The following is a 113,862-nucleotide window of genomic DNA, read 5'->3' on the forward strand; positions in this document are numbered from 1 at the left end:
TTCAGGGCAAAGACAATCTGTTCTTCGGTGAATCGTGACTTTTTCATCGGCACAACCTCCACTCAGGGGAGTGTTTATCATGCCGGAATTCTGTTTCTGAATGGAGCAGGATTTTGGGGTAGGGTCAGGGTCAGGGTCAGGACAGTATCAGTTTCAATGAATGTATATAATAAGCATAGTTAATTACTAATCTCAAATCCCAGTTCAAAAAACTAATAGTCATTATCAAAAGTTAGATGCGGTTCAATGTTTTCCATTATTTTCATAAGCATACTGTTTAGACACCTAGTGCCATTCGCCCCATGTACTTGTAAAGTACTTTGATAAATCTGACAAGGAATATTAATGAGTCTTCATCACTATTATCCCCAGCTAAAATGGAAACCTGCAGAATATGAGTCTTTGATGCTCCTGGAGCAGACAACAATAGATGGTTTAACCCCAATTATCACAATGCCTGACATTGACTGGGATCATGAAAATGAATGCTATAAAAAAAGCCTCAATGCTTATTTGTCTAACTTCGGCTCTAACTTAGCATCTTCATGGTCAACGAATCGCCCCATTTTTCTTGATTTGAAATACTTAGATGTGCACGGAACAAATCGCCATCACCCACTAGATATGTGTATTCAAGATGCAAGGTCTTTTGGTAAAGAAATTATACCTGTCATCTCGCCTGTATCGTCTCTAAATTACATTCATGCAGTACAACGTAACTTAATAAATGGAATTGCAATTTCAATCACCCCGCAAACATGGCATCTCTTCGGTCAGTTGATTAGTCAGTTTAATCTTCATCCATCTGTTATTGATGTAATTATTGATTTCGGTGATATTCAAAATGCAGATGATAATCTTAAACAGTTAGCTTTGAACGTGTTTAATTCACTTGTTGGTCAAGCACATTGGAGATCGTTGATCATTTCATCTACAGCCTATCCAACTTCTCAGGCAGGTATACCGCAGCATCAAATTTATCCTATTCCAAGGCACGAATACGATCTTTGGTCTTATGTTGTGCAGAATACAAATTTAAATAGAACTCCAAGTTTTAGTGATTACCCTACCGCGAGCTCAACTATTACAAGTGTGGATCCTCGCTTTATGTCACAATACGTGGCGGTGAGATATTCAAATGACACATCGTGGATTTTTGTCAAAGGAACAGCTGTAAAGGGAAATGGTTGGGGTCAAACTAAAAATCTTTGCAACATTTTAGTTAACTCGCCCATTTATAGTGTCTATGGGCCCCAATTTAGTTGGGGGGATGATTACATCAACCAGAGAGCGCTTGGTATAAACAAGTCAGGTGGTTCGAAAGAATGGAGAAAAGTTGCACATACACATCATTTGAAGCTAGTCGTTACGCAACTAACTAGATTGGCTCAAAGTTTATCTGCTAGGCCTTAATTTTCCAGTCAACACGTTTTTTTAAGGCTGTTCTGACTTCATGCCTTAAATCATTAATTGGAATATTTTCTGCAACTACATCCCATAGTTCAAAACGGGGCTTGCTTTTATAACCTTTAGAACAGCCCCATCGTTCAAGCATTTCAAGACACTCTTCCTTCCAAAGGAGTTGAGCAAGTATCAAAGAATTATGCTGGCGGTTTAACTTTTCACCACGCGTATGTTTTATATGGATTGCACCTTTTGGTCCAACTGTAACTGTTTTTACCCCCCACCAATCAGGTATTAATGCCAATGCTCCAGGCAAATGTTTTTCTGCTACAACAAGTGTAACTTTGTCCATAACAGATGAGTAATGCTTAATTTGAAGCGGTAAACGTTCAAGAGAATCGCACTCACTTTTGAGCTCATAGCCATGCAAGACCCCATTGATTACAGCAATGTCTGCTCTACTAGCTCCAAGAGATATGGAAAACTCATCAACAACAAGACAGTCAGGGTCTGAATGTATACCTTTCAATAGCTTACGATGGACTGCCGCTCTAACATCTTGATCTTTCATGAATTTACCTCCCGAAACCTCCTGAAAATTATAGCGCACTGCATTCTACTGTATTTACAAAATTTGGCTAGGGCAATTCTACGTAGTAGAACTGGGCTATTCATTTTCCAAGGGTACTTGCCTCCTGTTAAGTCATGTAATCTCCCCTTGCTCATATCAGACCATGATACCGTTGTTGACAATGTGAAGGCAGCGGCTGAAATATTGCTTTGATAGCCATATCGGTGTTCTACGGGTATGGCTTTATACCCACTCGCAATGTCTATTTTTTGTACGGATTTTAACTTGTGGGTACAAGTGTGGGTATAACTATCTTATGTCTTTTTATAAACTGCATTGATATCAGCCTGTTGAGTTCGAAATTCGATTCCGGCCTTCGCACCATTAGTACAGCGCGAACAAGAAGCCACCGAGAGGTGATTTTTTTGTGCCTGAAATCAGCCCCGCGAGTTTTCCCTATCTAACCCAAACTCATCCATCAACGGATTGTTGCATCCCGTCATCGCCACTTTTGCTGGCACATTCCGCAGTTCCTTGAACGTTCATTTCGATCCAAGAGATGCTGGACTAACCGGGAGTGATGATTATCATGTTATCGATACTACCGATTCAGAGAGCGTGCTATGCAACATATCATTGAAGGTTTCCTCAGCTTCCAGAAAGAGATTTTCCCACAGCGTAAGGAACTCTTCCGCAGCCTTGCCTCCAGCCAGAACCCTAAAGCGCTTTTTATTTCGTGTTCTGACAGTCGCCTGGTGCCCGAACTTGTGACTCAGCAAGATCCGGGGCAGCTTTTCGTTATCCGTAACGCGGGCAACATCGTTCCTTCATTTGGCCCGGAACCGGGCGGGGTGTCTGCGACCATCGAATACGCAGTGGTGGCATTGGGCGTTACGGATATCGTGATTTGCGGCCACTCGAACTGTGGCGCCATGAAGGCGATAGCTTCTTGCCAGTGCCTTGACCCGATGCCGGCAGTGGCCCACTGGCTGCATTATGCTGACGCCGCCAAAGCGGTGGTAGAGAAGAAAACGTGGGATAACGAAATCGACAAAGTTAACGCTATGGTCGAAGAAAACGTTATCGCCCAGCTTAATAACATTAAGACTCACCCGTCCGTTGCCGTGGGTCTGCGCAACAACGGCCTGCGTCTGCACGGCTGGGTGTACGACATCGAAAGTGGCGAGATCCGCACGCTGGATAAAAATACGAAGAATTTCGTTTCGCTGGCAGATAACCCTGAAGTTCACTTCGAATAAAGCGATGCCAGGCCTTGGCGATGACATTGAATCCACGCTCCGGCGTGGATTTTTTTATAGGTAGTTACTTGCTCCCCGTTTCTTTAAGCACCACCCTCGAAACACTTCTACTCCAATAGTTTTTAAATAATGGCTATTTAAAACTCGCCTCTTTCAGCTCCAACTTCACCATCAAAGTCTGGTTCAGCGCTTTCCCATCAACCCCACTGTGTATCCGACGGTGGCAGGTAGGGCAGATGGCGCCAACCCACTGGGGGTGATCGGGGCCTTCATCGGCTAGGCGTTTTGTGTGGTGAGGCTCCAGGTAGGGTTCGCCATTCTTTTTCATGAACGGAGCCGGTTTATCGCATGACTCACAGATGCCATTGGCGCGTTGAAGTACGTATTTTTTCACGTCCTCGCTGCGTTTGAACCAAGAATTCTTGCTGTCACTTTCTTTACGCTGGCCCGTCATCATGGATGATTTTATGGCCTTGGCGCGTAGCTGCTCGAGCGTTTCTTTCTTTTGGTCTATTTCTGATGTAGTGGTGTCATTGTCAACGTCTTGAGCGGAATATACCCGGAATAAATTAAAAACGATCCCTTGCCTCATTTTTTTATCGGTATCTAGACATTGGGTGTAATTCCATGAGTCGCACTCAAACAATCCAACAAATTTTACGCCAGTACGTTTTTTATTATATTCAAATAAAAGTATATCCCTACCATTATCTTTATGGTCTCGGATGTGTTTATTACCATTGGTAAACGCCATATCACCGTTTTGGCCTTCTCCCGTGTAGGAGAAGTGGTCGTCGGTAGACCATCCATCTTTGTACCCATGAGTTTCGCCAATCTCACCAGTAAAAATGAAAATCACGGGGAATTCTTTTGGTGTCGATATGCCACCCTGCTCTTGTCCACCGTAGAGGTCATGGAGGTCTTTACGCTTGTAAAGTTTACCTTTTTCTAATTTCTCCAGAGGGTGTTGTGTTTCAATTACCTCGAAGTCAAGGTTTTTAAATGCTTGGGTGACTGTTTCTAAATTAACATTGAATTTTATTTTATCTGATAGTTTTCCAAGCTGGAGAATATAAGCTGCTGTGGCGATACCATTAATGTCGTACAGGGATTTATTATAACGGACCTTGTGTGTTCTTATTTTTTCAATTTTATTTTTCTTAAGGAAATCATCATAACCTTGATTATTATATTCGTTGATTGCATCTAAAACAGCATCTTTTGAAGATAACATTGCGATCTTAATAGCCAAAACATTTCCCTCATTGCAGAACGGATTCTGATCAATGCGTTTGCGTACTGCCAGCGGCCATGCGTCGTTATCCAGCAGTTAACTCATCGATTTATCGAATGCGTTAACTATGCCAGGCCACGGGGGAAATGCCTACCTTCGTGAATGTGTTTATCGTGATGTGTCAGTCAGATCTATGAGATTTACCGGAGTGATAAGAACGGTATAAAACTAATACCGTTCTTATTATTTATTTTGGTTTTTATTTTAACTTATCAGCTCTGACACTCCATCTCGCGCAGCGCGCTGCCATAGAGGTTACACCGTGCCGGTACTAAGTGAGCCGCCGCGTTGAGGTAGTGATTCAGCTGTTCCCACTGGGTGTCGTCGGATTGCGGGTTCTTTTGCAAAAGTTCACCGAACAGCAGCAGGCCGTGGCAGAATCCTTCGGCCTGTTCGGCTCGCAACAATCGCCCTTATCGCACCCAACCCCATCACCCCAAATCGGCCCCATTAGTGGCAATCACCTGCTTGTACCACCAGAAGGATTTCTTGCGCGTGCGGGCGAGGGTGCCGTTGCCGTTGTCGTCGCGGTCGACGTAAACCAGGCCGTAGCGTTTGCTCATTTCTCCGGTTGAGGCCGCCACCAGGTCAATGCAGCCCCAGGTGGTGTAGCCCATCACCGGCACGCCGTCGGCGATGGCGTCGGCCATGGCACGGATGTGTTCCCGCAGGTAGCTGATGCGGTAATCGTCGGCTATCTCGCCGTCGGCATTGAACTCGTCGTGTGCGCCCAGGCCGTTTTCCACCAGAAACAGCGGTTTTTGGTAGCGGTCGTACATCATGTTCATGGTGATGCGCAAACCCAACGGGTCGATGCCCCAGCCCCAGTCGCTGCGCGGAATATGCGGGTTGGTCAGGGATTTCACCACGTTGGCGGCGCTGCTGTTGTTGTCGTTCATATCGGCAGACGCGCAGCGCGAGGCGTAATAGCTGAAGGAGACAAAATCGACGGTGTTCTTCAGGATTTCGGCGTCGCCTTCCTCCATCACGATGCTTACGCCTTTCTCGCGGAACACCCGGGCAGAGTAAGCAGGGTAGGCGCCGCGGGCCTGCACGTCGATAAAGAACAGGTTCTCGCGGTCTTTCTCCAGCGCGGCCCACACGTCTTCCGGCTTGCTGGACCAGGGGTAGAAATTGCCGCCCGCCAGCATGCAGCTCACCTGGTTGGCGGGGTTCACTTCATGCGCGATGCGGGTTGCCAGCGCACTGGCCACCAGTTCGTGGTGTACGGCCTGGTATTTTACCTGCTCGGGGTTCTCGCCTGCCTCAAACACCAATCCTGCGCCGGAGAACGGGCTGTGCAGCACAATGTTGATCTCGTTGAAGGTGAGCCAATACTTCACCAGCCCGTCGAAGGCTTCGAAGCAGGTGCGGGCATAGCGGGTGAAAAACTCCACCATTTTGCGGCTGCGCCAGGAGCCGTATTCGGTCACCAGGTGCATAGGCACGTCGAAATGGCACAGCGTCACCAGCGGTTCGATGCCGTATTTACGGCACTCTTCGAACAGGCTGCGGTAGAAGGCGATGCCTTCCGGGTTGGGCGTCAGCTCGTCGCCGTTCGGGTAAATCCGGCTCCAGGCGATGGAGGTGCGGAACACGCTAAAGCCCATCTCCGCCATCAGCGCGATGTCATCGCGGTAGCGGTGGTAAAAATCAATCGCGTCGTGGCTGGGGTAAAACTCGTCTTCGCGCAGGGTAAAGCGCTTCTCCAGGCCCAGCTTCACCGGCATGCGGTTGGGGCCATGCGGGATCATGTCAACCGTGGTCAGCCCTTTGCCACCCTCGCGATAGCCCCCTTCCGACTGGTTGGCGGCCAAGGCGCCGCCCCATAAAAAACCTTGCGGGAATGTTGAATCAGACATGCAATCCTCAATAATTACCCGTCATACTTGAAGCTGCCTCTGTGTTGGCTGCGTTACAAGACCCATCCGTGGGTCTTGCCCCTTCGGGGCCGCTGCAAGCAGCGTTCAAATCTGTTCCTGACAGATTTGTCGCACACCCCAGTCACTTAGCTGACTAAGCTCCTGGGGATGTACGGCCTTGCCGCCGTGATGCAACACCAATTATGTAGGGTAAAAAATAGTGTGTTAATGGGTAGCGTTAGCGGTATTGGCCGCAGGCGCGGTTGTCGTTGGGGCCTCTTCGCTTTCCGGAATGTCTTCAAAGCCCAACAGCAGCGTGAGCACGAATGACAGCACCACGGAAAGCACCATCACGCCGCCGACCCAGACAATGCTCATCGGGTTCGACGGGTCAAAGAACTGCACGCTGGTGAACAGACCGGGTGAGGCCATCGAATGGCTGGCTAATCCGCCAATGCCGGCGACGGCGCCGCAGATAAAGCCGCTGATCAGGCTGGCGATTAATGGACGTTTGAGCCGCACCGCCACGCCGTACAGCGCCGGTTCGGAAATGCCCGCCACAATGGCGGAAGCGGCGGCGGCCAAGGCGGTCTGGCGCAGCTCGCGGTTCTTGGTTTTGAACGCCACCGCCAGCGAAGAGCCGCCGAGCGACAGGTTGGCGCCAATCTCCGAAGGCATCACCATGCCCTCTTTGCCGGTTTCGGCGATGGTCTGAATGATGGTCGGGGTGAATACGCGGTGCATGCCGGTCATCACCAGCAGCGGCCAGATCGCCCCCATAATGGCGACGGAAAGCCAGCCCAAATAGCCATGCACGGTGTACACCAGCGCCGAGATACCGCTGCCGATCCAGATGCCCAGCGGGCCGATCAACACAATCGCGATCGGCGCGGCGATCAGCACAATCAGCATCGGTTTAAGGAAGTTCTTGGTCACCGCCGGGGTGATGCGATCGACCCATCGCTCGATATACGACAGGATCCAGGTCATCACCAACGCCGGGATCACCGTGTAGGTGTATTTCACCGCCGTCACCGGAATGTAGGCGAACTCCACCGCCTGGCCCTGCGCCGCCTTGGCCATCAGATCGATAAAGTTAGGGTGCAACAGCACACCGGCAATGGCGATCGCCAGCGACATGTTGGTTTTGAATTTAAGGGCGGCCGACGCGGCGACCATCACCGGCAGGAAGAAGAACGCGCCGTCGCCAATCACGTTGAGGATGATCAGCGTCGACGAGCCTTTATCGAACACGCCGGCCATATCCAGGATCATCGCCAGCAGCTTCACCATCGAACCGCCGATGATGGCCGGGATCAGCGGCGACATGGTGCCGACCAGCGCGTCGAGAATGCCGGCGCCAATGCTTTTCAGGGAGATTTTGCGTTTTGCAGGCGCGGCGGCAGGAGCGTTACCCGGCATGCCGAGCGCCAGCACCGCCTGATAGGCTTTCGACACTTCGTTGCCGATGATCACCTGGCACAGCTCGCCGCTGTGCACCACGCCCATCACGCCGCTAATCGCTTTGAGTCTTGGCGTGTCGATCAGCGCCTTGTCTTTCACCACGAATCGCAGGCGGGTCATGCAGTGCGTAACGGCTTCGACGTTCGCGCGGCCGCCCAACGCAGCCACGATGGCCTGCGAGATCTCTGTGTAGTTCTTCGGCATGGAGTATCGTCTCTTAGATTATGGGTATACCCGTCATACTTGAAGCTGCATCTGTGTTGGCTGCGTTATAAGACCCATCGTGGGTCTTGCCCCTTCGGGGCCGCTGCAAGCAGCGTTCAAATCTGTTCCCGACAGATTTGTCACTCACCCGAATCACTTACTTGAGTAAGCTCATCGGGATGAGACTCGCTGGCCGCCTTGAGGCCGCTCCAATTATTTAGGGTATAAGTACGCGCCTGGGCGATCCGCCGTTCCATCTCAATGAAACGCCCACAAGAAACCGGTTTCACAAAATCATGATTATCTGTTTTAACTCTGGCAAGAATTATGATTTTTTGGTTTTTCATTTCGTGAAGTCAGTCACTTTAAGGCTGGGGAGGGCGGCAACGGCAGGCGCGAAAACATTCCAAAGGCGGTGCGTCTTGGGTAGACTGCGCGGAACCCTGGATTTTGACGGCGCAGAGATGGCAACAATACTTGAGGTGGCAAAAAGGGCCGGCGTTTCGAAAGCGACGGTGTCCCGCGTGTTATCCGGCAGCGGCTATGTGGGCCCGGAGAAGCGCGAACGGGTAGAGAAAGCCATCGCCGAGACCGGCTATCGGCCCAATCTGCTGGCGCGCAACCTCGCCACCAAAACCACTCAGACCATCGGGTTGGTGGTCACCAACACGCTGTACAGCGGCAACTATTTCAGCGAGCTGATGTTCCAGTCGGCGCGCATCATGGAAGAGCACGGCCGCCAACTGATCCTGGCGGACGGCAAACACACCGCCGAAGAAGAAAAGGCCGCCATTCAATTCCTGCTGGATCTGCGCTGTGACGGCGTGATCATCTACCCGCGCTTTCTGTCGATTGCGGAAATGGACGAGATCATCTCCCAGCACAAACAGCCGATCCTGGTGATCAACCGTCGGTTAAGGCTGAACGACAGCTACTGCATCTTCAGCGATCAGCACGCCACCAGCGCGGCGGCAGTGGGGCACCTGATCGAACAGGGGCATCGCGATATCGCATTCATCACCGGCTCGCTGGATTCGCCCACCGGGCTGGAGCGGCTTTCCGGCTATAAAGCCGCGTTGGCGGAGCACGGGATCGCCGTCAATAGCGCCCTGATTGTCGAGGGGAAGTGGAATGCGCAAAGCGGCATGGCGGCGGTTGATACGCTGGTGGCCAGCGGCTGCACGTTCAGCGCCATTGTTGCCAGCAACGATGAAATGGCTATCGGTGCCATCAAGCGGTTGGCGGAGCGCCAAATTCCGGTGCCGTCCGCCGTTTCGGTGATTGGTTTTGATGACATCCCTCTGGCACCTTATACCATCCCTTCGCTCTCCAGCATGAAAATGCCGGTAACCGATATGATCAAGGAAACCATCAATCGGTTGGTGTCGATGCTGGACGGCGGCGAGCTGAGCAAACGCCCCACCTTCCCGGCCAGCCTGATCCTGCGTGATTCGGTAGCGGTGGGGCCTTATTTTCAGAAGGGGTAAGGGGGAGGCGGGTTTTATTATTTCCCACGGTACGTCATATAAATTTTTTGAATTTCAGGATCATCCAGACTGCCGTAGGAGATATTTTCTTTATCTAAGCCATCCAGCCCTTTTATCCCTCCGATGATGGTCGGCCAGTCATCACGGCTTGATATGTCGACGACAAAAGGCTGCAGATAATGGTCAAGATGTCTCTGAGAAGGGGCGTTTATCTCGTCAGTCAAAGCCTGGAGATAGTCATTTTTATTGCTCTCTGGCCAGTTAATGGTGAATCCGGCACGGAAGCTGAGTTCCATAAACACCAGCAAAATAGTACGGCCATTGCCGTCAAGAAAGGGATGCGCAAAAGCCAATAATCCCATAACCTCCCCTGGCCGTTCCCTGAAGCGTTCCTTGTCCACTGCGAGTCGCAGTGCATAATCAACGGCCAGACGAATAGAATCAGGTCGCTCAAAGACAGTATGGCGCGAATTTTTCTCTGAGCCTTTGAAGACGGCCAGATGAGGAACTAGTTCATTTCGATCCTTTCCCGCCCAAGGATAGAAGTCAGAGAAAAGAATTTCGTGAACTTTAAGAACAGACGAGTAGTTGATGTGCTTTGTTTGGGCGAGATAACTGAGGGCATCTTCGATACTTAATTCGAAAGAGAGATGTTCAGACTTTTTTATTTCAGCCGGTTCTTTGAGGTGCAGGGTATTCTGAAGATAGCCAGCAGCATCAAAGTCGCCGAACGGGTCAAAAATCATGTTGTTAATTTCTTGCGGGCATTCCTTTGTTCAAGGAAGTAACGACCCTGAAGGCTAAGTATTTCAGACTTGGTAAGCACACCTTTGCGTTTAAGATTAACCATGAGTTGTTCAACGTCATCCAATTCGACGGTGTCGTCAGCCAGACCAGTAATGGCAACCGCCATACGGCTAATGCCGTCGCGGTAATCTGTAATTTCATGATCTTTTGCGAGTTTATGGACATAACGTGCAACACTAACGAGAGATCTTTGCGGCATTTTGGCATCCTCAGTCATTGCTCATATTTTAGCATGCCACTGCTGTTCTGTCTTCGCAGCGCAACCTATGATGGCACTTCAGACTGCGCCACTTAACTCGAAAGGACTCTATCAACCCAACTCGGCAAACCTTGCCCGGATCTCCTCCTCCGGCAAATCTACGCCAATAAACACCAAGGTGCTGCGGCGCTCTTCCTCCTGCAGCCACTCGCGATCCCAGTCGGCGTTATACAGCCGTTGTACGCCCTGGAATAACAGCCGGCGCGGCTCGTCCTTGATCGACAAAATGCCCTTGTAGCGCAGCAGGCTGTCGGCATATTCCAGCAGCAGGCCTTCCATCACTTCGGAAATCTGCATCAGTTCCAGCGGTTGGTCGTGGTACACCACGATCGAACCAATGTTGTTTTGCGCTTGCGGAATGCGGCGGAACAGCGGCGTCGGCGGCGTTAGGGTCAGCTTGTCGTTCAGCACAAAGCCTTCGATGTCGAACAGTACGCTGAGATCGATATCGCCGTGCGTCACTTTATACACCGGTGCGCGGGCGTTCATCTGCTGCAGGCGTTGGATCAGCGCTTCGCAGTCCGGTGCCACGTCGGTTTTGGTCAGCAGAATGCGGTCGGCGTAGCCCACCTGCGCCTGCGCGATGCTGAACTGGGTCAGTTGTTGGTCGGCATGTGCGGCGTCTACCAGGGTGATGATGCCGTCCAGCAGGAAGCGTTCGCAGAGGATCTCGTGCGAGAAAAAGGTCTGGGTGATTGGGCCGGGATCGGCCATGCCGGTGCATTCGATGATCAGTCGATCGAACGCCAACTGGCCCTGGTCTACGCCGTCCAGCAAGTCCAGCAGCGCATCGGCCAGTTCGTTGGATTTGCTGCAGCAGATGCAGCCGTTGCTCAGGGTGGTGATGCGGCTGGCGCGGTCGCCAATCAGCGCATTGTCGATCGGCACTTCGCCGAATTCGTTTTCGATTACCGCAATCTTGTAGCCGTGCTCGGCGTTGAGAATATGGCGTAGCAGAGTGGTTTTACCGGCGCCCAAAAAGCCGGTCAGAATGGTGACTGCGATGGGTTTCATTACGGGTCCTTATTAACAGCAGCGCATGCCGCCTTTGCCGTCCCCACCGTAGCGGGCCTGCTGGCGTTCGCGGAAAAACTCTTTATAGGTCATCACCGGTTTGTCCGGGTGGTTGTCTTTCATGTGCTGGACGTAGGTATCGTAGTCGGGCACGCCCACTAACATGCGCGCTGCCTGACCGAGGTATTTCCCCGCCTGGCCGAGATTTCCGAACATCGCCTTCTCCCCAAAAAATTACCCTGCATAACAGCTTTCATTATGCAGGGTATCCGTTAAATCACCATCAGTGCTGCGGTGAAACTTTGACGTCCCCCTCAGTTACGCCGTTGGAGGGCGCTTCTACAGGCACCGGCACGTACGGCGTTTCCTGGTCGCTGCGGTTCGGGTTTTTATGCGCCGCCATGGCGGTTTTCACCCCGTAGAAGATGATGCTGTACACCACCAGCAGGAACAGAATGCTCAGCCCGGCGTTGGTGTAGTTGTTCACCACGATATGGTTCATGTTAGCCACTTGCTGAGCGGTCAGCTCGGCACCGCCTTCGGCGATTTTGCGCTTGTACTCACCGGCCTGGAAGAAGAAGCCTTCCAACTGAGGGTTGTCGCTGAACAGCTTCAGACCCAGGGCGTAAGTGGTACAAATCAGCAGCCATACCGCCGGCAGCACGGTGACCCAAATGTATTGGGTGCGCTTCATCTTAATCAGCACCACGGTACCCAACACCAGCGCCACGGCGGCCAGCATCTGGTTGGAGATGCCGAACAGCGGCCACAGGCTCTTCACGCCGCCGAGCGGATCGACCACCCCTTGATACAACAGGTAACCCCACAGGCCCACGCAGCCGGCGGTGCCGACAATACCGGCCACCAGCGAGTCGGTTTTTTTCAGGAACGGCACGAAGTTGCCCAGCAGGTCCTGCAGCATAAAGCGGCCGGAACGGGTACCGGCATCCAGCGCGGTCAGAATAAACAGCGCTTCAAACAGAATACCGAAGTGGTACCAGAAGCCCATGTTGGCACCAGGAATGATCTGGTGGAATACGTGGGCGATACCCACTGCCAGCGTAGGTGCGCCACCGGCGCGGTTCAGCACCGAAGGCTCGCCGATGTCCTTGGCGGTCTGCAGGATCTGTTCCGGGCTGATGACAAAGCCCCATGAGCTAACGGTCGCCGCCGCGTGAGCGGTCACATCTTTCAGTGACGCCATGATCATCGGCGCATCTTCGGTACCCAAACGGTGCAGGTCAGGCATGGTGATGCCCAGTGCTGCCGGCGGGGTGTTCATGGCGAAGTACAGGCCCGGCTCGATAATCGAAGCCGCCACCAACGCCATGATGGCCACGAAGGACTCCATCAGCATCGCGCCGTAACCGATAAAGCGCGCGTCTTTTTCATTGGCCAGCAGCTTCGGCGTGGTGCCGGAAGCGATCAACGCATGGAAACCGGAAACCGCACCGCAGGCGATGGTAATGAACAGGAACGGGAACACCGAGCCTTTCCACACCGGGCCTGTCCCGTCGACAAACTGGGTGATCGCCGGCATTTTCAGCTCAGGGTTGAGGATCACGATGCCAATCGCCAGCCCGACGATAACGCCAATTTTCAGGAAGGTCGCCAGATAGTCGCGCGGCGCCAGGATCAGCCAGACCGGCAGCAGGGCGGAAACGAACGCATAACCAATCAGCGTATAGGTGATGGTGGTGTCTTTAAAGGTCAGCGCCGGGCCCCAGTACGGGTCGTGGGCGATCACGCCGCCGAACCAGATGGAAGCCACCAGCAGCACGATGCCAATGATCGACACTTCGCCCACCCGTCCCGGACGCAGGAAGCGCATGTAAACGCCCATAAACAGGGCAATCGGCACGGTGGAACAGACGGTGAACACGCCCCACGGGCTTTCCGCCAGCGCTTTCACCACGATCAGGGCCAGCACCGCCAGGATGATGATCATGATCAGGAAGCAGCCAAACAGCGCGATGGTCCCCGGTACCGGGCCCATTTCCTTTTTGATTATCTCGCCAAGCGAAGCGCCGTTGCGGCGCGAGGAAATGAACAGCACCATAAAGTCCTGCACCGCCCCCGCCAGCACCACGCCGCCCAGTAGCCACAGCGTGCCGGGCAGGTAGCCGACCTGCGCTGCCAGCACCGGGCCCACCAGTGGTCCAGCCCCGGCAATGGCGGCGAAGTGGTGGCCGAACAGCACGTTTTTGTTGGTTGGCACGTAGTTCAGACCGTCGTTATTGACCACCGCCGGCGTCGCGCGGAAGGCGTCCAGCTTCATCACCTTGGTGGCGATGTACAGGCTGTAATAACGGTAAGCCACCAGATACACCGCCACCGAGGCGACGATGATCCACAGCGCGCTGATGTGTTCGCCACGGCGCAGCGCAACCACGCCCAGGCAGGACGCGCCGAGTATTCCCAGCAGCATCCAGGGTATGTGTTTTAAAATCCCCTCTCTGTTCATTGAGGTGTCCTTAGTTCAAATCTGCAAAATGAGTGAGTTAACCCGCTTATAAGATGTTTCAGGCACGCGGCCCGGTGCGGATAACGTTCGGGTACGAACTCTAAATAATTCGAGTGGCATTGAGGCGGCAAGGGCGCGAAGCCCGATGAACTTACATAAGTAAGTGATTCGGGTGAGCAATCGTAGCCAACAACGATGCAACTTGAAGTATGACGAGTTTAGGAACAGCTCATCATTGCGGGTTGGGGCTGGGGAAGACATGCGAATTTCAGTCAACGGTGCTATAGGGTGCCGAACGGTTGAAATCCCGGGGTGAGCGGTTGGGCGTTGCAGGGGGAGTGGCAACGCCCCACCGAGGGGCGGGTCAGTAAATCTTTCTGGCGTTGATCCCAGCGGGGAAAATGCCGGTGGCGAAGATGTGCCCGTTAACCTGCAACTGGCCGTCGGGCAGCATTTCGACCGGGTATTCGTGGGTCAGATAACTGAGAAAGTTATTGCGGTCGTCGAGCGTCTGAAAGCCGATCAGGTCGTAGAAAAACAGCGATTCGATTAAGCCGTGGTGCTCGGGGATCTGTCTGAGCAGCGCCGTCGACGGGAACGGCAAATGGAAGAAGAACGCGCAGGGGTTCAGCAACCCCTGTTCTTTCAGCGCCTGGCCGCAGGGCAACAGCTGGTAATCATCAATACAGATGATGTCGTTCGGGCAAACATACTCGCAGGCGATATCGGCGAAATGCCGGTTGAGTTGCCGATAAGCGCGGTAGTTCTCCGGCGTGAAATGCGCCTTCTCCGGGTGGTTATGGAACACTGGCCACAGGCCATCGTGATAGTAGCCCTGATAGTGGAAGTGAAACTCCTCGGTCGATAACGGAAAGGTCACCTGCTCGTAGCCGCTGCGGTGCTGGTAACTGACTGGGCGCAGCGGCGCATCGCCAAAGTTCTGTACGTCACCGTTCCAGCCCAGCCACAACCCGCGATCGTCGTCGCTCTGGCTGTCAGGCGATAGGGCCTGCGTAGCGCAGGCCAGATCCTTGCTGTCACACTGCTTATTCGAGATCAAAACCAAACGAGACATGCTGCGTTCCTTGTTCAGGTTACGAATAGGGGGTTAAAGCATCCAGCGGGTTTCCGCTTCGGTGACCTGCGCTTCAAAGCGGCGCAGCTCGGCGCTCTTGCAGGTGTGCCACAGCGCGGCAAACGCTGGGCCGAGGCTTTCCTGCAAGGGTAGGGTTTGCCGGAATAACGCCAATGCTTCCTGCTGGCTGAGCGGCAGTGCCACCGCGTCGCCATTTTCATAGCCGTTGCCGCAGGCCGCCGGTGGCAGGGGCTGTGCGTGCTCCAGCCCATACAGCATGCCGCTCAGCATCGCCGCTACGGCCAGATACGGGTTGGCATCGGCCCCGGCCAGCCGGTATTCGATGCGCTGGTTGGCATGGTCGGCGCAGGGTAAACGCAGTGCCACCGTGCGGTTATTGTGCCCCCAGGAGGCGCGCAGCGGCACGTGCATACCGGGACGAAAGCGGCGGAACGCGTTAACGTTGGGCGCGAATATCGCCATCGAGGCTGGCATCAGCGCCAGCATGCCCGCCATCACCTGCGTCATGGTGGCGCTCAACTCGCCCGGCAGGCTTGCCAGCAGGTTGTTGCCCTGCTCATCCTGCAGGCTGATATGAAAATGCAAACCGCTACCGGCGGCCTGAGCACAGGGCTTGGCCATAAAGCAGGCGTGCTGGTGGTGTTTCTCGGCGATCTGGCGCGTCAGCCGCTTCAGGGCCAGCACCTGATCGCAGGCCTCCAGTACGCGAGCGCTGTGATGCAGATTCAGCTCATACTGGCCGGAGGCGGCTTCGGCGACCACGCCGGTCAGCGGCAAGGCCTGCCGCCGGGCCTGATGTTCGATGTCATTGAGCAACGCCTGGTGGCGCTCCGGTGCATCGACAGAAAAACTCTGCGTCGGGCACTGTCCGGCGTCAGCCGGTTGCTGCAGCGGATCCTGTAGATAAAACTCCAGCTCTGCCGCCACGACCGGGAAGTAACCCTTGGCATGCAGGCGTTTGAGCACCCGTTGCAGCACCACGCGCGGCTCCAGTTCGCAGGCGTCGCCGTCGGCATTTTTCATCGTCAGCAGCAATTGGGCATGGTGCTGCGGATCGCGGGCGCAGGGCCGCAAGGTTCCGGGCACCGGCAGGCACAACCTGTCCGGCTCGCCGGCCTGCTGGCCCAGCCCGCTTTCTTCAATGACCTGGCCGCCAAGATCCATGGCGTAGATCGACAGCGGGAAATAACAGCCTTTATCCAGCGCAAACACCTCGGCGACAGGCAGCCGTTTCCCGCGGAATTGACCGTTCAGATCGTTGAGATAAATATCGACGTGTTCGGTGTCCGGATAGCGCTGTAAATACTGTTCTACTTCTTTGTGGAATGAACGCGCCTGCGAAGCAGGAATATCTGCCAGCAGTGGGTTAAAACCAATAACGTTAGCATGCATGGCAGCCCCCGAAATGAATTAAAGCCGCGGGGGAAATTATTATCAGGGCAGGGGATAAACACATGAGGCATCCGTCTCGTAAGGCCATATTGGCGATGTAATGATGTTATCTGCGCCCCTAAAACCTGTCTGTAAAAACGCCGTAACTTTATTTATAACCGGAATAAAAAAGGTGTAAATAAGGGGCGTGGCTCTGATGGCCGAAGAATAAATAGCTGCATATACTGCTGAGAGCGACGTTATTCAGGAGAGAAAATAATGATCAGAGTTTTTATCGTGTTTGCCGCCGTGATGACGGCGTTCAGCGCCGGGGCCTCCTCTGAAGCGGCATGGGCCAGCGGCGATAAAGCACTGCAAACCGCCTGCCTGAAAGCCAGCAGTTTGAAAGGGGCCAAAGCCGTCGGCAGCATTATCCATTATGGTGACGACGTCGGTTACTCGGCCCTGTTGATCGCTGGGCGCTATCCGCAGGCGTTTATGCATAACAAAGCGGGCAGAGAGCTGTGCCTTTACCAGCGAGCCACTAAAAAGGCGGTGATTCAGGACGCTGACGGGCTGGCGGGAAAGCCATAGCTACCGATCAAAAAAGGGCGCCGGGGCGCCCTTATGCCGTTATTTCAACGCGATACGGATCACGTCGTCCGGCGCCGTGGCTTCTTTCTCGCGGCTGGAAGCCTGTTTGACGCTCACGTACAGCGTCTGGCCATCCGGTGACAGCGCCAGGCTGTTCGGATGGGTTGGGGTCTTGATGGTTTGCAGCAGCTTGTAGTTCTTGGCGTCGATCACGCTGACCTGGCCTGCCTGACGATGGGTGACATACACCTCATTGCGCGTCGGGTTGAACAGGACCGCCAGTGATTCCGGCACGTCGATTTTGCTCAGAATCTTGCCGTCGCGGGTATCGACCACCAGCACCTGGGCCTGCTTGGAGTCGGTGATAAAGGCGCGATGCGTGGCAGGATCCAGGCTGATGTTCAGGAAGAAGTGCTCTTTGGACTCGTCCAATTTCTTGCGGCTGAGCACCTTGTTGGTTTTGGTGTCGATAGTCACCAGCTCGCCGTCGGCGTTGGTCACGTACAGGCGGCTTGCGGCCGCATCCAGTGCCAGACCGGTACCGTATTTGCCGGTTTCGGTGATGGTGGTGCGCAGGGTCAGGTCTTTGCCGTCTACCACCCAAACCACGCTGGATTCACCCAGCCCGGTGATATACAGGGTGTCGGTGGTGGCGTCGGCCACCAGCTCACGCGGTGCCAGCGGTTTTACCGTTTCGGAACGTTTACGCGCATCCAGCACCAGGCGGCCTTTGACCTCACCGGTTTTACCGTCGATGGCAGTGACCGAGTTATTGACGGTGTTGCCGAAGAACAGCGTGTCGGTTTTGCTGTTAATGGCCGCGCCGAAAGGTTTGATATCGTTGTGAATGATCTGGGTGATATCGAGCGTTTGCGGATCCAAACGATACACCACGCCGCCTTTGTCCAGCTTGCGGCTTTGCGAAGTGGCCAGATACAGCGCGTTCTCGCCCTGGCTGTAGACCATCTCGTAAGCGCCTTTGCCGACGGGCTTGCGCAGCAGTTCCGGCTCGCCCTGGGCCAGCAGCGGGGCGGAAAACAGCATTGAAGTGAGCAGCAGCAGTGGGAAAGCGGCGCGTGCGCCAAAGCGGCGGCTGGTCGTTGTTGCAGAGTTCATAACCTCTCCATGGAGTTAAAATGCCTGTCGCCGCAGGGCGGTTGCCCAGAGGCTAAAAAGCTCAACATTGAATTCAAAGCAAAATCCGGCCGGTCGCATCGTGGCGCGCCGGGCCTTCTGTTTGCGAATAATAATCATTATTCATGCCGAAGGGGAGTGATTTCTACCCAGGCTGGGGTGAAAATCACAATGTGAAGAGTGGGTGGAGGGTGATCGTTGCCGTGTCGCTGCTTGAGTTTCCTGGTTTTCCTTGTTGGCAGATAACAAATAATTAATTTAGCTGCGTTATTGTTTGGTCGCTGTAATAATATTTATTTGTTATCTCTTATAATAAAAACCCGATAATAACGGAGGTTTCTTTGGGTTAAAAACTCCAGCTTTGTACGTTATGTGAGCGGTTAATTACATTGTCTTGCATTGAATTACAGTTGAATACTTTTGTGGTGAAAAAGTCATCCTGTGGTGGATAATCTCAGGTTATGACATGAATTTTTATAACTTGCGTCATTTGCACACATCGGGTAATTGTTTATGCGTGGCTCAAGACCACCGTATTTATAACAATAATTTTTCGGGCAGGGGTAATAATGAGATATATAAAAACGCCAATATTCATTGGCGGCGTTGTGCTGTCGGCGTTATCCGCCGGCGCGCAGGCAGAAATCACCATTCTGGATAAAAACCCGCAAAGCAATGTGTTGCTGGCACCGCTGAGTTTGAAAGTTGGCGGCAGTATTCGCCCCGAGTGGATATTTAATAATGGCCCGGAGCCGGGATATTATAAAAATGGTCATGATGGCGGCACGCGCTTTCGTTTCAGCGGTGACTATGCGCTGACCCAGGATACCTCGGTTATCGGCTACTACGAGTGGGGCGTCGATCTGGCACACGCGCTGAGCTGGGACGGCCACTACAACGAAGACGGCAAACGCGACTATCAGCGCCAGCTGTACGGCGGCTTCAAAGATGATCGCTACGGTACCTTAACCTTTGGTCACCAATACGGCATTTATTATTCGGTTGTCGGCATTAAAAGCGACGTCTGGGATAACGATGGTCATGCGGGCGGCACCGGCATTGGCATTTCCGGCGACTACGACGGCGGTAATAAACCGAAGAACAGCCTGAAATACACCAATGATTTTGGGCCGGTTACCTTATACGCCAACTATTTATTACCGGAAGACGATTTGCACACGGCGGATAATCTCATCTATCGCCGTAAAGGCGGCGGCGGGTTGGGGTTTGATTATAAGGCGACGAAGGAATTAACCTTTAGCGCGGCCTACAGCTACACCGACGCAAAAATCAAAGACAATCAATATAACGAGAAAGAGTATCACCAGCAGTTGTCCGGCACCGCGCTGACCTGGCAACCGAATAACTGGTATATCGTCGGGACCGCCAGCTATTACAAAGACTATGTGCCGAGCACCCGTGAACGTACCTTGTCGCATTATTTCGCCGGGAGCGGTTACGGGGTAGAAGGCTTTGTCGGTTATACCTTTAATATCGACAAGCCTTTCCTGAAATCGATCCAGCCTTATGTGGCTGCGGACTCGCTGCAATTGAAGGGCGACGAGGAGTACCACGCCAATCACGTTTACCTTGGGGCGGGTACCACCATCGGCTACGGCCTGTCGGTGTATGTGGAACGGACGCTGGCCAACAGCAGCGACAACGAACCGGACTCCACCTGGGTGACGGTGTTCTACGACTTCTGATCACTCCTGACAAACTTTCCAGGCCGGCCTCGTTGCCGGCCTTTTTGTCTGGTTATTTCACAGGGTGATCCAACCGCCCTGCGCCCGATCCGCCGCGGTTTTCTCCGCCAGATAGCGTGCCGGCGGTTTGCCGACGGCTTTGCGAAACATGGTGACGAAGCCACTGGCGCTCTCATAGCCCAAATCCAGCGCCACCCGCTGTACGGTCTCCCCCTTGGTCAGGCGTTGCAGCGCCAGCATCACGTGCAGTTGCCGTCGCCAGTGGCCAAAGCTCATGCCCATTTGCTGCTGCAGGGTGCGGTTGAGGGTGCGTTCGCTCATGCCGATGCGCTGAGCCCATTGGCTGAGGGTGGCTTTGTCCGCTGGATCGGCCAGCAGGCGCTCGGTCAGTTGGCGAATGCGCGCGTCATTGGAGACCGGTAAGTGCAGGTTCTCAATCGGCGCGGCGGCCAATTGATCCAAGAGTACGCCAATCAGTCGCCCTTCAGCGCCTTGCTCGTCATACAGCGGATCAAACCCGCTGGCCTGCAACAGCAGTTCGCGCAGCAACGGCGAAACGGCCAACGTACAGCAGCTGGTCGGCAACCCGGCGATGGCAGCCTGATCGACAAACAACGCGTAACATTCGGTGGCCCCGGTACCCTGAGCGTTATGCAGCACGTTGCTGGGCATCCAAAGCGCACACTGCGGCGGAACCAGCCACAGGCCGTTTTCCACTTCGCAGCGGATCATGCCGCGCATCGTATAAATCAGCTGCGCTTTTTGGTGCCGGTGATGGGCGACTTCCCAATCCTTGTTAACGGTGGAACCCTGCACGGCAAAAACCGCCCGGGGCACCCGATCGATATCGAAAAGGGGTGGAGTGACAAAAGGCATGAGAATAATTCTCAATTTGGCGCAAATGAAAAACATTATGTCCTGATTGTGCAATGTGGTCTAGTGCTTCCGCCGATAAAGTAAGCGCACGTTTCCGAACTCTTAGGAGAAATCTCATGTCATTAGATTCTGCAACCTTCCCACTGGTCTGGATGCGTCAGCAAGCCGCCGGCGAACCGAAAGATACCCTCGCCGAATTTGCCGAATTCAGCACCTTGCTGCAGCGTGAACAGCCGTTTGTGCTGCTTTGCGATCGTCGTATGGACGAAAGCGGTGAGCAGGATCGCGACGAGCGTACCCAGGTCGCCCTGTGGAAACGCGATCACCGTGAGGCGTTAGCGAAATGGGTTAAAGGTATGGTGCTGATCGAGCCGGACGACATGCGCCGAAAGGCGGCGGAAGAGTTTGTCGATTTCGCCAGCCGTTTCTGGGGTTATCCGGTGATGGTGGTGGCCAGTGAGCAACAGGCCCATGAGCTGGCACAACGCCTGCTCGAGCAGCGGGAACAATAATTAAAAGGAAGCGCCATGTATCAGCAACAGGTAATTGCGCAACTGCTGGCCTGGATTGAAGCAAACCTCGACCAGCCGCTGACGCTGGACGATATTGCCGCCAAATCCGGCTATTCCAAATGGCATTTGCAGCGGCTGTTCAAGCAGTTGACCGGCCATATTCTGGGCACTTACGCCCGGCGCAGACGTTTGACCGCCGCCGCGCGTGAGCTGCGGCTCACCCATACCGGCGTGGCCTGCATTGCCGATAAGTACCAGTTCGATTCCCAGCAGACCTTCACCCGTTGCTTTAAAAAACAGTTCGGTTTGCCGCCGGCCGGCTATCGCCGCAGTGCGGATTGGTCCAGCCACGGCATGCAGCCGCCGCTGCGGATGGCAGAAGGCCCATTGCCTCAGGGGAGTATTGTCACTCTGCCGGCCATGCAGCTGGTGGGGCGTACCCAGCGTCGCAGCTGCACTCTGGGGCAAATGCAGCATTCGAAAAATGAGCTGCGCCAGTACGTCTGGAACCAGGTGCTGCAACCCGAAGTCGCGCCACCGGCGGTAGTCTACGGCCTCACCAGTCTGGAAGCGGACAACCGACAGCTTGATGGTCAACGCATGGCCTATACACTGGCGCTGGCAGATGAACAGGCCGAAGGGGAGCAGATCCTGATCGAGCAGGGCGATTACGCCAGCTTTACCTATCAGGGGCAGGTCGAAGAGTTGCCAAACTTTGTCGATCGCCTGTACGACTCCGCGATGCCCATGATGAAAGCTGTACGCCGTCCCGGGCAGGATATCGAGCGTTTTTACCCGGCACAGGGAGAGGTTTGTAATGCACGCGGTACGGCGATCCGCTGTGAATATTTGATCCCGATTCGCCGAACGTCACCGCCGGCCGCAGTGCTTTAACGGCAGTTTTCACAGAAAAACCTCTTCGTGCTGCACCAGGTTACAAAAAAGTTCGATATTGCGCTGGTAATGTTTCACACTTAGGCCGATGTGCACATATAATGCGCATCCGGTCATTTATGGCCGCATAACCTATATTGATAACTGCCAGTGGCCACTACCAACACGAAGATGAAAATGAGCATTCGCGCGTTACTAACCCTGTTTACGGCACTGGTGGCTTTCAGCCAGGCTGCCTTCGCCGTTGTATATCCGTTGCCTGCCAAAGACAGCCGTCTGGTGGGTGAGAACATCCAGATCACCGTACCGGAAGACAGCAAGCTGCCGCTGGAGAGCTTTGCCGCTCAATACCAGATGGGCCTGAGCAATATGCTGGAAGCCAACCCGGGTGTGGATCCTTTCCTGCCGAAAGCGGGCAGCACTCTGACCATCCCACAGCAGTTGATCCTGCCGGATGCGCCACGTGAAGGCATCATCATCAACAGCGCCGAAATGCGTCTGTACTACTACCCGAAAGGCACCAACACCGTGATCGTGTTGCCAATCGGTATCGGCCAGTTGGGCAAAGATACGCCGCTGAACTGGACTACCACCGTGCAGCGCAAGAAAGACGGCCCAACCTGGACGCCAACCGCCAAGATGCGTGCGGAATACGCCGCGGACGGCGAGATCCTGCCTGCAGTATTCCCGGCCGGTCCGGACAACCCTATGGGGCTGTACGCGCTGTACGTCGGTCGTCTGTATGCGATCCACGGTACCAATGCCAACTTCGGTATCGGTCTGCGCGTGAGCCACGGTTGTGTGCGTCTGCGTGCTGACGACATCAAGTTCCTGTTCGAAAACGTTCCGGTCGGCACTCGCGTGCAATTCATCAACGAGCCGATCAAAGCCAGCGTTGAGCCGGACGGTTCCCGTTACATTGAAGTGCACAACCCACTCTCTGCTAACGAAGAACAGCTGAAGTCCAAAGATCCGGTGCCGTTGACCATCTCTGCGCCAGTGGGCAAAGTGATGATGGACCCGGCGGTTAACCAGAGCGAAGTGGACGCGGCAATCAAAGCCCGTTCCGGTATGCCGGTTAAAGTGAACTGATTGATTCAGTCGCTGTAGAAAAGGCGCCTTAGGGCGCCTTTTTTTATGGCTAAAAAACACCGTTTTGCGCAGGCCTCCGCAGTTCTTTGCTTTTCGTTACCGCTGCCGCTTTAAAGGTCCGGTACTGTTAGCAAAAAACAGATTTTCTCGTTGCCTTAAACGGGCATCGCGAAGCTGTAGGTGGGCCAAGTTGCGACAGGAAACTGTCGGGAGGCCCGTCGCTGTAACTTCTTTCTCTGGTGCAAAAATACGGCCTGAAGATCTTGCTGTAGAGTGTCAGAATAATCACAGCTTACCTGCCTATGCATCACCGCTATAAATCCTTCCTGATAATTATTCCTCAAAAAATCATCGTTAATTAATTGGTTATATATCCCATCCGACCAGTGATTGCCTGAGAAAAAACTCTCAAAACCTCTGCGTTGTGAAAATAAGATCACACAAACGTAACAAAAGATAAACATAGGCTCTCTATATTGGCTGCTTTGCTTTTGGGAGGGAGTGCCATGCGTAACTGGAACGAGCCGAAAAAGAACAAAGCGCACATCGAACTGATCCCGATGATCGACGTGATGATGTTTTTGCTGGTGTTTTTTGTGTTGATTAGCCTGAACGTGATCCCGGCCCTTGGGCTGAAGACTCAGTTGCCGTCCGCCGGCAGCGCTCAGCAATTGAAGCCGCAGAAGAAGGCGATCATTACCCTGGGCGCTGAGGAGCAACTGCAGCTCGACGGCCAGCCGATAGCGCTGAGCGCGCTGGTCAGCACGCTGAAGCAACAGCAGCAGGAAAACCAGACCACCACCATTATCGTTAACAGCGACAAAGGCGTTGCGGTAGAGCGCTTGGTCGCGGTGATGGATAACCTGCGCCAGGGCGGTTTCTTCTCCGTCTCCATCGCCACACGGAAGCTGTGACATGTATCTGCTCTATCGCTCACGTCACCTTTTCAGCTGGTTGCCGGCGCTGATCGTCGCGGGCTGCGTGCTGTTCGCCAGCCAACAGGCGGCGCTGAAAATTCAGCCGCGCTATGACGAAACCGCCATGGAGCTGGCATTGGTCGAGCCGGAACCTCAGCCACAGCCGGAACCGGAGCCGCCGGTGGAAACCCCGCCGCAACCCGAGCCACCGCCGCCGGAACCTGAGCCCCTTCCTGAACCTGTGGTGCCTGCACCTGAGCCGATTGTCGAGGCCAAACCGGTGCCCAAGCCACAGCCGAAACCCAAACCCAAGCAGGTGAAAGAGAAAGCCAAGCCGGTGGAAAAGGCCAGGCCCGCCGCGGTGCCGGCAGTGCCGAGAACCTTGGTCAGCAAGCCCGCCGCACAGCCCGTTCCGCCAGCTCCAGCGGCACCGAAGGTGAACGCGCAGGCAATCGAAAACGGTTATCTGCAGGCATTGCGCCATGAGCTGGAGCAGCGCAAGCGCTATCCCAGCGGGCGGCAGGCTTCGCTTGAACGGCCGCAGGGCAACGTCGAGGTGTGGCTGGAGGTGGATCGCAGCGGTCGGGTGATCTCTTCCGGCATCACCAATAAGGCCTCCAGCATGCTGCTCAACCGTGCGGCGCTGAGCAGTTTGCAAAGTATCAGCCAGGTGAAGCCGTTCCCAACTGAGGCTTTCAACGGGCAGACAACCAAAAGATTTTCAGCCACGTTCAATTATCAGGCGCCTTGATGCCTGGCATAACAGTTTGATTTTTATGGGATGGAAACAATGAAATCTTTCAATCGATCTGGGATTTATCTGGCAGTGATGTCGGCGATGTTACCGGGTGCCGTGCTGGCGGCGGACTCGACCGACGTCGGCACCATCAACGTTAAGGGGCAGTCGCTGGGCGGAGGCATGATGGTGCAGGAGGACAGCGCCAAGTCGCGTTCCACCGTCACCAAAGAGGCGATGGATAAAATGCCGGCGGCGGCCAACGCCATCGACAAGCTGAAATACACGCCGGGCCTGAACGTCAACAGCGACGATGCCAGCGGTCTGAGCGGCGTTGATTACACCATGCGCGGTATGAGCTCCGATCAAATCGGCCTGTCGATGGACGGGATCCCGATTAATGATTCCGGCAACTATGCGGTTTACCCGAACCTGCTGGGTGATTCGGAGAACCTGGGGGAAGTGTTCGTCACCCAGGGCTCCTCGGAAGCCGACGGCCCGCACATCGGCTCCAGCGGCGGCAATATTGGCCTGGTGACGCGGCGTCCGTCTAAAGACTTCGGCGGCTTCGTCAAACAGACGCTGGGCAGCAACAACCTGAGCAAAACCTTTGCCCGTCTGGAAACCGGTGAGTACAACGGCTTCAGCAACTGGATTTCCTATTCGCACACCGAGGCCAAAAAGTGGCGCGGGGAAGGGCGTTTGTACTCCAACAAGTTCGAGATGAACTCGTTGTATGAGGACGGTAACGGCAACAGCAGCAACCTGATCATGAAGTACAACCAGCAAAATAACGTCAACTACAACACCCGCAGCAAGGCTCAGTTCGCGGAAGACCCCCGTGGCGATTATGACACCACGCCGTCCTACAATAACCGGGGCCAGCTGACTCGCTACTACAAGCTCAACCGTAATCCGTTCGAGAATTTCAACCTGACGTTCACCCAGAAGCTGCAGCTGCGCGACAACCTGGCGTTAACCCTGCAACCCTATTACTACTGGGGGAACGGCGGCAGCTTCAGCGGCCAGAGTGCGTCGGTACTGTCCAGTACCTCGGATCGGGCCGGTCAGTATGACCTCAGCAACTTGCAGTCCAACACCTATTACCGTCCTTCCTGGACCCAGACCTGGCGGCCGGGCATCACCACCAAGCTGAAGTGGGACATCAACGATCAGCACAGCCTGGATATCGGCTACTGGTTTGAACGTGCGCGCCAGTCGCAGACCCAGCCGTTTATCGGCATCAAGGACGACGGCAACCCGCAGCAGCTCTCGGGTAAACCGGGCGGTTCCGATCAGGTGAAGGACGCCAACGGCAAAACCGTGCAGGGGCGTAACCAGTACACCATTACCCCGGCGCAAAAAGTGTGGCTGCAGGACACCTGGTTCGCGACGCCGGACTGGACCTTCGTCGGTGGGCTGGCCTATCAGTACGTTGAACGAAAAGGCGATAACAAGGGCAGCCTGTATAACGTGCCGGAAAAGCGTGATGCCAAATACCATGAATTTCTGCCGAACTTCAGCGCCAGCTACAAGCTGAACCCGGAAAACCAGGTGTTCTATAACCTGACACGCAACATGCGCACCCCGCCAAACTACGTGTTGTACAACGTCGGCGATTCGCTTAGCACCAAGCCTGAACTGAGCTGGAACCATGAGCTGGGCTGGCGTTTCGAGCGTGAAGATATGCTGCTGAGCGCCTCGCTGTTCTACTTGCGCTACAGCGACCGTCAAATCTCTACCACCAATCCGGACGGTGACTACGAGATGATGAACATCGGCAACGTAGAGAACAAAGGGCTGGAACTGGAGTGGAGCGGCCAACTGCCGCATAACTTCAACTACTACACCTCGTACACCTATACCGAGTCCAAGCAGAAGAGCGACATTGTCAGCAACGGCGGCCTGCCGCTGCCGACCAGCGGTAAAGAAGTGCCGAACGTGCCAAAAAACCTGCTTAACGTGACCTTGGGTTATGACGACGGTTTGTATTACAGCAGCGTGAGCGGCAAGTACGTCAGTTCGTTCTACGGCGACCTGACCAATGACGAGAAGATTGGCGGCCGGACGGTATTCGATCTGGCGGCGGGGGTGCATTTGCCGGTGGACAAGAAGATCGTCAAGAGCGCGGCGCTCCGCTTCGGCATCAGCAACCTGTTTGACAAGGAGTACCTGACTTCGGTGCGCTCCACCACCTTCAACGCCGCGCCTTATAACGGCGTAAGGGCCAGCACGCCTTACTACAACGTCGGGGAAGAACGTACCTTCAGCGTATCGCTGGAAGCCACCTTTTAACTATTTATACCCCTATGGCTTTCAAGTTGCAGCCAGGCGGCCAACTCGCTCATTCCCAGGCGCTTACTTAAGTAAGTAACTGGGGTGAGCGAGTGCAGGTAACAACGCTGCGGCTTGAAAGACGACGGGTAAGAGGACTGAACGATGAATGCCAATCTGCTACACGACATTATTTTCTACGTGATGTACGCCGCGCTGGCGATTGCACTGGTGATCATTATCGAACGTGCGTTGTATTTCGCCTATACCCAACGCCAGGCGCGTCGACTGGAGCAGGCGCTGACGTTGGATGTGCACCGCACGGCCGATCTGCCGGATGAGTTGACCCAGCGCAACAGCCTGCCGCTGGCGGTGATTTCACCGGTGCTGGAGCAAAAACACCGTGCCGGTGACCGTGAGGCGATCGGTGATTTGATCGACGCTCAGTATTTGTTGAGCAAGCCGCTGATGGCCCGGGGCCTGTGGTTGCTGGAAACTATCGTTACCGCGGCACCGCTGTTGGGGCTGCTGGGTACGGTGATGGGGATTATCGAAACCTTTAAGGCACTGGCTGCCTCGGGAGTGTCCGAGCCGAGCCTGGTTTCTGCCGGGATGGGCACCGCGCTGTACGCTACCGGACTGGGTATCGCCATCGCGCTGCTGTGCCTGGTGGGGAACAACTATCTGCAAAGCCGCATGGAGCGCATTAACGAACTGTTGAAGGTGCTGCTGATCCGCGCCGGTGCGCCGGGCAGCCGCCCGGAAAACGGCAGCCGCGAGCAACGGGTTGACAGCGAGGTGCCGCGCTATGCCTAATGGCCGTCATTCACGGTGGCCATTAGGCCGCCTTTACACTGCGTTATGGGGTGGTTGCCTGTTGATGTTGAGCCAAAATGCGGCGGCGCGCTTTGAAATTCCCGGCTACGAGCTGGTGTATACCGCACCGGTAGAAACCGCGTTGCAGGCGGATGAGCTGCGCAACACTGCCGAAGTGTGGCAGCAGATGTTTGATGCGGCGAAAACCCGCATCGATCTGGGCCAGTTCTACGTGGCGAACCAACAGGGTTCGCTGCTGGATGGCGTGCTGCAGCATCTTAAAGCGGCGGGGGAACGTGGGGTAAAAATTCGTTTCCTGATGGAGGAGAAGGGCATCCGCATTTCTACTCCCGAAACGCTGGAACAGCTTAAGGCGATCCCGAATCTGGAGCTGCGTATCATCCCTTACCAGCGGCTGAGCGGCGGCATTCTGCATGCTAAATACCTGCTGGTGGACGGTGAACAGGCGTTTGTCGGCAGCCAGAACTTTGACTGGCGCGCGCTGGCGCACATCCATGAAACCGGGCTGCGCATTAGCGATGCCGGTGTGGTGCGGCAGATCCAGGCGATCTTCGAACAGGACTGGCAGGCGCAGGCGTTGCTGGCGGCGGAAAAACCGGTGCCCCAGCTGACGTCCCAACCCACGGTTGAACCGCTGCAGAGCAATTACCTGGTCGCCAGCCCGCGTGCCTACAACCCGGCGGGCGTGATTGATTCGCAGCTTGAGCTGCCGCGCCTGTTGGCCTCGGCCAGGCAGCGAGTGCGGGTACAGGTGATGGACTACGCGCCGTTGTCTTTTGGCCCGGACCGCACCCGGCCTTACTATGCGGTGATCGATAACGCCCTGCGCAGCGCTGCCGCGCGTGGTGTGCAGATTGAGCTGATGGTCGCTAACTGGAATACCAAAAAGCCGGATATCGCCTGGCTGAAAAGCCTGGCGCTGGTGCCGAATGTACAGGTGAAAGTGGTCACCATTCCGCCGGCAAGCAGCGGGTTTATCCCGTTTGCCCGGGTGATCCACAGTAAAATCATGACCATCGACGGCGAGATCGCCTGGGTAGGCACCAGCAACTGGACCGGCGGCTATCTGGACAATTCGCGCAATCTGGAGATTGTGCTGCACGACGTGAACATGAGCCAGCGGCTGGACAAGCTGTACAGCCAACTGTGGGACAGCCTTTACGCCGAACCGCTGAAACTGGATTACGACTACCCGATGCCCAAACCGGGCGGCGAATCTCAATAGTGTGAAATAGCGTGGTGGTTATTATTTATCGTTGGATGACGTTTCACATTTCTGCTCTTTAAAGGAAAGGGTGTTATCGCCAAAATAAGCAACGGAGACCACCCCTTTTTCCAATTCAGCGACTGTCGCTTCAGGGGGAAGATTATTACATTGGTAGTTGGGGTGATAATGAAGCTCAACAAGGAATTTTTTTGCGATAAGACTGAGGGTTGGTGAGCTGATGTCATAAGTACTTTGCATGCCTATGACCATTAAAGAAGCCAGTATGAGAGGCGCCGCTATGCGCGGCAGCATGATGAGCTTTTTCACTTCTAACTCTTTGTTCGCATCGGGTGAGAGATGTTTCTTCCCGGTAATAAGACGCTGCGCCGTGCGTTTAATAAAGTTCGGTGCAAATATTTGCAGCGGCATGGTGACGAACATTGGAATGAGAATGGCTAACCATTCTAATACGGCCATTGTGATAACGCACAGCAGGATGATGCTCAAGTAAGCGATGGGTGTATACAGGGTCGCGACTATCGTGGTCATTTCCGGGAAAAAACGCGCGTTAGTGTGGGTGAGTTCTGTTAGCCAACTCTTTGACATGGCAGTTGAAATGTAAAAGGCCAACGTTCCTATACCGGCTAGCAGGACTTTTCCTGCCAATCTTGCCCAGGTTTTTCTTATCACCCATTCACACCTGGATTTTAAATCTAACAGGGCTGCGAACGCATAGATCCCAATGCTGATCTGTAACATCAGCAGGCTTTGAGCGTTAATCAGGAAAGCGTAGGGAATTTGCAAGGTAATGAGAAATGTGGCGACATAAAGCAGGAACTCTGTCGCAAGCGATAGCTTATAAAATTGCCGGGTGTTGATCACTAAACGCCAATAGCGTCTGATTAGCTTTTTTTTGATTGTGGGAAACAGAGCAACGGTTCTAAGCAACAATAAGGTCGGCATCGCCATAAGCAAGCACAGGGTTATGGCATAAATAATATAATTTTTGTTGTAGAGAAATAGCGCGAAGAAGACCAGTAAAACGCTTACCACAAATTGGATGCGTCGTTTCCCCGGGGGGATCCTATTTAAAATGGATTTGAGCGAGAGGCGGCTCATCATTAATTCCTTGAGAATCAAAAAATGGACGCCGCCCAGAGTAGCATTTTTTAGTCTGTCCTCATAACCAGAGCAGACATTGAAATTATTTCCGCCAGCCGCTTTTTTCCAGTGCCGTCAGCAACTGTTCGGCGCTCAGTCCCTCCGCCCGATGGCCATTGCCGGAAACGGTATTGGCGGCCAACAGGGCATTGATAATCGCCTCTTCCACCGCTTCTGCCGCTGCGGCAAACAGCTCGGAGATGTAATCGTTGTTCACCATGCGCAGCGGGGTGGTAAAGGCCCCTTTGTTGGCGTAGTCGGCAGGGGGGAGGCTGTCATTGCCGGTGGCGAAGGCGATAAAAATGTCGCCGCTCGAGTCTTCGGTACCGCCGCCGGTGCGGGCAATGCCGATGCTGGCACGTTGGGCCAGACGGGCGCATTGGTGCGGCAACAGCGGGGCGTCGGTGGCCAGGGTGACGACGATCGACCCCATTCCCGGGTGCGGCAGCTGCGGTGTAAACGGCGAGTGAATATGTGCCAAATGACGGCCCACCGGATAACCGCCCACCAGCAGCGACGCGCGTTTGCCGTGGTTGGCCTGCACGATGGCACCGACCGTCCAGCCACCGCGATCGGCAGGCAGGCGGCGCGAAGCGGTGCCGATGCCGCCCTTGAACTCATGGCAGATCATGCCGCTGCCGCCACCGACCGCACCTTCCTGGGGTAATCCTTCGTGTGCCGCCTGCAGTGCTTGCCGCACATGTTCAGGCTTGACGTGAAAACCGTTGATGTCGTTGAGCAGGCCATCGAAGGTTTCCATTACCACCGGCATATTCCAGTACACCGCGTCGTCGGCCGGCAGCGCTTCACGTTCCAGCGCGATCAGGCTGTCACGTACCACGCCGACGCTGTGGGTGTTGGTGAAGGCGATTGGGCTGGTGAGCAGGCCGGCTTCGCGGATCCACTCCAGCCCGGTGGCGTCGCCATTGCCGTTAAGCACATGCACGCCGGCAAAGCAGGGGGATTGCCGGGCCTGGCCGGCACGCGGTTCGATCACCGTGACGCCGGTACGCACGCTGCGCCCGTCGGGCAAATCGGCGTGGATGCTGGCGTGGCCGACGCGAACGCCGGGCACGTCGGTGATGGCGTTCAGCGGGCCGGCAACGCCGTGGCCGATTTTAATGCCCAAATCCTGAGCGCGCTGCGACATGGTTATTCTCCTTCAATTGAGGGTTCAACGTGCGGGATAGCCTGCCGGGTGCGCATATAGCTCAGCAGCAGGCCAAAGCAGAGGATACCGGCAATGATAATAAAGTCTTTCAGGCTGCTGGCGATCAAAATTGTCCATAACACATACAGGCAGCCGATCAGCGCGATCGCCACCGGCAGCGGCCACAGCGGCATCAGATACGGGTGGTGGAAACGTACGCGGCGGCGACTGATCAGCGCGGCGACGGCCATGATGATGTACACCAGCAGCAGCAGGATCACGGTAAATGAGGTCAGATCGCCGAGGTTGGAGCAAAAGGCCAACAGCGCCGAGGGAATACCGAACAGCAGGGTGGCAATCCAGGGCGTGCCGAAACGCGGATGGATGATTTTCAGCGCCCGGTTCACCTGCGGCAGCCAAAAACCGTCACGCCCGCTGGAGAACATCATGCGGCTAAACTGCGCCACGATGGCGATAATGGCGTTGAACACCGACAGGTAAATCGCGCCGCTGACCACCCGCGCCAGCGTCGGCCCACCCAGTTGGCTGACCACGTAGCCGACCGGATCGGCCTGTTTGGCCATTTCCGCCAGGGACGGCGCGCCAATCAGCAAAGCGGTGAAGGGCAGCAGCTCGACCAGTACCACGATCGCCAACGTCAGCATGATGGCGGTGGCCATGGGTTTGCCCTGCTCGCGCATGTCCTCCGCCATATACACCGCGGCACCGTAGCCGTTATAGGAAAACAGCGCGACGCCGACCATGGCGACGATCAGCGGTACGGAAACCGGTGCCAACACGCCTTCGGGGTTTAGCATCACCGGCGCGACGAGGATGTCCGCACTTTGGTGCGGGGTGCTAAAGCCCAACCAGGCGATTAACCCCAGCACCGCGATTTCAACCACCAAAAAGGTGCCGGTCAGCAGCGCATTGGCCTTGATGTTGAAAATGGCGCAGGCTCCGCCGATCAAGATGGTGATCATCCCGGCGGTAGAGGCGTCGAACTGAGTCCCCAGCGCGGTGTTCAAATAAGGCACGGCACCGGTGGCCAGCACCGCCGGTACGAACAGCGCGGCGCTGAGAATAAACAGGTAAGTTTGCAGCCCGCACAGGGTGCCGAACAGGCGTTTGATAATGCTGTATTCGCCCCCGGCGCTGGGGTGCGCCGCACCGAGTTCGGCGTAGCACAGGGCAATAGTGGCGGCGATAAAGGCAGCGATCAGAAATGAGATAAAGGCACCGCTACCGGCGCTGGCGATCGCCAGCGGAGCAATAACAAAAATTGAGCTGGCGGGCGTGACGCCGGAGGCGGTAATCATCACCACGTCGAGGACGCTGAGATTACCTTTGAATTTGTGTTCTGGTGTGGGCTCAGTCATTCAAAACTCCATTAACGCGTTAGTGGGTTATTTTGCGGGCGGCGATCGTGCGGTAGAGCCTTGCGATGGCATGCCGCTGCCCGGGCCTGATTAAATGGAGCGCGTGGAAAACGAGGCGAATTTCTTCGCCTCTAAAAAATCATTATGATTATTATGAAATTACCCTTGTCCGGACGGGAAGCTGAAGGTGGCATGCTGGGCGTCATGGGAAGAAGGCCAGCGCTGGGTAATGGTTTTGCGCTTGGTGTAGAACCTGACGGCATCCGGGCCGTAGGCGTGCAGGTCGCCAAACAGCGAGCGTTTCCAGCCGCCGAACGAGTGATAAGCCACCGGAACCGGCAGCGCAACGTTGATCCCCACCATACCGACCTGAATATGACTGGAAAAATAACGCGCCGCCTCGCCGTCGCGGGTGAACAGGCAGGTCCCGTTGCCGTACTCGTGGGCGTCTATCATCGCCATCGCCTCTTTCAGCGATCCGACCCGAACCACGCCCAGCACCGGGCCGAAGATCTCCTCCTGATAAATCCGCATGCCCGGTCGCACGTGGTCAAACAGCGTTGGGCCAAGGAAATAACCCTGGCTGATTTGCCCGCTGTCGTCCCGCACCGCCAGCTCGCGACCGTCGGCCACCAGGGTAGCTCCCTCCTCAACACCCTGATCGATATAGCCTTTCACTTTTTCATAATGCTGTTGGGTGACCAGCGGCCCCATGTCGTTGCGGTTATCGTTACCGGCACCGACCCGCATGGCCGCCATTTGCCGCTGTAACCCGGCAACCAACGCGTCGGCCGTGCCGTCTCCCACCGCCACCACCAGCGGGATGGCCATGCAGCGTTGTCCGCAGGAGCCGAACGCCGCACCCATCAGCGCACTGACGCTGCCGGCGATGTCGGCATCCGGCAGCACCACAGCATGGTTCTTCGCGCCGCCCAGCGCCTGCACCCGTTTGTTCTGGCCACAACCGGTGTGATAGATGTGCTCCGCTACCGGCGTAGAGCCGACAAAGCTGACGGCTTTGACCCGGGGATCGTGCAGCAGGGTGTCCACCGCCTCGCGGTCGCCGTTGACCAGGTTCAGCACTCCCGGCGGCAGCCCGGCTTCGGACGCCAGTTGAGCGATATACAGCGTGGAGGAAGGGACGCGTTCGGAAGGTTTCAACACAAATGTGTTGCCGCACACCACCGCTATTGGCCACATCCACAGCGGTACCATCGCCGGGAAGTTAAACGGCGTGATGCCTGCCACCACTCCCAGCGGTTGAAACTCGCTCCAGCTGTCGATGCCCGGCCCGGCATCCTTGCTGTGTTCGCCTTTCAGCAATTCCGGCGCATAGCTGGCGTACTCAATATTCTCGATGCCGCGCTGCAGTTCGCCCATGGCGTCGCTGAGCACTTTGCCATGCTCGGCGGTGATCAACCGGCAGATGGCATCGGCATGCTGTTCCAGCAGCGTTTTTAGACGCATCATCACCCTGGCCCGCTTTAGCGGTGGCGTATCGCGCCAGGCTGGGTAGGCTTGCTCGGCGGCGTCGATGGCGCTTTCTACCGTGGCGCGGTCGGCCAGTAACACCTCCTGATGCGACAGCCCGGTAGCCGGATCGTAAACCGGCTGGCTGCGGGTTCCGCCGGTGGCGGACTGGCCGTTGATCCAATGTGCAATTGGCATGGCTTGCGCTCCTTTATTATTCGGTTGCGTTGATAGCGTCGCCGAGGGCGTTGATCAGCGAGTCGATCTGCGCCTCGCTGCTGATAAACGGCGGCGCCAACTGCAGGGTGTCGCCGCCATAGCGGACATAAAACCCGCTTTCCCAGCAGCGCATCGCCACTTCATACGGCCTGCGTGCCGCTTCGCCCGGTCGGGCCGCCAGCGTGATACCCGCCGCCAGACCGAAGTTGCGAATGTCGCTGACGTGGTTGCTGCCCTGTAAGCTGTGCACTGCACGTTCGAAATAGGGGGCCAGCGCCTGCACCCGTTCGATCATCTGTTCGCGTTCAATGATATCCAGCGTCGCCAGCCCCACCGCACAGCTGACCGGATGGGCGGAGTAGGTGTAGCCGTGCGGGAATTCGAGCAAATATTCCGGTTCATCGGTGGCCATGAAGGCCTGGTAAATCTCGGGTCGAACTACCACGGCCCCCATCGGCTGTGCGCCGTTGGTGACCTGTTTGGCAATATTCATGATGTCCGGCGTGACGCCGAATGCCTCGGCGCCGGTCAATGCGCCGCAGCGGCCGAAGGCGGTGATCACTTCGTCAAAAATCAGCAGAATATTGTGTTGAGTGCAGATCTCGCGGATGCGTTGCAGATAACCGACCGGCGGTACGATCACCCCGGCCGAGCCGGAGAAGGGTTCGACAATCACCGCGGCGATGGTCGAGGCGTCACGCAGTGTGATGATGCGGTTGAGTTCTTCCGCAAGCTCGGCGCCTTGCTCGGGCATGCCGCGCGAAAAGGCATTTCCCGCCAGTTGGGTATGGGGCAGGTGGTCCGCTTCGGCGCTGGCGCCAAAGGCTTTACGATTGCCGGCAATGCCGCCCACCGCGATGCCGCCAAAGTTAACGCCGTGGTAGCCCTTCTCGCGACCGATAAAACAGGTTTTGCCCGCCTGGCCCTTGGCTCGCCAATAGGCACGCGCCATTTTTAACGAAGTGTCAGCCGCTTCTGAGCCGGAACCGGTGAAAAACACATAGTCCAGCCCGGCCGGGGTCATGGCCTTGATTTTGTTCGCCAGCTCGAAAGATAAGGTATGGCCGAACTGAAACGCCGGGGAATAATCCAATCGGGAAAGTTGCCGGTGAGCGGCATCGGCAATTTCCTGGCGGCCATGGCCCAATCCGCAGCACCACAACCCGGATAACCCGTCAAAAATCTTGCGACCGTCCTGGCTGGTATAATAAACGCCTTGCGCGTGGCTTATCATTCTCGGGTTGGCTTTAAAATTACGGTTGCCGGTAAAGGGCATCCAATGTGCTTCTAACCATTCACGGTCGGCTTTATTTTCACGTTGATTTAAATCAGCCATTTTTCCCTCCGAGGGGAGAATAGGTACGGTTAATTAACTATGCCCGTCATCTTTTAAATTGCAGCGTTGTTATCTGCACCAGCTCACCCCAGTCACTTACTTGAGTAAGCACCTGTGCTGAGTGAGCGGGCCGCCTGGCTGCAACTATAAAAGCTAGAGGGTATAAATAAACGTGTTAATGAATTGTTGAGTGAAATTGACTATGTTCTGCTTCTTCACTAATGTGAATAATCATATGTCGAAACTTACTTAAGGTTTTATGCAAGTAAAAAAGCGCGCATTGTTGGGCCAGTTATCGGATATGGATCTGCGGTTGCTGCGGGTATTTAAGGCGGTGGTCGACTGTGGCGGCATGAGCGCCGCCGAGCTGGAGCTGAATATCAGCCTGTCGACCATCAGCAAGCATATCAAGGATCTGGAACAGCGACTGGGCCTGACGCTGTGCCACCGCGGGCGCGAGGGGTTTGCGGTTACTGACGAAGGGCTGCTGATATATCAGGAAACCGTGAATCTGTTGGCGGCGACCGAGGCCTTTCGCCGTGGGGTGGATGATGTGCATCAACGCCTGGGTGGGCAGCTGCACGTGGCGATATTCGACCATACCGTCAGTAATCCTCAGGCGCATATCGGCCGGGCGATTGCCTTATTCAGCGAGCAGGCGCCGGATGTCTCTTTGCAAATGTATGTGGAACCGATAAATACCATTGAACGCGGCGTCATTGACGGCCAATTTCAAATTGGCATTATTCCCATGCACCGCAGTGCGGAAAGTTTATCTTATAGTTCGTTATTTCATGAGAGGATGTTCTTATATTGTGGCGCGCAACATGAATTATTTTCCGCTAACCATGAAATACTAAATTGGGATCTGTTGCACAATTATGCCTTTGCCGGGTTAGGCTACCATTCGCCGAATATGGAACTGAGCCTGCAGCAGCATTTACATCGCAAGGCAACGGGGTTTGCCCAGGAGTCGATCGCGACCCTAATTCTTTCCGGTAAGTACGTCGGCTTTCTTCCCGACCACTATGCAGCGTTTTTTGTCGCGCAAAATATGATGCGCGCCATCAAACCGACGCTGTTCCGTTATCACTGCGAATATTCCAGCGTGCTGCGGCGTTCGCCCAGCCCGCAGCGGGTGGTCAAGCTGTTCCACGAATGCCTGCTGGCGGCTCATGGAACAGCTTAATGTTTACTGATCTTTCTTCTTGCCAAAAATCTTGATCAGCAAGCCGACCAGGATGCCAATCGCGATGCCGGTGAAAATCCAGCTGATGATGCCCATGTCCAATCTCCCGCTATTACTTTGATCTGATTATATAATCATTCGATGCGGAATGCGCCTTCGATCATCTGCTGCCGCTGCGGCGCGCTGTAGTCGATCAGCGAGTTCTTGCTGTTGGATTTTGCCAGCGTCACCGCCAGTTCGTCTGCGGAAATCGGCAGGTCATCCTGCCAGAAACTGGCGATGGCATTGCGGGTAATAAAGTCGATCAGGTAGCGTTCCGGGCTGTCATGCTGCTCGGGGAACAGGCGGGCGGCAAGCTCAGCCATCAGCGCCCGCTGCTGCGGTTGTTCGCTTTTCGCCAGCAGTTCGAGGAACGGCAGCAGCAGGCGACCACAGACCTGGCCGTGGTGATAATCGCGCAGGGCGCCAATCTCGCCGGCGATGCCGTGGATCACTCCCAGCCCAGCGGCGCTCAGCGTCAGGCCGCCAAGGTAAGAGGCTTGCATAATCGCCTCGTGAGCCTCGGCGCTGCGGTTGAGCGCAGGCCAAGCCTGCAGGAAGTGGCGAATGCCGGTCAGCGACATCTCGCGCGTCATGGTATTGGCGGTTTTGGACAGATAGGCCTCGAACAGGTGGGTAAAGGCGTCGATGGCGCAGTAGGCCAGCACCTTGTCCGGTGACCCTTGCAGCAGCTGCGGATCCAGGATGGCGGTGTGCGGCACAAAGTTGTTATGGCGCAGCGAGGCTTTCACCTTGCTCACCTGGGTGTCGGTGATCACCGCATTTTGCGTGACTTCACTGCCGGTACCGGCGGTGGTCGGGATGGCAATCAGCGGCAGGGTTGCAGCGCTGATTTTTGTGTCGCCGATCTTTTCCATATAGCGCAGGGTGGGCAACGGGTGCTCGACCAGCGCGGCAAAGGCCTTGGCAGCATCCAGCACGCTACCGCCGCCAATGGCTACCACGCGTCGTACCTTGCCACGCCAGCGCGCGACCCAGGCGTCTATCTCTTGCGGTGAAGCCTCGTGACTGACGATTTCGGTGCCGAGCAGCAGTGGCGTCAATCCGTCTGCCAGTGAGGAATACACCGTGCCATTGAGGAATGATCGGCAGCTAAACAGCAGCGTCGGCTGTGGCTCGGCGGTCAGTAGCGGGATCAGTTGGCTGATGCTGCCGTGGCCGAACCAGGTCTGGCGGTTGGCAATGGTCAGGCTGGTAGTCATGTTCTCTCCTTGGCACGCGAAAACCACAGCATAAGCCAGCCTCTGCGGCTGAACCACTGCTTTTCGCTGCCTGAAAGGGATTCCGTTAATATATTAATCCAGCCTCGTTCGGCCACGCCGCAATAATCTGGCGAAGGTGTGATTTGTTTAACATGTAAACGATTCTGCTGTTGCATTTGGCGCTATTGAGTGTTTTCTATAACAAACAGGCCACGGCGTAGCCGGAATAAAGTGATTGTTAATTTATTAATGATGGCGGGGCGAAGATGAATATTCAGGTGGAACGGTTATCCGCAGTGATAGACGCAGTCGCAACCCAAGGTTTCTATCCCAACCTGTTGGCCTGGCTGGAAGGGTTCTTCGCCTTTGATAGCGCCATTGTTTACGCGTTTGAACGCGGCCAGGCGCCACGTTGCCTGATCAAAACCGAGCGAGAAAACAGTGACGCGGTCAATCAACTCTATCAACAGGGCGCTTACCTGCAGGATCCGTTTTACCAGGCGCTGAATGATGGCGGCGGCGGCGAGGTGCTGACCCTGCGCCAGTTGGCTCCCTGCGGCTTCTACCATACTGATTATTACCGTAACTTTTACCGCAAAACCGGCTGGCATGATGAAGCCGGGGTGCTGCTGCCCCTGACGCCGGAACGCGGGTTGGGGGTGTTTTTCGGCTCGGCGCGCCAGTCGGTGGGGGTGCGCTATCCGCAGTTGGCTGAGTTGCGTGATGCGCTGACGCTGCTCAAGAGCGTCGCGCGGCTGCATGGCGAAGTGGTCGTCGCCCCGGCAGAACCAGAAAGGGTGACGGATCATGCGGTGCAGGCACGTTATCTGTTGACGCCGCGCGAGCGCGAAATAGTGGATCTGATCCTGGACGGCTGCGGCTCGCAGCAAATTGCCGATCGGCTGTTCATCAGCCTGGGAACGGTGAAAAACCACCGCAAGAATATCTACAGCAAGCTGGCGATCGGTTCGCAGGCCGAACTGTTCAATCTGCTGTTGACCACCCCGCTGCGCCGCAGCGCCTGAGTGTTAATTATTTGTTGCGAATGTCCCTAAAGGGACATGGCGGCGTCGCGCCCACCTCCTGATAATCCGATGTTATGGCATAGGGTCTTCGGGAGTGCGACAGTGAACAATAATATCGAATCGTTAACCTACTACGCGGCAACCAAAAAATACGATCTGCGCTTTCCGACGCTGGAAGAAGATCTGGACGTTGACGTGGTGATCATCGGCGGTGGTTTCTCCGGCATCAATACCGCCCTAGAGTTGGCTGAGCGCGGCATCACCAATATCGCCATACTCGAAGGGCGCTACCTGGGCTACGGCGGCACCGGCCGCAATGGCGGGCAGGTGATGGCCGGTATCGGTCACGATCTGGAAAAAATCAAACGCCACGTCGGCCCCTCCGGGCTGGAAACCATCTTCAAAATCAGCAACCTCGGCGCCGGGATTATTCGTGAGCGCATCAAGAAGTACGAGATTGATGCCGATTTCTGTTTTGGCTACGGCTACCTCGGCAGCAATGCACGCCAGGAGAAAACCCTGTGCAGCTGGCTGAAGGAATTCAAGGCGGTATCGCCGGATGAAGAGATTGAACTCTACACCGGCGCAGAGGTGAAACAGGTCGTGGGGTCAGATGCCTATACCTGCGCATTGAAACACATGGGCGGCGGCCACGTGCATTCGCTCAACCTGCTGTTGGGCGAGGCGAAGGCGCTCAGCGGCTACGGCGTAAAAATCTTCGAAAACAGCAGCGTGCTGGGCGTGGAATACGGTTCGCGCATCAAAGTGCGCACCGCCATGGGCTCAGTACGTGCCAACAAGATGCTGTGGGCGTGCAACGGTTTCCTCAACGGCATGGAGCCGTTCATCTACAACAAAACCATCAATACCTACGCGTTCCAACTGGCGACCGAACCCTTGCCCGAAGAACTGATCCGCCAGATCAGCCCGATCCGCGGTGCCTACAGCGATATCCGCCCGGTGATCGATTATTACCGGGTGACCAATGAAAACCGGCTGCTGTTTGGCAGCGCCACCCGCTTGATCGAATACATTCCGTCGGATCTTAAGGCCTGGAACCGCAACCTGATGCTGAAAGTGTTCCCGTACCTGCATGACGTGAAGATCGACCTGGCCTGGGGCGGGCCGCTGTGTTGCAGCGCCAACCTGTTCCCGCAGATCGGCACCTTGCCGCAGCATGACAACGTGTTTTATGTGCAGGGCTATTCCGGCTTTGGCGTAACGCCGAGTCATATCGTTTGCAAAGTGTTGGCAGAGGGCATGAGCGAAGGATCGGATCGTTACGATCTGATGAGTTCGATTCCGCACGTCAATATCTTCGGTAAAGACAAGCTGCGACGGGTAATGACCACCGCCGGCAAGGTTTGGCACCAGACGTCCGGCTACTGGAAAGGCCGTCGCTAATTTTTATCACAGGAGAGAAACATGAAACCATTACTGCTTAAGCAACCGCTGCCTGAACTGTTGGACATTGGCAGCGTCAGCAACCTGGGCGCCACGGTGATCGCCGGTGAGCCAAACGTCGGGGTGGCGAGCCTTTTCGGTGAGCCGACCGATAACCTGAACTGCGGTATTTTCAGCTGCACGCGCGGCACCTTTGTAATGGAGTATCCGTTCTCCGAACACGCCACGGTGTGGGAGGGTAGCGCGACGCTGACCGACGAAAAGACCGGTAAATCCGTGCAGTATCAGGCCGGGGATTCGTGGTTTGTCGAAAAAGGCACCCCGGTACGCTGGGAGATCACCTCGGATCGTTTTGTAAAACATTACCTGGCGATCGTCGAAGGCTGATCGTGTTCTGGCCCCTCTCCGCCGGGAGAGGGGTATTCAGCTATCCCAGCACCCGTTCGATAAAGTCGGTGATCCGCCTTAATATCTGATCCTTGTTGGTTTCGTTAAAACTCTCGTGTCGCCCGCCTGGATTGACCATCGCTTCGAAATCGCTGCCCTTGAGCCGATCGATCGCGGTTTGCGATTCCGCCATTAACACCAGCCTGTCGTCATCACCATGTATCCACAGCGTAGGCAGCGTGCCGAAGCCCGGGCCGGCGTTGATTTTTGCCAGGATCTGCTGCATCGCCCGCAGCGTCGGGCGTTTGAACGGCCCGTGCCACACCAGCGGGTCGGCCTGATAGGCTTCCCCCACCGACGGATCACGCGACAGGGTGGCAGTATCGAGCGGCGTGTCCGGGATCTCTGGCAGAGTAAGCAAATCCGAAATCAGGGTTCTTTCGCCAATCAAGGGGCCGGAAAGCACCAGCGCACGCACGTCATCGCCATAACGTTGAACGTAGCGGGTGGCAATCATCCCGCCCATGGAATGGCCGATAACCACCAGGGGGACGCCAGGATGCAGCCGCTGAAAATGCTCCGTTACGCGTCGAACATCGTCGACCACGGCGTCATAATCTTCAATCAATACGCGTTCGCCCTGCGAAAGCCCATGGCCGAGATGATCGGGGCCGAACACCCGCGCACCCTGCGCTTCCAGCGTACGAGCGACGTACTGATAACGGCCGAGATGCTCGCCGTAACCGTGCACCAGCAGCGCCAGAAAACGCGGTCGGTCATGGCCCCAGTCATGCACGGCAATATCGCCATGCCCACCTTTGATAAAGCTGATCTTCTGTTCAGACATCGTATTTTCTCATCGGAAAGGTCATATTCAGCGTAGCGGCAAAGCGGAGAATGGGTAGGGGCACTGCGTGCGGTGCCCCAGGATATTTAGCGAATGAAGTGCTGTGCCAGCGCATCGATAGCCTGGCGTTGGAACAGATTGAAGGCGTCTCGCGGCTGCTGTTGGCGGATGAATGCCAACAGCGGATCTTCGACCTCGGTGCGAATACCGCTAAGCTGCTCCATCACCGCCAGCCCGCAGAAGGGCACGTAGGACTCGGCATAACCGCCCTCATGCACCATCACCAGCTTTCCATCGCACAGGCGGTCGGCGGCGTCCTGTACCAGGGCCGTCATGCTGCGGAAACTGTCGCTGTGCAACTGCATGCGCGCCAGCGGGTCGAGGGCATTGGCATCGTAGCCGCAGGCGACAATGATCAGCTCGGGTTTGAATCGCTCGAGTGCCGGGATCACTATCTGTCGCATGGCATACAGATAGCCGTCGTCACCGGCGCCCGCAAGCAGCGGAACATTGATGTTAAAGCCTTCTCCCGCCCCGGCACCGCGGTCCTGTTCACCGGAGTAGCCCGCCGGGAAGCAGCCGTCCTGATGCAGCGACATCGTCAGTACGTCGTCACGTTGCCAATAGATATGCTGCGTACCATTGCCGTGATGCACGTCCCAATCGAGCACCGCCACTTTGCCCAAACCGTATTTGGCCCTGGCACGCTCGATGGCGATCGGGATATTGGCCAGAAAGCAGAACCCCATCGATTGATCCGGCAGGCAATGGTGGCCCGGTGGGCGCGACAACGCATAGGCGTTATCCAGGTGGCCCTGCAGCACCGCTTCGACCGCCGCGCAGGCCAGCCCGGCGGACAGTTTGGCTATCTCGTAGCTGCCCGGCCCCAAAGGTGCTTCCTCACCCAGCATGCCGCCGCCGTTATCACTTAGCTGTTTGAAACGTTGCAGATAGTCGGTCGGATGAATGCGTAACAGGTCTTCTTCCGTCGCCATGTCGGCACTTAGCAGCTGGATCTGTCGCGACAGGCCGGACACGTCCATCAGGTTTTTCATCCGCCGTTTGGTTTCCGGCGATTCGGCATGGCCCGCCCCTGAAGGCGGTTGCACCCAGCCGCCGACCGGCAGCGTGGTGGCATGTAGGCCGGTGCTGTGCCAGAAACAGCGTTCATCAAACAAGAAACCGGTTTTTCTTTTCACCTTATTACTCCTGTTAAATGGCGCGTTGAACGCGCGGTGAAGCCAGCGAAATCAGCAGCAGCGACAGCAGCGCACTGCCCAGCGCCCCGACCAGCAGCCTGTCGAAACCGCCTGAAGACTCAATCCAATAACCGGCCAGCGTTGGGCCGATCGCCATGCCGCCGCCAATCACCAGATTGATGTTGTTCATCAGCTTGCCGTTGTTATCCAGCCCGGCGACGCGGGCCAGGATAAACGGCAGCACAAAGGTCCAGGTAAACTTGAACAGCACCGCCGCCAGCGCAAAGCGCAGCAGCTGCGGCGTGTGGAACAGCAGCGCAATGCCGGCGAGCAGCAAGCCGTAACTTAGCCAGATCAGCCCATTGCCGCCTCGCCTGGCGCTGATGAACGCCGCACCACCGGCGCCGACGATGCCAAACAGCGTAGCGGCCGCCAGCACCTGGCCGCTGCTGACCGGCGAAAGGCCGGCCGCGTGGGCGATACTGCCGATAAAGGTCCAGACTGCGCTCAGGCTGATATAAAAGGTCAGCACCGCCAGGACGGCGAAGACTTTACGCAGCCATGGCGTTGCCGTGGTATGGGCGGTGGATTGCGCAGGGTGAAAGCCGCTGGGAAAGGCGGAAAGCAGCGGCAGGCAGCACAGCATGATGGCCGCCAGGGTCAGGTATACCGCCATCAGGCCAAAATGGGCGAACAGCAAGGGCAGCACCAGCAGCCCAACGGCGCCAAGCACCAACTGGCCCAGCACCCACAAGGCGTAAACACGGCTGGGGTTGGCGGTGCCACCGGCACAGGTGATACACAGGATCATCAGTGTGCCGCCCGCCAAAGAGGCGATGAAACGCAGCCCCAGTAACAGGTGAAAATCACTGACCATTGCCGACGCCAAATTGCCGACGATAAACACCCCCGCAGCCAGGGTTGCCACCCGGCGCCAGTTAACGCGGCTGATCCACCACCAGGCAGGCAGGGTGGCGAGGCTCATGGCCCCCAGCTCGGTGGAAAACAGATGGCCGATTTGCGCGGGGGTGAGCGACCATTGGCTGGCCAGCTGTGCGGCAACCGCCGGAGCGGTCATCAGGATGCCCGGTGCAATGGCGGCAAAGATGATGATGGCGGTCAGCAGCCGCGGCGGGCAGGGGAGAGCCGCCCCGGCAGCGGGTACAGAAACGGAATCACTGGACATAATAATTATCCCCGCAGGTTAAGCCTGAGTCAGATATAACCGCGTTGCCGTATTCTGGGCAGGCGGAAACCGCGCCATGAATGGCGAATAATTAACGAACTTATTTTCTCCACTATAAGCCGATGTTATGGCTCTATTTATTAACCGTGGGCAATAAAGCTGCTGGCCACCAATTCGGTACGGTTGACCACTTCAGTTTTGGCAAAAATATTGCGCATATGGGTTTTTACCGTTGAAAGCGAAATACCCAGCTTCAACGCTATGCGTTTATTACTGGCGCCTTCACGCACCATATTGACGATCTCCTGCTCTTTGGCGGTCAGCAGGCGGGCTTCCCCGTCGGGCAAAAGGTCGCGGGTCGCCAGTTCGATCAGCGGCATCACCGCCCGCAGGCGACCGCGTTCCAGTTCGGTAAACGGCGTATCGCGGATCAAGGACACCCCGGCAACGATGCGTTTACGCTGCCGAATAAAGATCTCCGTCATGTCGCGCATATCATTGGGCAGCATAAAGTCATGATAGTAATGGCGGTTATTGGCGATTGCCGCCGGGCTCATGCCGACCATATTGATGTCCTGCTGGTGAAAGTTGGCCGGCTTGAGCGGATCGATTTGCTGGAAATGGTTCAAGTACTGCTGGTGGGTTTTATCGGAGATGCCGTGCAAAATATAGTGGTCTGGCCGCAGGTCCTGGTTAACCAAATAAAACACCCCTGCGGACACCGGGATCAGGTGCGCAATGGTGGTCAAACAGCTGTTGATAAAGGCATCGGACGATGTAATGTGCATGATTCATTTCCTCCCTTTATCGTTCGGTCTGGAATATTCGGTCAATATGTGAACGATACAAGCATAGTGATAGCAATTGTGCAACACAATAAATACATATTAACAACGTGAGCCTGATTGCAATAAAACACATAAATAACAAGGCAACGAAGAGGCCTCGGCAGCGACAGTGCCGCACGAGTGTCGATATTTTATTAATATATTAACGAATGACCTGTGGCCTTCCTGCTGAATTTACAGCAATTTCCCCCTCGGCATGGTGACCCCCTGCGATATCACCGGCCAGTCTCGCCGCTGATGCCGCTCCCCACGGCTCGTTCTTAAGAACGATAGACAGCCTTAATCCCGTTTGTTCTCTCTGTGAAAACCTTTTCCGGCCAACGAAAACCATAACGGTTGATTGGGCACCAAAGGTAAGACGAAAAAGCTATGGTTTGGCCTCGTCCTTAAGGACGATAGTCAGCATTTTCTTTTCCTCTCTATAGTGATATTGCCGCCACTGGCGACGAAACACCTGCAAAAGCACCATCAGGGCCAAACGATAAAACTATAAGAGGACATAACCATGAACCTGTCGTCGCGGCTTCATGCCCATCTTGAGCGGGGCAAGGTCGGATTCCCCACCACGCTGGCCAGCTCGGTCGGGGTGATTATGGCCAGCCCGGTGATCCTCACCGTGACCAGCGGTTTCGGCATCGGCGGCGATACCTTCGCGCTGGCGATGCTGATCGCCTTTATCATGATGCAGGCCCAGCTCACCACCTTCTCGGAAGCGGCGGCGATCTTGCCGACCTCCGGATCGGTGTATGACTATATCGCCTGTGGTATGGGACGCTTTTTTGCCATTACCGGCGCGCTGTCGGCCTACCTGATCGTGCATATCTTTGCCGGGACCGCCGAAACCATTCTCTCCGGCATTATGGCGCTGGTGAATTTTGAGCACCTTAATACCCTGATGGAAACCCACAATGCTTCCTGGATGGTGGGGGTGGGGTTGGTCATCGTGTTCGGTGCACTCAACGCCTTCGGCATCGAGGCCTTCGGTAAAGCGGAGATCGTGCTGACCTTCGCCATGTGGAGCACCCTGGTAATATTTGGCATTACCGGGCTGCTTTCGCCGCATGCGGTACCGCTGGAAGGCTGGTTCGGCAGCACGCTGAGCCTGAGCGATCCCTTTGCGGTATTCAGCCTGATCGGCATGGCGATGTTTATGTTCGTCGGGTGTGAGCTGGTCACGCCGATGGCACCGGAGATCAAACGCTCCGCCAGCGTGATCCCACGGGCGATGTCGCTGGGGCTGTGTGGCGTGGCGGTGTGCATGGCGTTGTACGGCGCGGCGCTCAGCCATCAGGTGGAAAACGTGGTGGTGGATGCCGCCAACGGCGTTCATCTGCTGGATACGCCGATGGCGATCCCGGCTTTTGCCGGTCAGGTGATGGGCGAGTTCGGCAAATACTGGTTGGGTATCGGGCTGCTGCTGGCCGGGGCGGCGACCATCAACACGCTGATGGCGGCGGTGCCGCGTATTCTCTACGGCATGGCGCTGGACGGGGCATTGCCACGTATCTTCGCCTATCTGCACCCCCGTTTTAAAACCCCGGTGGTGGGTATTCTGGTCGCGGTATTGATCCCCTGCGTGCATGCCTTTGCCATTCAGGGCAATCTCGACCGCATTATTCCGCTGGTGCTGGCGGCGGTGTGCGCCTGGGGCGTGGCCTACCTGCTGGTCACCTGCTCGGTGGTGATCCTGCGTATTCGCCGCCCGGATCTGCCACGCGCTTACAAATCTCCCTGGTTCCCGCTGCCGCAAATTGTCTCCAGCGTGGGCATCGTGCTGGCGATTATCTATATCACCCCGCCGGGCATGGATCCGCGTGCCGTCTATATCCCGTTCAGCATCATGATTGGCCTGACTGCTGCCTATGCGCTGTTCTGGACCCTGTGCGTGCAAAAGGTCAATCCGTTTAAACCGGTGCCGGTCGAACAGGTACTGGAAACGGCCTTTGCCAAAGCGGAAAGCGAGGAGGCGCAGTTTGATCGGCTTACTTCCCTCACTTAATCGCTACTGGCAGCGCTCCCCGGTGGGCTACCAGCCGGGCGTCACCCTCAGCCGGCTGGCGAACAATCTGCAGCCCTATGCCTGCGAGCGCCTTTCGCCCTGCCTGCTGCGCCTGACCTTGCCGCAGGGGCCGGTTATCGACATTAACGAACAGGTTAGCGCGCTGTTTATGGCGCATATCGTTAGTCAGCGTTTCTGCTTGCAGGGGGCGTGCTCGCAGAAGGAGCCGCTGACGCTACGCATTAACGCCGGCGGTTGGTTGCGGCGACGCGGCGTGGTTTATCGCGCGACCCGGGATGATGCCGCAGCGCAGCGAATGATTGCCGCTCTGCGGCGCTATCCGCAGATTGCCGAAACGCTGGAGCAGCTGGATTTTCGGCGTATCCAACTGACGGTCGCGGCCGGTCATTGGCGGCTGGAGATCGAACATTTCGCCGCTTCGGAAGTGGTCAGCCGTTTGCCTGCCGGTCGCCGCTATCTGCGGCTGGAACCGGAGCAGCGGCGCTTGCTGCTGAGCAGCCTGCTGATGATCGGCCAATTGATGGAGAAGCTGGATGAGTAGAGTGGTGGTGATTACCGGCGGCGGCACCGGCGTGGGGGCTGCGTGCGCCAGGCTGCTGGCGAGCAGGGGCGATCGGGTATTTATCATCGGCCGCCGCCGTGAACCTCTGATGGCGCTGGCGGACGACATTGGCGCGCAGGCATTGGTGGGGGATGCGGCCAGCGGTGAATGCTGGCAAAGCCAGCTGTTGCCGGCCATTTTGCAACAGACCGGGCGCATCGACTGCCTGATCGGCAGCGCCGGCGGGATGGGGCTGGGGCGCATTACCGAAATGAACGATGACCACTGGCGTCAGGCGCTGGACAGCAACCTCAACAGTGCTTTTGCCAGCGCCCGCGCCTGCCTGCCGGAGCTGGTGAAAACCGGCGGCAACCTGCTGTTTGTCGCCTCTATCGCTTCGCTGGCCGCCGGGCCGGAGGTGTGTGGCTACGTGACCGCCAAACATGCGCTGATTGGGCTGATGCGCTCCATCGCTCGTGACTACGGCCCGCTGGGCGTGCGTGCCAACGCGGTGTGTCCCGGTTGGGTCACTACGCCGATGGCGGATGAAGAGATGCAGCCGCTGATGGCTGAGTACCACCTTACGCTGGAGCAGGCTTACCAACGGGTATGCCGCGACGTGCCGCTGCGTCGCCCGGCCAGCGCCGAAGAGATCGCCGCTATCTGCCGTTTTCTCTGTTCGGAGGACGCGTCGATCATTACCGGTGCGGCGCTGGTGGCCGACGGCGGCTCCACCATTGTCGACGTACCGACATTGGCTTTTACTTCCCTTTAAGGAGCATCAAATGAGTACAGAAGCGGTATTTATTCAGGTTGGCGCACTGGCGGAAGGCTTTGCGCCGCACGGCAATACGCTGGAACAGCAGCATGGGTTGAGCGGTAACACGCTGACATTACGTTTTGCCGACGGTGAAATGCTGAGTTGTCACTTTGTTGATGAGCAGACGCTGAGTTGGGGGGAGTACAGGGGCATCGCTTATCGCGCCACCAGCATCCGCCCCGGCATTCTGTTTATCGATTTTCTCGATCCCGCACAGGAGAACGCCAGCATCACGCTGGTGTGCGATCGCAACCAGGGTAATTTCACGGCGGTGTATGGCCAGTTGCCGGATGAGGAACAAGCCCGTCTGGACGCCTTCAGCCGGGTTGAGCAAGGGCTGCCGTTGACGGCGGTCAACGTTGAATTCCACTTTGGCACGCTGGATAACGCCGATGTTGCGCCGCCACAGTTCACCGACGAGCTGATTGGCATGCGTAACATGTATACCTACAGCCCGACCGAGCGTTACGAACACATTTATCTGAACGACAATTTCTACGCCTGGCAGTGCCTGGACGGCGTGGAGAAAGGGCTGGCGGATGTCGATCGCTGCCACTACGTGAAGGTGGCCGAACAGCTGTACCTGTTTGTCTGGCGAGAGAAGATTGTGCCGACGCTGGGCGTGGTCATGATCGATCTGCAAGGCATGCGTACCGACGGCAAGATCCTCGGCTATCAGGGCAGTGATTTCAGCGCGCTGAGCAATTTTGCGGTAGGCGCCCATGCGCAGGTGCTGAACACCACCCACCATCCACGGGGATAGGCCGATGAATGCAACCTATGCGGCTGATGCGTTCAAGGGGCAGGTGGTGCTGGTGACGGGCGGTGCGCAGGGCATCGGGCTGGCGATCGTCAGTGCCTTTGCTCAGTTGGGCGCGACGGTGGTGATGGCGGATCTGCAGCTGCAAAAAGCGCAGGACGCCGCCGAGACGCTGCAACAGCAGGGCGGGCAGGTCCAGGCGATGGCCTGCGATCTGGCCGATCCGGGGCAGATTGCCGAACTGGTTGCAACGGTGGGGCAGCAGCATCAGCGGCTGGATGTGGTGATCCATAACGCGGCTTACTTCCCGCTGACGCCCTTTACCGAGATTGACGCTGTGTTATTGCAACGCACGCTGAGCGTTAATCTGATGGCGCCGTTCTTTCTGGCGCAGGCGGCTTTACCCTGGATGCAGCGTCAGGGCGGGGGCTGCATTTTGGTGACGTCGTCGGTGACCGGGCCACGGGTCGCCTATCCGGGGTTGGCGCACTACGCCGCTTCAAAGGCCGGAGTAAACGGGTTTATTCGCGCGGCGGCGCTGGAACTGGCGGCGGCTGGCGTCAGGGTCAACGGTGTGGAGCCGGGAATGATCCGCACGCCGGCGATGGCCAATCTGGGGGGCGCGGCGGTCAATCAGGCGATTGCGGCCGCAGTGCCGCTAGGGCGATTGGGGGAGCCGGAAGACATCGCGGCGGCGATGGTGTTTCTCGCCTCACCGGCGGCCGCCTATATGACCGGCCAAACGCTGGTGGTGGACGGCGGCGCGTTACTCCCCGAGGCTCATCCTGTTCTTTCTTGACGTTGCAGCCTGGCTGCAACGCCAATTAATCAGAGGATGATAATCGGAAGGATCATTTCTTTGTGGGATGAGCGGTCACGTTGGCGGGTAGTTTATCCCCCAGGGTGATCAGCTCGTCCAGTAAGGTCATCAACTGGTCCATTTTCTGCTGTGAAAATGCGGCTTCGATTTCAGCGTACCCCTGTTCTACCTGGTGGCGCGCCACTTCATACAGCTCCTGACCCTGCTGGGTGAGAGACACGTACAGCTTGCGCTGATCGTTAACCGGTTTCAGGCGGAAAATCAGCTTATCGCGTTCCATGCGCGACAAAATGCCGGTCAGGCTGGGGCGCAGGATGCAGGTTTCTGCTGCCAATTCGTGGAATTCGATCGAACGGCTGTTGGCCAAAACGCGAATGATGCGCCATTGCTGTTCGGTCAGGTTATGGCTTTTCAGGATCGGGCGAAAAAAGCCCATGGCGGTTTCACGCGCTTGCAGCAGGGCAATGGTTAAGGACTCATGCATAGATTTGGCCTTGGCTATAAAGGTGTTCGTCATTCAGGCATTTACCGTTGTGGCTCAGCAGGTGGCCGTGCGGACACTGCAATACCCCTATCGGTAAATCCTGATTTTATTAATAACTTAATAGTAGCCAAGTTTACCCAGATGGATAAAGCGAAAACGCATCCGCAGCGGTAAAAATCACCTAAAAATGATTAATTCGTTGAATAATCACGCCAATGTTCATGGGTTGTGAATATTTTGTTATCACGATCACAAATCAATCCACCGGCGTTGCGTAAAAGCTGAACAGCGTATAAAAGTATTCATTAACATATTAATGAATGCCGAATTGCCCTGTTGTGTCATTGAAAGGAGTTTGCATGAAAGGCACCGTATTTTCCGTCGCGTTGAATCACCGCAGCCAGATAGACGCCTGGGATCAGGCGTTTCATCAGCCGCCGTATAAAACCCCGCCGAAGACCCCGGTGTGGTTTATCAAACCGCGCAATACCCACCTCGCCAACGGCGGGGCGATCCCGTTTCCTGCCGGTGAGCAAGTGCAAAGCGGCGCCACGCTGGCGGTAGTGATTGGCAACACCGCCCGTAAGGTGCCGGCCGAACGGGTCGCCGACTATCTGGCCGGTTATGCGCTGGCCAACGACATCAGCCTGCCGGAAAGCAGCTTCTACCGCCCGGCGATCAAAGCGAAATGCCGCGACGGTTTTTGCCCGTTGGGGGAGATCGGTTCATTGGTGACCACCGATGCGGTGGAGATCATCACCGAAATCAACGGGGTAGAGCAGGATCGCTGGTCGACGGCCGATTTGGTGCGTTCGGTGCCGGAACTGATCGCCGCCATCAGCGATTTTATTACCCTGCAGCCGGGCGACGCAGTGCTGATCGGCACGCCGCACCAGCGGGTGGAGATCAAACCTGGAGATGAAGTGAGGGTGCGTGCCGCCGGTTTGCCGACCCTGACCAACCGCGTAGTGCAGGCAGGAGAAACCGCATGAGACACGCCCGTATTCGCCATCATGGCCAAATTGTTAATGTCAGCGTCGACGAGCAACTGCGCGTGACGTTGCCGGACGGCACGGTGTTGCCAGAGCAGGACGTCGAGTGGTTGCCACCGGCGCAGGGCACGGTGTTTGCCCTGGGGCTGAACTATGCCGATCACGCCAGCGAGCTGGAATTCAAGGCCCCGGAAGAGCCGCTGGTGTTCCTCAAGGCGCCGAACACCCTGACCGGCCATCGGCAGGTTTCGGTACGCCCGGCCAACGTCGACTATATGCACTACGAAGCCGAGCTGGTGGCGGTGATCGGCAAGACGGCGCGTAACGTCAGCCGCGAAGATGCCATGGCATACGTGGCGGGCTACACGCTGTGCAACGACTACGCCATTCGCGACTATCTGGAAAACTATTACCGCCCGAATCTGCGGGTGAAAAGCCGCGATACCCTGACGCCGATTGGGCCGTACATCGTCGATCGTGACGATATCGCCGATCCGCACCGTCTGGCACTCAGCACCTACGTCAACGGCGAGCTGCGTCAGCGCGGCAGCACCGCCGACATGATTTTCGATATCCCCTACCTGATCAGTTACCTGAGTGAATTTATGACGCTGCAGCCGGGCGACATGATCGCCACCGGCACGCCGAAAGGGCTGGCCGACGTGCAGCCGGGCGATGAAGTGGTGGTGGAGATTGAGGGCATCGGCCGTCTGGTTAACCACATCATCAGTGAAAAAGATTACGAGGAAAGCCTGCGATGAAAACCATCAACCATTGGATTAACGGTAAAAACGTAGCCAGCAAAGAGTATTTCACTACCACCAACCCGGCCAACGGCGAGGTGCTGGCAGAGGTCGCTTCCGGCGGGCAGTTGGAGATCGATCAGGCGGTGGCTGCCGCCAAGGCTGCGTTCCCGAAATGGGCCAATACGCCAATGAAAGAGCGTGCTCGCCTGATGCGTCGTCTGGGCGAGCTGATTGACGAGAACGTGCCGCAGATTGCCGAGATGGAAACCGCCGACACCGGCCTGCCGATCCACCAAACCAAAAACGTGCTGATCCCGCGTGCTTCTCACAACTTCGAGTTCTTTGCCGAGATCTGCCAGCAGATGAACGGCCGTACCTATCCGGTGGACGACAAGATGCTCAACTACACGCTGATCCAGCCGGTGGGGGTGTGTGCGCTGGTGTCACCGTGGAACGTGCCTTTCATGACCGCAACCTGGAAGACCGCGCCTTGCCTGGCGCTGGGCAATACCGCGGTGCTGAAAATGTCCGAGCTGTCGCCGCTGACCGCCGATCGCCTGGGTGAACTGGCGCTGGAAGCCGGCATTCCGGCCGGGGTACTCAACGTGGTGCAGGGTTACGGCGCCACCGCCGGGGATGCGCTGGTGCGTCATAAGGACGTGCGTGCGGTGTCCTTTACCGGCGGCACCGCCACCGGACGCCGGATCATTGAAAGCGCGGGCTTGAAGAAGTTTTCCATGGAGCTGGGCGGGAAATCGCCGGTACTGATTTTCGAAGATGCCGACATCGAACGTGCGCTGGACGCCGCGCTGTTCACCATTTTCTCGATCAACGGTGAACGCTGCACCGCCGGTTCACGCATCTTTATTCAAGAGAGCATTTACCCAGAATTCGTCAAACGTTTTGCCGAACGCGCCAACCGCCTGCGCGTAGGCGATCCGCAGGATCCCAACACGCAGGTTGGGGCGTTGATCAGCCAGCAGCACTGGGAAAAAGTGTCCGGCTATATCCGCCTCGGGCTGGAAGAAGGCGCCACCCTGTTGGCCGGTGGCCCGGACAAACCGGCTGGCCTCAGCCACGGCAACTTCCTGCGCCCAACGGTGCTGGCGGATGTCGACAATCGGATGCGCATCGCGCAGGAGGAGATTTTCGGGCCGGTGGCCTGCCTGCTGCCGTTCAAATCGGAAGAAGACGGCCTGCGCATGGCCAACGACGTGGAGTACGGCCTGGCGTCGTACATCTGGACGCAGGATGTGAGCAAGGTGCTGCGTCTGGCCCGCAATATCGAAGCGGGGATGGTTTTCGTCAATACCCAAAACGTACGCGATCTGCGCCAGCCGTTTGGCGGCGTGAAATCTTCCGGCACCGGCCGCGAGGGCGGGGAATACAGCTTTGAAGTGTTCGCCGAGATGAAGAACGTGTGCATTTCCATGGGTGACCACCCGATCCCGCGCTGGGGCGTTTAAGCCTCAAACCATAATAAAAAAGAAGGAGATGAGAACAATGACGACCAAACTTACCACCGATGCTGTCCCTGCTCCCGATGTTGTGCGCTGCGCCTATATGGAAATTCAGGTCACCAACCTTAAAGCCGCGCGCGAATTCTACGTCGATATCCTGGGTCTGGTTGTGACCGCCGAGGACGAGAAAACCCTCTATCTACGGTCGATGGAGGAGTTTATCCACCATAATCTGGTGCTGCGTGAAGGGCCGGTGGCTGCGGTTGCGGCCTTTGCCTTCCGGGTGCGTACGCCGGAAGACGTCGATCGGGCTGAAGCCTATTTCAAAGTGCTGGGTTGCCGTACCGAGCGTCGGGTGAATGGCTTCGCCAAAGGCATTGGCGATTCGGTGCGGGTAGAGGATCCGCTCGGCTTCCCGTACGAATTCTTCTACGACGTGCAGCATGTCGAGCGTCTGGCCTGGCGTTACGATCTCTACACGCCAGGGGCGCTGGTACGTCTCGACCACTTTAACCAGATCACGCCCGATGTTCCGCGTGCGGTGGAATACATCCAGGGCCTGGGGTTCCGCGTGACGGAAGATATCCGGGATGAAAATGGCGTGGTTTACGCCGCCTGGATGCGCCGCAAAGCCACGGTGCACGACACCGCGATGACCGGCGGCGCCGGTCCGCGTATGCACCATATTGCCTTCGCCACCCATGAAAAGCACAACATTCTGGCCATCTGCGACAAGCTCGGCGCGCTCCGTAAATCCGATTTGATCGAACGTGGTCCAGGCCGCCACGGCGTCTCTAACGCCTTCTATCTCTATCTGCGCGATCCCGATGGCCATCGCGTAGAAATCTATACCCAGGATTACTACACCGGCGATCCTGACAACCCGACCGTGAGCTGGGATGTGCACGATAACCAGCGCCGAGACTGGTGGGGCAACCCGGTAGTGCCAAGCTGGTACACCGAGGGGTCACTGGTGCTCGATCTCGATGGCCAGCCGCAGCCGGTTATCGAACGCAACGCGCCAAGCGAAATGGCCGTCACCATTGGCGCGGATGGTTTTTCCTATACCCGTCAAGGCGATACAGAGAAAGGCTTTAAGCTCGGCAACACCCTGTAGCCCCCAACGCGCGGACAGGCGTTCGCGCAAATTCGTCTCCCGGAGATTGCTATGCCGCATTTTTATGCTGAATGCACCAATAACATCCGCGAAGAAGCCGAGCTCCCCGCGTTGTTCGCCAAGGTCAATCAGGCACTGGCGGACACCGGTATTTTTCCGCTGGCCGGAGTGCGCAGCCGCGCTATCTGGCTGGATACCTGGCAGATGGCTGACGGTAAGCACGATTACGCCTTCGTGCATATGACATTGAAGATTGGTCACGGCCGCAGCCTGGAAAGTCGTGAACAGGTGGGCGAGATGCTGTTTGCGCTGATCAAAGAACATTTTGCCGCGCTGATGGCCAGGCGCTATCTGGCGCTGTCCTTCACGATGGAAGAGCTGGATCCGGTGCTGAACTACAAGCAAAACAATGTCCACGCGCTATTTCGCCAAGGCTAAGGGGCCGTCAATGTTGAATAAAGAGCTGGTTAGTCGTGCCGTGCAGCGCTTGCATCAGGCGGAGCAAAACCGCGAGCAGATCCGCGCGCTGTCGCTGGATCATCCCGAGATCACCATTGAAGACGCTTACGCCATTCAGCGCCAGTGGGTAGAGCTGAAGATCGCCGAAGGGCGCAAACTCAAGGGCCATAAAATCGGCCTGACGTCGCGCGCCATGCAGGTCAGCTCCCAGATCTCCGAGCCGGATTACGGCGCGCTGCTGGACGACATGTTTTTCAACGATGGCAGCGATATTCCCATCGACCGTTTTATCGTGCCGCGCGTCGAGGTCGAGCTGGCCTTCGTGCTCGCCAAGCCGCTGCGCGGGCCAAACTGCACGCTGTTCGACGTTTATAACGCCACCGATTACATCATTCCGGCCCTGGAGATCATCGATGCGCGCAGCCATAACGTGGATCCCGAAACTCAGCGCCCGCGCAAGGTGTTCGACACCATTTCCGACAATGCCGCCAACGCCGGGGTGGTGATGGGCGGGCGGCCGATCAAACCGGACGCGTTGGATCTGCGTTGGATCAGCGCGTTGCTGTACCGCAACGGCGTGATTGAAGAGTCTGGCGTGGCGGCAGCGGTGCTGAACCATCCGGCCAACGGCGTGGCTTGGCTGGCCAACAAACTCTTCCCGTACGACGTAGAGCTGGAAGCCGGGCAGGTGATCCTCGGCGGTTCCTTCACCCGACCGGTTGCCGCCCGACGTGGCGACACCTTCCATGCGGATTATGGCCCGATGGGCTGCATCAGCTGTCGGTTTGTCTGATCGGCCCTTTCCCTGTGGGAGAGTGGAAAAACCAATGGAGAACACCATGTTAACCAACCCTTTCAAGCAGGCGTTGCAGGAAAAACGCCCGCAGATTGGCCTGTGGCTGGGGCTGTGCAGCAGCTACAGCGCAGAAATGCTGGCCGGGGCCGGTTTCGACTGGCTGCTGATCGACGGCGAACACGCGCCTAACAACGTACAAACGGTATTGGGCCAGCTGCAGGCCATCGCGCCTTATCCGAGTCATCCAGTGGTGCGTCCGGCATGGAATGATCCGGTGATGATCAAGCAACTGTTGGACGTTGGTGCGCAGACGCTGCTGATCCCGATGATCCAGAACGCAGAACAGGCGCGTGACGCGGTGCGAGCCACCCGTTATCCGCCGCATGGCATACGCGGCGTTGGCAGTGCGCTGGCTCGTGCTTCCCGCTGGAACAGGGTGCCGAATTACCTGCAACAGGCCGACGCGCAGATGTGCGTACTGGTGCAAATCGAAACCCGTGAGGCGGTGAAAAACCTGGATGCCATCCTGCAGGTGGAGGGGGTCGACGGGGTATTTATCGGCCCGGCGGATCTCAGTGCCGACATGGGGTTTTCCGGCAATCCACAGCAGCCGGAAGTGCAGCGTACTATCGACGACGCTATAGCGCGCATCAGCGCCGCCGGTAAGGCAGCAGGCATTCTGACGGCCAACCCGGAACTGGCGCAGCACTATCTGGCGTCCGGCGCGCTGTTTGTCGCAGTAGGGGTGGATACCACCCTGCTGTCGCGAGCGGCGGAATCTTTGGCCAGCCGCTTTAAACAAGAGCTGCCGCCCGTACAGTCCCCGAGCGTTTATTAGGTTGCAGGCCGCCATCTTATTGGAGACACCATGAGCAACGTCGATTCGCTGCCGCCGGTCAACCCGGCGCAGCAACATAAAGCGTTAACCGCCGCCGAGCAATCGGTGATTAAAAAGTTATTTCGGCGACTGATTATTTTCCTGTTTGTGCTGTTTGTTTTCTCTTTCCTCGACCGCATCAACATCGGTTTCGCCGGGCTGACGATGGGCAAGGATCTCGGCCTGAGCTCGACCATGTTCGGCCTGGCGGCAACCTTGTTCTACGTCACCTATGTGATCTTCGGCATTCCGAGCAATATCATGCTGGGGATCGTCGGCGCGCGACGCTGGATCGCCACCATCATGGTGCTGTGGGGCATCGCCTCGACCTGCACGCTGTTCGCCACCGGGCCGACCAGCCTGTACCTATTGCGGATGATCGTAGGTATTACCGAGGCCGGTTTTCTGCCGGGGATTCTGGTGTATCTCACCTATTGGTTCCCGGCTTTTTACCGCGCTCGCGCCAACGCGCTGTTTATGATCGCCATGCCGGTAACCATGGCGATTGGCTCGTTGGTGTCCGGCTATATTCTGGCGCTGGACGGGCTGATGAACCTCAAAGGGTGGCAATGGCTGTTCCTGTTGGAGGGCATTCCTTCGGTGCTGTTGGGCGTGGTGGTGTGGTTCTACCTCGACGATACTCCTGCCAAGGCCAAATGGCTGACCGACGAGGAAAAGGCCAGTCTGAAGGCGATGATGGAGGCGGACAAACTGCAACTGGTGCAGCCCAATGGGCCGGGCAGCCATCGGGCATTGCAACAGCGCAGCCTGTGGCGGGAAATTTTCACCCCGATTGTGCTGATGTATACCCTGGCTTATTTCTGTCTGACCAACACCCTGAGCGCCATCAATATCTGGACGCCGCAGATCCTGCAGAGCTTCAATCAGAGCAGTAGCAACATTGTGATCGGTATTCTGGCGGCGATCCCGCAAGTCTGTACCATCGCCGGCATGGTGTGGTGGAGTAAGAGATCGGATCGGCTGCAAGAGCGCAAACACCATACCGCGCTGCCGTACCTGTTTGCCGCTGCCGGTTGGCTGCTGGCGTCGGCCACCGATCACAGCATGATCCAGCTGCTGGGGATCGTGATGGCGTCGGTGGGGTCGTTCACGGCGATGGCGATCTTCTGGACTACGCCGGATCAGTCCATCAGCCTCGAGGCGAGGGCGATTGGGATCGCGGTGATCAATGCCACCGGCAATATCGGATCGGCGGTCAGCCCGGTATTGATCGGCTGGTTTAAGGATCTGACCGGCAGCTTTAACTCTGGGCTGTATTTCGTTTCGGCGTTGTTGATCATCGGTGCCGTGATCGTGTGGCGGATCCCGATGCAGGGCTCGCGTCCACGGGCCACGCCATAAGCCTGATATTAGGCTATTTTACTTGCCATTTTGGCCTAGGGCAGTGCTCGGACCCCTTACGTACTGCGTGTACGCTCGGGTTCCTGCGCGCTGTCCATGGCCAAACTGCCTGCGACAATGACGCCTAATAAAAGGCTTATCACTGATCTCATCGCTGATGGAGGATGATGTGCAGAAAAGTACCGGTTTTATCGCCAATATCGATATCTGTAAAGAGTACGATGCGCGTTACGCCACCGACGAAGTGCACTATGAAACCTTCGCCGGACTGGCGGCGTTTTTTGGCCGCGATATGCAGGTGCATTGGCACGATCGGTTTTTCCAGATGCATTTTCTGGAGACCGGCAAGATTGAGCTGCAGCTGGACAGCCAGCACTATTCGGTGCAGGCACCGCTGTTCATCCTGACGCCGCCCTCGGTGCCCCATGCATTTTTCACCGAACCGGACAGCGACGGCCACGTGCTGACGGTACGCCAGGAGCTGATTTGGCCTTTGCTGGAGCGCCTCTACCCTGGCAGCAATCTGGCGTTGGACATGCCGGGCATTTGCCTTTCACTGGCGGATGCACCGCAGGAATTGACCGCGCTTAGCCATTACTGGGCGCTGATCCGGCGTGAGTTCAGCCAGAGGTTGGTGGGCCGCGAACAGACGCTGGTGCTGTTGGCACAGGCGGTGTTTACCCTGCTGTTGCGCAATACCACGCTGGAGGATACTGCCACCAGCGGCGTGCGTGGCGAACTGAAACTGTTCCAGCGTTTCAACAAGATGGTGGACGAACGTTTTCGCGATCATCTGGCGGTGCCGGACTATGCTCAGGCGCTCGGCGTCACCGAATCGCGGCTCAACGATTTGTGCCGACGGTTTGCCAATCAGCCCCCCAAACGTTTGATCTTCGATCGCCTGCTGCGCGAAGCCAAGCGCATGCTGCTATTCAGCGCCTGTACGGTGCATGAAACCGCCTACAGCCTGGGCTTTAAGGATCCGGCCTATTTCGCGCGTTTCTTCAATCGTCTGGAAGGCTGTTCACCCTCGACCTACCGCGCCGCGCAGCATCCCCTTTCATAACGGCGGAACACCGTCTGGATCACAATTCGCGGCGATTGCGGCCAACCCGCCTGAAAAGTACCGGCGTTTGCCGCAAAAGTCTCTTCTCGAAACCGGCCCTGGAAGCTTCAATTAAGCAACCAAAAGAAAACATTATTTTAACAAGCGACCGAATCCACGGTCTGCACTATGCCGATTACGAGGAAGACTTAAATGAAACCTGAAGACTTTCGTGCCGACAATAAACGCCCGTTCACCGGTGCCGAATACCTGAAAAGTTTGCAGGACGGCCGTGAGATTTATATCTACGGCGAACGAGTGAAAGATGTCACCACACACCCGGCATTCCGTAATGCAGCGGCTTCGGTCGGTCAACTGTACGACGCGCTGCACGATCCGGTCAGCCAGGATCGCCTGTGCTGGAACACCGATACCGGCAACGGCGGTTACACTCACAAATTCTTCCGCTACGCCCGCAGCCCTGAAGAGATGCGCCAGCAGCGTGATGCCATCGCCGACTGGTCGCGCCAGAGTTACGGTTGGATGGGGCGCACCCCGGACTACAAAGCAGCCTTCGGGTGTGCGCTGGGGGCTTATCCCGAGTTTTATGGTCAGTTCGCCGATAACGCGCGCCACTGGTACAAACGCATTCAGGAAACCGGCCTGTACTTTAACCACGCTATTGTTAACCCACCGATTGACCGCCACAAGCCGGTCAACGAAGTGAAAGACGTTTACATTCAGGTGGAGAAAGAGACCGACGCGGGCATTATCGTCAGCGGGGCCAAGGTGGTGGCGACCAACTCGGCGCTGACCCACTATAACTTTATCGGTTTTGGTTCTGCCCAGGTAATGGGGGATAACTCGGACTTCGCGTTGATGTTTGTGGCGCCGATGGATGCCGAAGGGGTGAAGCTGATTTCTCGCGCCTCTTATGAGCTGGTGGCGGGCGCAACGGGATCCCCGTTCGATTATCCGCTTTCGAGCCGTTTCGATGAGAACGATGCGATCCTGATTATGGATCATGTGCTGATCCCGTGGGAAAACGTGCTGATCTACCGCGATTTCGATCGTTGTCGTCGCTGGAGTACGCAAGGGGGCTTCGCTCGTCTGTTCCCGCTGCAGGCCTGTGTGCGCCTGGCGGTGAAGATGGACTTTATCACCGCGCTGCTGCAAAAAAGCCTGTCCTGTACCGGCGTGCTGGAGTTCCGTGGCGTACAGGCCGATCTTGGCGAAGTGGTGGCCTGGCGCAATATGTTCTGGTCACTGAGCGATGCGATGTGCGCCGAGGCCACCAAATGGGAAAACGGCGCTTATCTGCCGGATTCCACCGCGATGCAAACTTACCGCGTGATGGCACCAATGGCCTATACCAAGGTGAAGCACATTATCGAAAAGAACGTCACCAGCGGTTTGATTTATCTGCCGTCCAGCGTGCGCGACATGAATAACCCGGAGATCGATAAATACCTGGCTCGTTACGTGCGCGGATCCGACGGTATGGATCACGTTGAACGCATCAAGATCCTCAAGCTGATGTGGGATGCGATCGGCAGCGAATTCGGCGGTCGCCACGAGCTGTATGAGATCAACTACGCCGGCAGCCAGGATGAGATCCGCCTGCAGTGTCTGCGCAACGCACAGGGATCCGGCGCCATGAACCAGATGATGGAGATGGTCGACAAATGCCTGTCCGACTACGACCAGCACGGTTGGAAAGTGCCGCATCTGCATAATAATGGTGACATTAATCAGCTGGATAACTTGCTTAAGTGATCCTGAAGGAGGGGTGTATGTCTCAGGAAAATGAACACCGTTTGCTGTTTCGCGACGCGATGGCCAGCCTGTCCGCCGCGGTGAATATCGTCACTACCGACGGTCCTGCGGGGCGCTGCGGCATTACCGCCACCGCCGTGTGCTCGGTGACCGATACGCCGCCGACGCTGCTGGTTTGCATTAACCGCAACAGCGCGATGAACCCGGTTTTCCAGGCGAATCAGCGTCTGTGCGTTAACGTATTGAACCATGAGCAGGAGCTGATGGCGCGCCACTTCGCCGGTATGACCGAACTCAGCATGGAGGATCGTTTCCGTCTGGAGGAGTGGCAAAACGGCGCACTGAATCAGCCGGTGCTGCGTAACACGCTGGCCAGTCTGGAAGGGGAGATCGAGCAGATCCAGAGCATTGGCACCCATCAGGTTTATCTGGTGCAGATCCGCCAGATCCGGGTGAGTGCGGGCGGTAACGGCCTGATCTACTTCAAACGCAACTTCCATCCGGTGATGCACAAGATGGCGGCGTTAGTCTGAAAACGGCGGGGCGCATGGGCTGCGCCCCGTTACGGCATTAGCTTTTGTTGGTCGCCAACTCGGCGACCAGCCGGTTAACCGGATCGCTCATGTTGGTGAATTTACTCAGTTCCGAGCGGGTTACCACCACAAATACCCCAACGTTTTTCTGCGGGATCATCGCCATATAGGTGATAAAGCCACCGCCACCGCCGGTTTTCTGAATAATCCCCGGCAGTTCGCCGTTCGGCGCCATATACACCCATCCCAATCCCAGGGCGCTGGCTTCACCCGGCACATCCATCCCTTTGAGCGAAACCAGATCGTTACGCTGGAAGTACATGGTCTGCTCGCTGGCCGCGGTTGATTTGCGTGGGCCGGAGACGTTGGAAGTGAGGAACTGTTGCATCCAGCGCTGCATATCGCGTGGGGTGGAGTAGACGCCGCCGCTGCCGGCCGCGGCCGTGGTATCGCGGCAGGCGCTAGGGCCGGCTGAGGCAACCATCAGCCGTGAGCACTGCTCGGCACTGGGGGTCAGGGTGGTGTCGACCATACCGAGCGGCGCGGTGATTTTTTCTTTCAGCAGGGCGCTGTAAGGTTTACCCGCCGCTCGTGACAGCGCATCCGCCAGCAGGTCATACGCCAGGTTGGAATAAGAGGCACGTACGCCCGGCGGTACCGTCACGTTGGCATGCTCCAGCCACTGCCAGCGCTGCGCTTTGGTCGGCCAGGTGAACACCGGCGTTTTAGGCGGTTTCTTGCCCGGTTGCTCACGCGGCAGTGCGCTGGTGTGGGTGGCCAGGTTCAGCAAGGTGATCGGCTGGCGAGCGTTATAAGCCGGTACGTAGGCACCGGACGGGGCGTATTTGCGCAGCGGATCGGTGAGTTTGACCCGGCCTTCCGCCGCCATTTTTACCATCACTTCGCTGGTCATCAGCTTGGTGATTGAGGCGATGCGGATCAGGGAATCCGGGCGCGGACGCAGGTTGTTACCGGGTTTGGTGTCGCCAAAACTGCGGTTAACCACCTGATTGCCGTCGATCACCACCAGCGCCATGCCGGTGGCACCGCTGTTGTAGAAAATGTGCTCGGCATATTGGTCGACGATTTGCGAAGCCAGCTGCGGGGCGGCGGCCTGCGCGGCCAGCGGTGCGGCACACAGGCTCAGCGCCAGCAATGAAGCGGAGAAAGAGTTCTTCAACGATGGTTATCCATTTTAAAAGGCAGCAGTGAAAGGGCCTATACCCGTCGCCTTTCAAGCCGCAGCGTTCAAATCCGTTTCCGACAGATTTGTCACTCATCCCAGTTACTGTAGGGGGCGAATATATTCGCCCCGATTAATGCGGGCGCAGCATGCGGCGCCTCTACAAAAGCTGGGGATGAGCGAGCAGGTCGCCTAACTGCAACTTGAAAGCCATAGGGTGCAATGCAATATGCTGTCAGTGTAATGTGCCTGAGCCTTGGCTGCATGTGGAAAAAAGGCGGTTTGAGAAAAAATTTCTCACCGCCCTGATGCCGACCAATCGTCCTACTGCGCGCGGGCGAAAATGGCGATCACTTCGTCCAGATGCGCTTTCATCGCTTTGCGTGCGCCACGCACGTCACGCGCCTCGATAGCGGCCAGAATTTCCCGGTGTTCCTGCTCGGAACGGTGCGGCATGTCATCCGGCGTATAGTGACGCTGAAGTACGCGGAACATGCTGCCGTAGCGGTGGCCGAGCAGGTGGCCGATGATAAAGGCATAAGCTGGGTTGCCGCTGGCCTGGGCGATGCGGATATGGAACAGCCGATCGCCGGGATGGGTGGCCGATCCCGCGCGGTTATCACGGCAGTTTTGCTCGTAGGCCTCACGGATGCCCGCCAGTTCCTGCTCGGTGGCGTGCCGTGCCGCCAGTGCCGCCGTTTCGGGCTCGATCAACAGGCGGGTTTGCAGCAGTGAGAACGGCGGCAGCTCGGCGTTAAAATCCAGCTCGATATTCAATTCATCATCGATTTCCGCCCACTGATCCCGGCCGGCCTGTGCCATCACCGGCTCTTGCGATGTCATCACCGGCGTTTGCGCCCGGACGATCACCCCGTTGCCGACTTTGACATCCACCAGGCCAATCACTTCCAGCGCGATCAGCGCCTCTCGAACGGAGGCCCGGCTAACCTGTAACTGCTGGGCCAGATCGCGTTCGGAGGGCAGGCGGCTGCCGGGAGGAAATTCATTGTTATCGATAAGCCGTTTCAATTGGTCGGCTATCTGTCTGTAAATACGAGGGTTTTCCAGTCGGGTGATCGGCATTTTTTACCTTGGCCTTTTCCGTGTTAAGTGATTCAGCGCACAGTTATTAGTCAAACCGCTTGAGTAATCGTTATTCAAGTGTAAAAAATTGGTTAATCAAAAAGCTGTTCCAAGTGTATCTCATAACATTCTCACCAAACCATAACGCGTAAAGCGTCTTTTGTCATGTTAAAGGCCTGACCTTTAATCGCCCTTAGTGGCCTGACCATTAGACCTTTAAGCCAAGGGAGCGAAAATGAATTTAACCGGAAAACGCGTGCTGATCACCGCCGCCGGCCAGGGGATTGGTTTCAGTACCGCCAAACTTTTTGCTGAGGCAGGCGCGCAAGTTATTGCCACCGACATCAACACCGAGCAACTGCAGGGTTTGCCCGGCATCGAGCCAATGACGCTTAACGTCACCGATGCCGCGGCGATTGCGGCAGCGGCGGAAAGCCTTGGTCCGATCGACGTGCTGTTCAACTGCGCCGGCGTGGTACACAGCGGATCAATCCTGGAGTGCAGTGAGGATCAGTGGGCATTTGCGCTGGATCTGAATGTGACCGCGATGTACCGCATGATCCGCGCCTTTCTGCCCGGCATGCTGGCGCGAAAAAACGGGTCGATTATCAATATGTCCTCGGTGGCTTCCAGCGTGAAAGGAGTGCCTAACCGCTTTGCCTACAGCGCCACTAAGGCGGCGGTAATCGGCCTGACGCGTTCGGTGGCGGCGGATTACGTCACTCAGGGCATCCGTTGCAACGCCATTTGCCCCGGCACGGTGGAGTCGCCTTCGCTGCGGCAGCGCATCGCCGAGCAGGCGCGCGAACAGGGACGCAGCGAAGAAGAGGTGTACCAGGCGTTTGTGGCTCGTCAACCGATTGGCCGTATCGGCACCACCGGCGAGATCGCCCAATTGGCGCTGTATCTGGCCTCCGACGCCAGCTCCTACACCACTGGGACCGTACAGATTATCGATGGCGGCTGGAGCAACTGAGGCCAGGCGCTTTGGAATATTTTTAGAGTGAGGACACCATGAAACTTTTACGTTACGGCGCACCGGGGCAGGAACGCCCAGGAATATTGGATCCGCACGGGCAGATCCGCGATCTGTCGCAGCATATTGCTGACCTGAGCGGAGATGCGTTGCTGCCGGCGGCCTTGGACAAACTGCGTGCACTGGACATCAACCAACTGCCGCGGGTGGAAGGACAACCGCGACTGGGGCCGTGCGTGGGCCACATCGGCAAATTTATCTGCATTGGCCTCAATTATGCCGACCATGCGGCGGAAACCGGCGCGGCGATCCCCTCCGAGCCGGTAGTGTTCAACAAATGGACCAGCGCGGTGGTCGGGCCGAACGATGAGGTACAAATCCCGCGTGACTCGCTTAAAACAGACTGGGAAGTGGAGCTGGGCGTGATTATTGGCCAGGGCGGACGCTACATCAGCGAACAGGACGCGATGCGCCACGTCGCCGGTTACTGCGTGATTAACGACGTTTCGGAGCGTGAATTCCAGATTGAACGCGGCGGTACCTGGGACAAAGGCAAAGGCTGCGACACCTTTGGCCCCACCGGCCCCTGGCTGGTGACCGCCGACGAAATTGCCGATCCCCATAGCCTGAACCTGTGGCTGGAGGTGGACGGCAAGCGTTATCAGGACGGCAACACCAGCACCATGATCTTCCGCATTCCGCAAATTATCAGTTACCTGAGCCGTTTTATGAGCCTGCAACCGGGCGATGTGATCTCGACCGGTACGCCACCGGGCGTCGGCATGGGGCAGAAACCCACGCCTCTCTACCTGAAAGCCGGACAGACGATGCGGCTGGGTATCGAGGGATTGGGTGAACAGCGTCAAACAACCGTACAGGCCTGATGGGGAGCATTGCCATGACAACGATTACCGCACTGCGGGTGGAAGATATTCGCTTCCCGACTTCACTGGCGCTGGACGGATCCGATGCGATGAATCCGGATCCCGACTACTCCGCCGCTTATGTGATCCTGGAGACCGATCGCGCCGATCTGAGCGGCCACGGGCTGACTTTTACCATTGGCCGCGGCAATGAGATCTGCTGCGCGGCGATCCGCGCGCTGCAGCACCAGATCGTCGGTGTCACTCTGGAAGAGATCGCCGCCGATATGGGGGCCTTTTGGCGTCGTTTTACCAGCGACAGCCAGCTGCGTTGGATCGGGCCGGACAAGGGGGCGATCCACCTGGCGACCGGCGCGGTGATCAACGCGGTTTGGGATCTGTGGGCCAAAGCCGAGGGGAAGCCGGTGTGGCGGCTGGTGGCGGAGATGACGCCAGAGGAACTGGTGCGCTGCATCGATTTTCGCTACATCACCGACTGCATTACGCCGCAGGAGGCGCTCACGCTGCTCAAACAGCGGGCGCAGGGTAAAGAGCAGCGTCTGGAACGGCTGCTGGAGGAAGGCTACCCCTGTTACACCACCTCCGCCGGGTGGCTGGGCTACCCGGACGACAAGCTGCGTCGGCTGTGTCAGGAAGCGGTCGATGCCGGTTTCTCCTACCTGAAGCTGAAGGTGGGGCGCGATCTGGAAGACGATATCCGCCGCGTGCGCATTGCTCGCGAGGTCATCGGCCCCGATCGTCAACTGATGATCGACGCCAATCAGGTCTGGGAAGTCAACGACGCCATCCCTTGGGTTAAACATCTGGCATTCGCCAAGCCCTGGTTTATCGAAGAGCCCACCAGCCCGGATGATGTCGAAGGGCACCGTCGCATTCGCGAAGGGGTTCATCCGGTCAAGGTTGCCACCGGCGAGATGTGCCAAAACCGCATTATGTTCAAGCAGTTCATCATGCGCGAAGCGATTGACGTAGTGCAGATCGACGCCTGTCGCCTGGGGGGCGTCAATGAAGTGCTGGCGGTGATGCTGATGGCGGCCAAATACAATCTGCCGGTGTGTCCGCATGCCGGAGGTGTGGGGCTGTGTGAATACGTGCAGCATCTGTCGATGATCGACTATCTGTGCATTGCCGGTACCCACGAAGGACGGGTGATCGAATACGTGGATCACTTACATGAACACTTTGTTCACCCTTGCGACGTCAAGGGGGCGGCCTATATGCCGCCACGTCATCCGGGTTACTCGATCGAGATGCACGCGTCATCGCTCGAACAGTATCGGTTCCGTGGTTGAACGGGAAACAGCCCATGCTGCGCATCGATGCCCACCAACATTACTGGCAATACCATCCGCAACGCTACCCGTGGATCAGCGAGCAGATGGCGGTGCTGCAGCAGGACTTTGGTCCGGCGCAGCTTGATCCGTTGCTGCAACACCACGGTTTTGACGGCGCGCTGGTGGTGCAGGCCCGCCACGGCGAGCAGGAAACACAGGAACTGTTGACACAGGTGCAGCAGAGCCGTGGCGTCTGCGGGGTAGTGGGCTGGCTGGACATCACTGCGCCGCAGCTGGCGCAGCGGCTTGATGAATGGCGGCAGCAGCCTCTGCTGCGTGGCCTGCGTCATCTGGTGCAGGATGAACCGCAGCCGGACGCCTGGCTGGCGCGGCCGGAAGTGCGGCGCGGCATGCAGATGCTGCAGCGGCAGGGCTACGTCTACGACATGTTGGTCACCCACCGGCACTTGACTGCGGCGGCGCAGTTTGCCGCTGAACATGACGACTACTGGTTGGTATTGGACCATCTCGGCAAACCGGATATCGCTTTGGGCGCAAAGCACTGGGCGCAGCAAATCAAGCCGTTGGCGGCATTGGGCCATGTGGTCTGCAAACTGTCGGGGCTTATCACCGAAGTGCCCGGTGGCCGGTGGCAGGCATCGCAGCTGCTGCCGTTTTTTGATGCGGCGCTGGAGGCATTCGGCCCGCAGCGGCTGATGTTTGGTTCCGACTGGCCGGTGTGCCTGCTGGCCGGGGACTATGGCCAGGTTTATCAACTGAGTGAGCAGGCGATCGCCACGCTGAGTCCTTCGCAACAGGCGGAGATTTGGGGCGGCACCGCCTGCCGAATTTATGGCTTAACGGAGTCTGGTTATGGATCTGTATCTGAAAGATAAGGTGGTGATCGTCACCGGCGGCGGTTCCGGCATCGGTGCGGCCATCACCCTGCTGCTGGCGGAGGAAGGGGCGATCCCGGTGATTGTCACCAACGCTGCACCAGAGGCGGAGTTTCTGGCGCAGCTACGGCGGTTGCAGCCGCAGAGTGTGGTGATCATCACCGACTTATGCGAAGAGCGGGAATGTCGACGGGCTGTGGCGCAAACGCAAGAGACCTTCGGCCGCATCGATGCGCTGGTGAATAACGCCGGTGTTAACGATGGCGTGGGGTTGGAGGCCGGCCGCGAGGCCTTTGTCGGATCGCTGGAGAAAAACCTGATCCATTACTACCTGATGGCGCACCTGTGTCAGTCGGCGCTGCAAAACAGCAAGGGTGCCATCGTCAACATCGCTTCCAAAACGGCCCTGAGCGGGCAGGGCGGCACCAGCGGTTATACCGCCGCCAAGGGCGCAGTGCTGGCGTTGACCCGCGAGTGGGCGGTGTCGCTGCGCCATGAAGGCGTAAGGGTGAATGCGGTGGTTCCGGCGGAGGTGATCACACCGCAGTATCAGCGCTGGATCAGTACCTTCGAGCAGCCGGAACAGCAGCTCGAGAAAATTACCGCACGCATTCCTCTCGAACATCGGATGACCACGCCGCAGGAAATCGCCAACATCGTGGTGTTTTTGATTTCATCGCGTTCGTCGCACACCACCGGGCAATGGCTGTCGGTGGATGGCGGTTATCTGCATCTTGATCGGGCGATCACATGAGTGGCGCGGCGGACAGGGGACGGCGCTTTTGTCAGGCGCTCGATCTGGTCGACTCACCGGCGCTGATCGAGGAGTACCTGCACCATCACCAGCGTATCTGGCCGGAGATTGCCGCTCATCTGCGGGAGCACGGCATTTTGGATATGGAGATTTATCGGCTGGGCACCCGGCTGTTCATGATTGTTGACGTTAGTACCGAGTTCGATGCCGCGCGGTTTGCCGCCGCCGGCCTGAGCAACCCCCACGTGCAGCGCTGGGAAGCCCTGATGTGGCAATACCAGGTCGCCACCCCCTGGACGCCGAAAGGCGAAAAATGGGTGGAGATGGAGCAGATATTTTCTTTACAAAAACAATAACATCGCTACCCTACCGAGGATATATCAATGCTTGCTGAAAAAAGTGCGGCCCCGCCACAGCTGGGCGTCAAGTCAACCGCCAACCTGCGCTGGGCTTTTATTCTGGTCACCAGCCTGTTCTTTATGTGGGGGCTGTCGTATGGCCTGTTGGACGTATTAAACAAACACTTCCAGGAGACATTGCACGTTACCAAGGCGCAGTCGGGATTATTGCAGGCGGCATATTTCGGCGCCTACTTCCTGGTGGCGCTGCCCGCCGGCTATTTTATGGATAAGAAAGGGTACAAGGCCGGAATTTTGGTCGGGCTGTGCCTGTATGCGCTGGGGGCGTTGCTGTTTGTGCCGGCGGCATCCGCCAACAGCTTCGCCATGTTCCTGTTCGCGCTGTTTGTCATTGCCTGTGGGCTGGGCTGCCTGGAAACGGCGGCCAACCCTTATGCCACGGTACTGGGCGACGCGAAGGGGGCCGAACGGCGGCTGAATCTTTCCCAGTCGTTTAACGGTCTGGGGCAGTTTATCGGCCCGATGATCGGCGGCACGCTGTTTTTCTCTGCCACCCAAGGGGCGAGCAGCGGTGACCAGAGCGCGGTGAAGATGACCTATGTGGCGATCGCCGTGCTGGTGCTGCTGATTGCCTTTTTGTTCGGCCGCACCCGGCTGCCGGACATTCGTGAGGAAGAGCAACCGGAACACGGTGAAATCGCTCAGGGGCTATGGCAGCACAAACACTTTGTCGGCGGGGTGATCACCCAGTTCTTCTATGTGGCAGCCCAAGTGGGCGTCGGTGCATTCTTTATCAACTACGCCACCGAACACTGGAACGAAGTGTCCAACCAAAGTGCGTCCTACTTGCTTTCTATCGCCATGATTTGCTTTATGGTCGGGCGCTTCTTCAGCACCTGGCTGATGGGCCGGGTCAAGCCGGCCACGTTGCTGATGATCTACTCGCTGATTAACATTGCGCTGTGTGGCGTGGTGATGCTCAGCCTGGATGGGGTCTCGGTGGTGGCATTGATCGCGGTGTTCTTCTTTATGTCGATCATGTTCCCGACCATTTTCGCCCTGGGGGTGAAAAACATGGGCAAACACACCAAGCGTGCCAGCTCCTTTATGATCATGGCGATCGTCGGGGGGGCCATCATGCCTTACTTTATGGGGGCGCTGGCGGACAAATACAGTACGGCACTGTCGTATGTGTTGCCGCTGTTGTGCTTCGGCGTGGTGTTTGTTTACGGTTTGCAGCAGCGCCGTCGCTAAAAGTCTGGCCCGCCGGCTCAGACAGCGGCGGGCTGCACGCTAGGCGCCAACTGAATATTATTGCGGCCGTTGTTTTTCGCCTGATACAAGGCGGCATCGGCCGCACGGATCGCCGAGGACACGTCAAGTTTGTCCAAGGCGGAGATCCCGGCGCTGAGCGTCACAGTGGTGCTTTCCAACTGGTTGAAGCGATGGGGGATTTTTAATCCCTGCACCCGCAGCCGCACCCGTTCGGCCAACTGGGTGGCGTAATCCTCGCTGACGTTGGTCAGCAGCACCAGAAACTCTTCCCCGCCGTAGCGCACCACAATATCGCGAGAACGCACCGAATCGCGGATGGTGATGGCAACCTGCACCAGCGCCTGATCGCCCATGGTATGACCATAGTTATCGTTATAAGCCTTGAAATGGTCGATATCGAGTAACACCACGAAATGACAACCCGACGGCGGCACCGTCAGCATATTGATTTTATTTTCCAGTCCCCGGCGGTTATAAAGCCCGGTTAAGGGATCGATCATGCTCAAATTGCTGAACCGGTCCCGTTCGTTATACAGATTGGCTACCAGCGTTTGGGTAAAAAGCTCGCTGCGTTTGAGCATCAGATGATGAATAGAGAATGCGATAATCGGCAATACCGTGGTGAATACGATCCTGGTGGTATTGTGCATACCGTCCAGTAATAGAATAACCAGGGCGGAAGGCACGGCGTGCAGGCAAAAAGCGATAAAGTTATCGGTTAAGGCAATGGCGCTGATAAAAAACATACTGAACAGACTAATTAATAGAAAACTTTGGTTGTTCGGCGCACAGTACTGACTTTTAACGTAAATATGGGCAGCCCACAGCAGGCCAAGCACGCAGGAAAATAGATTCAATTTTTTGACGTATAACCGTGGAGACTGCAAGGTAAATAACAGCGCCACCAGACAAAATATCGGTATACCTAATAAAGGTAGGGTAAAAGCTGGCTTGTCATTAAATGGGACCAATAATGTAAATATGGAAGAGGCCGCGTTCATTAACAAAAATAAAAATAATGATAAGCGGTGTTTGCTGTTCAGCAGTTCCTGATAAGAACGCGCGTTCATACGGAGTTCACTCTTCACAATATCGATCTGTCGAAAAATTAAGGTGGCGAAAAATTCTATCGGCGTGAATTAAACATTCGCATTGTATGGTTGTTGATTGTGATTATTAACATGCGAATAAGACTAAGAATTTTCTTATGGCAAACTATCATTTTTACACCGTTATGTCATCCGCGTTTGGTGGTTGCGGCGAAAATGATGCGCAGTGAAAAAAAGTGTTATATGATATTGGTTATCATTATCACTTGAAGGGTAGGGTTATCATGATTGCAGCCATGATTACCGCGTGTGGGTTGTGGGGCGTCAGTTGGTGCCTGGGCAATCGGCTGGCCAGCGCCTGGGGCGTTTTGTTGCCCTGCGCTTTAATGCCGTTACTGGCATTGATCAACCTGGATATGATGCAACTGCGTACGCTGATTGTGATCGCTATGCTGGCGACGCTGGTGATGTTGTTCAACAGCCGCTGGCGGCATTACCTGCTGCTGCCTTCCTGTATGGCATTGGCTGGGGGATTGGCGGCGATCAGCCTGAATTTCAATCTGGGATAAAAACGCAAAAATCACGCTATCGCATGTTGGTTATCGTTTCGATTGGGAATAGCTTTGGGGGGAGGGCTTCCGAAGAGATTTATCGATTGGTGCGAAGAGAGGGACTTGAACCCTCACGTCCGTAAGAACACTAACACCTGAAGCTAGCGCGTCTACCAATTCCGCCACCTTCGCACAGCCGATAATCTTTGTTTTGCTTTCGATTTATATCACCAGCTTGGTGCGAAGAGAGGGACTTGAACCCTCACGTCCGTAAGAACACTAACACCTGAAGCTAGCGCGTCTACCAATTCCGCCACCTTCGCATTGATGCTGTGCAATATAAATCATGTGGTTATTTGGTGCGAAGAGAGGGACTTGAACCCTCACGTCCGTAAGGACACTAACACCTGAAGCTAGCGCGTCTACCAATTCCGCCACCTTCGCATACCAGATACATTACCGGAGTAACGTTACCACGGAGGCGAATTCTAGAGATTTTGGCGGGTACGTCAATAGTTATTTCCCCTGTTTGCGGGCGTTTGCTGGAAAAACGTCCGTTTTGGGTGACTGATAGCGTTCAAACAGCCAAATCAGCCAGTCAATCAACACCCTGACCCGTGGCGCAAGGAAACGGCCGGGGGGATACATGACGTAAATGGGCATCGGCGGTGGCGGGGTTTCTGCCAACACTTCGACCAATTCTCCTTTCTGCAGCCAGGGTGCCAGCGAATAATGCGCTGCCTGTATCAGCCCCATGCCGGCGCGGCAGCCGCTGGTGTAGGCATCAGCCCCGCTGACGCTCAGTTTGGCGGGCAATTCGCGCAATTCCACTTTGCCGTTGCGGCAAAACTCCAGCGGATAATCCCGGTTGCTGGTGAGGGAAAAATAACCTACCGCCTGGTGCTGCTGTAGCTGGTCAATCGACTGCGGCACGCCGAACGCCGCCAGGTAAGCAGGCGAGGCGCAGGTCAGCTGTGGCAACATGGCAATGCGGCGTGCCACCAGGCTGTCATCTTCGGTTTCCCAGGCACGCAGCACGCAATCTACTCCATCACGCAGTAAATCCACGTGGGTGTCGTTGGCACCCAATGCCAGGGTCAGATCCGGGTAGCGCCGGTAAAAGTCATCCAATGCCGGAATAACGATTTCGCGCGCCAGCGAATGGGGCATATCGATACGCACTTTGCCGGAGGGCTGCAGTTTTTGATGGCTGAACAAGGTGTCCGCCTCTTCCAGTGCGCCCAGCAACTGTACACAACGCTGGTAATAGAGGGTGCCTTCGCTGGTCACCTGTACCTGACGGGTGGTGCGCAGCAGCAGGCGCACACCGAGGCGCTGCTCCAGCCGCTTAACGGCATTGCTGACCGTGGCGCGGGGTAACTGCAGGCGTTCCGCCGCCCGACTGAAACTGCCCAGTTCGACGATACGGGTAAAAATGCGCATGGCCTGGATCTGATCCATCTTGCCCGCTCCGTATTGTTAGTGATTTATGAACAGTGATGAGTAATCTGCATTATTTATCTTTTTAAGCGAAACAACCAGACTCTGTTGCATCAGCATCTTCGCTGATAAAAACCGCAAGAGGGCAACACAATGCAACAACGCAAATTAGGTCCCACTGGCCCGCTGGTTTCCGCTCTGGGGTTGGGCTGCATGGGGATGAGTGATTTTTATTCGACCGCTCACGATGAACAAGAAGCTATCGCCACGCTGCACCGTGCGCTGGAGTTGGGCGTCACTCTGCTGGATACCGCCGACATGTACGGCCCACACACCAATGAACAGCTGATTGGCAAAGCGATCAAGGGCAAGCGGCAGCAGGTCTTTCTGGCCACCAAGTTTGGCATTGTGCGCGATCCGGCCAACCCTGCAGCGCGGGGCGTCAGCAGCCGACCGGAGTACATCCGCCGATCGGTGGAGGGCAGCCTGAAGCGTCTCGGGGTCGAGGTGATTGATCTTTATTACCAGCACCGCGTCGATCCTGAAGTGCCGATTGAAGAGGTGGTAGGTACGATGGCGGACCTGATTAGCGAAGGAAAAATCCGTTATATCGGGCTAAGCGAAGTTTCGGTCGCCACGCTGGAGCGAGCGCATAAAGTCCACCCGATTACGGCGCTGCAAACTGAGTATTCATTGTGGACACGCGATGCCGAGCAGGGCGTATTGGCGGCCTGTGAACGCCTGGGCATTGGGTTTGTTCCCTATAGCCCGCTGGGGCGCGGTTTTCTGACCGGAGCGATCCAACGGCCAGAAGATCTGAACGCTGACGATTTCCGTCGCAGCAACCCGCGTTTTCAGGGGGAAAACTTTGCACGCAATCTGGCGCTGGTGGAAAAAGTGACCGAGCTGGCTAAGCAGAAAGGCGTTGCGCCGTCGCAGTTGGCGTTAGCCTGGGTGTTGGCGCAGGGTGAGCACATTGTCCCGATCCCTGGCACCAAACGCCGTCGCTATCTGGAAGAGAATATCGCCGCGGCCGAATTGACGCTCAGCGCCGCCGAACTGGCGGCCATTGAGGCGGTGTTCCCCCTGCAGGCCGCGGCAGGGGCACGCTACGGTGCAGAGTCGATGACCTATATCAACGGCTAATAAAAAGGGCGCAGCGTGTAAACGCTGCGCCCTGATACGGAGACGCGTTAGCGGGTCGCCGTTACTTCTTTTTCTTGGTATCGCGCGGCGCACGGGCTACGGTCGCCTGGTACACCTTGAAGCGGCCGTTTTGTGCCAGCACTTCATGGCTGCCGAAGGTGGCGTCCAGGATGTCCGGATACGGCAGGAAGGCGTTGGCCACGATGCGCAGACGGCCGCCGATCGGCAGGTGTTTCAACGCCCCGCGGATCAGGGTTTCTGCTGCGGTCAGGCTGGTTTGCAGGCCATCATGGAATGGCGGGTTGGAAATGATCAGGTCGAAACGGCCGGTAATGTCGGAATAGACGTTACTGACGATCACTTCGCCTTCAATGCCGTTGGCGGCAAGCGTAGCCCGGCTGGACTCCACGGCGGCGGCGTTGACGTCGCTGAGGGTCAGCTTCATCTTCGGCGACAGTTTGGACAGCACGGAAGCCATCACGCCGGCACCGCAGCCTACGTCCAGCACCTTGCCTTTCATGTGTTTTTCCAGGGTTGACAGCAGCAGTGAGCTGCCAACGTCCAGCCCGTCGCGGCTGAACACGCCCGGCAGGGTTTTCACTTCCAGATCGTGCAGCTGATAGCTTTCCCACCAGTCTTCCAGGTTGAATTCGGTCTGCGTATCCAGACGGCCGTGATACAGGCCACAGCGGCGGGCGCTGTCGATTTTCACCAGTGTGGCATAGTCTTCCACCATCTGGTCGGCACTGCGCACGCCGCTGCGGTTTTCACCGACCACGAATACTTCTGCGCCGACCGGCAGCAGCGCCAGAATGTTGCACAGTTGGAATTGCGCTTCCTGTTTGCTCTTCGGCCAATAGTAGATCAACGTATCGCACTCGGCGACAAACGCAGCGTCCACGGTCAGCCCGAACTGCACGTTTTCGCCCATCGCCCGGTTCAGTAACTGCCAGTGATGGTACTGCTGGGTATGGACACGCACATCCGCGGCCTCGAATTGGGCCGGCAGGGCGTCCTGCAGGTCACCGGCAAACAGAACGCGGCGTTCGATAAACTCATCACTGTGGCGCAGCATGACTTCACTGGCGGGGGTTAATGCAGACATCAGGTTTTGGCTCCTAGAAATTAGACCGGGGATTATAGAGCTTTGTGGCGATATGTTCGACGGGTTTATGCCCAATAGCTTTCTGGCTCCAGCAAGGCGGGGATCGAGAGAGTTCCCGGGAGCTGAGATAACTCAGTGACTGGGATGAGCGAGGGAAGCCAACGCCGCTGCAGCCTGAAAGATGAAGGGGATGTTGGCGCAGTCCGCGCGGGTTTGTTAGCATAGCGCGGCGCATGGCAGGCATGGCGCACCACAACGGGTAGATCCTGACAGGAATCGGCATGGCATCAAAACGCGACTGGCTGTTACAACAACTGGGTATTACGCAGTGGACATTGCGCCGCCCGGGCGTGTTGCAGGGCGAAGTAGCGGTCAGCCTGCCGCCCGAAGTGCGTTTGCTGATCGTAGCGCAGGCACTGCCTGAGCATAACGATCCGCTGTTTTGCGACGTGTTGCGCAGCCTGGGGTTGACCCCGGCGCAAACCTACGGCCTGACGCCGGATCAGGTGGCGATGCTGCCTGAAGATACCGAATGCAACAGTTGGCGGTTGGGCGTTGCGGAGCCGCTCGCGGTGGCCGGCGCACAGCTACACAGCCCGGCGCTGGCCGAGCTTTCTCTCGATGCGGGTGCCAAACGCGCACTCTGGCAGCAGATTTGTCATCATGAACAGTATTTCTACCCTGACCGCGGCCGATCTGGCCACGGCCTTCAAGATTGAGCAAGCCAGTCACGCCTTTCCCTGGACGCAAGCCACCTTTTCCAGCAATCAGGGCGAACGTTATCTTAACCTGAAACTGGACGCCGACGGGCAGATGGCGGGTTTTGCCATTACCCAGATCGTGCTGGATGAGGCCACGCTGTTCAACATCGCCATTCACCCCGACTGGCAGCGTCGCGGCTTTGGCCGTCAATTGCTGGAAGCCTTGATTGCACAGTTGGAAACCCGCGGTGTGGTTACTTTGTGGCTGGAAGTGCGCGCCTCCAACCGTGCGGCGATTGCGTTGTATGAAGATCTCGGCTTTAACGAAGTGACCGTCCGCCGTAATTACTATCCGAGCGCCAATGGGCGTGAAGACGCCATCGTCATGGCGCTGCCGCTGGCTTAGCCGGTGTCTTGGTTTTAACTTCTTCCCGCCGGGAAAAGCATTGATTGTCACCGGTTGACAAATCAGCGAAAATGCCCGGCTATTATCTTTTATTTACCGCTTTGCCTGGCGCCGTGCGCGGCGCGTTCTGATGCTTTCGCAGGGCGGACTAACTGTAGAATCTGAAAAACATGTCTCCTAGTGAATTTGCCCGCGAAGTCTCGAAAAGAAGAACTTTCGCCATCATCTCGCACCCCGATGCCGGTAAAACCACCATTACCGAAAAGGTGTTGCTGTTCGGACAGGCGATCCAAACCGCCGGTACGGTAAAAGGCCGTGGCTCAAACCAGCACGCCAAATCCGACTGGATGGAAATGGAAAAGCAACGTGGTATCTCGATCACCACCTCGGTGATGCAGTTCCCGTATCGCGAATGCCTGGTTAACCTGCTGGATACCCCAGGGCACGAAGACTTCTCCGAAGATACTTATCGTACCCTGACCGCCGTCGACTGCTGCCTGATGGTGATCGACGCCGCGAAAGGGGTTGAAGATCGTACCCGTAAGCTGATGGAAGTAACCCGTCTGCGCGATACGCCGATCCTGACCTTTATGAACAAATTGGACCGCGATATCCGCGATCCGATGGAAGTGATGGACGAAGTCGAGCGTGAGCTGAAAATTGCCTGCTCGCCTATCACCTGGCCTATCGGCTGCGGCAAGCTGTTTAAAGGGGTTTATCATCTGTACAAGGATGAAACCTACCTCTACCAGACCGGTAAAGGCCACACCATTCAGGAAGTGCGCATTGTCAAAGGCCTGGATAACCCAGAGCTGGACGCCGCGGTGGGCGAAGATCTGGCCGCGCAGCTGCGTGAAGAGCTGGAGCTGGTGCAAGGCGCTTCGCACGAGTTCGATCATGAAGCCTTCCTGAGCGGCGATTTGACCCCGGTCTTCTTCGGTACCGCGCTGGGCAACTTCGGCGTGGATCACATGCTCGACGGTCTGGTCGCCTGGGCGCCGGCGCCGATGCCGCGCGATAGCAACACCCGTAAAGTGGTGGCTGCGGAAGAGAAATTCACCGGTTTCGTGTTCAAGATCCAGGCCAATATGGATCCAAAACACCGCGACCGCGTGGCCTTTATGCGCGTGGTGTCTGGTCGTTATGAGAAAGGCATGAAGCTGCGCCAGGTACGTACCGGTAAAGATGTGGTGATCTCCGACGCGCTGACCTTTATGGCGGGCGACCGTTCGCACGTGGAAGAAGCCTATCCGGGCGATATCATTGGCCTGCATAACCACGGCACCATTCAGATCGGCGATACCTTCACCCAGGGTGAAGACATGAAGTTCACCGGTATCCCGAACTTCGCACCGGAGCTGTTCCGCCGTATTCGTCTGCGCGATCCGTTGAAGCAAAAACAGCTGCTGAAGGGTCTGGTTCAGCTGTCCGAAGAAGGGGCGGTACAGGTCTTCCGTCCAATCGCCAACAACGACTTGATCGTGGGCGCGGTGGGTGTGCTGCAGTTCGACGTGGTAGTTGCGCGTCTGAAAAGCGAATACAACGTCGAAGCCTTGTACGAGTCGGTCAACGTCTCTACGGCGCGCTGGGTGGAATGCAGCGACGTGAAGAAATTCGAGGAGTTCAAGCGTAAGAACGAGCTTAACCTGGCGTTGGACGGCGGGGACAACCTGTCTTACATCGCGCCTACCATGGTTAACCTGAATCTGACGCAGGAACGCTATCCGGAAGTGGTGTTCCGCAAAACGCGCGAGCACTAACAGATCAGCAGGGCGCCTTAGGGCGCCCTGTGTTATATTGCGTCTCCCCATTCTGCTAATTAATAAATCTCCTTCACCAGTTTCGTCTCCCCCGCATCCGCCAGCATTTACCCGGTCTTTCCTGTTTTTTCTGTCATATGGTCTATATTTAATAGGGCATCATTTAGCCAGTAAGCGTAATTCACTATTTTTTGCCACGATAATAGCGAGTTATTCGGTAGTGTTGCCAATAAGAGACAGTGTGATGTTATTAATATCAATAACATAGCTATAACCTTGATTTAACGGACAGGTGTTGTCGTCAATAGGCGACAGTTTTTAGTTCGATTATTAATCAACTTTTATTTTGTTATTGATTTTTAATGATTTTTTAAAGTTGGCACAGCCGTTGCAATATTCCTGGTGTGGCAACAATCGTCTTAGCGTGAATGTTTGAACGTATAGAAATCGTGAAGTATTCACTGAGTGAGTCGCGTTATGGCGACTGAAGGGTCCGCAATCATTTTGGATCCATAACCAAAGGAAGAGATCGATGAAAAATACTAAATTTGCACAATCACTGATGGCTGTTGTTTTGGGTTCCGTTCTGGTTAGTGGCAGCGCGCTGGCTGAAGATACGCTGCTCAACAAAGCGTCGAGTGCCGCTGATAGCGCGGGTGCCAAAATCGATAGCTCCATGAAAAAAGTTGACGGCTACATGGATGACAGCGCAACAACGGCTAAAGTTAAAAGTGCGCTGGTGGATGACAAAACCATTACCAGCAGCGATATCTCGGTGAAAACGGAAAAAGGTACCGTCACCCTGAGCGGTTTTGTCGGCAGCCAGGCGCAGGCTGAGCATGCGGTTGAAGTGGCCGGTAAAGTTGAAGGCGTCAAATCCGTCAGCGACAAGCTGCACGTGAAAGACGAAAGCAAACAGTCCGTGAAGGCTTATGCCGGTGACACCGCGACCACCAGTGAACTGAAAGCCAAACTGCTGGCCGATGACATCGTGCCTTCACGCAACGTGAAAGTGGAAACCACCGACGGTGTGGTGCAGCTTTCCGGTGAAGTGAAAACTCAGGCCCAGTCTGAGCGTGCAGAAAGCATCGCCAAAGCGATCGACGGCGTGAAAAGCGTTAAAAACGACCTGGTAGTTAAGCCGTAAGTTTTAGTACGAGCAACAATAAGCACCAAATCCTGGGTTGGCTTAAAGGTTAACCCAGGAAGCACCATCAAAAAAAGAAACTGACCGGCAACCTGGATGAGCCTGAAAAGGGTACAGGTTGCGATGTGTTTTTTCACTATGGTAAGGAGAAGCTTATGTTTCGTTGGGGCATTATCTTTTTAGTCATCGCACTGATTGCTGCTGCGTTAGGTTTCGGCTCTCTGGCGGGTACCGCCGCCTGGGCTGCAAAAATCGTCTTCGTCGTGGGGATCATTCTGTTCCTGGTCAGCCTGTTTACCGGCCGCCGACGTCCTTAGCTTTTCTCTCAAAGTGTAACAAAGCTTAATTCCTTTTCTCACCCCAGGGAGGTCAGTCATGAATAGCGACATCATCCTCGGACGCTGGAAACAGTTGAAGGGCCGGGTGTGTCAGGCATTGGCGGAGTGGTCCGACAATGACTGCATCTGGCTGATGGGAAGCAATGACTGCCTCTCTGGCATACTGCAAGAGGATTACGGAAGAGAGCAAGACGAGGTATCCTCGGGTAAAACGTCTCACTGAGGATGCAGGGTTGGGATACAGAATACCCATCACGCTCGGCAATATAGAACCGCTGGCGTATAAACCTTACCGGCCCGGCAAAATGGCGCTGGTATGTGAAGGGGGCGGGCAGCGCGGCATTTTTACCGCCGGCGTGCTGGACGAGTTTCAGCGTGCCCGCTTTAATCCTTTTGATCTGATGATCGGCACTTCTGCCGGCGCACAAAATCTCTCGGCCTTTATTTGTGGCCAGATGGGCTATGCGCGGCGGGTGATCACCCGTTACACCACCTCCGCTGAATTCTTTAACCCGCTGCGCTTCGTGCGTGGCGGGCATTTGATCGATCTCGACTGGCTGATCGACACCACGTCGCAACAGCTGCCGCTGGCAATGGACGTGGCGGAAAAACACCTGATCGATGGCCGTGAATTCCTGATGTGCGCCTGCCGCAGCGATGACTTTGAACCCACTTACCTGCCGGCGCAGCGTGCCAGCTGGTTGCCGGCGATCAAGGCATCCAGCGCCATTCCGGGTTTTTACCGTATGGGCGTGGATTTGGACGGCGTCAGCTATCAGGACGGTGGCATCAGCGATGCGATCCCAGTCGAAGAGGCCTACCGACGCGGCGCGGACACTATCGTGGTGATCCGTACCGTGCCTTCGCAGATGTATTACACCCCGCAGTGGATGAAGCGCATGGAGCACTGGCTCAGCGAAAGCAGCCTGCAGCAGATGGTGCGCATCCTTCAACACCACGAACAAAGCTATCACCGCATTCAGCAATTCATTGAGAAGCCGCCCGGCAAGCTGCGCATCTTTGAAATTTTCCCGCCGAAGCCGCTGGCCAGTAATGCCTTGGGCAGCCGGCTGACCTCGCTCAATCAGGACTATCATCTGGGGCGCCGCTGCGGACGCTATTTCCTGGCGACCGTCGGGCACTGGCTGGTCGAGCAGGACAAACTGGACGGTATGAAGGTGAAAAAGGCGCTGTCGCGCCGTTTGATCCAGCCTGAGAATGTCGTTATGCCTTCGCCGATCATCACCGACGTGGCACACCCGCGCGAACTTTCCACGCAGCCGGAGCCCAATCTGGCCGCGAGAGAGATTATTCTGCCGGGTGACGTACCCCCGGGTGAAGGGGGGTTGCTGTGACCCCAGATTTCACCGATACCCACTGCCACTTCGATTTCCCGCCGTTCAGCGGACAGGAGCTTGAAAGCCTGGCGTTGGCCGAGCAGGCGGGCGTAAGGCGTATTATCGTGCCGACTGTGACCTCTGACCGCTTTGCGCGGGTGGTAAAACTGGCGCGCGACTATCCGCCGTTGTTCGCAGCCCTCGGGCTGCACCCGCTGTATATTGCCCAGCATCAGGAAGCGGAGCTTGAACAGTTGGCGGGTTTTCTGGCCAGCCGACCTCAGAAGCTGGTGGCGGTGGGGGAGATTGGTCTGGATCTCTATATGGAGAACCCGCAGTTCGAACGGCAACAGCGGGTATTGAAGGCCCAGTTGAAACTGGCTAAAGAACACGACCTGCCGGTGATCCTGCATTCCCGCCGCAGCCACGATCAGCTGGCGGCGATGCTGCGTCGTAGCGAAGTGCCACGCCGCGGCGTCGTACACGGTTTTGCCGGCAGTCTGTCACAGGCGCAGGCGTTTATCCGCCTGGGCTATTACATTGGCGTGGGGGGCACCATCAGCTATGAGCGGGCGCAGAAAACCCGTAGCGTGATGGCTCAATTGCCGTTGACCTCCTTGCTGTTGGAAACCGATGCGCCGGACATGCCGCTGGCCGGTTACCAGGGGCAGCCCAACCGCCCTGAACGTGCCGCCGAAGTTTTCCAGGAACTGTGCCGCTTGCGCCCCGAGTCAGCCGAGGATATTGCCGCCCAGTTGCAACACAACACTCACGCCCTGTTTACCCTTTAGGTGTCTAACCCGCCATAACTGTGATGATGCTCACGTTATAAGATTTTCATTTGCTTCCTGTTGTATGCATTTGTGACATAAATCGGTACGAGGGGTACCTCGCTCCGTATAATCGCTCCCCGAAATTACTCTAAAGCAGCCCCGTGTTCCTCTCTGACAGGGATGCATTTCTTTTTCGCAACAGGGATACTTTGCATGCAACTCATCATGAGCCTGGTCGGCATGGCGGTGCTGATCGCCATTGCGGTGCTGCTCTCCAGCAACCGCCGCGCGATTAACCTGCGCACCGTTATTTGGGCATTTGTTCTTCAGGTCGCCATCGGCGCGCTGGTGCTGTACGTTCCAGTTGGTCGCGCGATTCTCGGCGGCATGTCGGCGGGCGTGGCTAACGTGATCGCCTACGGCAACCAGGGGATCTCCTTCATCTTCGGTGGCCTGGTTTCCGACAAGATGTTTGAAGTCTTCGGCGGCGGCGGTTTTGTGTTCGCGCTGCGCGTACTGCCGGTGATCGTGTTCTTCTCCTCGCTGATTGCGGTACTGTATTACCTCGGTATCATGCAATTGGTGATCCGCGTGTTGGGCGGTGGCTTGCAAAAGCTGCTGGGTACCTCACGGACCGAATCACTGTCGGCGACCGCTAATATTTTCGTCGGCCAAACCGAGGCCCCGCTGGTGGTGCGCCCGTATATCGCTACCATGACCCAGTCTGAGCTGTTTACCGTGATGTGCGGTGGCCTGGCCTCGGTAGCCGGTTCCGTATTGGCAGGTTATGCCCAGATGGGGGTGCCGCTGGAATATCTGATCGCCGCTTCATTTATGGCTGCTCCGGGTGGCTTGCTGTTCGCCAAGCTGATGGTGCCGGAAACCGAAAAAACCCACGATAAAGACGACGCGATGAAATTGATCGCAGAAGATGAACGCCCGGCCAACGTGATCGATGCGGCAGCTTCAGGTGCGGCTTCCGGCATGCAGCTGGCGCTGAACGTCGGCGCGATGCTGTTGGCGTTTATCGCGTTGATCGCTTTGCTGAACGGCATTCTTGGCGGTATCGGCGGCTGGTTCGATTATCCGCAGCTGTCGCTGGAACTGATACTTGGCTGGGTATTCTCACCGATCGCCTTCCTGATCGGCGTGCCTTGGCATGAAGCGATGGCGGCCGGCTCGTTTATTGGCCAGAAGATTATCGTTAACGAATTCGTCGCCTACATGAACTTCGGTGCTTACCTGCGTCCGGACGACGTGGTGGCGGCAGAAGGGCTGCAGGTGCTGTCGGCGCACACCAAGGCGATCATCTCCTTTGCGCTGTGCGGCTTTGCCAACCTGTCGTCGGTGGCGATCTTGCTCGGCGGTCTGGGCAGTATGGCGCCGAACCGTCGTCATGACATCGCGCGCTTCGGCCTGAAAGCCGTGGCTGCGGGTACGCTCTCCAACCTGATGAGTGCGACCATCGCCGGGTTCTTCCTGGCGCTGTAACCCCGGTCCTGTCCTGTGATAGCGCCGCGAGCCCTATTGCAGGACACCGCCTATACTCTAAGACGGGCGCAACGTGCCGTGCCCGCGTCCGTTTCTTTAGCGAATTTGTGAACGATATCGCGTTATTTTGTGATGTTCTTCACATATAATTCCGGCCTGTTACAGTGTTATTTCATATAGTGTGACCCTGAGCGCGAATTGCCCCCGGCGATCGTGTTCAAATAGCTATTACTGACCCTGCGCGATGCGAAGGGTTATGTGCGGTGAGAAGGATCTCAGTTGCCGCGGTGGGAACCCGTTCCCCAGCGCTATCTTCAAGGAACCAAGTCCGCTCGCCAACACCCAGGTACTCAGTTGGAGAGTTTTATGACCGAATTAACCGCAGCAGCGCAACGTGCGCTGACCTTAATGGATTTGACCACGCTGAACGACGATGACACCGATGAAAAAGTGATCGCGCTGTGTCGTCAGGCCAATAGCCCGGCCGGCCATACGGCGGCCATCTGTATTTACCCGCGTTTTATCCCGGTGGCGCGCAAGGCTCTGCGTGAGCAGGGGACGCCGGACATCCGCATTGCGACCGTCACCAATTTCCCGCATGGCAACGACGATATTGAAATCGCGCTGGCGGAAACGCGCGCGGCTATCGCCTATGGCGCCGATGAGGTGGACGTGGTGTTCCCTTACCGCGCGCTGATCGCCGGTAACGAGCAGGTGGGTTTTGAACTGGTCAAACAGTGCAAGCAGGCTTGCCAGGCCGCCAACGTGCTGTTGAAAGTGATCATTGAAACCGGTGAGCTCAAGCAGGCCAGTCTGATCCGTAAAGCATCGGAAATCGCCATCAACGCCGGCGCTGACTTTATCAAAACCTCTACCGGTAAAGTGCCGGTCAACGCGACGCTCGAAAGCGCGGAGCTGATGATGTCGGTGATCCGCGATCTTGGCGTTGCCAAAACGGTGGGCTTCAAGCCGGCCGGTGGCGTACGCACAGCGGAAGACGCGCTGCATTATCTGCAACTTGCCGATCGTATTCTGGGCGAAGGTTGGGCCGATGCGCGTCATTTCCGCTTCGGGGCTTCCAGTCTGTTAGCCAGCCTGCTGACGACGCTGGGCCACAGTGCCGGGCAGTCCGGCAGCGGTTACTGAACGATTACGTCGGCAAGGCGAGATAATCGCCGGCCTGCACTCTACTCTAGCTAAAACAGGGGGACGCTTTGTTCCTGGCCCAAGAAATTATCCGTAAGAAACGTGACGGTCAGCCGTTGAGCGAAGCAGAAATTCGCTTTTTCATCAATGGCATCCGTGACAACGTCGTTTCAGAAGGTCAAATTGCCGCGCTGGCGATGACCATTTATTTCCACGATATGACCATGCCGGAGCGCGTGGCGCTGACCATGGCAATGCGTGATTCCGGTACCGTGCTGGACTGGAAAAGCCTGTCACTGAACGGGCCACTGGTCGACAAGCACTCCACCGGCGGCGTGGGCGATGTCACTTCGCTGATGCTGGGCCCGATGGTGGCGGCTTGCGGCGGCTATGTGCCGATGATCTCCGGCCGTGGTTTGGGCCATACCGGCGGTACGCTGGACAAGCTGGAAGCGATCCCGGGCTTTAATATCTTCCCGGACGACAATGCCTTCCGCAAAATTATTCAGGACGTGGGCGTGGCGATTATCGGCCAAACCAGCTCGCTGGCACCGGCGGACAAACGCTTCTACGCGACCCGTGATATCACTGCTACCGTAGATTCCATTCCGCTGATCACCGCCTCTATTCTGGCGAAGAAGCTGGCGGAAGGCCTGGATGCGTTGGTGATGGACGTCAAAGTCGGTTCAGGTGCCTTTATGCCAACCTACGCACTGTCGGCCGATTTGGCGCAGGCGATTGTTGGCGTAGCCAACGGCGCCGGGTGCAAAACCACCGCGCTGTTGACCGACATGAACCAGGTGCTGGCCTCCAGCGCCGGTAACGCCGTGGAAGTTCGCGAAGCCGTGCGCTTCCTGACCGGCGAATACCGCAACCCGCGCCTGCTGGAAGTGACGATGGCGCTGTGCGTGGAAATGCTGCTTTCCGGTGGCCTGGCGAAAGATGATGCCGATGCGCGTGCCAAACTGCAGGCAGTGCTGGACAATGGTAAAGCGGCAGAAGTGTTTGGCCGTATGGTCGCCGCACAGCAGGGCCCGACAGATTTCGTCGAGCGCTACGACAGCTATCTGCCTGCCGCAACCCTCAGCAAGCCGGTTTACGCTGAGAAAAAAGGTATCATCAGTGCAATGGATACCCGTGCATTGGGCATGGCGGTGGTGTCCCTGGGCGGCGGTCGTCGCCGTGCAACCGACAGCATCGACTACAGCGTGGGTCTGACTGAGATGGCGCGCCTGGGCGACAAAGTGGATACCCAGCAGCCGCTGGCGGTGATCCATGCCAACGACGAAGAGACTTGGCAGCAGGCGGCCGAAGCGGTACGCAGTGCGATGGTGCTGAGCGACAAAGCGCCGGAAGTGACGCCAGTAGTCTATAAGCGCATCACGGAATAATTAACGAATCAGGAGCGGCAGCGGCCTTTTCGCTGTCGCCCACAGCGTGAGAACACGCAGGAGAGCATGATGAAACGTACATTTATTATGGTATTAGACTCATTCGGTATTGGCGCGAGCGAAGATGCCGAGCGTTTTGGCGACAAGGGTTCCGACACTCTGGGTCACATCGCCGAGGTCTGCGCGCGCGGTGAAGCCAACGTTGGCCGTCAGGGCCCGTTGACGCTGCCTAACCTGAGCCGTCTGGGCCTGGGCAAGGCCGCGGAAGAATCCACCGGCACCTTCCCGCAAGGGCTGGATCGCAATGCGGACATCATCGGCGCCTATGCTTACGCCAGCGAACTCTCTTCCGGTAAAGATACGCCGTCAGGCCACTGGGAAATCGCCGGCGTGCCGGTACTGTTCGATTGGGGCTATTTCAGCGACGAACACAACAGCTTCCCGCAGGAGCTGCTGGACAAGCTGGTCGAGCGCGCTAACCTGCCGGGCTACCTCGGTAACTGCCACTCATCCGGCACTGTGATCCTCGACCAACTGGGCGAAGAGCACATGAAAACCGGCAAGCCGATTTTCTATACCTCTGCCGACTCGGTATTCCAGATCGCCTGCCACGAAGAGACCTTCGGCCTGGATCGTCTGTATGAACTCTGTGAAATCGCCCGTGAAGAGCTGACCGAAGGCGGTTACAACATTGGCCGCGTGATCGCTCGTCCATTCCTGGGCGACAAGCCGGGCAACTTCCAGCGTACCGGTAACCGTCACGATCTGGCCGTAGAGCCACCGGCGCCAACCGTGCTGAAAAAGCTGGTGGACGAGAAGGGCGGCGAAGTGGTGTCGATCGGTAAAATTGCCGATATCTACGCCAACGTGGGCATCACCAAAAAGGTCAAGGCTACCGGCATCGACGCGCTGTTCGACGCAACCGTGACCGAAATGGAAAAAGCCGGTGACAACACTATCGTGTTCACCAACTTCGTTGATTTTGACTCCTCTTACGGCCACCGCCGCGACGTTGCGGGCTATGCCGCTGCGCTGGAGCTGTTCGACCGCCGTCTGCCGGAGCTGCTGAAACTGGTGAAAGATGAAGATATCATTATCTTCACCGCTGACCACGGCTGCGACCCGACCTGGCCGGGCACCGACCACACCCGTGAGCACATTCCGGTCCTGATTTACGGTCCGAAAGTGAAACCGGGTTCGTTGGGCCACCGTGAAACCTTCGCCGACATCGGCCAGACCGTAGCCAGCTACTTTGGCGTGTCACCGATGGATTACGGTAAATCCATGCTCTAAGCCCCGTATTTCAAGCCGCAGCGTTGTTGCTACGCGCCTGGCTGCAACTCGAAATTCAAGGCTTAGATGTTTGATGTTTTTATTAAATATGATTTCTGAAGGAAGATAATTATGGCTACGCCGCACATTAATGCTGAAATGGGTGATTTCGCTGACGTAGTACTGATGCCGGGCGATCCGCTGCGTGCAAAATACATTGCGGAAACTTTCCTGGAAGGCGCGGTGGAAGTGAACAACGTGCGTGGCATGCTGGGCTTCACCGGTACCTACAAGGGCCGCAGAATCTCCGTAATGGGCCACGGTATGGGTATCCCATCCTGCTCCATCTATGCGCGTGAACTGATTGCCGAATTCGGCGTGAAGAAAATCATCCGTGTGGGTTCTTGCGGCGCGGTGCGTGACGATATCAAACTGCGTGACGTGGTGATTGGTATGGGTGCTTGCACCGATTCCAAAGTAAACCGTCTGCGTTTCAAGGATCACGACTACGCGGCAATCGCCGACTTCGATATGGTGCGTAATGCCGTAGACGCGGCAGCAGCGCAGGGTATCCCGGCGCGTGTGGGCAACATCTTCTCCGCTGATCTGTTCTATACGCCGGATCCGGATATGTTCCAGGTGATGAAGAAGTACGGCATCCTGGGCGTGGAAATGGAAGCGGCCGGTATCTACGGCGTGGCGGCTGAGCTGTTCGAAGAGTTCGGTTCCAAGGCACTGACCATTTGTACCGTCTCCGACCACATTCTGCGTCATGAAGCGACCACCGCTGCAGAGCGTCAAACCACCTTTAATGAAATGATCATTATCGCGTTGGAATCTGTGCTGCTGGGCGACAAAGCCTAATCATACTGCGGGCGCAGCGTTCTGCTGCGCCCCAGCTAATCTATTCATCGTGCTCCCCTCATTTTCTTGAAATGCTTTACCTTATAGGTAATTAGCGCTATTACTCTATTCATCAATCTATTCACTCCTCTATTCATCTATGACCAGCCTCGAGCAAGTTCTGCGTAAGGGGCCCGCCGCGTCGAAAGCACTCACCGATGCGCTGGGTATTAGCCAACCGACGCTGTCGCGCCGTATCCATGCGTTGGCGGAAGCTGTGCTGACTATGGGTAAAGGCCGAGCCACTCGCTATGCCTTGCGCAGGGCCGTGGCGGAGGAGACGTATTTTCCACTCTATCAAGTGGATGAGCAGGGCACAGCATGAGCTGATCAGCGAGGCGTTCCGTGGTCTTGCCGACCAGATGTTGATGCAGGTTCAAGGGTTGAATGAACACATCCAGCGTATGGCTTAAAGCAAGCCTAGGGCATCTTCTCTTCTTTCTTATCTTCCGGCTTTTCGTCATCGTCATCTTCCACCGTATTGCCTTCCTCCAACGGCGTGTTGGCGGTTAACAGGTACGGGGACTGCTGCCAGCGGCTGCGGCGGTGCTGCAACAGCGTACGGGCCAGGATGATGCCGATGGCCAGCGCCAGCAAAATCATCAGGCGCAGCAGGTTGGTGGTGTTATCCACCTGTTTGGATTCGGTCGCCAGCACGTGGGTGTCCAGCGTGATGCGGATAAAGCCGATCGGCCCGTCTTTGTTCTCAATGGGTTCAACCAGCTGGTGATTGAAGTAGCTGCCGGCGCGTTTACCGTCAAGCGACAGGCGATCGCGTATACTTATCTGCTCACCGGCGTGGGAAACCAGGGATCCGTCCAACTGATAGACGCTGGCGTCCAAAATGCGGCTGTGGTCGGTGAGCTGTTTGAGGATGGCGTCGATGCGTTGGTTGTCGACGTCGCTGTCGTCATCCATCAGGGGGGCCAGGCTGGATGCCACCTGTTTGGTCAGCGTTTGCGCCAGTTCTTCCACCTGTTCGGATCGCGCCAATTGGTGACTCAGGCTAAAATAGGAAGCGCCCTGCATCAACAGCACCAGCAAAGCCAGGCAAATCAGGATAATAGCGGTGCGGTGCAGGCGGAATTTCAGTTTAGCGCGGGCCATGCAGGTTCCTTGGGCATCTTGGACACTTTATGTTGCCAGAAGCAATGGCGATAGGATAGCTTGATGCGTCGTTTTATCATGCAGTGTTTTTTCAGGAGTTAAGGATGTCGAATAGTCTGACCTATTGCGATCTCCCGGCTGAGATCTCTCAATGGCCGGGTCTTCCCCTTTCGCTGAGCGGTGACGAAGTGATGCCGCTGGATTATCGGGCGGGTCATACCGGTTGGCTATTATATGGCAGAGAACTGAACAAAACGCGCATTACCGATTTCCAGCGCAAGCTGGGTGCGGCGATGGTGATTGTCACTGCCTGGTGCGTAGAGGATTATCAGGTGGTGCGTCTGGCGGGCACGCTGACGGCACGCGCCAAAACGCTGGCGGCGGAGAGCGGGCTGGACGTGGCGCCGCTGGGCAAGATCCCCCACCTGCGCACCCCCGGGTTGCTGGTGATGGATATGGACTCCACCGCGATTGAAATTGAATGCATCGACGAGATTGCCAAACTGGCGGGCGTCGGTGAGCAGGTGTCGGAAGTGACCGAACGCGCGATGCGCGGCGAGCTGGACTTTACCGCCAGCCTGCGTCAGCGCGTCGGTACGCTGAAAGGCGCCGATGCCAATATCCTCAAGCAGGTGCGTGACGAGCTGCCGCTGATGTCCGGGCTGACCAACCTGGTGCGCAAGCTGCAGGCGATGGACTGGCACGTGGCGATTGCCTCCGGCGGCTTCACCTACTATGCCGAGTATCTGCGTGACAGACTGAAGCTGGTGGCGGTGGTGGCTAACGAGCTGGAGATCCGCGACGGCAAGCTGACCGGCGAGGTGCTGGGACCGGTGGTGGACGCGCAGTTCAAAGCCGATACGCTGGTAGCGCTGGCGGAAAAACTGGGTATTCCACCGCAGCAAACTGTCGCCATCGGCGACGGCGCCAACGATTTGAAAATGATGCAGGTTGCCGGGTTGGGAATTGCCTATCACGCCAAACCGAAAGTGTATGAGAAGGCGCAGGTGTCGATTCGCCATGCCGATCTTATGGGCGTGCTGTGCGTGTTGACCGGCAGCCTGAAACACGAAGTACGCTAAAGTAGGCCCCTGACCCGGCGATGACGCCCGTCAGCGGCAATGTGGTAATAAAGCAGAGGTAATACGTGGCAAAAGCAGCAAAACGGGCGTTTGTATGTAATGAGTGCGGCGCAGATTATCCGCGCTGGCAGGGGCAGTGCAGCGCTTGCCACGCCTGGAACAGCATTACAGAAGTGCGTCTGGCTGCCGTGTCTTCCTCTTCTCGCAATGAGCGTCTGAGCGGCTACGCCGGCGATGCCGGTATCAGCAAGGTGCAAAAGCTGTCGGACATCAGCCTGGAAGAGCTGCCGCGTTTTTCCACCGGTTTCCTGGAGTTTGACCGCGTGCTGGGCGGCGGGGTGGTTCCGGGCAGTGCGATCCTGATCGGCGGTAACCCCGGCGCAGGTAAAAGTACCTTGCTGCTGCAGGTGCTGTGCAAACTGTCCGAGCAGATGAAAACCCTGTACGTCACCGGTGAGGAGTCACTGCAGCAGGTCGCGATGCGCGCCCATCGTCTCGGCTTGCCAACCGGCGGCCTGAATATGCTGTCTGAAACCAGCATCGAACAGATCTGCCTGATCGCCGAGCAGGAACAGCCGAAGCTGATGGTGATCGACTCCATTCAGGTGATGCACATGGCGGATATTCAATCTTCGCCGGGTAGCGTTGCGCAGGTACGTGAAACGGCGGCTTATCTGACGCGTTTCGCCAAGACGCGCGGCGTGGCGATTGTCATGGTCGGTCACGTCACCAAAGACGGTTCCCTGGCCGGGCCGAAAGTATTGGAACACTGCATCGACTGTTCGGTGCTGCTGGACGGCGACGCCGATTCACGTTTTCGTACCCTGCGCAGCCATAAAAACCGCTTTGGTGCGGTGAATGAGCTGGGCGTGTTCGCCATGACCGAGCAGGGCCTGCGTGAGGTCAGCAACCCGTCTGCCATCTTCCTCAGCCGTGGCGATGAGGTCACCTCCGGCAGTTCGGTGATGGTGGTTTGGGAAGGTACGCGGCCGTTGCTGGTGGAAATTCAGGCGCTGGTGGATCATTCCATGATGTCTAACCCGCGGCGAGTGGCGGTCGGCCTGGAGCAAAACCGATTGGCGATCCTGTTGGCGGTGCTGCATCGGCATGGCGGATTGCAGATGTCCGATCAGGACGTGTTCGTTAACGTGGTCGGTGGGGTGAAGGTCAGTGAAACCAGCGCCGATTTGGCGTTGCTGATGTCGTTGGTGTCCAGCCTGCGTGACCGCCCATTGCCGAACGATTTGGTGGTGTTTGGCGAAGTGGGGCTGGCGGGGGAGATCCGTCCGGTACCGAGCGGTCAGGAACGGATTTCCGAAGCGGCGAAACACGGCTTCAAGCGTGCCATCGTGCCGCACGCTAACGTGCCGAAAAAACCGCCGGCCAATATGCAGGTGTTTGGCGTGAAGAAACTGGCGGATGCGCTGGACGTGTTGGAACAGTTTTATTAATTGCCACGCGGTACGCAGATTATGCTATTTTGTTTAGCATACTAAACGGAGGGGCTATGCGGCAATTCGATTACCTGAAGGCGTCGATTAAGCAAAAGAACTGCACTCTGCAGCAGGTGGCGGATGCCAGTGGCATGACCAAAGGCTATCTTAGCCAGCTGTTAAACGACAAAATCAAAAGCCCTAGCGCCCAGAAGCTGGAGGCGCTGCACCGTTACCTCGGGCTTGAGTTCCCACGCCGTGAGAAAAAGGTCGGCGTGGTGTTTGGTAAATTTTACCCTCTGCACACCGGTCATATTTACCTGATCCAGCGAGCCTGTAGCCAGGTGGATGAGTTGCACGTGATCCTGTGTCACGATGAACCGCGCGATCGGGAGCTGTTCGACAACAGCTCGATGTCGCAACAGCCGACGGTCAGCGATCGTCTGCGCTGGCTGCTGCAAACCTTCAAGTATCAGAAAAACATTCATATTCACTCGTTTGACGAACAGGGCATCGAGCCCTATCCGCACGGCTGGAACGTGTGGAGTGACGGGGTGAAAGCTTTTCTGGAGCAAAAGGCCATAGTGCCGAGCTTTATCTATTCCAGTGAAGCACAGGATGCTCCGCGCTATCGCGAACATCTGGGCATTGAAACCATTCTGATCGATCCCGAACGTTCATTTATGAACATCAGCGGCCGCCAAATCCGCCAGGATCCGTTCCGCTATTGGGACTATATCCCGACCGAAGTGAAGCCGTTTTTTGTACGCACCGTAGCTATCCTCGGCGGCGAGTCGAGCGGGAAATCGACCCTGGTCAATAAGCTGGCGAACATCTTCAACACCACCAGCGCCTGGGAATATGGCCGCGACTACGTGTTCTCGCACCTCGGCGGGGATGAGATGGCGCTACAGTATTCCGACTATGACAAAATCGCCCTGGGCCAGGCGCAGTACGTTGATTTTGCGGTAAAATATGCCAATAAAGTGGCGTTTATCGATACCGACTTCGTGACCACTCAGGCGTTCTGCAAAAAGTACGAAGGACGCGAGCACCCCTTTGTACAGGCGTTGATCGACGAGTACCGCTTTGATCTGGTGATCCTGCTGGAGAATAACACCCCATGGGTGGCGGATGGGTTGCGCAGCCTGGGCAATCCCAACGATCGCAAGGCATTCCAGTATTTGCTGGAAGAGATGCTGCGGGCCAACAACATTGAATACGTACACGTAGAGTCCAGTGATTACGACGAGCGTTTCCTGCGCTGTGTAGAACTGGTCAAACAGCTGTTGGCGGCCGATGCCAGCCGCCTGGTTGGCGTTGCAGTCTAAGCCTGCGGGGCGCAGGCTGCGCCCCGTCGGTTATCAGTAAACAATCACCAGTTTTCCCTGCATATGTCCGTCGAGCAGTTTTTGATGCGCGGCGGTCAGCGTCGGCACCGTTAGCCCGTGCATCGTTTCGCTCAGGGTGGTGCTCAGCTTCCCTTCATCCAGCAGTTGCGCCACTTGCTTGAGGATCTCGCCCTGCTGAGCGATATCCGGCGTGTTGAACATACTGCGGGTAAACATCAATTCCCAGTGCAGCGCGGCGCTTTTCAGCTTCAGTGCGCTCTGGTCCAACGGCTGGGCGTTTTCCACGATGGTACAGATATGGCCCATCGGTGCGATCAGATCGGAGATGGCTTGCCAGTGGCCGTCGGTATCGTTCAGGCACAGAATATAATCCACGTTCTCAATGCCCTGTTGCGCCAGGTTAGTTTTCAGATCGCGATAGTCCACCACCAGATCGGCACCCCGTTCCAGACACCAGGCCGCCGACTCGGGACGAGAGGCGGTCGCAATCACCTTTACCTGACTGCGCTGTGCCGCAAACGGGATCGCCAGCGAACCAACACCACCGGCGCCGCCAATGATCAACAGAGTTTTCCCCGGTGCCGCATCCTGAATTTTCAGATGTTCGAACAGTGCTTCCCAGGCAGTCAGGGCCGTCAGCGGCATGGCGGCAGACTCGGCCCAGTTCAGGCTGCGGGGCTTGTGGGCAGTAATACGTGAATCGATCAATTGTTGGGTGCTGTTGCTGCCCGGGCGAGTGATATCACCGGCGTACCAAACCTCATCGCCGGGTTTGAAGCCGCTGACGCTGCTGCCCACTTCAACCACGACGCCGCTGGCGTCCCAACCGAGAATGCGTGGCTGCTGCAGGCCGCTTTTTTGCAGGCCGGCATGGACCTTGGTATCCACCGGGTTGACCGACACCGCTTTCACTTCCACTAACAGATCGTACTGACCCGGCGTGGGTTTTTCCGAGCTGATCTCTATGAAGGCGGCGGGGTTTTTCGGGTCTACGGCAATGGCTTTAATCGGCATGACTGTGCTCCTTTCGAATGAATAACCTCAGTGTAGACCTCTTGAGAGGGAGTGATAAGATGGACAATAACTAACTAAGTGTTCGTATGAGGTGAACAATGAGGTTTAAGCAGCTGCAGGATATGGCGCTGTTTGCGCTGGTGGCCGAGTGCGGCAGTTTTACCGCCGCCGCCAAACGCGCCGCTTTGCCGAAGTCCAGCGTCAGCCAGCGCATCAGCCAGTTGGAACAGACGCTGGGCCTGCGCTTGCTGAACCGTACCACCCGCCAGCTCAACCTGACCTTTGCCGGCGAACGCTATCTGGAACACTGCCAGGAGATGCTGAATGCTGCCGAACGGGCCGATTTTGCGCTGCAACGGCTGCGTGACAACCCGAGTGGGCGGTTGCGCATCTCAACCCCTGCTGGGCTGGGGGCGACGTTGCTGGCGCGGCTGGCGGCGGATTTTCAGCGCCAATACCCGGACGTGTCACTGGAGGTATCGGTATCCGATGCGATGGTGGATATGGTGCAGGACGGATTTGACGCCGCATTACGCACCGGCAAACCGCAGGACTCCTCGCTGATTGGCCGGCGTTTGGGGCATGCGCCGCGCTATTTGCTGGCATCGTCGGCATATCTGGCGCAGTACCCGCCGATCCTGCATCCGCAACAGTTGCAGCAGCACCGCTGCATCGCGCATCGTTCCTGGCCCGCATGGAATCTGCGCCGGGGCGATGAGTATTTTCGCTGGCAACTGCCGACGCTGCATATCACCGATAATCTGCTGTACGCGCGCGAATGTGCGATTTACGGGGCGGGTATTACTTTGTTGCCGGCATTTCTCAGCCGCGAGGTAGTGGCGCAAAAACAGCTGGTGGAGGTGTTGCCGGAATGGCAGGCGGAAGGCAATGAACTCTATCTGGTTTATCCCAGTCGCAAGCTCAATTCCCCGGCGCTGGCCTGTTTTATTGACGTGGTGTTGCAACATCCGGTATTTGACGATTATGCCCGCGAGCTGGCGCGGGAATAAAAAAAGGCGCCGCATGCGGCGCCTTTCGGATTACTTGGCGATTCTCTTGTACTTGATACGGTGCGGCTCAAGCGCTTCGGCGCCCAGCGTACGTTTCTTGTACTCTTCGTATTCGGTGAAGTTACCTTCGAAGAACTCGACGTTACCTTCATCCTGGTAATCCAGAATGTGGGTAGCAATACGGTCGAGGAACCAACGGTCGTGCGAGATAACCATCGCGCAGCCCGGGAACTCCAACAGGGCGTTTTCCAGCGCGCGCAGGGTTTCGATATCCAGGTCGTTGGTCGGTTCGTCGAGCAGCAGTACGTTGCCGCCAACCTGCAGCAGCTTGGCCAGGTGCAGACGACCGCGCTCACCGCCGGACAGTTCGCCCACGCGCTTGCCCTGATCGACGCCTTTGAAGTTAAAGCGACCGACGTAAGCACGGCTTGGCATTTCGGTGTTGCCGATACGCATGATGTCCTGGCCGCCGGAGACTTCTTCCCAAACGGTTTTTGAATTGTCCATGCTGTCACGGAACTGATCGACCGAGGCAAGCTTGACGGTGTCGCCCAGCACGATGCTGCCGGAATCAGGCTGTTCCTGACCGGACATCATGCGGAACAGCGTGGATTTACCGGCGCCGTTCGGGCCGATAATGCCGACAATCGCGCCTTTAGGCACGGCGAAGGAGAGATCGTCAATCAGCACGCGGTCGCCGTAGGACTTACGCAGGTTGCTGACTTCAACCACTTTATCGCCCAGGCGTGCGCCAGGTGGAATAAAGAGTTCGTTGGTTTCGTTACGCTTTTGGTATTCGGTGCTGTTCAGCTCTTCAAAGCGGGCCAAACGCGCCTTGCCTTTGGACTGACGGCCTTTAGCGCCCTGACGAACCCACTCCAGCTCTTTCTCGATGGATTTGCGGCGTGCGGCTTCGGAAGAGGCTTCCTGCGCCAGACGTGCGTCTTTCTGCTCCAGCCAGGAAGAGTAGTTGCCTTCCCACGGGATGCCTTCGCCGCGGTCCAGCTCGAGGATCCAGCCGGCCACGTTGTCGAGGAAGTAACGGTCGTGGGTGATCGCCACAACGGTCCCTTCGAAGTCGTGCAGGAAGCGTTCCAGCCAGGCCACGGATTCCGCATCCAGGTGGTTGGTCGGTTCGTCCAGCAACAGCATGTCCGGTTTTTCCAGCAGCAGGCGGCACAGCGCGACACGGCGACGTTCACCACCGGACAGGTTGGCGATTTTTGCGTCCCATTCCGGCAGGCGCAACGCATCGGCGGCGCGCTCAAGCTGGGTATTCAGGTTGTGTCCATCATGGGCCTGAATGATTTCTTCCAGACGGCCCTGTTCAGCGGCCAGCTTGTCGAAGTCCGCGCCTTCTTCAGCGTACAGCGCGTACACTTCATCAAGACGTTTCAGGGCACCGACCACTTCCGCCAGCGCTTCTTCGACCGACTCGCGGACGGTGTGCTCCAGATTCAGCTGCGGCTCCTGAGGCAGGTAGCCGATTTTGATCCCTTGCTGCGGGCGAGCTTCACCTTCGATATCGGTGTCGATGCCGGCCATGATGCGCAACAGAGTAGATTTACCCGAGCCGTTCAGACCCAGCACGCCGATTTTGGCGCCAGGGAAGAAGCTCAGTGAGATGTTTTTCAGAATATGACGCTTCGGCGGAACCACTTTGCCGACGCGGTGCATGGTATAGACGTATTGAGCCACGGTGCTCTAGCCTCTCTATATCAGTTTTTATAGGATGTCTGGCTGCGGAGTGTAGCCCGTTTCGAAAGCGGATCCCAGACATCACTCAGCGATCGCTAAGTATAACCGGTTATGCGCCCGTGAAGGCGCATATTGGTGGCTTAAGGAGTGACGACGATCGCGACGCGGCGGTTTTCCGCCCGGCCGCTGGAGGTGCGGTTATCGGCGACCGGGTCGCGTTTGCCCATGCCGCGAGTTTCGATGTTAGCGCGTGGGATGCCTACGCTGGCCAGCAGGTCGGCCACCGCATTGGCGCGGCGCAGCGAGAGCTGGTCGTTATAGCTGTCTTCACCGTAATTATCCGTGTGACCGTCCAGACGGAATTTGGTGATGCCGACGCTCATCAGTGCACGGCCCATTTTCTGTACCGTGTCGGTGCTTTCCGGGTTCAGCTTGCCCACGTTGTTGCCGAACAGCACCTTGTCGGACAGGCCAAATTCCCAGCCGTTATCCGTCAGTTTGAACCCTTGCGACTGCAACAGGGCAATCTGCTCGGGCGTCAGGCCCTGCGGCTTGCTCTGACAGCCGGCGAGCGCCAGCAGGGCGATAAACATCATCGTCAGCAGTGAAAAACGGTTTTTTAGTGTTTGCTGTATCATAATCAAATCCCTAGTTTTATTTTATAGCCGGGGCTTTATTTTTGTATTGCCAGCCGCCAGCCTCCGTTATAACGATGCTTGGCCTGGTACATCGCATCGTCAGCTTCGTGCAAGAGCCCCTGAGGCGTCACCGCATGTTCAGGGTAAAGTGCAATACCGATACTCAAAGAGGAAATGACCTCTTCGCCGTTCGGTAACATCACCGGTTGGGTCATGCAGTCGATAATGTTATCGGCAATCTGCAGTACATCTTCCGTAGTGTGGACCGGTGCCAACAGTACGGCGAACTCATCACCTCCTAAACGTGCAACCAGGTCGCTTTCGCGCAGCTGCGCGCGGATACGCCCGGCAATGGTGGTCAGCACTACGTCGCCGGCGGCGTGGCCGTAGCTGTCGTTAACTTCCTTGAAGCGATCGCCGTCGATAAACAGCACCGCCAGTTTTTCGGGTGACTCGATGTCTCCCAGCGCGCGACTCAGTCGGCCTTCGAAGAAAGCGCGGTTTGGCAAGCCGGTCAGGCTGTCGTGGGTCGCCCGGTGGGTCAGCGAGTCATTCTCCTGTTTCAGGTGCGCCTGCCAGGCTTCCAGTTCGTCAAGCAGGCCATTAAAGTCGCTGCTCAGCTCATGCAGTTCGGCAATCGGTGCCGAAGGTACCCGCAGCCCAAAGGCGCGATCGCGCCGTACCGCATGCGCCACGTTAGCGATATCGTCCAGCGAGCGGACGATCCCCTGCAACATGCGGCGCGACAATACCAGCGCACACAGGGTACTGAGCACCAGACAGGCGATCATGCCTACCATACCGCGTAGCAAAAAACGCAGCAGGCTGCCGCCGTGGCCGCTTAGCCACACTTTGCCGACCTCTTTGCCTTCGTGAGTGATCGGCAGGATCACCGGTTGTGGCAACGCCCAGTGCGCCACGACTTGCTCCATGCCGTGCAGTGGGCCGTCCTTGGGATGGTGCCAGGTCGCAAGCACTTTGCCGTTGTTGTTCAGAATTCTGGCTTCCGACACTTCCTCTTTAGAGGCGATCAGCACCAGGGCTTCGCGGGCGGCGGCACGGTCTTCGAACACCACGGCGGCTTCAACGGTATAGCTGATGGAGCGCGCGATCAGATGCAGGTTATGGTTGGCATAGGCGCGCAGTGCGAACAGCGCCACCAGGGTCAGGAAGATCCCCGCAGTACCCACGGCAATCAGCGCCAGCCCAAGGTGTACTCTTTGCAGTACCCGGCCCAGCGTAGGGCGTGACTGACCCGAACGGTTCTTGCGCAACCACTTCATAGCGGGGGCGCCTGTTTGCGTGCCAACTGCAGCACGTTGGGGTGAACGCGCACGCCGCTACGTGCCAGCGCATCGAGATTGGCTTTAAAACTTGCGGTATCCCCTTCGATTTGCAGGCAGAACGCGCTGCCGGCCGAGCATTCAACATCGTTTTCGCTGATGCTGAGAATGGAATGGCCGCTGATACGCTGTATAAAATTCTGTTTCTGGCCGGCGTTAATATTGCCCAAATAAATGACATCGCAGCCGGTGCTCAGCAGCGGGCTGTCAAAGGATACGCGCTCGGCCTTAATGGGCCGCGGAGCGCTAAGCAGGATCGGATCGAACAGGCCTTCGGCATACTGGGTAGGTGCCGTCACACACAGTCGGATCGGATTGGGTTCGCTGGGCCAGCGGGCATAGCTGATAATGCCTACCACCACGGTGGTGACGGCATGGATGCGATTTTGATAAGGATCACCGGTTTCGGGGCGGGCTGAACCGGGAAAGGCCAGCAGGGTGAGCAGCACCAGCGACAACAGGCGGCCGTAGTCCAGACGTGCGCAAATGAAACTCGCAAGAGAATTTTTTGCGCAGGTCGCTAACCACGCGGCATTATTTGCCATCTTCATCTGCCATTCCTGCCCAGATCCGCAGTACCGATGCGGCAACATAACAATGAGAAGCCTGACCCGCTCGAAGGGATAATTGCCTTACTGAAAACTGTCAATCGCACTGCCTGATGAACACTATCTACCCATTATTGGCGCGGATTGTATTATAAGATATCCCGGTTGCGCGCTTTATGTGCCGTTTTCTCAGAATTATCTTACCTTTTTTTAATAGTATAAAAACGTCCGTCAGGGTTTGCCAGGCGTTTTCTGCAAAGTTAGCCCGCCCGGCCTGAGGTTTGGGGCATTTGCGCAACGGCGTTGTCGTCGGCCAGGAAATATATCCTACATGACTAATTATTTCAGATGACTTCATCTTATTGTCGGCAGCGCTTATTAATAATAAATGAGCTGCTCGTTTCCAGTGTTAACCTCGGGTTAATGATTAATACGCTGTCTTTGGCGCCGGCTTTATTTTATTTGTCAGCGAGGGTAAACCTTTTTTACCTGAAGCCCTTCGTGACGATAAACTTCATCTACAGTAGTGAATGGATAAGCGATCGCGCTGTCTATGGTAGATGGCTGAGCCAGTCACTCAGCGCCTCCTTTTGTTCTGGCGTGCCGGATGAAGCGATATCCCACGACAGAGCGCGAAACACTCGGAGAGCCGTTTCACTGTCCGTTGGCTGCTGGCGTAGCGCGGCAACGGGGGAATCGGCTCTGGCAACACCATCAGCATTAGCGAGGAAAGAGTCAGTATGGTCAAGGTAGACAAGTGGCGGTTTTTGGCTGTGGGCCTGTGCCTGACGGCATTCTCAGGCGCCGCATTGGCGGACTCGCTGGACGCCCAGCGTCAGCGTTACCTGCAGATTAAACAGGCGTGGGACAGTAAGCAGATGGACGTCGTGGCGCAATTGATGCCGACGCTGCGTGATTACCCGCTATACCCTTATCTGGAATACCGTGAGCTGACGCAAGATCTCAGTCAGGCTGGTTTCTCCGAGGTGAACGATTTTATCAAACAGCATCCGACGCTGCCGCCGGCCAAATCGTTGGCCCCGCGCTTTGTTAACGAGCTGGCACGGCGTGAAGACTGGCGGACTCTGTTGGCCTTTAGCCCACAGGCGCCTAAACCTATAGCTGCGCGTTGCAATTACTACTACGCCAAATGGGCCACCGGCGATCAACAGGCGGCCTGGAGCGGTGCTGAAGACGTTTGGATGAGCGGTAAATCGTTACCGGGCTCCTGTGACAAGCTGTTCAGCGTCTGGAAGGGCTCCGGCAAACAGACACCATCGGCGATACTGGAGCGTATGAAGCTGGCGTTGAAAGAGGGCAACAGCGGCCTGGTCAACAGCTTGTACCGTCAGTTGCCGTCAGATTACCAAACCATGGGCGATGCGTTGGTGCGTCTGCAAAACGATCCGGCCACGGTAGAATCCTTTGCCCGTAGCGTAGGGCCAACAGATTTTACCCGTGCCGCGACCGGCATCGCTTTTGAACGCCTGGCGCGCCAGGATGTAGAAAATGCTCGCGCGATGATCCCGACGCTGGTGCGCCTGCAGAAAATGAGCGACAGCGAGCAGTTGGGGTTGGAAGAGGCGGTGGCCTGGCGCCTGATGGGCAGTGATGCCACCTTCGAACAGACCCAATGGCGCGATAAGGTGATCCTGCGCAGTCAGTCTCCGGCTCTGCTGGAACGTCGTGTGCGTATGGCATTGGGCAATGGCGATCGCCAGGGGGTGGCTACCTGGCTGGCTCGCCTGCCAGCGGAGTCTCGCAATAAAGACGAGTGGCGTTACTGGCGTGCAAGCCTGCTGCTGGACGAAGGCAAACGCAGTGAAGGTGAAGAGATCCTGCGTCGCCTGATGAACGAACGCGGCTTCTATCCAATGGTGGCGGCGCAGAAACTGAATAAGCCTTACCCGGTAATGGTGGCCGTGGCGGCGAAACCTCGCGCTTCGCTGGTGGACGGACCGGAGATTGCCCGGGTACGCGAACTGATGTACTGGAATATGGATAATCTGGCGCGCAGCGAGTGGACCTCGTTTGTGTCCAGCCGCAGTCGTCCGGAACAGGAAGCGCTGGCGCGTTATGCATTCGAGCAAAAATGGGCCGATCTCAGCGTGCAGGCAACCATCGTTGGCAAACTGTGGGATCACCTTGAAGAGCGCTTCCCGGTAGCCTGGCCGCAAGAGTTCCGGGCCGCGACCGATGACAAGGGGATCACGCCGAGCTACGCCATGGCGATAGCCCGTCAGGAGAGCGCCTGGAACCCGAAAGCCCAGTCACCGGTAGGGGCTAGCGGCCTGATGCAGGTGATGCCGCGTACCGCGCAGCATACGGTGCAGATGTACAATATTCCCGGCTACTCAAGCCCAAGCCAGCTGCTTGATCCCCGGGTTAACATTACCATCGGTACCAGCTACCTGGAGTATGTGTACCAGCAGTTCGGCCGTAACCGCATTCTGTCATCGGCGGCCTACAACGCCGGTCCATCGCGGGTGAATACCTGGTTGGGCAACAGCGAAGGGCGGGTAGATGCGGTGGCGTTTGTCGAAAGCATCCCGTTCTCGGAAACCCGTTCTTATGTGAAGAACGTACTGGCCTATGACGCATTTTATCGCTACCTCATGCATCGTCCGGCCAAGGTGCTGACCGATGCCGAGTGGCAGAGGCGTTATTGATTTTTGCGGCGCTATGGTATGCTGCTGTACTAGTTAAATAGTATGGTGGCTTGCCATGACGCAATTATCGCTTAACGACCCGGCTCTTTCAGAACAAGGCAATGAGGATTGGCTGCGCTTTGTCGCGCTGCTGCAGAATTCGTTCGCCCAGGATCTGCATCAACCGCTGCTGCAACTGCTGCTGACGCCGGACGAAAGAACGGCTTTGGGGACGCGGGTGCGGATTATTCAGGAACTGATGCGCGGTGAGATGAGCCAGCGTGAGCTGAAGAACGAGCTGGGGGCCGGTATTGCCACCATCACTCGCGGTTCGAACAGCCTGAAGGCGGCGACGCCGGCGTTGAAGCAGTGGCTGGAGCAGCAATTGCTGGGCGAGGCACCTTAGTCGCGCCACGCCCGTATGCGCTTATTTTTGCGGCGCGTTGTTATGGTTTTGGTAGATCGGGTTGTGGAAGGGCACTAGCGCCAACAGCAGAGCCTGATGGTAAACGCTGGTGCGGCTCAACCGCCCATCGGTGAAGATACCGATAGCGCCGCCCTGGCGCTTCACTTCGGCATTGCCGGTGATGGTCGCCATTTCCGTCCCCAATTCGCGGCCGGCGCGAATTCCCTGTAAAATCGTCTCCGGCAGCATCAGACTGGCTGAACGCGATTCGCCCCGGGTGTACGGGTTTTCCACCGTCATCCAGGCGAAGGTCATATTCTCTTCGATACCCGCTTCCACGCCGACCCAAAAGTCGGCCTCCGGGCGTACCTGGCGTGCTTCCATGACGCGCTGGCGTGCACCGGTACGGGTTTCGAGATTGCCGATGGGTTGCAGTGAGACACCACTGGCGACGTCGACCGATTCAATGCGGCATTGGTCTACGCCAAAGGTGTCCTCAAAGGCCAACTGAATAGCCTTAATCTTTGCCGGGTTGGTAGTTGCAGCGACAACATGATACATAACGGGTTTAGCATCCTTAAGCTAAGAGCCTATTCAATACGTCAGACGCTTGCGCAAGCGGCCTGTGACGAAGATAAACTCAGGTTTCACGCAGTATAACGGAAAAGCAAAATGTTACAGGTATACCTCGTTCGCCACGGCGAAACGGAATGGAATGCGGCTCGCCGTATCCAGGGTCAGTCCGACAGCCCGTTAACCGCCCACGGTGAACATCAGGCTCATCTGGTTGCCCAACGCGTCAGCAAGCTCGGCATCACGCACGTGATTACCAGCGATTTGGGGCGTACCCGACGCACCGCGCAAATCATCGCAGAAGCTTGCGGTTGCGAGGTGATAAACGATCCACGTTTGCGCGAGTTACACATGGGGGTTCTGGAAGAACGCCTGATCGACAGCCTGACGCCGCAGGAAGAGCAGTGGCGCAAGCAGATGGTCGATGGTACTGCTGACGGCCGTATCCCTCAAGGTGAATCCATGAGGGAGCTGGGTGGGCGGATGCGCGAGGCGCTGGAAAGCTGCCTGATGCTGCCGGAGGGGAGCAAACCGCTGATCGTGAGCCACGGTATCGCGTTGGGCTGTTTGATCAGCACCGTGCTCGGGTTACCGGCCTATGCCGAACGTCGCCTGCGTTTGCGCAACTGTTCGCTGTCGCGTGTCGACTATCAGCAGAGCCCTTGGCTGGCTTCCGGCTGGATTGTCGAAACGGCGGGCGATATCACGCATCTGGACATGCCCGCACTCGACGAACTGCAACGTTAACGGCGGATCGGGATCAAATAGTCGCAGTTGATCTCGGTCGGCGGTTGGGGTGGCCGACGGTCACCCTTGGGATAAAAGCGCTCAATGTCGTGCCCTTTGCGGCGCGTGAGTTTGAGTGCCGGCAGACAAGTGCCGTACAGCGTCAGAATAAAGTCCTGTAAGCCGGAGGCCGGGCCTTCATAACTGAACATCGCATACTCGCCACCCTGCAGCGTCAGCGGCTGCCCAGCCTGAATTTCCTTCGGAACGTGATGCGGTTCCAGCGCCGTGGTGTACAGCACTTCCTGCTCGTCATCCTTTTCCTGGCTTGGACGCGAATGGTGCAGACCATACAGCACCGGCGGCAGCGTTTCCGCTTCGCCCAGGTACTGGCGCCAGAACTGCGACCGCAGCTCGGTACGGAAGTTTGAAATTTGCTCCAGCGTGCACGAATAGCTTTGCGTCAGGCCAATCAGGTGCAGTTCCGGTAGTGTGACAAACTCTGGCTGCGGCAGGGTAAAGGCGCCCAGGCGAATTGGCGGACAGATGCCGAATGCGCTCCAGTCTTCGGCGCGACGATACAACGCCGGCGTTTGCGCAAACTGTTTTTTAAATGCGCGAGTGAATGTCTGCTGCGAGTCGAAGCGATACTGTAAGGCGATATCCAGAATAGGGCGGCTGGTTAAACGCAGCGCCACCGCAGCCTTGGATAATCTCCTTGCCCGGATATAAGCGCCGATGGCGTTACCGGTAATATCTTTGAACATCCGTTGTAGATGCCATTTTGAGTAACCCGCTTTTGCCGCCACGTTGTCCAGCGACAAGGGTTGGTCCAAATGGCTTTCCAGCCAGCTAAGCAGATCACGAATGATACCGGCTTGATCCATAGATCTTCCTCGTAGAGCTTTAGGGTCGGGACCCGAACTGTTTATTCGTCACGCTGGTGCTTGCGCTATCAGACCAATCCATGAGCCATTTTGCGTAGCACTCTTTGCCTCTCGCAGCGGGTTGTGCGGGAGTTGGACAGGGGCACACCTTAAAGGGCGCAAAGAAATAACGACGCCGCATAATAGCAATTTTTTTCCTCTGAGACTCTCAAAGATTTTTTTCACGCTCTGTGCTAAAAAGACCGGTGCAGACCGGAAAAACCCCTATTCTGTGACCTGAAACATAAACAATATTAATTGCCTGCGGCTATTTTCAGCGCCCAGGTTATTGGAGTTAAGTGAATGAAAAAAGGATGGATATTTTTGTTTGGTTTAGTTTGCGCAACGGTAAACAGCGCGCAGGCAGAACAGGTTGGGTCGGTGGATACGGTATTCAAACTCTTCGGTCCGGACCACAAAATCGTGGTGGAAGCATTCGACGATCCTGATGTTAAAAATGTAACTTGTTATATCAGCCGAGCCAAAACCGGTGGCATTAAAGGTGGGCTGGGATTGGCGGAGGATACTGCGGATGCGGCCATTTCTTGCCAGCAGGTCGGGCCGATTGCGCTGAACGATAAAATCAAAAACGGCAAGGCAGAAGGGACGGTGGTGTTCCAGAAACGAACGTCGCTGGTGTTCAAGAAGCTGCAGGTGGTACGCTTCTACGATTCAGCTCGTAATGCGTTGATTTATCTGAGCTACTCAGATCGTGTGGTGGATGGTTCGCCGAAGAACGCGCTGAGCGCGGTGCCGATCATCCCTTGGGGTGAGGCAAAATAAGAGACTTGGGGTTCAACTGAACCCCAACTATTTTAACGCGAGACTTACTCTTCCAGATCGCCGCAGAAACGGTAGCCTTCACCGTGAATGGTAGCGATGATTTCAGGCGTGTCCGGCGTGGATTCGAAGTGCTTGCGGATGCGACGAATGGTCACGTCCACGGTGCGGTCATGCGGTTTCAGCTCGCGACCGGTCATCTTCTTCAGCAGTTCGCCACGGGATTGGATCTTGCCCGGGTTTTCGCAGAAGTGCAGCATGGCGCGGAATTCACTGCGCGGCAATTTGTATTGCTCGCCCGCTGGGCTGATCAGTGAGCGGCTGTTGATGTCCAGCTCCCAACCGTTGAACTTATAGCTTTCAACCAGACGGCGTTCTTCGCCGACGCTGCCCAGGTTCATGGTGCGGGACAGCAGGTTGCGCGCGCGAATGGTCAGTTCACGTGGATTAAATGGCTTGGTGATATAGTCATCAGCGCCGATTTCCAATCCGAGGATCTTATCAACTTCGTTATCACGGCCGGTCAGGAACATCAGCGCAACGCTGGCCTGTTCGCGCAGTTCACGCGCCAGCAGCAGGCCATTTTTGCCTGGCAGATTGATGTCCATGATAACCAGATTGATATCATTTTCAGACAGGATGTTGTGCATCTCTGCACCATCATTGGCTTCATGAACAACGTAGCCTTCCGCCTCGAAAATGCTCTTCAGGGTGTTACGAGTGACTAACTCGTCTTCGACAATCAGAATGTGCGGGGTCTGCATATTTGCTACCTAAAATTGCCAACAAAATAGAAAATAGGAAGTACAGAAGTCTTTGTTTTCTTAGCGGAGGGCAGAGATTAGCGCTCACGTTCCCTCTTACCAAATGACTACAGTACGTAAACTCGTTCTTGATGCACTTTCCATCTCATGTCAACAAGATCGCTAGCTTGGTGGGGGTGCTATTCCTTACATCCCCAAAGGTGCCAAAACGGCGCATATCCTAACCCTATTAACAGCAATATAACAGTGCGTACCGAATTCATCACCCAACAAAACTAAGCTTTGTTGACATATATCAAATTCAATTGTAGCACGTTAACAGTTTTGTGAAAAACACTTACAGAAATGCCAGCTTAAGTCACAGAACCATAAATTCTGTGTACGATTCAGCATTGTTGTGCCTAATGAGGTAGAATTAACGGCTTATTGATAAAGCAGTTATATTAACACCTTGATTAATAAGAGTAGTAAATCATAAGAAGTAATAATATGTATTCCGTGCCATTTATAAGGCCAATAGCGCATTTACCCCTGTCTATCGCGGTGCGCGGGATTATTGTTGCACACTTGTAAATATAATCAGAGTATCCTGAACAGTCAAAAACCTGCGATCCCTTATTCAGTGGAGTATTGATGCAGCTGCATATTGTTTTAGTGGCTCCGGCACGGCCGGAAAACGTCGGCGCTGCGGCGCGGGCAATGAAAACCATGGGCTTTACTTCGTTGCGCATTGTCGACAGCGAAGCGCACCTGCAGCCGGCGGCGCGTTGGGTTGCTCACGGGGCGGGAGACATCCTCGACGGCGTGCAAACTTTTGCCACTCTGGAACAGGCACTGGCGGACGTAGATTTCACCGTGGCCACCACGGCCCGCAGCCGGGCACGTTTTCATTATTACTGTACGCCGCAGCAACTGTTGGGCCAACTGAGTGAGCGCAGCCAGTGGGTGAACCAGGCGGCGCTGGTGTTTGGCCGTGAAGATTCCGGCCTGACCAATGAGGAGCTGGAACTGGCGGATTTGCTGACCGGCGTACCTATGCAGGCGGATTACCCTTCGCTCAATCTCGGTCAGGCGGTGATGGTGTACTGTTATCAACTGTCAGAGCTGATGAACGTCAGTGCGCCACAAGAGCCGGTAGCCAACGAGGGGCAACTCAAGGCATTACGTCAGCGCGCCGAGGGATTACTGGCGGCGCTGGAGGTCAGCGACGATCAAAAATTGCGCGACTGGCTGCATCAACGCCTTGGTGTTCTGCAACAGCGGGACACGGCGATGCTGCATACTTTGTTGCACGATATCGAAAAAAAACTGACAAAGTGATACCCGTAAACATGGCTAATTTTGCAGTGTGATCCACTGCAAATTTGCCGCCTGCCTGTCTTTTTGTTCTGTCATCTGGCTTTTCATCTCTCGCATCGCCCGGTTAGCCTGCTGGACGATAAATAAGCAAAAACAAGAAATAATTTGACTTGGGATAGCGATTGCTTTAACCAATAGAGGGGACAGAGTATTTAATGAGACAGACAGACAAAATGCGAAACATCAGCCTGAACACAACAATTATTACCACCACCGATACCACAGGTAACGGGGCGGGCTGACGCGTACAGGAAACAAAAGAAAAAAGCCCGCACCTAACCAGTGCGGGCTTTTTTTTCGGCTTAAATTCGGGAGAGACAAGAAATGCGAGTGCTGAAATTTGGCGGAACCTCGGTAGCGAATGCAGAACGTTTTCTGCGCGTTGCCGACATCATGGAAAGTAATGCACGTCAGGGACAGGTGGCCACGGTCTTGTCCGCTCCGGCTAAAATCACTAACCACCTGGTGGCAATGATTGAAAAAACGGTAGCGGGGCAAGACATTCTGCCAAATATGAGCGATGCAGAGCGCATCTTCGCCGACCTGCTGAGCGGGCTGGCGCAGGCGTTGCCCGGCTTTGAGTACGATCGCCTCAAGACGTTTGTCGATCAGGAGTTCGCCCAGCTCAAGCAGGTGCTGCATGGCGTTGCGTTGCTTGGACAGTGCCCGGACAGCGTGAATGCGGCCATTATCTGCCGCGGCGAGAAGCTCTCCATCGCCATCATGGAAGGGGTGTTTCGCGCCAAAGGTTTCCCGGTCACGGTGATTAACCCGGTTGAAAAGCTACTGGCACAGGGGCATTACCTGGAGTCCACGGTAGATATCGCAGAATCCACATTGCGTATCGCCGCATCGGCCATCCCGGCGGATCACATTGTGCTGATGGCCGGTTTCACCGCCGGCAACGACAAGGGCGAATTGGTGGTGCTGGGCCGTAACGGTTCCGACTACTCTGCCGCGGTGCTGGCTGCCTGTTTGCGCGCCGACTGTTGCGAGATCTGGACCGACGTTGACGGCGTTTATACCTGTGACCCACGCACCGTGCCGGATGCCAGGCTGTTGAAATCGATGTCGTACCAGGAAGCCATGGAGCTTTCCTACTTCGGCGCCAGCGTTCTCCACCCCCGCACCATTGCCCCCATCGCCCAGTTCCAAATCCCCTGCCTGATCAAAAACACCGCTAATCCACAGGCGCCAGGCACGCTGATTGGCGGCGAAAATCTGGATTCTGGTACGCCGGTGAAGGGCATCACTAACCTGAACAATATGGCGATGATCAACGTCTCCGGTCCGGGGATGAAAGGCATGGTCGGCATGGCGGCGCGGGTGTTTGCCGTAATGTCGCGCGCCGGCATCTCTGTGGTGCTGATCACCCAGTCGTCATCCGAATACAGTATCAGTTTCTGCGTGCCGCAGAGCGAACTGCAACGTGCGCGTCGGGCGCTGGAAGACGAGTTCTATCTTGAATTGAAAGACGGCCTGCTGGAGCCGCTGGACGTAATGGAACAGTTGGCGATCATCTCGGTGGTCGGCGACGGCATGCGTACCCTGCGCGGCATTTCGGCCAGCTTCTTCTCTGCGCTGGCTCGCGCCAATATCAACATTGTCGCTATTGCTCAGGGCTCTTCTGAACGCTCCATCTCGGTGGTGGTCAGCAATGATTCCGCGACCACCGGGGTGCGCGTTTGCCATCAGATGTTGTTCAATACCGATCAGGTGATTGAAGTGTTTGTCATCGGCGTTGGTGGCGTGGGCGGCGCGTTGATCGAGCAGATTTACCGTCAGCAACCTTGGCTGAAACAAAAGCATATCGATCTGCGGGTGTGCGGCATTGCCAATTCGCGTGCCATGTTGACCAACATTCACGGCATTCAGCTTGAAAGCTGGCGTGATGAGCTGGCCGGCGCGCAAGAGCCGTTCAACCTGGGGCGTTTGATTCGTTTGGTGAAGGAGTACCACCTGCTGAACCCGGTGATTGTCGACTGCACCTCCAGCCAGGCCGTTGCCGATCAATACGCGGACTTCCTGGCCGACGGATTCCACGTGGTGACGCCGAACAAAAAGGCCAACACCTCGTCGATGAACTACTACCAACAGTTGCGCACCGCCGCTGCCGGTTCGCGCCGCAAGTTCCTGTACGACACCAACGTCGGCGCGGGCTTGCCGGTGATCGAAAACCTGCAAAACCTGCTGAACGCCGGTGATGAGCTGACGCGTTTCTCCGGCATCCTGTCCGGTTCGCTGTCGTTTATTTTCGGCAAACTGGACGAGGGCATGTCGCTGTCGGCGGCGACCCTGGAGGCCAAGGCCAAAGGATATACCGAGCCGGATCCACGTGACGACCTTTCCGGTATGGACGTGGCCCGCAAGCTGCTGATCCTGGCCCGTGAAGCGGGGTACAAGCTGGAACTGGAAGATATTGAGGTCGAGTCGGCGCTGCCGCCTTCCTTTGACGCCTCCGGGGATTTGGAAACCTTTATGGCGCGCCTGCCGGAACTGGATAAAGAGTATGCTCGCAATGTGGCCAACGCCGCTGAGCAGGGCAAGGTGCTGCGCTACGTCGGCGTCATTGAAAATGGCCGCTGTCAGGTTCGCATAGATGCGGTAGATGGCAACGATCCGTTGTATAAAGTGAAGAACGGCGAGAACGCCTTGGCTTTCTACAGCCGTTACTATCAGCCGTTGCCGTTGGTACTGCGTGGCTACGGTGCCGGTAACGATGTGACTGCAGCAGGGGTCTTCGCCGATCTGTTGCGCACACTGTCATGGAAGTTGGGAGTTTAATATGGTTAAGGTGTATGCGCCGGCCTCAATTGGCAACGTAAGCGTCGGCTTTGACGTTCTGGGTGCAGCGGTGTCACCGATCGACGGTACCTTGCTGGGCGACTGCGTCAGCGTCGAGGCTGCCGCCACGTTCAGCCTGCAGAACGCCGGTCGCTTTGTCAGCAAACTGCCGGACGATCCAAAAGAGAATATCGTTTATCAGTGCTGGCAGCGTTTCTGTCAGGAGATCGGCCGTGAGATCCCGGTGGCGATGCGGCTGGAGAAAAACATGCCGATCGGTTCAGGCTTGGGTTCCAGCGCCTGCTCGGTGGTTGCCGGGCTGATGGCGATGAACGAATTCTGCAACCGTCCGCTGGATAAAATGACCCTGCTGAGCCTGATGGGCGAGCTGGAAGGCCGCATCTCCGGCAGCGTGCATTACGACAACGTGGCGCCTTGCTACCTTGGCGGCTTGCAACTGATGCTGGAAGAAGAAGGCTTCATCAGCCAGGAAGTGCCATGCTTTAAAGACTGGCTGTGGGTGATGGCCTATCCGGGCATCAAGGTGTCCACCGCCGAAGCGCGCGCGATTTTACCCGCGCAGTATCGTCGTCAGGACTGTGTCAGTCACGGTCGCTATCTGGCGGGCTTTATTCATGCCTGCCACACCCAGCAGCCGCGTTTGGCCGCCAAACTGATGCAGGACGTGATTGCCGAGCCGTACCGCACCCGCCTGCTGCCGGGCTTTGCCGATGCGCGTAAAGCTGCGCAGGATATAGGTGCGCTGGCTTGCGGTATTTCCGGCTCCGGCCCGACGCTGTTCGCCGTCTGTGATGATGGCGCTACGGCTCAACGCATGGCCGATTGGCTGACTAATCACTATCTGCAAAACGACGAAGGTTTTGTTCATATTTGCCGTCTGGATACCGCAGGCGCACGACTACTGGGATAACGCATGAAACTGTACAACCTTAAGGATCACAACGAGCAGGTCAGCTTCGCGCAGGCGATCAAACAAGGCCTGGGCAAACAGCAAGGGCTGTTTTTCCCGCTGGAACTGCCGGAATTTGAATTGACCGAAATCGATCATCTGCTGGAGCAGGATTTTGTCACCCGCAGCAGCCGCATCCTGTCGGCGTTTATTGGCGACGAAGTTTCCGAAGAAGCTCTGCATAAGCGCGTAGCGGCGGCCTTTGAATTCCCGGCACCGGTGGCGCAAGTGGAAGACGACATCGCGTGCCTGGAGCTGTTCCACGGCCCGACGCTGGCGTTCAAAGACTTCGGCGGCCGCTTTATGGCGCAAATGCTGGCGGAAGTGGCAGGCGATCAGCCGGTGACTATCCTGACGGCGACTTCCGGCGATACCGGCGCGGCGGTGGCACATGCTTTCTACGGCCTGAAGAATGTTCGCGTGGTGATCCTTTACCCGCAGGGCAAAATCAGCCCGTTGCAGGAAAAACTGTTCTGCACCCTGGGCGGCAACATTCACACCGTGGCGATTGATGGCGACTTCGATGCTTGCCAGGCCCTGGTCAAGCAGGCGTTTGACGATCAGGAGCTGAAAGAAGCGCTGCACCTGAACTCGGCCAACTCGATCAATATCAGCCGCCTGCTGGCGCAGATTTGCTACTACTTCGAAGCGGTAGCGCAACTGCCGCAGGAAGCACGTAATCAACTGGTGATTTCGGTACCCAGCGGTAACTTCGGCGATCTGACCGCCGGCTTGTTGGCCAAATCGCTGGGCCTGCCGGTGAAGCGTTTTATCGCCGCGACCAATGCCAACGATACTGTGCCGCGCTTCCTGACGAATGGTCAGTGGCAGCCACACGCCACGGTGGCTACGCTTTCGAATGCGATGGACGTCAGCCAGCCGAATAACTGGCCGCGCGTAGAAGAGCTGTTCCGTCGCAAGATCTGGCAGTTGAAAGAACTGGGGCACGCAACGGTGAGTGACGAAACCACCAAGGACAGCATGCGTGAGCTGGCGCAACTGGGCTACCTTTCTGAGCCGCATGCGGCAATCGCTTATCGCGCGTTGCGTGACCAATTGAAGGAAGGGGAGTTTGGCTTGTTCCTCGGTACTGCGCATCCGGCCAAGTTCAAAGAGAGCGTAGAGGAAATTCTCGGTCAGGAGCTGCCACTGCCCAAGGCGCTGGCGCTGCGCGCCGATTTGCCGCTGTTGTCCCACAATCTGCCGGCCAGCTTTGGCGAACTGCGTAAGTTCCTGATGGCCTTGCCTGCCTGATCCCGCTGGAGGCATAAAGCGAAAAGCCGTCATTGCGACGGCTTTTTTTATGGGCGTGGCGGATTACTGCTCGGGGCGTTTGAACACCAGTTCGTTGCCTTTGGAGTCGGCTTCATCGAAGGCGTAACCTTCCAGGTTGAAACCAAGCAGTTGTTCGCGCTGCGTCAGGCGATTCTTGATGATATAGCGGCTCATCAATCCACGCGCCTTCTTGGCGTAGAAGCTGATCACTTTGTATTTGCCGTTCTTTTCGTCGAGGAACACCGGTTTAATCAGCGTGCCGTGCAGTTTGGCCGGCTTCACCGATTTGAAGTATTCGTCGGAAGCCAGGTTGACCACCACGTCGTCGCCCTGTTGCTCCAGCGCTTCGTTAAGCTTTTTGGTGATCTGCTCGCCCCAGAAGCTGTACAAATCCTTGCCCTTGGCGTTCTCCAGTTTGATACCCATCTCCAGACGGTAAGGCATCATCAGATCGAGCGGGCGCAGCACGCCGTACAACCCGGACAGCATGCGCAGATGCTGCTGGGCAAAGTCAAAATCGCCCTCGCTGAAGTCCTGTGCGTGCAAACCGGTATAGACGTCGCCTTTGAAAGCCAGCAGGGCCTGGCGAGCATTGTCTGGGGTGAACTTTGGCTGCCAGTCGCCAAAGCGAGCGGCGTTCAACCCGGCCAGTTTGTCGCTGATGCCCATCAGTTTGGAGATTTGTACCGGCGTCAGCTCGCGGCAGATTTTGATCAGCTGCTTAGATTTGTCCAGCAGTTCCGGCTGAGTGAAGCGTTCTGTCGCCAATGGGCTTTCGTAA

The 113,862-nt window shown here is 56.5% G+C and carries 110 protein-coding genes, 3 tRNA genes and 1 other annotated feature (1 of these 114 only partly in view); of the genes, 69 read left to right on the forward strand and 44 right to left on the reverse strand.

The window, feature by feature from the left end; genetic code table 11:
* Window positions 1–345 precede the first annotated feature (345 nt).
* Window positions 346–1,413, forward strand: a complete 1,068-nt coding sequence (locus tag AAZT04_RS19140; RefSeq protein WP_434681370.1) for a beta family protein — start codon at window positions 346–348, stop codon at window positions 1,411–1,413.
* Here AAZT04_RS19140 and AAZT04_RS19145 read toward each other — a convergent pair.
* The gene (locus tag AAZT04_RS19145; protein ID WP_434681372.1) at window positions 1,403–1,975 is read right to left on the reverse strand and encodes a sce7726 family protein; all 573 of its coding nucleotides are present in this window, start codon (window positions 1,973–1,975) and stop codon (window positions 1,403–1,405) included. The two genes, AAZT04_RS19140 and AAZT04_RS19145, sit on opposite strands and share 11 nt — an antisense overlap.
* 623 nt (window positions 1,976–2,598) lie before the next feature.
* Here AAZT04_RS19145 and AAZT04_RS19150 point away from each other — a divergent pair.
* Window positions 2,599–3,234, forward strand: a complete 636-nt coding sequence (locus AAZT04_RS19150; protein WP_020825036.1) for a carbonic anhydrase — start codon at window positions 2,599–2,601, stop codon at window positions 3,232–3,234.
* A 133-nt stretch (window positions 3,235–3,367) separates the two neighbouring features.
* On the opposite strand, the gene AAZT04_RS19155 is transcribed toward AAZT04_RS19150, so the two are convergent.
* From AAZT04_RS19155 to AAZT04_RS19175, 5 genes are all read right to left on the reverse strand, one after another.
* Window positions 3,368–4,486: an HNH endonuclease gene (locus AAZT04_RS19155; protein WP_434681374.1), complete on the reverse strand. Its 1,119-nt coding sequence runs from the start codon at window positions 4,484–4,486 to the stop codon at window positions 3,368–3,370.
* 254 nt (window positions 4,487–4,740) lie between these two features.
* Window positions 4,741–4,932, reverse strand: a complete 192-nt coding sequence (locus tag AAZT04_RS19160) for a hypothetical protein (RefSeq protein ID WP_434681376.1) — start codon at window positions 4,930–4,932, stop codon at window positions 4,741–4,743.
* Between the two features lie 27 nt (window positions 4,933–4,959).
* Window positions 4,960–6,390, reverse strand: coding sequence for a 6-phospho-beta-glucosidase (locus AAZT04_RS19165; RefSeq protein WP_434681378.1), 1,431 nt, complete (start codon window positions 6,388–6,390; stop codon window positions 4,960–4,962).
* 225 nt (window positions 6,391–6,615) lie between these two features.
* On the reverse strand, window positions 6,616–8,058 hold the full coding sequence (gene ascF, locus AAZT04_RS19170) for a PTS cellobiose/arbutin/salicin transporter subunit IIBC (protein ID WP_434681380.1): 1,443 nt from the start codon (window positions 8,056–8,058) through the stop codon (window positions 6,616–6,618).
* A 140-nt stretch (window positions 8,059–8,198) separates the two neighbouring features.
* Window positions 8,199–8,405, reverse strand: coding sequence for a hypothetical protein (locus AAZT04_RS19175; RefSeq protein WP_434681382.1), 207 nt, complete (start codon window positions 8,403–8,405; stop codon window positions 8,199–8,201).
* A gap of 117 nt (window positions 8,406–8,522) precedes the next feature.
* Between AAZT04_RS19175 and AAZT04_RS19180 the strand changes: the two genes are divergently transcribed.
* Entirely contained in the window at window positions 8,523–9,545 is a 1,023-nt protein-coding gene (locus AAZT04_RS19180; RefSeq protein ID WP_434681384.1) for a LacI family DNA-binding transcriptional regulator, read from the forward strand.
* Between the two features lie 17 nt (window positions 9,546–9,562).
* On the opposite strand, the gene AAZT04_RS19185 is transcribed toward AAZT04_RS19180, so the two are convergent.
* The 7 genes from AAZT04_RS19185 to AAZT04_RS19215 form a co-directional block, all read right to left on the reverse strand.
* On the reverse strand, window positions 9,563–10,291 hold the full coding sequence (locus AAZT04_RS19185) for a Fic family protein (RefSeq protein ID WP_020825042.1): 729 nt from the start codon (window positions 10,289–10,291) through the stop codon (window positions 9,563–9,565).
* The gene (locus tag AAZT04_RS19190) at window positions 10,288–10,551 is read right to left on the reverse strand and encodes a hypothetical protein (RefSeq protein WP_041415195.1); all 264 of its coding nucleotides are present in this window, start codon (window positions 10,549–10,551) and stop codon (window positions 10,288–10,290) included. Before AAZT04_RS19190 ends, AAZT04_RS19185 begins: the two co-directional genes overlap by 4 nt.
* A gap of 111 nt (window positions 10,552–10,662) precedes the next feature.
* The gene (gene yjiA / locus AAZT04_RS19195; protein ID WP_129983269.1) at window positions 10,663–11,625 is read right to left on the reverse strand and encodes a GTPase; all 963 of its coding nucleotides are present in this window, start codon (window positions 11,623–11,625) and stop codon (window positions 10,663–10,665) included.
* Window positions 11,626–11,637: 12 nt separating this feature from the next.
* A complete protein-coding gene (locus AAZT04_RS19200) occupies window positions 11,638–11,841 on the reverse strand; it encodes a YbdD/YjiX family protein (protein WP_004953088.1) in 204 nt (67 codons plus the stop codon).
* A gap of 67 nt (window positions 11,842–11,908) precedes the next feature.
* Complete coding sequence (locus AAZT04_RS19205; protein ID WP_261158967.1) at window positions 11,909–14,089, reverse strand: carbon starvation CstA family protein; 2,181 nt, start codon at window positions 14,087–14,089, stop codon at window positions 11,909–11,911.
* A gap of 364 nt (window positions 14,090–14,453) precedes the next feature.
* Window positions 14,454–15,164, reverse strand: coding sequence for a trehalose-6-phosphate synthase (locus AAZT04_RS19210; protein ID WP_129983270.1), 711 nt, complete (start codon window positions 15,162–15,164; stop codon window positions 14,454–14,456).
* A 33-nt stretch (window positions 15,165–15,197) separates the two neighbouring features.
* A complete protein-coding gene (locus tag AAZT04_RS19215; protein WP_434681388.1) occupies window positions 15,198–16,577 on the reverse strand; it encodes a glutamine synthetase family protein in 1,380 nt (459 codons plus the stop codon).
* Between the two features lie 258 nt (window positions 16,578–16,835).
* Between AAZT04_RS19215 and AAZT04_RS19220 the strand changes: the two genes are divergently transcribed.
* Window positions 16,836–17,150, forward strand: a complete 315-nt coding sequence (locus AAZT04_RS19220) for a hypothetical protein (RefSeq protein ID WP_234529418.1) — start codon at window positions 16,836–16,838, stop codon at window positions 17,148–17,150.
* A 39-nt stretch (window positions 17,151–17,189) separates the two neighbouring features.
* On the opposite strand, the gene AAZT04_RS19225 is transcribed toward AAZT04_RS19220, so the two are convergent.
* On the reverse strand, window positions 17,190–18,266 hold the full coding sequence (locus AAZT04_RS19225; RefSeq protein ID WP_048762869.1) for a YncE family protein: 1,077 nt from the start codon (window positions 18,264–18,266) through the stop codon (window positions 17,190–17,192).
* Window positions 18,267–18,853: 587 nt separating this feature from the next.
* Between AAZT04_RS19225 and AAZT04_RS19230 the strand changes: the two genes are divergently transcribed.
* Entirely contained in the window at window positions 18,854–19,990 is a 1,137-nt protein-coding gene (locus AAZT04_RS19230; protein ID WP_020825050.1) for a porin, read from the forward strand.
* A gap of 57 nt (window positions 19,991–20,047) precedes the next feature.
* Here AAZT04_RS19230 and AAZT04_RS19235 read toward each other — a convergent pair whose 3' ends face one another.
* Complete coding sequence (locus tag AAZT04_RS19235) at window positions 20,048–20,866, reverse strand: AraC family transcriptional regulator (protein WP_048762871.1); 819 nt, start codon at window positions 20,864–20,866, stop codon at window positions 20,048–20,050.
* Between the two features lie 116 nt (window positions 20,867–20,982).
* Here AAZT04_RS19235 and AAZT04_RS19240 point away from each other — a divergent pair, with 116 nt between their 5' ends.
* The 8 genes from AAZT04_RS19240 (at window position 20,983) to AAZT04_RS19275 (ending at window position 29,353) form a co-directional block, all read left to right on the forward strand.
* Entirely contained in the window at window positions 20,983–21,378 is a 396-nt protein-coding gene (locus AAZT04_RS19240) for a hypothetical protein (RefSeq protein ID WP_020825052.1), read from the forward strand.
* Between the two features lie 15 nt (window positions 21,379–21,393).
* Window positions 21,394–22,272, forward strand: a complete 879-nt coding sequence (locus AAZT04_RS19245; RefSeq protein WP_020825053.1) for a helix-turn-helix domain-containing protein — start codon at window positions 21,394–21,396, stop codon at window positions 22,270–22,272.
* Between the two features lie 171 nt (window positions 22,273–22,443).
* A complete protein-coding gene (locus AAZT04_RS19250; RefSeq protein ID WP_041414166.1) occupies window positions 22,444–23,364 on the forward strand; it encodes a L,D-transpeptidase family protein in 921 nt (306 codons plus the stop codon).
* A 506-nt stretch (window positions 23,365–23,870) separates the two neighbouring features.
* Entirely contained in the window at window positions 23,871–24,278 is a 408-nt protein-coding gene (locus AAZT04_RS19255; RefSeq protein ID WP_020825056.1) for an ExbD/TolR family protein, read from the forward strand.
* 1 nt (window position 24,279) lies between these two features.
* The gene (locus tag AAZT04_RS19260; protein ID WP_129983273.1) at window positions 24,280–25,032 is read left to right on the forward strand and encodes an energy transducer TonB; all 753 of its coding nucleotides are present in this window, start codon (window positions 24,280–24,282) and stop codon (window positions 25,030–25,032) included.
* Between the two features lie 39 nt (window positions 25,033–25,071).
* Window positions 25,072–27,312, forward strand: a complete 2,241-nt coding sequence (locus AAZT04_RS19265) for a TonB-dependent receptor family protein (protein ID WP_046374590.1) — start codon at window positions 25,072–25,074, stop codon at window positions 27,310–27,312.
* Between the two features lie 144 nt (window positions 27,313–27,456).
* A complete protein-coding gene (locus AAZT04_RS19270) occupies window positions 27,457–28,107 on the forward strand; it encodes a MotA/TolQ/ExbB proton channel family protein (RefSeq protein ID WP_020825059.1) in 651 nt (216 codons plus the stop codon).
* On the forward strand, window positions 28,100–29,353 hold the full coding sequence (locus tag AAZT04_RS19275) for a phospholipase D-like domain-containing protein (RefSeq protein WP_129983275.1): 1,254 nt from the start codon (window positions 28,100–28,102) through the stop codon (window positions 29,351–29,353). The genes AAZT04_RS19270 and AAZT04_RS19275 overlap by 8 nt, the downstream gene beginning before the upstream one ends.
* Before the next feature lie 21 nt (window positions 29,354–29,374).
* On the opposite strand, the gene AAZT04_RS19280 is transcribed toward AAZT04_RS19275, so the two are convergent.
* The 5 genes from AAZT04_RS19280 to AAZT04_RS19300 all read right to left on the reverse strand — a co-directional run bounded on the left by AAZT04_RS19280 (window position 29,375) and on the right by AAZT04_RS19300 (window position 36,050).
* On the reverse strand, window positions 29,375–30,457 hold the full coding sequence (locus AAZT04_RS19280) for a hypothetical protein (RefSeq protein WP_129942209.1): 1,083 nt from the start codon (window positions 30,455–30,457) through the stop codon (window positions 29,375–29,377).
* Window positions 30,458–30,539: 82 nt separating this feature from the next.
* Entirely contained in the window at window positions 30,540–31,646 is a 1,107-nt protein-coding gene (locus AAZT04_RS19285; protein ID WP_129983276.1) for a P1 family peptidase, read from the reverse strand.
* A gap of 2 nt (window positions 31,647–31,648) precedes the next feature.
* Window positions 31,649–33,025: an APC family permease gene (locus tag AAZT04_RS19290; protein ID WP_020825063.1), complete on the reverse strand. Its 1,377-nt coding sequence runs from the start codon at window positions 33,023–33,025 to the stop codon at window positions 31,649–31,651.
* Between the two features lie 159 nt (window positions 33,026–33,184).
* A complete protein-coding gene (locus AAZT04_RS19295; protein WP_401527541.1) occupies window positions 33,185–34,693 on the reverse strand; it encodes a CoA-acylating methylmalonate-semialdehyde dehydrogenase in 1,509 nt (502 codons plus the stop codon).
* Window positions 34,694–34,709: 16 nt separating this feature from the next.
* Entirely contained in the window at window positions 34,710–36,050 is a 1,341-nt protein-coding gene (locus tag AAZT04_RS19300; RefSeq protein WP_201895774.1) for an aspartate aminotransferase family protein, read from the reverse strand.
* A gap of 259 nt (window positions 36,051–36,309) precedes the next feature.
* Between AAZT04_RS19300 and AAZT04_RS19305 the strand changes: the two genes are divergently transcribed.
* Window positions 36,310–37,239, forward strand: coding sequence for a LysR family transcriptional regulator (locus AAZT04_RS19305; protein WP_020825066.1), 930 nt, complete (start codon window positions 36,310–36,312; stop codon window positions 37,237–37,239).
* 134 nt (window positions 37,240–37,373) lie between these two features.
* Here AAZT04_RS19305 and AAZT04_RS19310 read toward each other — a convergent pair whose 3' ends face one another.
* A complete protein-coding gene (locus AAZT04_RS19310; protein ID WP_434681397.1) occupies window positions 37,374–38,501 on the reverse strand; it encodes an iron-containing alcohol dehydrogenase in 1,128 nt (375 codons plus the stop codon).
* A gap of 266 nt (window positions 38,502–38,767) precedes the next feature.
* Here AAZT04_RS19310 and AAZT04_RS19315 point away from each other — a divergent pair, with 266 nt between their 5' ends.
* The 3 genes from AAZT04_RS19315 to AAZT04_RS19325 all read left to right on the forward strand — a co-directional run bounded on the left by AAZT04_RS19315 (window position 38,768) and on the right by AAZT04_RS19325 (window position 41,317).
* The gene (locus tag AAZT04_RS19315) at window positions 38,768–39,526 is read left to right on the forward strand and encodes a response regulator transcription factor (RefSeq protein WP_201895772.1); all 759 of its coding nucleotides are present in this window, start codon (window positions 38,768–38,770) and stop codon (window positions 39,524–39,526) included.
* A gap of 102 nt (window positions 39,527–39,628) precedes the next feature.
* Window positions 39,629–40,930 carry an NAD(P)/FAD-dependent oxidoreductase gene (locus tag AAZT04_RS19320; protein WP_434681399.1) on the forward strand — a complete coding sequence of 434 codons (1,302 nt, stop codon included), beginning with the start codon at window positions 39,629–39,631 and terminating at the stop codon, window positions 40,928–40,930.
* A 21-nt stretch (window positions 40,931–40,951) separates the two neighbouring features.
* Entirely contained in the window at window positions 40,952–41,317 is a 366-nt protein-coding gene (locus AAZT04_RS19325) for a cupin domain-containing protein (RefSeq protein WP_046374581.1), read from the forward strand.
* 40 nt (window positions 41,318–41,357) lie between these two features.
* Here the strand turns inward: AAZT04_RS19325 and AAZT04_RS19330 are convergent, their stop codons facing one another.
* From AAZT04_RS19330 to AAZT04_RS19345, 4 genes are all read right to left on the reverse strand, one after another.
* The gene (locus AAZT04_RS19330) at window positions 41,358–42,164 is read right to left on the reverse strand and encodes an alpha/beta hydrolase (protein WP_115060203.1); all 807 of its coding nucleotides are present in this window, start codon (window positions 42,162–42,164) and stop codon (window positions 41,358–41,360) included.
* A gap of 86 nt (window positions 42,165–42,250) precedes the next feature.
* Entirely contained in the window at window positions 42,251–43,363 is a 1,113-nt protein-coding gene (locus tag AAZT04_RS19335) for a class II histone deacetylase (protein WP_434681402.1), read from the reverse strand.
* Window positions 43,364–43,376: 13 nt separating this feature from the next.
* Complete coding sequence (locus AAZT04_RS19340; RefSeq protein ID WP_129983282.1) at window positions 43,377–44,549, reverse strand: MFS transporter; 1,173 nt, start codon at window positions 44,547–44,549, stop codon at window positions 43,377–43,379.
* 140 nt (window positions 44,550–44,689) lie between these two features.
* On the reverse strand, window positions 44,690–45,337 hold the full coding sequence (locus AAZT04_RS19345; RefSeq protein WP_020825075.1) for a helix-turn-helix transcriptional regulator: 648 nt from the start codon (window positions 45,335–45,337) through the stop codon (window positions 44,690–44,692).
* Window positions 45,338–45,902: 565 nt separating this feature from the next.
* On the opposite strand from AAZT04_RS19345, the gene AAZT04_RS19350 reads away from it, so the two are divergent.
* The 5 genes from AAZT04_RS19350 to AAZT04_RS19370 are packed head-to-tail and all read left to right on the forward strand — an operon-like array spanning window position 45,903 to window position 50,337.
* Window positions 45,903–47,396: an APC family permease gene (locus tag AAZT04_RS19350; RefSeq protein ID WP_044554068.1), complete on the forward strand. Its 1,494-nt coding sequence runs from the start codon at window positions 45,903–45,905 to the stop codon at window positions 47,394–47,396.
* The gene (locus AAZT04_RS19355) at window positions 47,371–47,958 is read left to right on the forward strand and encodes a DUF3156 family protein (RefSeq protein WP_115060197.1); all 588 of its coding nucleotides are present in this window, start codon (window positions 47,371–47,373) and stop codon (window positions 47,956–47,958) included. The genes AAZT04_RS19350 and AAZT04_RS19355 overlap by 26 nt, the downstream gene beginning before the upstream one ends.
* Window positions 47,951–48,733, forward strand: coding sequence for an SDR family NAD(P)-dependent oxidoreductase (locus AAZT04_RS19360; RefSeq protein ID WP_115060195.1), 783 nt, complete (start codon window positions 47,951–47,953; stop codon window positions 48,731–48,733). The genes AAZT04_RS19355 and AAZT04_RS19360 overlap by 8 nt, the downstream gene beginning before the upstream one ends.
* A 10-nt stretch (window positions 48,734–48,743) precedes the next feature.
* On the forward strand, window positions 48,744–49,541 hold the full coding sequence (locus tag AAZT04_RS19365; protein WP_129983283.1) for a molybdenum cofactor biosynthesis F family protein: 798 nt from the start codon (window positions 48,744–48,746) through the stop codon (window positions 49,539–49,541).
* A gap of 4 nt (window positions 49,542–49,545) precedes the next feature.
* Complete coding sequence (locus AAZT04_RS19370) at window positions 49,546–50,337, forward strand: SDR family oxidoreductase (RefSeq protein ID WP_020825080.1); 792 nt, start codon at window positions 49,546–49,548, stop codon at window positions 50,335–50,337.
* A gap of 52 nt (window positions 50,338–50,389) precedes the next feature.
* Here AAZT04_RS19370 and hpaR read toward each other — a convergent pair whose 3' ends face one another.
* Window positions 50,390–50,842 carry a homoprotocatechuate degradation operon regulator HpaR gene (hpaR, locus tag AAZT04_RS19375; protein WP_041415197.1) on the reverse strand — a complete coding sequence of 151 codons (453 nt, stop codon included), beginning with the start codon at window positions 50,840–50,842 and terminating at the stop codon, window positions 50,390–50,392.
* Between the two features lie 359 nt (window positions 50,843–51,201).
* On the opposite strand from hpaR, the gene AAZT04_RS19380 reads away from it, so the two are divergent.
* From AAZT04_RS19380 to hpaC, 11 genes are all read left to right on the forward strand, one after another.
* A complete protein-coding gene (locus tag AAZT04_RS19380; RefSeq protein ID WP_046374572.1) occupies window positions 51,202–51,834 on the forward strand; it encodes a fumarylacetoacetate hydrolase family protein in 633 nt (210 codons plus the stop codon).
* Entirely contained in the window at window positions 51,831–52,595 is a 765-nt protein-coding gene (locus AAZT04_RS19385; RefSeq protein ID WP_020825083.1) for a fumarylacetoacetate hydrolase family protein, read from the forward strand. Before AAZT04_RS19380 ends, AAZT04_RS19385 begins: the two co-directional genes overlap by 4 nt.
* Window positions 52,592–54,046, forward strand: a complete 1,455-nt coding sequence (gene hpaE, locus AAZT04_RS19390) for a 5-carboxymethyl-2-hydroxymuconate semialdehyde dehydrogenase (RefSeq protein ID WP_020825084.1) — start codon at window positions 52,592–52,594, stop codon at window positions 54,044–54,046. The genes AAZT04_RS19385 and hpaE overlap by 4 nt, the downstream gene beginning before the upstream one ends.
* A 37-nt stretch (window positions 54,047–54,083) precedes the next feature.
* Window positions 54,084–55,157, forward strand: coding sequence for a 3,4-dihydroxyphenylacetate 2,3-dioxygenase (gene hpaD, locus AAZT04_RS19395; RefSeq protein WP_434681408.1), 1,074 nt, complete (start codon window positions 54,084–54,086; stop codon window positions 55,155–55,157).
* A 51-nt stretch (window positions 55,158–55,208) separates the two neighbouring features.
* Window positions 55,209–55,595 carry a 5-carboxymethyl-2-hydroxymuconate Delta-isomerase gene (locus AAZT04_RS19400; protein ID WP_020825086.1) on the forward strand — a complete coding sequence of 129 codons (387 nt, stop codon included), beginning with the start codon at window positions 55,209–55,211 and terminating at the stop codon, window positions 55,593–55,595.
* A 10-nt stretch (window positions 55,596–55,605) separates the two neighbouring features.
* Window positions 55,606–56,409 carry a 2-oxo-hept-4-ene-1,7-dioate hydratase gene (gene hpaH / locus AAZT04_RS19405; protein ID WP_020825087.1) on the forward strand — a complete coding sequence of 268 codons (804 nt, stop codon included), beginning with the start codon at window positions 55,606–55,608 and terminating at the stop codon, window positions 56,407–56,409.
* A gap of 46 nt (window positions 56,410–56,455) precedes the next feature.
* The gene (gene hpaI / locus AAZT04_RS19410; RefSeq protein WP_306217710.1) at window positions 56,456–57,250 is read left to right on the forward strand and encodes a 4-hydroxy-2-oxoheptanedioate aldolase; all 795 of its coding nucleotides are present in this window, start codon (window positions 56,456–56,458) and stop codon (window positions 57,248–57,250) included.
* A gap of 30 nt (window positions 57,251–57,280) precedes the next feature.
* The gene (hpaX, locus tag AAZT04_RS19415) at window positions 57,281–58,651 is read left to right on the forward strand and encodes a 4-hydroxyphenylacetate permease (protein ID WP_020825089.1); all 1,371 of its coding nucleotides are present in this window, start codon (window positions 57,281–57,283) and stop codon (window positions 58,649–58,651) included.
* 157 nt (window positions 58,652–58,808) lie between these two features.
* A complete protein-coding gene (gene hpaA / locus AAZT04_RS19420) occupies window positions 58,809–59,717 on the forward strand; it encodes a 4-hydroxyphenylacetate catabolism regulatory protein HpaA (RefSeq protein ID WP_020825090.1) in 909 nt (302 codons plus the stop codon).
* A gap of 192 nt (window positions 59,718–59,909) precedes the next feature.
* On the forward strand, window positions 59,910–61,472 hold the full coding sequence (hpaB, locus tag AAZT04_RS19425) for a 4-hydroxyphenylacetate 3-monooxygenase, oxygenase component (protein ID WP_129983286.1): 1,563 nt from the start codon (window positions 59,910–59,912) through the stop codon (window positions 61,470–61,472).
* Between the two features lie 17 nt (window positions 61,473–61,489).
* Window positions 61,490–62,005 carry a 4-hydroxyphenylacetate 3-monooxygenase, reductase component gene (gene hpaC / locus AAZT04_RS19430; protein WP_020825092.1) on the forward strand — a complete coding sequence of 172 codons (516 nt, stop codon included), beginning with the start codon at window positions 61,490–61,492 and terminating at the stop codon, window positions 62,003–62,005.
* A gap of 37 nt (window positions 62,006–62,042) precedes the next feature.
* On the opposite strand, the gene ampH is transcribed toward hpaC, so the two are convergent.
* Together ampH and AAZT04_RS19440 are read right to left on the reverse strand one after the other, a co-directional pair.
* Window positions 62,043–63,185, reverse strand: coding sequence for a D-alanyl-D-alanine-carboxypeptidase/endopeptidase AmpH (gene ampH, locus AAZT04_RS19435; protein WP_020825093.1), 1,143 nt, complete (start codon window positions 63,183–63,185; stop codon window positions 62,043–62,045).
* Between the two features lie 327 nt (window positions 63,186–63,512).
* Window positions 63,513–64,271, reverse strand: coding sequence for a FadR/GntR family transcriptional regulator (locus AAZT04_RS19440; RefSeq protein ID WP_129983287.1), 759 nt, complete (start codon window positions 64,269–64,271; stop codon window positions 63,513–63,515).
* A gap of 235 nt (window positions 64,272–64,506) precedes the next feature.
* On the opposite strand from AAZT04_RS19440, the gene AAZT04_RS19445 reads away from it, so the two are divergent.
* Genes AAZT04_RS19445 through fucP form a run of 7 tightly spaced genes read left to right on the forward strand, consistent with a single transcriptional unit; the run spans window position 64,507 to window position 70,668 of the window.
* Window positions 64,507–65,247, forward strand: coding sequence for an SDR family oxidoreductase (locus AAZT04_RS19445; RefSeq protein ID WP_020825095.1), 741 nt, complete (start codon window positions 64,507–64,509; stop codon window positions 65,245–65,247).
* 38 nt (window positions 65,248–65,285) lie between these two features.
* Entirely contained in the window at window positions 65,286–66,131 is an 846-nt protein-coding gene (locus AAZT04_RS19450) for a fumarylacetoacetate hydrolase family protein (protein ID WP_041414170.1), read from the forward strand.
* A gap of 14 nt (window positions 66,132–66,145) precedes the next feature.
* On the forward strand, window positions 66,146–67,423 hold the full coding sequence (locus AAZT04_RS19455) for an L-fuconate dehydratase (RefSeq protein ID WP_434681414.1): 1,278 nt from the start codon (window positions 66,146–66,148) through the stop codon (window positions 67,421–67,423).
* A 14-nt stretch (window positions 67,424–67,437) separates the two neighbouring features.
* Window positions 67,438–68,301 carry an amidohydrolase family protein gene (locus AAZT04_RS19460; protein ID WP_261158985.1) on the forward strand — a complete coding sequence of 288 codons (864 nt, stop codon included), beginning with the start codon at window positions 67,438–67,440 and terminating at the stop codon, window positions 68,299–68,301.
* The gene (locus tag AAZT04_RS19465) at window positions 68,279–69,055 is read left to right on the forward strand and encodes an SDR family oxidoreductase (protein WP_048762888.1); all 777 of its coding nucleotides are present in this window, start codon (window positions 68,279–68,281) and stop codon (window positions 69,053–69,055) included. The genes AAZT04_RS19460 and AAZT04_RS19465 overlap by 23 nt, the downstream gene beginning before the upstream one ends.
* Window positions 69,052–69,411, forward strand: coding sequence for an L-rhamnose mutarotase (locus AAZT04_RS19470; RefSeq protein ID WP_046374566.1), 360 nt, complete (start codon window positions 69,052–69,054; stop codon window positions 69,409–69,411). Before AAZT04_RS19465 ends, AAZT04_RS19470 begins: the two co-directional genes overlap by 4 nt.
* Before the next feature lie 27 nt (window positions 69,412–69,438).
* Window positions 69,439–70,668, forward strand: coding sequence for an L-fucose:H+ symporter permease (fucP, locus tag AAZT04_RS19475; protein ID WP_020825101.1), 1,230 nt, complete (start codon window positions 69,439–69,441; stop codon window positions 70,666–70,668).
* A 17-nt stretch (window positions 70,669–70,685) separates the two neighbouring features.
* On the opposite strand, the gene AAZT04_RS19480 is transcribed toward fucP, so the two are convergent.
* A complete protein-coding gene (locus AAZT04_RS19480) occupies window positions 70,686–71,759 on the reverse strand; it encodes a GGDEF domain-containing protein (protein WP_020825102.1) in 1,074 nt (357 codons plus the stop codon).
* A gap of 263 nt (window positions 71,760–72,022) precedes the next feature.
* On the opposite strand from AAZT04_RS19480, the gene AAZT04_RS19485 reads away from it, so the two are divergent.
* Window positions 72,023–72,307 (forward strand): DUF1435 domain-containing protein, encoded by a 285-nt coding sequence (locus tag AAZT04_RS19485; protein WP_020825103.1) that lies wholly within the window; start codon window positions 72,023–72,025, stop codon window positions 72,305–72,307.
* A gap of 87 nt (window positions 72,308–72,394) precedes the next feature.
* Here the strand turns inward: AAZT04_RS19485 and AAZT04_RS19490 are convergent.
* The 4 genes from AAZT04_RS19490 to AAZT04_RS19505 form a co-directional block, all read right to left on the reverse strand.
* Window positions 72,395–72,481 (reverse strand) — tRNA-Leu (locus AAZT04_RS19490).
* A 44-nt stretch (window positions 72,482–72,525) separates the two neighbouring features.
* Window positions 72,526–72,612: transfer RNA gene (locus AAZT04_RS19495), tRNA-Leu, on the reverse strand.
* 34 nt (window positions 72,613–72,646) lie between these two features.
* Window positions 72,647–72,733, reverse strand: a tRNA-Leu gene (locus AAZT04_RS19500).
* A gap of 72 nt (window positions 72,734–72,805) precedes the next feature.
* A complete protein-coding gene (locus AAZT04_RS19505) occupies window positions 72,806–73,750 on the reverse strand; it encodes a LysR family transcriptional regulator (protein WP_046374565.1) in 945 nt (314 codons plus the stop codon).
* A 132-nt stretch (window positions 73,751–73,882) separates the two neighbouring features.
* On the opposite strand from AAZT04_RS19505, the gene AAZT04_RS19510 reads away from it, so the two are divergent.
* On the forward strand, window positions 73,883–74,875 hold the full coding sequence (locus AAZT04_RS19510) for an aldo/keto reductase (protein WP_434681418.1): 993 nt from the start codon (window positions 73,883–73,885) through the stop codon (window positions 74,873–74,875).
* Window positions 74,876–74,936: 61 nt separating this feature from the next.
* Here the strand turns inward: AAZT04_RS19510 and rsmC are convergent, their stop codons facing one another.
* Window positions 74,937–75,980 carry a 16S rRNA (guanine(1207)-N(2))-methyltransferase RsmC gene (gene rsmC / locus AAZT04_RS19515; RefSeq protein ID WP_046374563.1) on the reverse strand — a complete coding sequence of 348 codons (1,044 nt, stop codon included), beginning with the start codon at window positions 75,978–75,980 and terminating at the stop codon, window positions 74,937–74,939.
* A gap of 281 nt (window positions 75,981–76,261) precedes the next feature.
* On the opposite strand from rsmC, the gene AAZT04_RS19520 reads away from it, so the two are divergent.
* From AAZT04_RS19520 to AAZT04_RS19585, 14 genes are all read left to right on the forward strand, one after another.
* A complete protein-coding gene (locus tag AAZT04_RS19520; protein ID WP_020825107.1) occupies window positions 76,262–76,699 on the forward strand; it encodes a DNA polymerase III subunit psi in 438 nt (145 codons plus the stop codon).
* Window positions 76,644–77,087, forward strand: a complete 444-nt coding sequence (gene rimI / locus AAZT04_RS19525; RefSeq protein WP_434681421.1) for a ribosomal protein S18-alanine N-acetyltransferase — start codon at window positions 76,644–76,646, stop codon at window positions 77,085–77,087. Before AAZT04_RS19520 ends, rimI begins: the two co-directional genes overlap by 56 nt.
* A gap of 170 nt (window positions 77,088–77,257) precedes the next feature.
* On the forward strand, window positions 77,258–78,847 hold the full coding sequence (gene prfC, locus AAZT04_RS19530) for a peptide chain release factor 3 (RefSeq protein ID WP_020825109.1): 1,590 nt from the start codon (window positions 77,258–77,260) through the stop codon (window positions 78,845–78,847).
* A gap of 532 nt (window positions 78,848–79,379) precedes the next feature.
* The gene (gene osmY, locus AAZT04_RS19535) at window positions 79,380–79,994 is read left to right on the forward strand and encodes a molecular chaperone OsmY (RefSeq protein ID WP_020825110.1); all 615 of its coding nucleotides are present in this window, start codon (window positions 79,380–79,382) and stop codon (window positions 79,992–79,994) included.
* A gap of 155 nt (window positions 79,995–80,149) precedes the next feature.
* The gene (locus tag AAZT04_RS19540) at window positions 80,150–80,311 is read left to right on the forward strand and encodes a DUF1328 domain-containing protein (RefSeq protein ID WP_004857650.1); all 162 of its coding nucleotides are present in this window, start codon (window positions 80,150–80,152) and stop codon (window positions 80,309–80,311) included.
* A 58-nt stretch (window positions 80,312–80,369) separates the two neighbouring features.
* Window positions 80,370–80,555 carry a CsbD family protein gene (locus AAZT04_RS19545; protein WP_020825111.1) on the forward strand — a complete coding sequence of 62 codons (186 nt, stop codon included), beginning with the start codon at window positions 80,370–80,372 and terminating at the stop codon, window positions 80,553–80,555.
* A 10-nt stretch (window positions 80,556–80,565) separates the two neighbouring features.
* On the forward strand, window positions 80,566–81,687 hold the full coding sequence (locus tag AAZT04_RS19550; RefSeq protein WP_041414172.1) for a patatin-like phospholipase family protein: 1,122 nt from the start codon (window positions 80,566–80,568) through the stop codon (window positions 81,685–81,687).
* Window positions 81,684–82,460 (forward strand): TatD family hydrolase, encoded by a 777-nt coding sequence (locus tag AAZT04_RS19555; RefSeq protein ID WP_434681426.1) that lies wholly within the window; start codon window positions 81,684–81,686, stop codon window positions 82,458–82,460. Before AAZT04_RS19550 ends, AAZT04_RS19555 begins: the two co-directional genes overlap by 4 nt.
* Window positions 82,461–82,655: 195 nt before the next feature.
* Entirely contained in the window at window positions 82,656–83,933 is a 1,278-nt protein-coding gene (locus AAZT04_RS19560; RefSeq protein ID WP_020825114.1) for a NupC/NupG family nucleoside CNT transporter, read from the forward strand.
* A 366-nt stretch (window positions 83,934–84,299) separates the two neighbouring features.
* The gene (gene deoC, locus AAZT04_RS19565) at window positions 84,300–85,079 is read left to right on the forward strand and encodes a deoxyribose-phosphate aldolase (RefSeq protein ID WP_020825115.1); all 780 of its coding nucleotides are present in this window, start codon (window positions 84,300–84,302) and stop codon (window positions 85,077–85,079) included.
* 68 nt (window positions 85,080–85,147) lie between these two features.
* Window positions 85,148–86,470: a thymidine phosphorylase gene (deoA, locus tag AAZT04_RS19570; protein ID WP_046374560.1), complete on the forward strand. Its 1,323-nt coding sequence runs from the start codon at window positions 85,148–85,150 to the stop codon at window positions 86,468–86,470.
* Between the two features lie 69 nt (window positions 86,471–86,539).
* A complete protein-coding gene (gene deoB / locus AAZT04_RS19575) occupies window positions 86,540–87,763 on the forward strand; it encodes a phosphopentomutase (RefSeq protein WP_020825117.1) in 1,224 nt (407 codons plus the stop codon).
* A 111-nt stretch (window positions 87,764–87,874) separates the two neighbouring features.
* Entirely contained in the window at window positions 87,875–88,606 is a 732-nt protein-coding gene (gene deoD, locus AAZT04_RS19580) for a purine-nucleoside phosphorylase (protein ID WP_020825118.1), read from the forward strand.
* A gap of 139 nt (window positions 88,607–88,745) precedes the next feature.
* A complete protein-coding gene (locus tag AAZT04_RS19585; protein ID WP_061068952.1) occupies window positions 88,746–88,970 on the forward strand; it encodes a helix-turn-helix domain-containing protein in 225 nt (74 codons plus the stop codon).
* Between the two features lie 95 nt (window positions 88,971–89,065).
* Here the strand turns inward: AAZT04_RS19585 and AAZT04_RS19590 are convergent, their stop codons facing one another.
* Window positions 89,066–89,752 carry a YtjB family periplasmic protein gene (locus AAZT04_RS19590; protein WP_048762896.1) on the reverse strand — a complete coding sequence of 229 codons (687 nt, stop codon included), beginning with the start codon at window positions 89,750–89,752 and terminating at the stop codon, window positions 89,066–89,068.
* Between the two features lie 104 nt (window positions 89,753–89,856).
* Here AAZT04_RS19590 and serB point away from each other — a divergent pair, with 104 nt between their 5' ends.
* From serB to nadR, 3 genes are all read left to right on the forward strand, one after another.
* Window positions 89,857–90,834: a phosphoserine phosphatase gene (serB, locus tag AAZT04_RS19595; RefSeq protein ID WP_020825122.1), complete on the forward strand. Its 978-nt coding sequence runs from the start codon at window positions 89,857–89,859 to the stop codon at window positions 90,832–90,834.
* A gap of 65 nt (window positions 90,835–90,899) precedes the next feature.
* The gene (radA, locus tag AAZT04_RS19600; protein ID WP_020825123.1) at window positions 90,900–92,285 is read left to right on the forward strand and encodes a DNA repair protein RadA; all 1,386 of its coding nucleotides are present in this window, start codon (window positions 90,900–90,902) and stop codon (window positions 92,283–92,285) included.
* Between the two features lie 56 nt (window positions 92,286–92,341).
* A complete protein-coding gene (gene nadR / locus AAZT04_RS19605; protein WP_020825124.1) occupies window positions 92,342–93,598 on the forward strand; it encodes a multifunctional transcriptional regulator/nicotinamide-nucleotide adenylyltransferase/ribosylnicotinamide kinase NadR in 1,257 nt (418 codons plus the stop codon).
* A 33-nt stretch (window positions 93,599–93,631) separates the two neighbouring features.
* On the opposite strand, the gene AAZT04_RS19610 is transcribed toward nadR, so the two are convergent.
* Entirely contained in the window at window positions 93,632–94,633 is a 1,002-nt protein-coding gene (locus AAZT04_RS19610) for a zinc-binding alcohol dehydrogenase family protein (protein ID WP_349526122.1), read from the reverse strand.
* Between the two features lie 98 nt (window positions 94,634–94,731).
* On the opposite strand from AAZT04_RS19610, the gene AAZT04_RS19615 reads away from it, so the two are divergent.
* On the forward strand, window positions 94,732–95,643 hold the full coding sequence (locus tag AAZT04_RS19615) for a LysR family transcriptional regulator (protein ID WP_020825126.1): 912 nt from the start codon (window positions 94,732–94,734) through the stop codon (window positions 95,641–95,643).
* Between the two features lie 30 nt (window positions 95,644–95,673).
* Here the strand turns inward: AAZT04_RS19615 and ettA are convergent, their stop codons facing one another.
* The 4 genes from ettA to AAZT04_RS19635 form a co-directional block, all read right to left on the reverse strand.
* Entirely contained in the window at window positions 95,674–97,341 is a 1,668-nt protein-coding gene (gene ettA / locus AAZT04_RS19620; RefSeq protein WP_041414175.1) for an energy-dependent translational throttle protein EttA, read from the reverse strand.
* Between the two features lie 140 nt (window positions 97,342–97,481).
* Window positions 97,482–97,979: an OmpA family protein gene (locus AAZT04_RS19625; protein ID WP_020825128.1), complete on the reverse strand. Its 498-nt coding sequence runs from the start codon at window positions 97,977–97,979 to the stop codon at window positions 97,482–97,484.
* Window positions 97,980–98,014: 35 nt separating this feature from the next.
* The gene (locus tag AAZT04_RS19630) at window positions 98,015–99,262 is read right to left on the reverse strand and encodes a diguanylate cyclase domain-containing protein (RefSeq protein ID WP_048762898.1); all 1,248 of its coding nucleotides are present in this window, start codon (window positions 99,260–99,262) and stop codon (window positions 98,015–98,017) included.
* Complete coding sequence (locus tag AAZT04_RS19635; protein ID WP_122077080.1) at window positions 99,259–99,873, reverse strand: YfiR family protein; 615 nt, start codon at window positions 99,871–99,873, stop codon at window positions 99,259–99,261. Before AAZT04_RS19635 ends, AAZT04_RS19630 begins: the two co-directional genes overlap by 4 nt.
* A gap of 737 nt (window positions 99,874–100,610) precedes the next feature.
* Here AAZT04_RS19635 and sltY point away from each other — a divergent pair.
* Window positions 100,611–102,539, forward strand: a complete 1,929-nt coding sequence (gene sltY, locus AAZT04_RS19640) for a murein transglycosylase (RefSeq protein ID WP_187962260.1) — start codon at window positions 100,611–100,613, stop codon at window positions 102,537–102,539.
* Between the two features lie 55 nt (window positions 102,540–102,594).
* Complete coding sequence (gene trpR, locus AAZT04_RS19645; protein WP_020825132.1) at window positions 102,595–102,924, forward strand: trp operon repressor; 330 nt, start codon at window positions 102,595–102,597, stop codon at window positions 102,922–102,924.
* Window positions 102,925–102,945: 21 nt separating this feature from the next.
* Here trpR and yjjX read toward each other — a convergent pair whose 3' ends face one another.
* A complete protein-coding gene (yjjX, locus tag AAZT04_RS19650) occupies window positions 102,946–103,485 on the reverse strand; it encodes an inosine/xanthosine triphosphatase (RefSeq protein WP_020825133.1) in 540 nt (179 codons plus the stop codon).
* A gap of 111 nt (window positions 103,486–103,596) precedes the next feature.
* Here yjjX and gpmB point away from each other — a divergent pair, with 111 nt between their 5' ends.
* Window positions 103,597–104,244: a 2,3-diphosphoglycerate-dependent phosphoglycerate mutase GpmB gene (gene gpmB, locus AAZT04_RS19655; protein ID WP_434681435.1), complete on the forward strand. Its 648-nt coding sequence runs from the start codon at window positions 103,597–103,599 to the stop codon at window positions 104,242–104,244.
* On the opposite strand, the gene robA is transcribed toward gpmB, so the two are convergent.
* The gene (gene robA, locus AAZT04_RS19660; protein ID WP_020825135.1) at window positions 104,241–105,110 is read right to left on the reverse strand and encodes an MDR efflux pump AcrAB transcriptional activator RobA; all 870 of its coding nucleotides are present in this window, start codon (window positions 105,108–105,110) and stop codon (window positions 104,241–104,243) included. The genes gpmB and robA overlap by 4 nt on opposite strands.
* A gap of 342 nt (window positions 105,111–105,452) precedes the next feature.
* Here robA and creA point away from each other — a divergent pair, with 342 nt between their 5' ends.
* On the forward strand, window positions 105,453–105,932 hold the full coding sequence (creA, locus tag AAZT04_RS19665) for a protein CreA (protein ID WP_020825136.1): 480 nt from the start codon (window positions 105,453–105,455) through the stop codon (window positions 105,930–105,932).
* A 44-nt stretch (window positions 105,933–105,976) separates the two neighbouring features.
* Here creA and arcA read toward each other — a convergent pair whose 3' ends face one another.
* Window positions 105,977–106,693 carry a two-component system response regulator ArcA gene (gene arcA / locus AAZT04_RS19670; protein WP_004949989.1) on the reverse strand — a complete coding sequence of 239 codons (717 nt, stop codon included), beginning with the start codon at window positions 106,691–106,693 and terminating at the stop codon, window positions 105,977–105,979.
* 633 nt (window positions 106,694–107,326) lie between these two features.
* Here arcA and AAZT04_RS19675 point away from each other — a divergent pair.
* The 5 genes from AAZT04_RS19675 (at window position 107,327) to thrC (ending at window position 113,060) form a co-directional block, all read left to right on the forward strand.
* Complete coding sequence (locus AAZT04_RS19675) at window positions 107,327–108,013, forward strand: tRNA/rRNA methyltransferase (RefSeq protein WP_020825137.1); 687 nt, start codon at window positions 107,327–107,329, stop codon at window positions 108,011–108,013.
* 212 nt (window positions 108,014–108,225) lie between these two features.
* A complete protein-coding gene (thrL, locus tag AAZT04_RS19680; protein WP_071998276.1) occupies window positions 108,226–108,294 on the forward strand; it encodes a thr operon leader peptide in 69 nt (22 codons plus the stop codon).
* Window positions 108,233–108,351, forward strand: a sequence feature (Thr leader region). It overlaps the preceding gene by 62 nt.
* Window positions 108,352–108,376: 25 nt before the next feature.
* Complete coding sequence (gene thrA, locus AAZT04_RS19685) at window positions 108,377–110,836, forward strand: bifunctional aspartate kinase/homoserine dehydrogenase I (RefSeq protein WP_401527509.1); 2,460 nt, start codon at window positions 108,377–108,379, stop codon at window positions 110,834–110,836.
* Between the two features lies 1 nt (window position 110,837).
* Window positions 110,838–111,767, forward strand: coding sequence for a homoserine kinase (thrB, locus tag AAZT04_RS19690; RefSeq protein ID WP_020825139.1), 930 nt, complete (start codon window positions 110,838–110,840; stop codon window positions 111,765–111,767).
* A 3-nt stretch (window positions 111,768–111,770) separates the two neighbouring features.
* Complete coding sequence (gene thrC, locus AAZT04_RS19695; protein WP_020825140.1) at window positions 111,771–113,060, forward strand: threonine synthase; 1,290 nt, start codon at window positions 111,771–111,773, stop codon at window positions 113,058–113,060.
* A 63-nt stretch (window positions 113,061–113,123) separates the two neighbouring features.
* Here the strand turns inward: thrC and yaaA are convergent, their stop codons facing one another.
* Window positions 113,124–113,862 carry the 3' portion of a peroxide stress protein YaaA gene (gene yaaA, locus AAZT04_RS19700; RefSeq protein ID WP_020825141.1) on the reverse strand. It continues 35 nt past the right edge of the window, so 739 of the gene's 774 nt are visible here — the last part of the coding sequence; its start codon lies beyond the right edge, outside the window — the gene reads right to left on this strand; the stop codon is at window positions 113,124–113,126.

This window comes from Serratia sp. Je.1.23.a (genome assembly GCF_051129805.1).
GTDB lineage: Bacteria > Pseudomonadota > Gammaproteobacteria > Enterobacterales > Enterobacteriaceae > Serratia > Serratia liquefaciens.

Coding starts and splice junctions, on each gene's coding strand:
- AAZT04_RS19140 (WP_434681370.1), top strand. CDS start 346: ATGAGTCTTCATCACTATTATCCCCAGCTAAAATGGAAACCTGCAGAA.
- AAZT04_RS19145 (WP_434681372.1), bottom strand. CDS start 1,975: ATGAAAGATCAAGATGTTAGAGCGGCAGTCCATCGTAAGCTATTGAAA.
- AAZT04_RS19150 (WP_020825036.1), top strand. CDS start 2,599: ATGCAACATATCATTGAAGGTTTCCTCAGCTTCCAGAAAGAGATTTTC.
- AAZT04_RS19165 (WP_434681378.1), bottom strand. CDS start 6,390: ATGTCTGATTCAACATTCCCGCAAGGTTTTTTATGGGGCGGCGCCTTG.
- ascF (WP_434681380.1), bottom strand. CDS start 8,058: ATGCCGAAGAACTACACAGAGATCTCGCAGGCCATCGTGGCTGCGTTG.
- AAZT04_RS19175 (WP_434681382.1), bottom strand. CDS start 8,405: ATGAAAAACCAAAAAATCATAATTCTTGCCAGAGTTAAAACAGATAAT.
- AAZT04_RS19180 (WP_434681384.1), top strand. CDS start 8,523: ATGGCAACAATACTTGAGGTGGCAAAAAGGGCCGGCGTTTCGAAAGCG.
- AAZT04_RS19185 (WP_020825042.1), bottom strand. CDS start 10,291: ATGATTTTTGACCCGTTCGGCGACTTTGATGCTGCTGGCTATCTTCAG.
- AAZT04_RS19190 (WP_041415195.1), bottom strand. CDS start 10,551: ATGCCGCAAAGATCTCTCGTTAGTGTTGCACGTTATGTCCATAAACTC.
- yjiA (WP_129983269.1), bottom strand. CDS start 11,625: ATGAAACCCATCGCAGTCACCATTCTGACCGGCTTTTTGGGCGCCGGT.
- AAZT04_RS19200 (WP_004953088.1), bottom strand. CDS start 11,841: ATGTTCGGAAATCTCGGCCAGGCGGGGAAATACCTCGGTCAGGCAGCG.
- AAZT04_RS19205 (WP_261158967.1), bottom strand. CDS start 14,089: ATGAACAGAGAGGGGATTTTAAAACACATACCCTGGATGCTGCTGGGA.
- AAZT04_RS19210 (WP_129983270.1), bottom strand. CDS start 15,164: ATGTCTCGTTTGGTTTTGATCTCGAATAAGCAGTGTGACAGCAAGGAT.
- AAZT04_RS19215 (WP_434681388.1), bottom strand. CDS start 16,577: ATGCATGCTAACGTTATTGGTTTTAACCCACTGCTGGCAGATATTCCT.
- AAZT04_RS19220 (WP_234529418.1), top strand. CDS start 16,836: ATGATCAGAGTTTTTATCGTGTTTGCCGCCGTGATGACGGCGTTCAGC.
- AAZT04_RS19225 (WP_048762869.1), bottom strand. CDS start 18,266: ATGAACTCTGCAACAACGACCAGCCGCCGCTTTGGCGCACGCGCCGCT.
- AAZT04_RS19230 (WP_020825050.1), top strand. CDS start 18,854: ATGAGATATATAAAAACGCCAATATTCATTGGCGGCGTTGTGCTGTCG.
- AAZT04_RS19235 (WP_048762871.1), bottom strand. CDS start 20,866: ATGCCTTTTGTCACTCCACCCCTTTTCGATATCGATCGGGTGCCCCGG.
- AAZT04_RS19240 (WP_020825052.1), top strand. CDS start 20,983: ATGTCATTAGATTCTGCAACCTTCCCACTGGTCTGGATGCGTCAGCAA.
- AAZT04_RS19245 (WP_020825053.1), top strand. CDS start 21,394: ATGTATCAGCAACAGGTAATTGCGCAACTGCTGGCCTGGATTGAAGCA.
- AAZT04_RS19250 (WP_041414166.1), top strand. CDS start 22,444: ATGAAAATGAGCATTCGCGCGTTACTAACCCTGTTTACGGCACTGGTG.
- AAZT04_RS19255 (WP_020825056.1), top strand. CDS start 23,871: ATGCGTAACTGGAACGAGCCGAAAAAGAACAAAGCGCACATCGAACTG.
- AAZT04_RS19260 (WP_129983273.1), top strand. CDS start 24,280: ATGTATCTGCTCTATCGCTCACGTCACCTTTTCAGCTGGTTGCCGGCG.
- AAZT04_RS19265 (WP_046374590.1), top strand. CDS start 25,072: ATGAAATCTTTCAATCGATCTGGGATTTATCTGGCAGTGATGTCGGCG.
- AAZT04_RS19270 (WP_020825059.1), top strand. CDS start 27,457: ATGAATGCCAATCTGCTACACGACATTATTTTCTACGTGATGTACGCC.
- AAZT04_RS19275 (WP_129983275.1), top strand. CDS start 28,100: ATGCCTAATGGCCGTCATTCACGGTGGCCATTAGGCCGCCTTTACACT.
- AAZT04_RS19280 (WP_129942209.1), bottom strand. CDS start 30,457: ATGATGAGCCGCCTCTCGCTCAAATCCATTTTAAATAGGATCCCCCCG.
- AAZT04_RS19285 (WP_129983276.1), bottom strand. CDS start 31,646: ATGTCGCAGCGCGCTCAGGATTTGGGCATTAAAATCGGCCACGGCGTT.
- AAZT04_RS19290 (WP_020825063.1), bottom strand. CDS start 33,025: ATGACTGAGCCCACACCAGAACACAAATTCAAAGGTAATCTCAGCGTC.
- AAZT04_RS19295 (WP_401527541.1), bottom strand. CDS start 34,693: ATGCCAATTGCACATTGGATCAACGGCCAGTCCGCCACCGGCGGAACC.
- AAZT04_RS19300 (WP_201895774.1), bottom strand. CDS start 36,050: ATGGCTGATTTAAATCAACGTGAAAATAAAGCCGACCGTGAATGGTTA.
- AAZT04_RS19305 (WP_020825066.1), top strand. CDS start 36,310: ATGCAAGTAAAAAAGCGCGCATTGTTGGGCCAGTTATCGGATATGGAT.
- AAZT04_RS19310 (WP_434681397.1), bottom strand. CDS start 38,501: ATGACTACCAGCCTGACCATTGCCAACCGCCAGACCTGGTTCGGCCAC.
- AAZT04_RS19315 (WP_201895772.1), top strand. CDS start 38,768: ATGAATATTCAGGTGGAACGGTTATCCGCAGTGATAGACGCAGTCGCA.
- AAZT04_RS19325 (WP_046374581.1), top strand. CDS start 40,952: ATGAAACCATTACTGCTTAAGCAACCGCTGCCTGAACTGTTGGACATT.
- AAZT04_RS19330 (WP_115060203.1), bottom strand. CDS start 42,164: ATGTCTGAACAGAAGATCAGCTTTATCAAAGGTGGGCATGGCGATATT.
- AAZT04_RS19340 (WP_129983282.1), bottom strand. CDS start 44,549: ATGTCCAGTGATTCCGTTTCTGTACCCGCTGCCGGGGCGGCTCTCCCC.
- AAZT04_RS19345 (WP_020825075.1), bottom strand. CDS start 45,337: ATGCACATTACATCGTCCGATGCCTTTATCAACAGCTGTTTGACCACC.
- AAZT04_RS19350 (WP_044554068.1), top strand. CDS start 45,903: ATGAACCTGTCGTCGCGGCTTCATGCCCATCTTGAGCGGGGCAAGGTC.
- AAZT04_RS19360 (WP_115060195.1), top strand. CDS start 47,951: ATGAGTAGAGTGGTGGTGATTACCGGCGGCGGCACCGGCGTGGGGGCT.
- AAZT04_RS19365 (WP_129983283.1), top strand. CDS start 48,744: ATGAGTACAGAAGCGGTATTTATTCAGGTTGGCGCACTGGCGGAAGGC.
- AAZT04_RS19370 (WP_020825080.1), top strand. CDS start 49,546: ATGAATGCAACCTATGCGGCTGATGCGTTCAAGGGGCAGGTGGTGCTG.
- hpaR (WP_041415197.1), bottom strand. CDS start 50,842: ATGCATGAGTCCTTAACCATTGCCCTGCTGCAAGCGCGTGAAACCGCC.
- AAZT04_RS19380 (WP_046374572.1), top strand. CDS start 51,202: ATGAAAGGCACCGTATTTTCCGTCGCGTTGAATCACCGCAGCCAGATA.
- AAZT04_RS19385 (WP_020825083.1), top strand. CDS start 51,831: ATGAGACACGCCCGTATTCGCCATCATGGCCAAATTGTTAATGTCAGC.
- hpaE (WP_020825084.1), top strand. CDS start 52,592: ATGAAAACCATCAACCATTGGATTAACGGTAAAAACGTAGCCAGCAAA.
- hpaD (WP_434681408.1), top strand. CDS start 54,084: ATGACGACCAAACTTACCACCGATGCTGTCCCTGCTCCCGATGTTGTG.
- AAZT04_RS19400 (WP_020825086.1), top strand. CDS start 55,209: ATGCCGCATTTTTATGCTGAATGCACCAATAACATCCGCGAAGAAGCC.
- hpaH (WP_020825087.1), top strand. CDS start 55,606: ATGTTGAATAAAGAGCTGGTTAGTCGTGCCGTGCAGCGCTTGCATCAG.
- hpaI (WP_306217710.1), top strand. CDS start 56,456: ATGTTAACCAACCCTTTCAAGCAGGCGTTGCAGGAAAAACGCCCGCAG.
- hpaX (WP_020825089.1), top strand. CDS start 57,281: ATGAGCAACGTCGATTCGCTGCCGCCGGTCAACCCGGCGCAGCAACAT.
- hpaA (WP_020825090.1), top strand. CDS start 58,809: ATGGAGGATGATGTGCAGAAAAGTACCGGTTTTATCGCCAATATCGAT.
- hpaB (WP_129983286.1), top strand. CDS start 59,910: ATGAAACCTGAAGACTTTCGTGCCGACAATAAACGCCCGTTCACCGGT.
- hpaC (WP_020825092.1), top strand. CDS start 61,490: ATGTCTCAGGAAAATGAACACCGTTTGCTGTTTCGCGACGCGATGGCC.
- AAZT04_RS19440 (WP_129983287.1), bottom strand. CDS start 64,271: ATGCCGATCACCCGACTGGAAAACCCTCGTATTTACAGACAGATAGCC.
- AAZT04_RS19445 (WP_020825095.1), top strand. CDS start 64,507: ATGAATTTAACCGGAAAACGCGTGCTGATCACCGCCGCCGGCCAGGGG.
- AAZT04_RS19450 (WP_041414170.1), top strand. CDS start 65,286: ATGAAACTTTTACGTTACGGCGCACCGGGGCAGGAACGCCCAGGAATA.
- AAZT04_RS19455 (WP_434681414.1), top strand. CDS start 66,146: ATGACAACGATTACCGCACTGCGGGTGGAAGATATTCGCTTCCCGACT.
- AAZT04_RS19460 (WP_261158985.1), top strand. CDS start 67,438: ATGCTGCGCATCGATGCCCACCAACATTACTGGCAATACCATCCGCAA.
- AAZT04_RS19465 (WP_048762888.1), top strand. CDS start 68,279: ATGGATCTGTATCTGAAAGATAAGGTGGTGATCGTCACCGGCGGCGGT.
- AAZT04_RS19470 (WP_046374566.1), top strand. CDS start 69,052: ATGAGTGGCGCGGCGGACAGGGGACGGCGCTTTTGTCAGGCGCTCGAT.
- fucP (WP_020825101.1), top strand. CDS start 69,439: ATGCTTGCTGAAAAAAGTGCGGCCCCGCCACAGCTGGGCGTCAAGTCA.
- AAZT04_RS19480 (WP_020825102.1), bottom strand. CDS start 71,759: ATGAACGCGCGTTCTTATCAGGAACTGCTGAACAGCAAACACCGCTTA.
- AAZT04_RS19485 (WP_020825103.1), top strand. CDS start 72,023: ATGATTGCAGCCATGATTACCGCGTGTGGGTTGTGGGGCGTCAGTTGG.
- AAZT04_RS19505 (WP_046374565.1), bottom strand. CDS start 73,750: ATGGATCAGATCCAGGCCATGCGCATTTTTACCCGTATCGTCGAACTG.
- AAZT04_RS19510 (WP_434681418.1), top strand. CDS start 73,883: ATGCAACAACGCAAATTAGGTCCCACTGGCCCGCTGGTTTCCGCTCTG.
- rsmC (WP_046374563.1), bottom strand. CDS start 75,980: ATGTCTGCATTAACCCCCGCCAGTGAAGTCATGCTGCGCCACAGTGAT.
- AAZT04_RS19520 (WP_020825107.1), top strand. CDS start 76,262: ATGGCATCAAAACGCGACTGGCTGTTACAACAACTGGGTATTACGCAG.
- rimI (WP_434681421.1), top strand. CDS start 76,644: ATGAACAGTATTTCTACCCTGACCGCGGCCGATCTGGCCACGGCCTTC.
- prfC (WP_020825109.1), top strand. CDS start 77,258: ATGTCTCCTAGTGAATTTGCCCGCGAAGTCTCGAAAAGAAGAACTTTC.
- osmY (WP_020825110.1), top strand. CDS start 79,380: ATGAAAAATACTAAATTTGCACAATCACTGATGGCTGTTGTTTTGGGT.
- AAZT04_RS19540 (WP_004857650.1), top strand. CDS start 80,150: ATGTTTCGTTGGGGCATTATCTTTTTAGTCATCGCACTGATTGCTGCT.
- AAZT04_RS19545 (WP_020825111.1), top strand. CDS start 80,370: ATGAATAGCGACATCATCCTCGGACGCTGGAAACAGTTGAAGGGCCGG.
- AAZT04_RS19560 (WP_020825114.1), top strand. CDS start 82,656: ATGCAACTCATCATGAGCCTGGTCGGCATGGCGGTGCTGATCGCCATT.
- deoC (WP_020825115.1), top strand. CDS start 84,300: ATGACCGAATTAACCGCAGCAGCGCAACGTGCGCTGACCTTAATGGAT.
- deoB (WP_020825117.1), top strand. CDS start 86,540: ATGAAACGTACATTTATTATGGTATTAGACTCATTCGGTATTGGCGCG.
- deoD (WP_020825118.1), top strand. CDS start 87,875: ATGGCTACGCCGCACATTAATGCTGAAATGGGTGATTTCGCTGACGTA.
- AAZT04_RS19585 (WP_061068952.1), top strand. CDS start 88,746: ATGACCAGCCTCGAGCAAGTTCTGCGTAAGGGGCCCGCCGCGTCGAAA.
- AAZT04_RS19590 (WP_048762896.1), bottom strand. CDS start 89,752: ATGGCCCGCGCTAAACTGAAATTCCGCCTGCACCGCACCGCTATTATC.
- serB (WP_020825122.1), top strand. CDS start 89,857: ATGTCGAATAGTCTGACCTATTGCGATCTCCCGGCTGAGATCTCTCAA.
- nadR (WP_020825124.1), top strand. CDS start 92,342: ATGCGGCAATTCGATTACCTGAAGGCGTCGATTAAGCAAAAGAACTGC.
- AAZT04_RS19610 (WP_349526122.1), bottom strand. CDS start 94,633: ATGCCGATTAAAGCCATTGCCGTAGACCCGAAAAACCCCGCCGCCTTC.
- AAZT04_RS19615 (WP_020825126.1), top strand. CDS start 94,732: ATGAGGTTTAAGCAGCTGCAGGATATGGCGCTGTTTGCGCTGGTGGCC.
- AAZT04_RS19625 (WP_020825128.1), bottom strand. CDS start 97,979: ATGATACAGCAAACACTAAAAAACCGTTTTTCACTGCTGACGATGATG.
- AAZT04_RS19630 (WP_048762898.1), bottom strand. CDS start 99,262: ATGAAGTGGTTGCGCAAGAACCGTTCGGGTCAGTCACGCCCTACGCTG.
- AAZT04_RS19635 (WP_122077080.1), bottom strand. CDS start 99,873: ATGAAGATGGCAAATAATGCCGCGTGGTTAGCGACCTGCGCAAAAAAT.
- sltY (WP_187962260.1), top strand. CDS start 100,611: ATGGTCAAGGTAGACAAGTGGCGGTTTTTGGCTGTGGGCCTGTGCCTG.
- trpR (WP_020825132.1), top strand. CDS start 102,595: ATGACGCAATTATCGCTTAACGACCCGGCTCTTTCAGAACAAGGCAAT.
- yjjX (WP_020825133.1), bottom strand. CDS start 103,485: ATGTATCATGTTGTCGCTGCAACTACCAACCCGGCAAAGATTAAGGCT.
- gpmB (WP_434681435.1), top strand. CDS start 103,597: ATGTTACAGGTATACCTCGTTCGCCACGGCGAAACGGAATGGAATGCG.
- robA (WP_020825135.1), bottom strand. CDS start 105,110: ATGGATCAAGCCGGTATCATTCGTGATCTGCTTAGCTGGCTGGAAAGC.
- creA (WP_020825136.1), top strand. CDS start 105,453: ATGAAAAAAGGATGGATATTTTTGTTTGGTTTAGTTTGCGCAACGGTA.
- arcA (WP_004949989.1), bottom strand. CDS start 106,693: ATGCAGACCCCGCACATTCTGATTGTCGAAGACGAGTTAGTCACTCGT.
- AAZT04_RS19675 (WP_020825137.1), top strand. CDS start 107,327: ATGCAGCTGCATATTGTTTTAGTGGCTCCGGCACGGCCGGAAAACGTC.
- thrA (WP_401527509.1), top strand. CDS start 108,377: ATGCGAGTGCTGAAATTTGGCGGAACCTCGGTAGCGAATGCAGAACGT.
- thrB (WP_020825139.1), top strand. CDS start 110,838: ATGGTTAAGGTGTATGCGCCGGCCTCAATTGGCAACGTAAGCGTCGGC.
- thrC (WP_020825140.1), top strand. CDS start 111,771: ATGAAACTGTACAACCTTAAGGATCACAACGAGCAGGTCAGCTTCGCG.